General features: G+C 72.1%; 100 protein-coding genes, 2 tRNA genes and 1 pseudogene (1 of these 103 cut by a window edge). 72 read left to right on the forward strand and 31 right to left on the reverse strand.

The features are described from left to right. The first annotated feature begins 108 nt into the window (after nucleotides 1-108). The 6 genes from galE (at nucleotide 109) to ACZ67Q_RS19475 (ending at nucleotide 6,604) form a co-directional block, all read left to right on the forward strand. Nucleotides 109-1,077, forward strand: coding sequence for a UDP-glucose 4-epimerase GalE (gene galE, locus ACZ67Q_RS19450; RefSeq protein ID WP_471183486.1), 969 nt, complete (start codon nucleotides 109-111; stop codon nucleotides 1,075-1,077). 494 nt (nucleotides 1,078-1,571) lie between these two features. Then, nucleotides 1,572-2,678 carry a glutamate 5-kinase gene (gene proB, locus ACZ67Q_RS19455; RefSeq protein WP_471184207.1) on the forward strand — a complete coding sequence of 369 codons (1,107 nt, stop codon included), beginning with the start codon at nucleotides 1,572-1,574 and terminating at the stop codon, nucleotides 2,676-2,678. 173 nt (nucleotides 2,679-2,851) lie between these two features. Next, nucleotides 2,852-3,340: a hypothetical protein gene (locus tag ACZ67Q_RS19460; RefSeq protein WP_471184209.1), complete on the forward strand. Its 489-nt coding sequence runs from the start codon at nucleotides 2,852-2,854 to the stop codon at nucleotides 3,338-3,340. Between the two features lie 81 nt (nucleotides 3,341-3,421). Next, nucleotides 3,422-4,708, forward strand: a complete 1,287-nt coding sequence (locus tag ACZ67Q_RS19465; RefSeq protein WP_471183488.1) for a glutamate-5-semialdehyde dehydrogenase — start codon at nucleotides 3,422-3,424, stop codon at nucleotides 4,706-4,708. A 139-nt stretch (nucleotides 4,709-4,847) separates the two neighbouring features. Then, nucleotides 4,848-5,423, forward strand: a complete 576-nt coding sequence (locus ACZ67Q_RS19470; protein ID WP_471183491.1) for an SCO2584 family spore wall biosynthesis protein — start codon at nucleotides 4,848-4,850, stop codon at nucleotides 5,421-5,423. Between the two features lie 110 nt (nucleotides 5,424-5,533). After that, nucleotides 5,534-6,604, forward strand: a complete 1,071-nt coding sequence (locus ACZ67Q_RS19475) for an SCO2583 family membrane protein (protein ID WP_471183494.1) — start codon at nucleotides 5,534-5,536, stop codon at nucleotides 6,602-6,604. Nucleotides 6,605-6,647: 43 nt separating this feature from the next. Here ACZ67Q_RS19475 and ACZ67Q_RS19480 read toward each other — a convergent pair whose 3' ends face one another. After that, nucleotides 6,648-7,745 carry a M48 family metallopeptidase gene (locus ACZ67Q_RS19480; RefSeq protein ID WP_471184212.1) on the reverse strand — a complete coding sequence of 366 codons (1,098 nt, stop codon included), beginning with the start codon at nucleotides 7,743-7,745 and terminating at the stop codon, nucleotides 6,648-6,650. Nucleotides 7,746-7,860: 115 nt separating this feature from the next. Between ACZ67Q_RS19480 and ACZ67Q_RS19485 the strand changes: the two genes are divergently transcribed. From ACZ67Q_RS19485 to ACZ67Q_RS19530, 10 genes are all read left to right on the forward strand, one after another. Beyond that, complete coding sequence (locus ACZ67Q_RS19485) at nucleotides 7,861-8,022, forward strand: hypothetical protein (protein WP_471183497.1); 162 nt, start codon at nucleotides 7,861-7,863, stop codon at nucleotides 8,020-8,022. Nucleotides 8,023-8,132: 110 nt separating this feature from the next. Continuing rightward, nucleotides 8,133-8,297: a hypothetical protein gene (locus tag ACZ67Q_RS19490; protein WP_361638440.1), complete on the forward strand. Its 165-nt coding sequence runs from the start codon at nucleotides 8,133-8,135 to the stop codon at nucleotides 8,295-8,297. Between the two features lie 72 nt (nucleotides 8,298-8,369). Then, nucleotides 8,370-9,080 carry a nicotinate-nucleotide adenylyltransferase gene (gene nadD / locus ACZ67Q_RS19495; RefSeq protein WP_471183500.1) on the forward strand — a complete coding sequence of 237 codons (711 nt, stop codon included), beginning with the start codon at nucleotides 8,370-8,372 and terminating at the stop codon, nucleotides 9,078-9,080. Nucleotides 9,081-9,096: 16 nt separating this feature from the next. Next, nucleotides 9,097-10,881: an LCP family protein gene (locus tag ACZ67Q_RS19500; RefSeq protein WP_471183503.1), complete on the forward strand. Its 1,785-nt coding sequence runs from the start codon at nucleotides 9,097-9,099 to the stop codon at nucleotides 10,879-10,881. 103 nt (nucleotides 10,882-10,984) lie between these two features. Continuing rightward, complete coding sequence (gene rsfS / locus ACZ67Q_RS19505; protein WP_361638445.1) at nucleotides 10,985-11,431, forward strand: ribosome silencing factor; 447 nt, start codon at nucleotides 10,985-10,987, stop codon at nucleotides 11,429-11,431. Continuing rightward, entirely contained in the window at nucleotides 11,428-12,111 is a 684-nt protein-coding gene (locus ACZ67Q_RS19510) for a histidine phosphatase family protein (protein WP_471183505.1), read from the forward strand. Before rsfS ends, ACZ67Q_RS19510 begins: the two co-directional genes overlap by 4 nt. A gap of 110 nt (nucleotides 12,112-12,221) precedes the next feature. Then, nucleotides 12,222-12,294 (forward strand) — tRNA-Ala (locus ACZ67Q_RS19515). Nucleotides 12,295-12,550: 256 nt separating this feature from the next. Then, a complete protein-coding gene (locus ACZ67Q_RS19520; RefSeq protein WP_471183508.1) occupies nucleotides 12,551-12,724 on the forward strand; it encodes a hypothetical protein in 174 nt (57 codons plus the stop codon). Between the two features lie 3 nt (nucleotides 12,725-12,727). Beyond that, nucleotides 12,728-12,961: a hypothetical protein gene (locus tag ACZ67Q_RS19525; protein ID WP_003976229.1), complete on the forward strand. Its 234-nt coding sequence runs from the start codon at nucleotides 12,728-12,730 to the stop codon at nucleotides 12,959-12,961. Nucleotides 12,962-13,089: 128 nt separating this feature from the next. Further along, a tRNA-Ala gene (locus ACZ67Q_RS19530) sits at nucleotides 13,090-13,162 on the forward strand. 104 nt (nucleotides 13,163-13,266) lie between these two features. Here ACZ67Q_RS19530 and ACZ67Q_RS19535 read toward each other — a convergent pair. Together ACZ67Q_RS19535 and ACZ67Q_RS19540 are read right to left on the reverse strand one after the other, a co-directional pair. After that, nucleotides 13,267-14,880, reverse strand: coding sequence for an NADH-ubiquinone oxidoreductase-F iron-sulfur binding region domain-containing protein (locus ACZ67Q_RS19535; RefSeq protein ID WP_471183510.1), 1,614 nt, complete (start codon nucleotides 14,878-14,880; stop codon nucleotides 13,267-13,269). Further along, nucleotides 14,877-16,361, reverse strand: coding sequence for a cytochrome b/b6 domain-containing protein (locus tag ACZ67Q_RS19540; protein ID WP_471183513.1), 1,485 nt, complete (start codon nucleotides 16,359-16,361; stop codon nucleotides 14,877-14,879). The genes ACZ67Q_RS19535 and ACZ67Q_RS19540 overlap by 4 nt, the downstream gene beginning before the upstream one ends. A gap of 403 nt (nucleotides 16,362-16,764) precedes the next feature. Between ACZ67Q_RS19540 and leuS the strand changes: the two genes are divergently transcribed. From leuS to ACZ67Q_RS19585, 9 genes are all read left to right on the forward strand, one after another. Next, nucleotides 16,765-19,638: a leucine--tRNA ligase gene (leuS, locus tag ACZ67Q_RS19545; protein WP_471183515.1), complete on the forward strand. Its 2,874-nt coding sequence runs from the start codon at nucleotides 16,765-16,767 to the stop codon at nucleotides 19,636-19,638. A gap of 142 nt (nucleotides 19,639-19,780) precedes the next feature. Beyond that, entirely contained in the window at nucleotides 19,781-20,512 is a 732-nt protein-coding gene (locus tag ACZ67Q_RS19550) for a hypothetical protein (protein ID WP_471183517.1), read from the forward strand. A 72-nt stretch (nucleotides 20,513-20,584) separates the two neighbouring features. Then, nucleotides 20,585-21,430 carry a DegV family protein gene (locus ACZ67Q_RS19555; protein WP_471183519.1) on the forward strand — a complete coding sequence of 282 codons (846 nt, stop codon included), beginning with the start codon at nucleotides 20,585-20,587 and terminating at the stop codon, nucleotides 21,428-21,430. A gap of 273 nt (nucleotides 21,431-21,703) precedes the next feature. Further along, nucleotides 21,704-22,720 (forward strand): ComEA family DNA-binding protein, encoded by a 1,017-nt coding sequence (locus ACZ67Q_RS19560; RefSeq protein WP_471183522.1) that lies wholly within the window; start codon nucleotides 21,704-21,706, stop codon nucleotides 22,718-22,720. Further along, nucleotides 22,717-25,449, forward strand: a complete 2,733-nt coding sequence (locus ACZ67Q_RS19565; protein ID WP_471183524.1) for a ComEC/Rec2 family competence protein — start codon at nucleotides 22,717-22,719, stop codon at nucleotides 25,447-25,449. The genes ACZ67Q_RS19560 and ACZ67Q_RS19565 overlap by 4 nt, the downstream gene beginning before the upstream one ends. A 4-nt stretch (nucleotides 25,450-25,453) precedes the next feature. After that, the gene (locus ACZ67Q_RS19570; protein WP_471183527.1) at nucleotides 25,454-26,296 is read left to right on the forward strand and encodes an arylamine N-acetyltransferase family protein; all 843 of its coding nucleotides are present in this window, start codon (nucleotides 25,454-25,456) and stop codon (nucleotides 26,294-26,296) included. Nucleotides 26,297-26,509: 213 nt separating this feature from the next. After that, entirely contained in the window at nucleotides 26,510-26,755 is a 246-nt protein-coding gene (locus ACZ67Q_RS19575) for a hypothetical protein (RefSeq protein WP_471183529.1), read from the forward strand. 87 nt (nucleotides 26,756-26,842) lie between these two features. Next, on the forward strand, nucleotides 26,843-27,832 hold the full coding sequence (holA, locus tag ACZ67Q_RS19580) for a DNA polymerase III subunit delta (protein ID WP_471183531.1): 990 nt from the start codon (nucleotides 26,843-26,845) through the stop codon (nucleotides 27,830-27,832). A gap of 233 nt (nucleotides 27,833-28,065) precedes the next feature. Beyond that, nucleotides 28,066-28,461, forward strand: a complete 396-nt coding sequence (locus ACZ67Q_RS19585) for a nuclear transport factor 2 family protein (protein WP_471183534.1) — start codon at nucleotides 28,066-28,068, stop codon at nucleotides 28,459-28,461. A gap of 260 nt (nucleotides 28,462-28,721) precedes the next feature. Here ACZ67Q_RS19585 and rpsT read toward each other — a convergent pair whose 3' ends face one another. Further along, complete coding sequence (gene rpsT / locus ACZ67Q_RS19590) at nucleotides 28,722-28,988, reverse strand: 30S ribosomal protein S20 (RefSeq protein ID WP_225100940.1); 267 nt, start codon at nucleotides 28,986-28,988, stop codon at nucleotides 28,722-28,724. A 240-nt stretch (nucleotides 28,989-29,228) separates the two neighbouring features. Here rpsT and lepA point away from each other — a divergent pair, with 240 nt between their 5' ends. From lepA to hemW, 4 genes are all read left to right on the forward strand, one after another. Continuing rightward, on the forward strand, nucleotides 29,229-31,097 hold the full coding sequence (gene lepA, locus ACZ67Q_RS19595; RefSeq protein ID WP_471183537.1) for a translation elongation factor 4: 1,869 nt from the start codon (nucleotides 29,229-29,231) through the stop codon (nucleotides 31,095-31,097). Between the two features lie 253 nt (nucleotides 31,098-31,350). Continuing rightward, nucleotides 31,351-33,225, forward strand: a complete 1,875-nt coding sequence (locus tag ACZ67Q_RS19600) for an AMP-dependent synthetase/ligase (protein WP_471183540.1) — start codon at nucleotides 31,351-31,353, stop codon at nucleotides 33,223-33,225. A gap of 225 nt (nucleotides 33,226-33,450) precedes the next feature. Beyond that, nucleotides 33,451-35,370, forward strand: a complete 1,920-nt coding sequence (locus ACZ67Q_RS19605; RefSeq protein ID WP_471183542.1) for a SpoIIE family protein phosphatase — start codon at nucleotides 33,451-33,453, stop codon at nucleotides 35,368-35,370. Between the two features lie 28 nt (nucleotides 35,371-35,398). After that, nucleotides 35,399-36,631: a radical SAM family heme chaperone HemW gene (gene hemW / locus ACZ67Q_RS19610; protein ID WP_471183544.1), complete on the forward strand. Its 1,233-nt coding sequence runs from the start codon at nucleotides 35,399-35,401 to the stop codon at nucleotides 36,629-36,631. Nucleotides 36,632-36,635: 4 nt separating this feature from the next. Here the strand turns inward: hemW and ACZ67Q_RS19615 are convergent, their stop codons facing one another. Both ACZ67Q_RS19615 and ACZ67Q_RS19620 read right to left on the reverse strand, forming a co-directional pair. Next, the gene (locus ACZ67Q_RS19615; RefSeq protein WP_471183547.1) at nucleotides 36,636-37,448 is read right to left on the reverse strand and encodes a DUF3097 domain-containing protein; all 813 of its coding nucleotides are present in this window, start codon (nucleotides 37,446-37,448) and stop codon (nucleotides 36,636-36,638) included. A 41-nt stretch (nucleotides 37,449-37,489) separates the two neighbouring features. Then, complete coding sequence (locus ACZ67Q_RS19620) at nucleotides 37,490-38,218, reverse strand: MBL fold metallo-hydrolase (protein WP_471183550.1); 729 nt, start codon at nucleotides 38,216-38,218, stop codon at nucleotides 37,490-37,492. Nucleotides 38,219-38,368: 150 nt separating this feature from the next. Between ACZ67Q_RS19620 and hrcA the strand changes: the two genes are divergently transcribed. The 9 genes from hrcA to ACZ67Q_RS19665 all read left to right on the forward strand — a co-directional run bounded on the left by hrcA (nucleotide 38,369) and on the right by ACZ67Q_RS19665 (nucleotide 45,846). Further along, the gene (gene hrcA / locus ACZ67Q_RS19625; RefSeq protein WP_471183553.1) at nucleotides 38,369-39,385 is read left to right on the forward strand and encodes a heat-inducible transcriptional repressor HrcA; all 1,017 of its coding nucleotides are present in this window, start codon (nucleotides 38,369-38,371) and stop codon (nucleotides 39,383-39,385) included. Continuing rightward, on the forward strand, nucleotides 39,386-40,522 hold the full coding sequence (gene dnaJ, locus ACZ67Q_RS19630) for a molecular chaperone DnaJ (protein WP_361636862.1): 1,137 nt from the start codon (nucleotides 39,386-39,388) through the stop codon (nucleotides 40,520-40,522). It begins immediately after the preceding gene. A gap of 112 nt (nucleotides 40,523-40,634) precedes the next feature. Beyond that, complete coding sequence (locus ACZ67Q_RS19635) at nucleotides 40,635-41,717, forward strand: nitronate monooxygenase (RefSeq protein ID WP_471183557.1); 1,083 nt, start codon at nucleotides 40,635-40,637, stop codon at nucleotides 41,715-41,717. Further along, nucleotides 41,714-42,460 carry a 16S rRNA (uracil(1498)-N(3))-methyltransferase gene (locus tag ACZ67Q_RS19640; protein ID WP_471183559.1) on the forward strand — a complete coding sequence of 249 codons (747 nt, stop codon included), beginning with the start codon at nucleotides 41,714-41,716 and terminating at the stop codon, nucleotides 42,458-42,460. The genes ACZ67Q_RS19635 and ACZ67Q_RS19640 overlap by 4 nt, the downstream gene beginning before the upstream one ends. Nucleotides 42,461-42,479: 19 nt before the next feature. Then, complete coding sequence (locus ACZ67Q_RS19645) at nucleotides 42,480-42,872, forward strand: VOC family protein (RefSeq protein ID WP_471183562.1); 393 nt, start codon at nucleotides 42,480-42,482, stop codon at nucleotides 42,870-42,872. Between the two features lie 109 nt (nucleotides 42,873-42,981). Then, nucleotides 42,982-43,497, forward strand: a complete 516-nt coding sequence (locus ACZ67Q_RS19650) for a hypothetical protein (RefSeq protein ID WP_471183565.1) — start codon at nucleotides 42,982-42,984, stop codon at nucleotides 43,495-43,497. A 74-nt stretch (nucleotides 43,498-43,571) separates the two neighbouring features. Continuing rightward, complete coding sequence (locus ACZ67Q_RS19655) at nucleotides 43,572-43,925, forward strand: histidine triad nucleotide-binding protein (RefSeq protein WP_469809290.1); 354 nt, start codon at nucleotides 43,572-43,574, stop codon at nucleotides 43,923-43,925. A 5-nt stretch (nucleotides 43,926-43,930) separates the two neighbouring features. Beyond that, the gene (locus tag ACZ67Q_RS19660; protein ID WP_471183567.1) at nucleotides 43,931-44,836 is read left to right on the forward strand and encodes a ribonuclease Z; all 906 of its coding nucleotides are present in this window, start codon (nucleotides 43,931-43,933) and stop codon (nucleotides 44,834-44,836) included. A gap of 20 nt (nucleotides 44,837-44,856) precedes the next feature. Then, on the forward strand, nucleotides 44,857-45,846 hold the full coding sequence (locus ACZ67Q_RS19665; RefSeq protein WP_471183570.1) for an adenosine deaminase: 990 nt from the start codon (nucleotides 44,857-44,859) through the stop codon (nucleotides 45,844-45,846). Between the two features lie 33 nt (nucleotides 45,847-45,879). Here the strand turns inward: ACZ67Q_RS19665 and ACZ67Q_RS19670 are convergent, their stop codons facing one another. Further along, nucleotides 45,880-47,109: an MFS transporter gene (locus tag ACZ67Q_RS19670; RefSeq protein ID WP_471183572.1), complete on the reverse strand. Its 1,230-nt coding sequence runs from the start codon at nucleotides 47,107-47,109 to the stop codon at nucleotides 45,880-45,882. Nucleotides 47,110-47,430: 321 nt separating this feature from the next. Here ACZ67Q_RS19670 and ACZ67Q_RS19675 point away from each other — a divergent pair, with 321 nt between their 5' ends. From ACZ67Q_RS19675 to ACZ67Q_RS19710, 8 genes are all read left to right on the forward strand, one after another. Next, entirely contained in the window at nucleotides 47,431-48,384 is a 954-nt protein-coding gene (locus ACZ67Q_RS19675) for a 5-dehydro-4-deoxyglucarate dehydratase (RefSeq protein WP_471183575.1), read from the forward strand. Further along, a complete protein-coding gene (locus ACZ67Q_RS19680; protein ID WP_471183577.1) occupies nucleotides 48,381-49,670 on the forward strand; it encodes a glucarate dehydratase family protein in 1,290 nt (429 codons plus the stop codon). The genes ACZ67Q_RS19675 and ACZ67Q_RS19680 overlap by 4 nt, the downstream gene beginning before the upstream one ends. Before the next feature lie 366 nt (nucleotides 49,671-50,036). Further along, entirely contained in the window at nucleotides 50,037-51,155 is a 1,119-nt protein-coding gene (locus ACZ67Q_RS19685) for a carbohydrate kinase family protein (protein WP_471184215.1), read from the forward strand. A 302-nt stretch (nucleotides 51,156-51,457) separates the two neighbouring features. Then, nucleotides 51,458-52,528: a PhoH family protein gene (locus tag ACZ67Q_RS19690; RefSeq protein ID WP_471183579.1), complete on the forward strand. Its 1,071-nt coding sequence runs from the start codon at nucleotides 51,458-51,460 to the stop codon at nucleotides 52,526-52,528. Between the two features lie 14 nt (nucleotides 52,529-52,542). After that, nucleotides 52,543-53,040, forward strand: coding sequence for an rRNA maturation RNase YbeY (gene ybeY / locus ACZ67Q_RS19695; protein WP_361636895.1), 498 nt, complete (start codon nucleotides 52,543-52,545; stop codon nucleotides 53,038-53,040). A 4-nt stretch (nucleotides 53,041-53,044) separates the two neighbouring features. After that, nucleotides 53,045-54,355 (forward strand): hemolysin family protein, encoded by a 1,311-nt coding sequence (locus tag ACZ67Q_RS19700; protein ID WP_471183582.1) that lies wholly within the window; start codon nucleotides 53,045-53,047, stop codon nucleotides 54,353-54,355. Then, complete coding sequence (locus ACZ67Q_RS19705) at nucleotides 54,352-54,711, forward strand: MmcQ/YjbR family DNA-binding protein (RefSeq protein ID WP_471183585.1); 360 nt, start codon at nucleotides 54,352-54,354, stop codon at nucleotides 54,709-54,711. The genes ACZ67Q_RS19700 and ACZ67Q_RS19705 overlap by 4 nt, the downstream gene beginning before the upstream one ends. Nucleotides 54,712-54,787: 76 nt before the next feature. Beyond that, the gene (locus ACZ67Q_RS19710) at nucleotides 54,788-55,141 is read left to right on the forward strand and encodes a cytidine deaminase (protein ID WP_471183587.1); all 354 of its coding nucleotides are present in this window, start codon (nucleotides 54,788-54,790) and stop codon (nucleotides 55,139-55,141) included. Between the two features lie 7 nt (nucleotides 55,142-55,148). On the opposite strand, the gene ACZ67Q_RS19715 is transcribed toward ACZ67Q_RS19710, so the two are convergent. Together ACZ67Q_RS19715 and ACZ67Q_RS19720 are read right to left on the reverse strand one after the other, a co-directional pair. Beyond that, the gene (locus tag ACZ67Q_RS19715) at nucleotides 55,149-55,487 is read right to left on the reverse strand and encodes a P-II family nitrogen regulator (RefSeq protein ID WP_471183589.1); all 339 of its coding nucleotides are present in this window, start codon (nucleotides 55,485-55,487) and stop codon (nucleotides 55,149-55,151) included. After that, nucleotides 55,484-56,794: an ammonium transporter gene (locus ACZ67Q_RS19720; protein ID WP_471183592.1), complete on the reverse strand. Its 1,311-nt coding sequence runs from the start codon at nucleotides 56,792-56,794 to the stop codon at nucleotides 55,484-55,486. Before ACZ67Q_RS19720 ends, ACZ67Q_RS19715 begins: the two co-directional genes overlap by 4 nt. A 175-nt stretch (nucleotides 56,795-56,969) precedes the next feature. On the opposite strand from ACZ67Q_RS19720, the gene era reads away from it, so the two are divergent. Further along, nucleotides 56,970-57,923 carry a GTPase Era gene (era, locus tag ACZ67Q_RS19725; protein ID WP_471183595.1) on the forward strand — a complete coding sequence of 318 codons (954 nt, stop codon included), beginning with the start codon at nucleotides 56,970-56,972 and terminating at the stop codon, nucleotides 57,921-57,923. Nucleotides 57,924-58,002: 79 nt separating this feature from the next. Here era and ACZ67Q_RS19730 read toward each other — a convergent pair whose 3' ends face one another. From ACZ67Q_RS19730 to ACZ67Q_RS19740, 3 genes are all read right to left on the reverse strand, one after another. Next, entirely contained in the window at nucleotides 58,003-59,307 is a 1,305-nt protein-coding gene (locus tag ACZ67Q_RS19730; RefSeq protein ID WP_471183597.1) for a GH1 family beta-glucosidase, read from the reverse strand. A gap of 58 nt (nucleotides 59,308-59,365) precedes the next feature. Then, nucleotides 59,366-59,632 carry a protealysin inhibitor emfourin gene (locus ACZ67Q_RS19735; protein WP_471183600.1) on the reverse strand — a complete coding sequence of 89 codons (267 nt, stop codon included), beginning with the start codon at nucleotides 59,630-59,632 and terminating at the stop codon, nucleotides 59,366-59,368. An 81-nt stretch (nucleotides 59,633-59,713) separates the two neighbouring features. Further along, nucleotides 59,714-60,796 (reverse strand): M4 family metallopeptidase, encoded by a 1,083-nt coding sequence (locus ACZ67Q_RS19740; RefSeq protein ID WP_471183602.1) that lies wholly within the window; start codon nucleotides 60,794-60,796, stop codon nucleotides 59,714-59,716. 373 nt (nucleotides 60,797-61,169) lie between these two features. Between ACZ67Q_RS19740 and leuA the strand changes: the two genes are divergently transcribed. Next, nucleotides 61,170-62,891, forward strand: coding sequence for a 2-isopropylmalate synthase (leuA, locus tag ACZ67Q_RS19745; protein WP_471183605.1), 1,722 nt, complete (start codon nucleotides 61,170-61,172; stop codon nucleotides 62,889-62,891). A 185-nt stretch (nucleotides 62,892-63,076) separates the two neighbouring features. Further along, nucleotides 63,077-63,775 carry a tellurite resistance TerB family protein gene (locus ACZ67Q_RS19750; RefSeq protein WP_471183607.1) on the forward strand — a complete coding sequence of 233 codons (699 nt, stop codon included), beginning with the start codon at nucleotides 63,077-63,079 and terminating at the stop codon, nucleotides 63,773-63,775. An 18-nt stretch (nucleotides 63,776-63,793) separates the two neighbouring features. Here the strand turns inward: ACZ67Q_RS19750 and ACZ67Q_RS19755 are convergent, their stop codons facing one another. From ACZ67Q_RS19755 to ACZ67Q_RS19770, 4 genes are all read right to left on the reverse strand, one after another. Beyond that, nucleotides 63,794-64,720, reverse strand: coding sequence for a dihydrodipicolinate synthase family protein (locus tag ACZ67Q_RS19755; protein ID WP_471183610.1), 927 nt, complete (start codon nucleotides 64,718-64,720; stop codon nucleotides 63,794-63,796). 82 nt (nucleotides 64,721-64,802) lie between these two features. After that, nucleotides 64,803-65,741, reverse strand: coding sequence for a hypothetical protein (locus ACZ67Q_RS19760; protein ID WP_471183612.1), 939 nt, complete (start codon nucleotides 65,739-65,741; stop codon nucleotides 64,803-64,805). Next, nucleotides 65,738-66,265 carry a SigE family RNA polymerase sigma factor gene (locus tag ACZ67Q_RS19765; protein ID WP_471183614.1) on the reverse strand — a complete coding sequence of 176 codons (528 nt, stop codon included), beginning with the start codon at nucleotides 66,263-66,265 and terminating at the stop codon, nucleotides 65,738-65,740. Before ACZ67Q_RS19765 ends, ACZ67Q_RS19760 begins: the two co-directional genes overlap by 4 nt. Nucleotides 66,266-66,367: 102 nt before the next feature. Further along, complete coding sequence (locus ACZ67Q_RS19770; RefSeq protein WP_471183616.1) at nucleotides 66,368-67,858, reverse strand: alpha/beta hydrolase; 1,491 nt, start codon at nucleotides 67,856-67,858, stop codon at nucleotides 66,368-66,370. Between the two features lie 178 nt (nucleotides 67,859-68,036). Between ACZ67Q_RS19770 and recO the strand changes: the two genes are divergently transcribed. From recO to ACZ67Q_RS19785, 3 genes are read left to right on the forward strand one after another with little or no spacing between them, the layout of a single operon-like run. Then, a complete protein-coding gene (gene recO / locus ACZ67Q_RS19775; RefSeq protein ID WP_391677025.1) occupies nucleotides 68,037-68,783 on the forward strand; it encodes a DNA repair protein RecO in 747 nt (248 codons plus the stop codon). A 25-nt stretch (nucleotides 68,784-68,808) separates the two neighbouring features. Continuing rightward, the gene (locus ACZ67Q_RS19780) at nucleotides 68,809-69,645 is read left to right on the forward strand and encodes an isoprenyl transferase (protein ID WP_469809315.1); all 837 of its coding nucleotides are present in this window, start codon (nucleotides 68,809-68,811) and stop codon (nucleotides 69,643-69,645) included. A 25-nt stretch (nucleotides 69,646-69,670) separates the two neighbouring features. Further along, nucleotides 69,671-70,210, forward strand: a complete 540-nt coding sequence (locus ACZ67Q_RS19785; RefSeq protein WP_471183619.1) for a YcxB family protein — start codon at nucleotides 69,671-69,673, stop codon at nucleotides 70,208-70,210. Between the two features lie 108 nt (nucleotides 70,211-70,318). Here ACZ67Q_RS19785 and ACZ67Q_RS19790 read toward each other — a convergent pair whose 3' ends face one another. From ACZ67Q_RS19790 to ACZ67Q_RS19805, 4 genes are all read right to left on the reverse strand, one after another. Beyond that, nucleotides 70,319-70,729 carry a Fur family transcriptional regulator gene (locus ACZ67Q_RS19790; RefSeq protein WP_471183622.1) on the reverse strand — a complete coding sequence of 137 codons (411 nt, stop codon included), beginning with the start codon at nucleotides 70,727-70,729 and terminating at the stop codon, nucleotides 70,319-70,321. A gap of 63 nt (nucleotides 70,730-70,792) precedes the next feature. Beyond that, on the reverse strand, nucleotides 70,793-71,695 hold the full coding sequence (locus ACZ67Q_RS19795) for a metal ABC transporter permease (protein WP_471183625.1): 903 nt from the start codon (nucleotides 71,693-71,695) through the stop codon (nucleotides 70,793-70,795). Continuing rightward, a complete protein-coding gene (locus ACZ67Q_RS19800; protein ID WP_471183628.1) occupies nucleotides 71,695-72,462 on the reverse strand; it encodes a metal ABC transporter ATP-binding protein in 768 nt (255 codons plus the stop codon). The genes ACZ67Q_RS19795 and ACZ67Q_RS19800 overlap by 1 nt, the downstream gene beginning before the upstream one ends. Before the next feature lie 20 nt (nucleotides 72,463-72,482). After that, nucleotides 72,483-73,442, reverse strand: a complete 960-nt coding sequence (locus ACZ67Q_RS19805; RefSeq protein WP_471183630.1) for a metal ABC transporter substrate-binding protein — start codon at nucleotides 73,440-73,442, stop codon at nucleotides 72,483-72,485. A gap of 240 nt (nucleotides 73,443-73,682) precedes the next feature. Between ACZ67Q_RS19805 and ACZ67Q_RS19810 the strand changes: the two genes are divergently transcribed. The 4 genes from ACZ67Q_RS19810 to ACZ67Q_RS19825 all read left to right on the forward strand — a co-directional run bounded on the left by ACZ67Q_RS19810 (nucleotide 73,683) and on the right by ACZ67Q_RS19825 (nucleotide 77,727). Then, nucleotides 73,683-75,065, forward strand: a complete 1,383-nt coding sequence (locus tag ACZ67Q_RS19810; protein ID WP_471183633.1) for a glycine--tRNA ligase — start codon at nucleotides 73,683-73,685, stop codon at nucleotides 75,063-75,065. Nucleotides 75,066-75,208: 143 nt separating this feature from the next. Further along, nucleotides 75,209-76,219, forward strand: coding sequence for an aldo/keto reductase (locus tag ACZ67Q_RS19815; protein WP_471183635.1), 1,011 nt, complete (start codon nucleotides 75,209-75,211; stop codon nucleotides 76,217-76,219). A gap of 25 nt (nucleotides 76,220-76,244) precedes the next feature. Continuing rightward, complete coding sequence (locus tag ACZ67Q_RS19820) at nucleotides 76,245-76,865, forward strand: TetR/AcrR family transcriptional regulator (RefSeq protein WP_471183637.1); 621 nt, start codon at nucleotides 76,245-76,247, stop codon at nucleotides 76,863-76,865. Between the two features lie 34 nt (nucleotides 76,866-76,899). Beyond that, nucleotides 76,900-77,727 (forward strand): hypothetical protein, encoded by an 828-nt coding sequence (locus tag ACZ67Q_RS19825; RefSeq protein ID WP_471183640.1) that lies wholly within the window; start codon nucleotides 76,900-76,902, stop codon nucleotides 77,725-77,727. 234 nt (nucleotides 77,728-77,961) lie between these two features. On the opposite strand, the gene ACZ67Q_RS19830 is transcribed toward ACZ67Q_RS19825, so the two are convergent. Continuing rightward, complete coding sequence (locus ACZ67Q_RS19830; RefSeq protein ID WP_471183642.1) at nucleotides 77,962-79,092, reverse strand: serine hydrolase domain-containing protein; 1,131 nt, start codon at nucleotides 79,090-79,092, stop codon at nucleotides 77,962-77,964. Between the two features lie 69 nt (nucleotides 79,093-79,161). Further along, entirely contained in the window at nucleotides 79,162-80,592 is a 1,431-nt protein-coding gene (locus ACZ67Q_RS19835) for an MFS transporter (RefSeq protein WP_471183645.1), read from the reverse strand. A 101-nt stretch (nucleotides 80,593-80,693) separates the two neighbouring features. On the opposite strand from ACZ67Q_RS19835, the gene ACZ67Q_RS19840 reads away from it, so the two are divergent. Further along, nucleotides 80,694-81,584, forward strand: a complete 891-nt coding sequence (locus tag ACZ67Q_RS19840; protein WP_471183647.1) for a helix-turn-helix transcriptional regulator — start codon at nucleotides 80,694-80,696, stop codon at nucleotides 81,582-81,584. Between the two features lie 49 nt (nucleotides 81,585-81,633). Here the strand turns inward: ACZ67Q_RS19840 and ACZ67Q_RS19845 are convergent. Further along, a pseudogene (locus ACZ67Q_RS19845) lies at nucleotides 81,634-83,084 on the reverse strand (MFS transporter). Nucleotides 83,085-83,165: 81 nt separating this feature from the next. Between ACZ67Q_RS19845 and dusB the strand changes: the two are divergent. Further along, on the forward strand, nucleotides 83,166-84,320 hold the full coding sequence (gene dusB, locus ACZ67Q_RS19850; RefSeq protein ID WP_471183650.1) for a tRNA dihydrouridine synthase DusB: 1,155 nt from the start codon (nucleotides 83,166-83,168) through the stop codon (nucleotides 84,318-84,320). Nucleotides 84,321-84,366: 46 nt separating this feature from the next. Here the strand turns inward: dusB and ACZ67Q_RS19855 are convergent, their stop codons facing one another. The 3 genes from ACZ67Q_RS19855 to ACZ67Q_RS19865 form a co-directional block, all read right to left on the reverse strand. Next, a complete protein-coding gene (locus ACZ67Q_RS19855; RefSeq protein WP_471183652.1) occupies nucleotides 84,367-86,169 on the reverse strand; it encodes an alkaline phosphatase family protein in 1,803 nt (600 codons plus the stop codon). Nucleotides 86,170-86,237: 68 nt separating this feature from the next. After that, on the reverse strand, nucleotides 86,238-88,175 hold the full coding sequence (locus ACZ67Q_RS19860; RefSeq protein ID WP_471183655.1) for an amylo-alpha-1,6-glucosidase: 1,938 nt from the start codon (nucleotides 88,173-88,175) through the stop codon (nucleotides 86,238-86,240). Next, nucleotides 88,172-89,626, reverse strand: a complete 1,455-nt coding sequence (locus ACZ67Q_RS19865; protein WP_471183657.1) for an MGH1-like glycoside hydrolase domain-containing protein — start codon at nucleotides 89,624-89,626, stop codon at nucleotides 88,172-88,174. Before ACZ67Q_RS19865 ends, ACZ67Q_RS19860 begins: the two co-directional genes overlap by 4 nt. A 120-nt stretch (nucleotides 89,627-89,746) precedes the next feature. Between ACZ67Q_RS19865 and ACZ67Q_RS19870 the strand changes: the two genes are divergently transcribed. The 5 genes from ACZ67Q_RS19870 (at nucleotide 89,747) to ACZ67Q_RS19890 (ending at nucleotide 98,674) form a co-directional block, all read left to right on the forward strand. Beyond that, a complete protein-coding gene (locus tag ACZ67Q_RS19870) occupies nucleotides 89,747-91,018 on the forward strand; it encodes an ROK family protein (RefSeq protein ID WP_471183660.1) in 1,272 nt (423 codons plus the stop codon). 498 nt (nucleotides 91,019-91,516) lie between these two features. Further along, entirely contained in the window at nucleotides 91,517-94,264 is a 2,748-nt protein-coding gene (gene ppdK / locus ACZ67Q_RS19875; RefSeq protein WP_471183663.1) for a pyruvate, phosphate dikinase, read from the forward strand. 948 nt (nucleotides 94,265-95,212) lie between these two features. Beyond that, nucleotides 95,213-95,632 (forward strand): hypothetical protein, encoded by a 420-nt coding sequence (locus tag ACZ67Q_RS19880; RefSeq protein ID WP_471183665.1) that lies wholly within the window; start codon nucleotides 95,213-95,215, stop codon nucleotides 95,630-95,632. A 61-nt stretch (nucleotides 95,633-95,693) separates the two neighbouring features. After that, nucleotides 95,694-96,380 carry an ABC transporter ATP-binding protein gene (locus ACZ67Q_RS19885; RefSeq protein ID WP_471184218.1) on the forward strand — a complete coding sequence of 229 codons (687 nt, stop codon included), beginning with the start codon at nucleotides 95,694-95,696 and terminating at the stop codon, nucleotides 96,378-96,380. Beyond that, on the forward strand, nucleotides 96,374-98,674 hold the full coding sequence (locus ACZ67Q_RS19890) for an FtsX-like permease family protein (protein ID WP_471183668.1): 2,301 nt from the start codon (nucleotides 96,374-96,376) through the stop codon (nucleotides 98,672-98,674). Before ACZ67Q_RS19885 ends, ACZ67Q_RS19890 begins: the two co-directional genes overlap by 7 nt. A gap of 16 nt (nucleotides 98,675-98,690) precedes the next feature. Here ACZ67Q_RS19890 and ACZ67Q_RS19895 read toward each other — a convergent pair whose 3' ends face one another. Further along, nucleotides 98,691-99,158 (reverse strand): excalibur calcium-binding domain-containing protein, encoded by a 468-nt coding sequence (locus ACZ67Q_RS19895; RefSeq protein WP_471183670.1) that lies wholly within the window; start codon nucleotides 99,156-99,158, stop codon nucleotides 98,691-98,693. Between the two features lie 350 nt (nucleotides 99,159-99,508). Between ACZ67Q_RS19895 and ACZ67Q_RS19900 the strand changes: the two genes are divergently transcribed. The 7 genes from ACZ67Q_RS19900 (at nucleotide 99,509) to ACZ67Q_RS19930 (ending at nucleotide 107,163) form a co-directional block, all read left to right on the forward strand. After that, nucleotides 99,509-100,714, forward strand: a complete 1,206-nt coding sequence (locus tag ACZ67Q_RS19900) for an NAD(P)/FAD-dependent oxidoreductase (RefSeq protein WP_471183672.1) — start codon at nucleotides 99,509-99,511, stop codon at nucleotides 100,712-100,714. A 101-nt stretch (nucleotides 100,715-100,815) separates the two neighbouring features. After that, nucleotides 100,816-103,383, forward strand: coding sequence for a nitrite reductase large subunit NirB (gene nirB / locus ACZ67Q_RS19905; RefSeq protein WP_471184221.1), 2,568 nt, complete (start codon nucleotides 100,816-100,818; stop codon nucleotides 103,381-103,383). Further along, a complete protein-coding gene (gene nirD, locus ACZ67Q_RS19910) occupies nucleotides 103,380-103,730 on the forward strand; it encodes a nitrite reductase small subunit NirD (protein WP_471183675.1) in 351 nt (116 codons plus the stop codon). The genes nirB and nirD overlap by 4 nt, the downstream gene beginning before the upstream one ends. A gap of 127 nt (nucleotides 103,731-103,857) precedes the next feature. Next, entirely contained in the window at nucleotides 103,858-104,358 is a 501-nt protein-coding gene (locus tag ACZ67Q_RS19915) for a hypothetical protein (RefSeq protein WP_471183677.1), read from the forward strand. 11 nt (nucleotides 104,359-104,369) lie between these two features. Then, on the forward strand, nucleotides 104,370-105,647 hold the full coding sequence (locus ACZ67Q_RS19920; RefSeq protein ID WP_471183679.1) for a sensor histidine kinase: 1,278 nt from the start codon (nucleotides 104,370-104,372) through the stop codon (nucleotides 105,645-105,647). A gap of 10 nt (nucleotides 105,648-105,657) precedes the next feature. Then, a complete protein-coding gene (locus ACZ67Q_RS19925) occupies nucleotides 105,658-106,305 on the forward strand; it encodes a LuxR C-terminal-related transcriptional regulator (RefSeq protein ID WP_471183682.1) in 648 nt (215 codons plus the stop codon). A gap of 78 nt (nucleotides 106,306-106,383) precedes the next feature. After that, nucleotides 106,384-107,163: a sulfite exporter TauE/SafE family protein gene (locus tag ACZ67Q_RS19930; RefSeq protein ID WP_471183684.1), complete on the forward strand. Its 780-nt coding sequence runs from the start codon at nucleotides 106,384-106,386 to the stop codon at nucleotides 107,161-107,163. 22 nt (nucleotides 107,164-107,185) lie between these two features. Here ACZ67Q_RS19930 and ACZ67Q_RS19935 read toward each other — a convergent pair whose 3' ends face one another. Beyond that, the gene (locus ACZ67Q_RS19935) at nucleotides 107,186-107,809 is read right to left on the reverse strand and encodes a class F sortase (RefSeq protein WP_471183686.1); all 624 of its coding nucleotides are present in this window, start codon (nucleotides 107,807-107,809) and stop codon (nucleotides 107,186-107,188) included. A gap of 170 nt (nucleotides 107,810-107,979) precedes the next feature. Beyond that, the gene (locus tag ACZ67Q_RS19940; protein ID WP_471183689.1) at nucleotides 107,980-108,501 is read right to left on the reverse strand and encodes a hypothetical protein; all 522 of its coding nucleotides are present in this window, start codon (nucleotides 108,499-108,501) and stop codon (nucleotides 107,980-107,982) included. Between the two features lie 320 nt (nucleotides 108,502-108,821). On the opposite strand from ACZ67Q_RS19940, the gene ACZ67Q_RS19945 reads away from it, so the two are divergent. Then, a complete protein-coding gene (locus tag ACZ67Q_RS19945; protein WP_471183691.1) occupies nucleotides 108,822-109,964 on the forward strand; it encodes a phospholipase D-like domain-containing protein in 1,143 nt (380 codons plus the stop codon). 72 nt (nucleotides 109,965-110,036) lie between these two features. Here the strand turns inward: ACZ67Q_RS19945 and ACZ67Q_RS19950 are convergent, their stop codons facing one another. Then, nucleotides 110,037-111,710 (reverse strand): M4 family metallopeptidase, encoded by a 1,674-nt coding sequence (locus tag ACZ67Q_RS19950; protein ID WP_471183694.1) that lies wholly within the window; start codon nucleotides 111,708-111,710, stop codon nucleotides 110,037-110,039. 128 nt (nucleotides 111,711-111,838) lie between these two features. Here ACZ67Q_RS19950 and ACZ67Q_RS19955 point away from each other — a divergent pair, with 128 nt between their 5' ends. Further along, complete coding sequence (locus ACZ67Q_RS19955; protein WP_471183697.1) at nucleotides 111,839-112,270, forward strand: gamma-glutamylcyclotransferase family protein; 432 nt, start codon at nucleotides 111,839-111,841, stop codon at nucleotides 112,268-112,270. 1 nt (nucleotide 112,271) lies between these two features. Here ACZ67Q_RS19955 and ACZ67Q_RS19960 read toward each other — a convergent pair whose 3' ends face one another. Beyond that, nucleotides 112,272-114,298, reverse strand: partial view of a molybdopterin oxidoreductase family protein gene (locus ACZ67Q_RS19960; protein ID WP_471183700.1) — the 3' portion only. The gene runs 142 nt beyond the window's last position; only the last 2,027 of its 2,169 coding nucleotides appear in the window; its start codon lies beyond the right edge, outside the window; its stop codon occupies nucleotides 112,272-112,274.

The following is a 114,298-nucleotide window of genomic DNA, read 5'->3' on the forward strand; positions in this document are numbered from 1 at the left end:
TTCACGCGCCCACAGCCTGACATCGGAAAGGTCCCCACCCATAACCACACCAACGACCGACCTGGCCATCAGTCACGACAAGCACCGTTGCAGTATTAGGGTGCGCGGATGACCTGGCTGATCACCGGCGGTGCCGGCTACATCGGTTCGCATGTCGTCAAGAGCATGGCCGAGGCGGGTGAGCCGGTGGTCGTCGTGGACGACCTCTCCGGCGGCGATCCGCGTCGGCTGCCGGCTCAGGTTCCGCTGGAGCGCGGCACCGTACTCGACCGGCCCTTCCTCGACCGTGTGCTGCGCGAGCACGCGGTCGAGGGGATCGTCCATCTCGCCGCGAAGAAGGCCGTCGGCGAGAGCGTGGAGAAGCCCCTCCTCTACTACCGCGAGAACGTGACGGGGCTTCAGATCCTGCTGGACGCCGCCGTGTCGGCCGGGGTGAGCAGCTTCCTGTTCTCCTCCTCCGCCTCCGTCTACGGCACGCCGCCCACCGACGTCGTCACCGAGGACACCCCGCTCGCGCCGCTCAGCCCGTACGGCGAGACCAAGACCGCCGGCGAGTGGATGGTCCGCGCCACCGGGCGCGTCCACGGCATGGCCACCGCCTGTCTGCGCTATTTCAACGTCGCGGGCACGGCGGAGCCGGCTCTCGCCGACACCGGTGTGTGCAATCTCGTCCCGATGGTCTTCGAGCGGCTCGACGCCGGGCTGCCCCCGCTGATCTTCGGCGACGACTATCCGACCCCCGACGGCACGTGCGTGCGTGACTACATTCACGTCGCCGACATCGCCGACGCCCATCTCGCCGTCGCGCGCCGGCTCGCCGCTGGCCGGGGGGCCGGCGATCTCGTCTACAACATCGGGCGGGGCGAGGGCGTCTCGGTACGGGAGATGATCCGTCTCATCGCCGAGATCACCGGTCACGGCATCGCCCCCGAGGTCGCCGACCGCCGCCCCGGTGACCCGGCGAAGGTGGTCGCCTCCGCCGACCGCCTCGCGACGGACCTCGGCTGGAAGGCCCGCCACGACGTCCAGTCGATGATCGCGTCGGCGTGGGAAGCCCGGCGCCTGTCACGCGGGTAGACGCGGCCGGGAGCCACCCCGCAGCGCGGGGGACGCGCAACCTGCGGCGGCTTCACCGGCGCCGGGCCGCGACCTCCACGGCGGCTGTGCCGGCGCCGGGCGCGGGGAAACGCCGGGCCGTGACCCCCGCGGCGGCGGCCACACCTGAGCCGGGCGGCCGCAGCGCCGGGACGCACGATCCGCTGGCGGTCACACCTGAGCCGGGCGGCCGCAGCGCCGGACGCACGATCCGCTGGCGGCCACACCGCCGCCGGGCTCAGCAAAACGCCGGGCCGCGCACCCCACGGCGGTCACCGAGCGCCCGGCCCCCGGGAACCCCCGCCCGGCGGACCCACCGCGCTCACCCCCACGCCGCCGGCAGGTCCACGGTGCGAAACGGGCGCGCGGGAAGCGGTCCCGCTCGCGTAGATTTTCCTTCCCGGCGGCCGCGCCATCCGGCGCGCGGTGCGAGGGACCGAGTGAGGACGGCGCAGGTGGCAGTGGCAAGGCAGGACGTGGGGGACGCCCGCAGGATCGTCGTCAAGGTGGGTTCCTCCTCGCTGACCACCGCCGCCGGCGGCCTGGACGCCGACCGCGTCGACGCCCTCGTCGACGTGCTGGCCAAGCACCGCAGTGGTGGCGAGAAGGAGATCGTCCTGGTCTCCTCCGGCGCCATCGCCGCCGGCCTCGCCCCGCTGGGCCTGCGCCGCCGCCCCAAGGACCTGGCCCGTCAGCAGGCCGCCGCCAGCGTCGGTCAGGGCCTGCTCGTCGCCCGCTACACCGCCTCCTTCGCCCGCTACGGCGTCCGCGTCGGCCAGGTGCTGCTGACCAGCGACGACATGAGCCGCCGCACCCACCACCGCAACGCCTCGCGCACCCTGGACAAGCTGCTGGCGATGGGCGCCTTCCCGATCGTCAACGAGAACGACACCGTCGCCACGGACGAGATCCGCTTCGGCGACAACGACCGCCTCGCCGCCCTCGTCGCCCACCTCGTCCACGCCGACCTGCTGGTCCTGCTCTCCGACGTGGACGGCGTCTACGACGGCGATCCCAGCAAGCCCGGCACCTCCCGGATAGCGGAGGTGAAGGGCCCGCAGGACCTCGCGCACGTCGAGATCGGCAGCGCGGGCAAGGCGGGCGTCGGCACGGGCGGCATGGTCACCAAGGTCGAGGCCGCCCGGATCGCGGCCGCCGCAGGCATCCCGGTGGTGCTGACCAGTGCCGTGCACGCGGCGGACGCCCTCGCCGGCGGTGACACCGGCACCCACTTCCACCCCACCGGCCGCCGCTCCGCCGACCGGCTGCTGTGGCTGCAGCACGCCTCCACCCCGCAGGGCGCCCTGCTGCTGGACGACGGGGCGGTGCGCGCGGTCGTCGACCGGCGCACGTCGCTGCTGCCGGCCGGCATCGCCGCGGTCGAGGGCGACTTCAGCGCCGGCGACCCGGTCGAGCTGCGCGACCGGCAGGGCCACGCCGTCGCGCGGGGCCTGGTCAACTTCGACGCCAAGGAGATCCCCCGGCTGATCGGCCGCTCCACCCGCGAACTGGCCCGCGAGCTGGGCCCGGCCTACGAGCGCGAGGTCGTACACAGGGACGATCTGGTCCTGCTGCACCCCTGAACGGGGTCGAACGTGCCCGGATCCGGGGTCGAAACGTCCGCTTCCGTGGGCGACGTTCCGCAAAACCACCCCGCGGAGCCGTGCGGCCTGCTGGACTTTGTCCGAGGCACACCATTCCTGTCTCAGGGACACATCCGCACGAACACTGGGCGAAGGAGGCCGTCGTGGCCGTCGTGAGACGAGTGCGCCCCGGGGCGGCGGCATCCCGTGGCGGCACGGGCGGCGGTGCCGCGGGCGGCCGCGGACCCCGGGCGGCCGGTGAGGAGCGCGCCCTGACGTCCGTCGCGGCCGGCGAACGGCAGGAGACGGAGCCGAAGGACCTGCCCCGGCTGTGGCACGTCACCCTCAGCGTGTCCGGCGACCCCACGCCGCTGCCCGACCTGCGCCGCGCCCTCGAACAGCTCGCCCACGACCACCCCTTCCTGCTGACCAGCAGATACGCCCCCGACCACGCCGAGATCCGGTACTGGGAGGAGGCCCGCGATCTGCATGACGCGGCCGCCGTCGCCCTGCGCCTGTGGGGCGAGCACCGCCGCACCGCCGGGCTGCCGGCCTGGGAGATCGTCGGCCTGGAGGTCATCGACCGCGAGACCTATCACCAGCGCGTCGCCGAGGGATACGGCCCGCCGCCCGCCTCACGTGTGGGTGTTCACCCCTTTTGATGACCTCTGAGGGCGTTTGATGCCGTCTCGGGGTGTGAAACGGGCGATGAGAGCGCCGGCCGGCCGCACTACCCTTCCCTCATGACCACGCTCTCGCCGTACGACTCGATGTCCCCGGTCACCCAGGCCGCCTACCGCGCCAAGGCGGCCGCCGCCACGCTCGCGCCGCTGCCGCGGGCCGAGAAGGACGACGCGCTGCTCGCCATCGCGGACGCGCTGGAGGTCCGCACGAGCGAGATCGTCGAGGCCAACGCCCTGGACGTGGCCAAGGCCCGCGAGAACGGCACGAGCGAGGGCATGATCGACCGGCTGACGCTCACCCCCGAGCGGGTGCGCTCCATCGCCGCCGACGTGCGCGACGTGGCCGCGCTGCCCGACCCGGTCGGCGAGGTGGTGCGCGGCTCGACCCTGCCCAACGGCATCGACCTGCGCCAGGTCCGCGTCCCCCTCGGCGTCGTCGGCATCATCTACGAGGGCCGTCCGAACGTCACCGTGGACGCCGCCGCCCTGTGCCTGAAGTCCGGCAACGCGGTCCTGCTGCGCGGCTCCTCCTCGGCGTACCAGTCGAACACCGCCCTGGTGCGGGTGGTGCGCGACGCCGTCGGCGGGGCCGGGCTGCCCGCCGACGCCGTCCAGCTGGTGCCGGGGGAGAGCCGGGACAGCGTGCGCGAGCTGATGCGCGCCCGCGGCCTGGTCGACGTGCTCATCCCGCGTGGCGGCGCCTCGCTGATCAACACCGTGGTGCAGGAGTCCACCGTCCCGGTGATCGAGACCGGCACCGGCAACTGCCACGTCTACGTCGACGCCCGGGCCGATCTCGACATGGCCGTGGAGATCCTGATCAACTCCAAGGCGCACCGGGTCGGCGTGTGCAACGCCGCCGAGACCCTGCTGGTCCACCAGGACATCGCCGCCGAGTTCCTGCCCCGCGCCCTGGACGCCCTCGCCGACGCCGGCGTGACCGTGCACGCCGACGAGCGGGTGCAGGCGTACGCCAAGGAGTCCCGGGCGACCGTGGTGCCGGCCACCGCGGAGGACTGGGAGACCGAGTACCTGTCGTACGACATCGCCGCGGCCGTCGTGGACTCCCTCGACAAGGCCGTCGAGCACATCCGGCTGTGGACGTCCGGTCACACCGAGGCCATCGTGACCACCTCCCAGCAGGCGGCCCGCCGGTTCACCCAGTTGGTGGACTCCACCACGGTCGCGGTCAACGCCTCCACCCGCTTCACCGACGGCGGCCAGTTCGGCTTCGGCGCCGAGATCGGCATCTCCACGCAGAAGCTGCACGCGCGCGGCCCGATGGGCCTGCCGGAGCTGACCAGCACCAAGTACATCGTCACCGGCGACGGGCACGTGCGGCGCTGAGGCCTCACCCTCCGACGGCGGGCATATGCAAACGGCGTATGCCCGCGGCGCTTTCCCGAGATGGCGTGAAGACATCCGCCCACGGGACGAATTTCCCTACCGTCTGCCCAAATTGACCCCCCAGGTCTACTCTGGACCCGTGCCGGAGGACGTGGGGGGTTCGCCGTTTTCTGACGGCTGGGAGCCCGACGACGACCACGACCGCGGGGTGTCGGACGAAGAGTTCGCCTCCGTGGTCTTCGACGAGGCCTTCGTACAGGCGGCACCGGTCCACGAGCCGACCGCCGTGGAACGTCTGCTCGCCGCCGCCCAGGCCCGGGCCGAAGCCTCCGAGGCGGAAGCGGCCCGCCGCGGCCCTCACCGGCGCGAGGCCTACGACGACTACGGCCGTGGTGAGCGCGACGGTCACGGCCATGACCCCGACGTCGACGACCTGGACGACCCCTACCTCTTCGACAGCCACCACGGCACCCCCTGGGCGTACGCCAAGCAGGTGCGCTGGCATCGGCCCGTCGCCTGGATGCTCGCCCTCGTGATGGGCATCGGCATGGTCGCGCTGGCCTTCACCGCGGTCTACCGCGGCGGCTCCGGCGGCAACCGGGAACAGGCCCCGCCGCCCGCGTCCACCGGCCTGGAACAGAGCCCTCCGATGGCTCCCTCGGCCTCCGCGGACTACTCCCAACCGGCCGTCCCGGCCGATCCGCGCACACCCTGACCGGCAGGGCGAACGGCCCCGGAGCGGCCGCCCGGGGCAGGTGAGCCGTTGTCAGAAGTTGTGGTGTACCAGGGCGTTTACCGGGCCTTGCGGAGACATACTCTGAATATATGGCCGGGTCCGGAGAGCCACCTGAGGGGACACCCCAAGGCGCCCCCGGTGGTGGAGAGGACGAATACCGATCCGTCGTGTTCGACGAGTCGTTCGTTCGCGCTGCCCGCCTCCAGGAGTACTCCGCCGAGGAGCGCATGGCCGAGCACACCCCCGCCGTGCGCCGCCGCCCGCCGCTGCACCGGGGTCTGTCCCGGCAGGCGCTGATCCTGGTCCTGCTCATCGCCGTCGCCTTCGGCACCGCCGTCTACATGGGCGTACGCCACCCCTACAGCGCGGCCGTGACCCGCCGGCCCGCCGACCCGGCGCGCATGACCGTCATCCCGCTCGCCCCGCAGGGCAAGGTGCCCGGAACGGCCGACGCGGAGTACCTGTACGCGCACAGCCCCGCCGCGCAGTACCGGATCGGGGCCGAGGGCATCCCGTTGCCCGCCTCGCAGGGCACCGCGCACTTCTCCGACAGCCAGGTGGTGGCCGCCCTCACCACCGCCAAGGACTACATCGTGCGCTCCTCGCTCTACCCCGAGGTGCTCACCGGGCAGCAGGTGCGGCCCGTGCGCGTCCTGCTCGACCCGGACCAGCTCGACCAGTTCGACCAGAGCTTCCACCAGCCCTCCGCCGACGGACGGCACGCCCCCACCGGCTGGATGGTCCGCTTCGACCCCTCCCAGGCCCGGCTGGCCGACGACAAGATCCGCGTCCAGGGCACCCTCGCGGCCGCCGAGACCGACACCGCGACCCTCGAGGTCACCGCCGACCACACCTTCGTGTACGCCCTGCGCCCGGCCGGCTCCGGTGAGCACGCCACGGCGTCCCTGTTCACCGTCCGCCGCGAGCTGCAGTTCCGCTTCGACCGCGATGACCTGCGGCTGCACCAGGCCCAGCTGGTCGCCTCCTACGTCCAGGCAGGGCCGCTGTCCTGCGCCGACGACGCCACCGACCACCTGCACCCGCTGCTCGCCGGCCAGAGCGCGAAATCCGGCGGACCGGCCGGCACCGACCCCTACGCGACCGGCAGCGCGACGGCCCTGTGCGGCACCCTGGCCACGAGCGCGCAGCCGAGGGTGTGAGCGGCAGGACGCGCACCAGGGCGCCAAGGGCCGCCCGGCGCCGTCAGTCCTCGTCGCGGGGCGGGGTGTCCTTCGGTGAGCCGCCCTCGGACGACGGCGGACCCGCGAACCCGCCGAAGCCGCGCCGCACCCGGCTGCCCAGGTCGCCCGCCCCGTCCGCGAGATCGCTGACCAGCTTCATCAGCGGGTCCTTCGACGTCTTCACATGGTTGGCGTAGTGCGACGCCGACTCCCGGAAGGAGTCCGACACCGAGGTGTCCTTGTCCTCGCTGCGCCGGGGGTAGTGGCCGTCCATGAGCCGCTGGAAGTCCCGGGACTGCGACCACTTCTTCAGCTCGGCCGCCCGGACGGTGGTGAACGGGTGCGAGCGCGGCAGCACGTTGAGGATCTTCAGCACCGAGTCGCGCAGATCGCCCGCGGACTCGTACTCCTCGGCCTGCTGCAGGAACGCGTCCACGTTCATCTCGTGCAGATGGTTACCGCCGGCGATCTTCATCAGGCCGCGCATCGACGCCTGCACATCCTGCCCGACCAGCAGGCCCGCCCGGTCCGCGGACAGCTCCGACTTGCGGAACCACTCGCGCAGCGCCGTCACGATCGCCATGATCGCGAGGTTGCCCAGCGGGATCCAGGCGACCCGGACCGCCAGGCTGGTCAGGAACAGCAGGATCGTGCGGTACACGGAGTGCCCCGACAGGGCGTGCCCCACCTCGTGGCCGACGACCGCCCGCATCTCCTCCTCGTCGAGCAGCTCGACGAGACCGGTGGTGACCACGATGACCGGCTCGTCCAGACCGATGCACATCGCGTTGGGCAGCGGGTCCTGGGTCACGTACATCGGCGGGACCTTCTCCAGGTCCAGGATGTAGCAGGCGTCGAGCAGCATGACGTTGAGATGCGCGAACTGCTGGTCCGACACCCGCACCGAGTCGGACAGGAACAGCAGCCTGAGGCTCCGCTCGGGCAGCAGCCCGCTGAGCGCCTTGAACACGGTGTCGAAGCCGCTCAGCTTGCGCAGCGCCACCAGGGCCGAACGGTCGGCCGGATGCTCGTACGCCCGTGAGGAGATCCCCGGGAACCGCCTGCGCTGCCTGCTGGGCACGCCCCCGTGCCCGGTCTGCTCGTGGCCGTCGTCGGACATGTGATCCCCCATGTGCGTCTGTGTGGCCGCGCCGCGGCCCTGTGCGCCCCCGAAGCAGAGCCCAGCCTAGGCGGAGTTACCGTGGACGGGCACTACAGCGAAGGAGTTCCACGCCATGGAGCACACCCCCCGAGCCGCGTGGCTCGCCGAGGCCGCGAGCGCCGCCCAGCAGCAAGGGGCGGGGAATCTGCTCCGGGTCGTACTGATCGTGATGATCGTGGGGTGTGCGCTGACGGGATGGTTCCTGCTGCGGGGGTACAAGCGGAAGGACGACTGAGGACCTGCGAAGGTTCCCCAACGGCGGAGTCGGCGTGATCGCCGGGAAGGCGCCCGCTTACGATGAGCCGACGTCTTTATCCCGCCCACACGCGATAGGTTCTGCCGAAGATGAGCATCCATCTCGCCGCCGCCCACTTGGTCACCCTTGCCGCCGAGGGCGAGGAGCACGGTGGTAACCACAACAGCCTCAACCCGGCGATCACCGGCGGCTGCGCCCTCGGAATCCTGCTGCTCCTGCTGTGGATCACCACCCGCTTCAACCGCGACCGCTGACCCGGACCCCGCCGTAGCCTCGGGGGAACTGGCGGCCGAAGTCCTCAAGCCGGGCCGGTAGGGTCTGCACGCATGGGAGAGCAGGACATGCCTACCGGTCCGGCGCACGACACGCCCGGCGGCCCGCACGGCACGCACGACGAGAGGCCGCCCCTCGCGCACCTGAGCGCTCCGGGCCACGGCCCCGCCGGCGCGGGCAAGCGCCGTCTCGGCGTCATGGGCGGCACCTTCGATCCGATCCACCACGGGCACCTGGTGGCCGCCAGTGAGGTCGCCGCGCAGTTCCACCTCGACGAGGTCGTCTTCGTCCCGACCGGTGAGCCGTGGCAGAAGAGCCACCGCACGGTCTCTCCGGCCGAGGACCGCTACCTGATGACGGTCATCGCGACCGCCGAGAACCCGCAGTTCTCCGTCAGCCGCATCGACATCGACCGCGGCGGACCCACCTACACCGTCGACACCCTGCGTGACCTGCGGGCCCTCAACCCCGACACGGACCTGTTCTTCATCACCGGCGCCGACGCCCTCTCCGCGATCCTGACCTGGCGCAACATCGAGGAACTGTTCTCCCTCGCGCACTTCATCGGGGTCACCCGCCCCGGTCATCATCTGGGCGACCCCGGGCTGCCCGAGGGCGGCGTCTCCCTCGTCGAGGTCCCCGCGCTCGCCATCTCCTCCACCGACTGCCGGGCGCGGGTCGCCAAGGGCGACCCCATCTGGTATCTGGTGCCCGACGGAGTCGTGCGCTACATCGACAAGCGCGAGCTGTACCGCGGCGAGTGAACCGAGAGGGGCACCGGTGAACGACCGATACGACGCGGGACACGGGAGCCACGGCGGCGAACCGTACGAGCTCGTCGGCTACGACGAGTACGGCCGGCCGGTCTACCGGCAGGTCCCGTCGCCGCAGCAGAGCCCGCAGGCGCCCTACGACCCGTACGCCGCGCAAGGGTACGGCTACGACCCGTACGCGACCGGCCTGCAGCCCCAGGCGCCCGCCCCCGACCCGTACGGCCACCAGCAGTACGCCGCCCCCGCCTACGACACCGGCCAACAGCCGGCCGCCGACCCCTACGGGACGTACGGGACCGGTGTGCAGCACTCCGCGTACGACCCTTCGGCGTACGACCCCTACCGGCAGCAGGCCGCGGCCGGCGGACAGCAGCCCCGGGTCGCCGAGCAGACCGCCCACATCCCGCACCAGGCGGGGCCCGCCGACGACGACACCGGCGCCTGGCAGACCGAGGAGCGGGACGCGGGGGAGTACGGGACGGGGGAGCGTGAGGCCGGGCAGCGTGCGGCCGGGGACTACCGCACCGAACAGTTCGCCTTCGTCGAGGAGCCGGACGGCGACTCCGAGGACGTCATCGACTGGCTGAAGTTCACCGAGAACCGCACCGAGCGCCGCGAGGAGGCCCGCCGCCGCGCCCGCAGCCGCCTCGTCGCCCTCGCCGTCGTCCTCGCCCTGGTCGCCGTCGGCGGCGTCGGCTGGCTCTGGTACGCCGGGAAGCTGCCGGGCCTGTCCTCCCCGGACGCCAAGTCCGGCGGCCCCGCCACCGCCGTCGCCGCGCAGAAACGCGACGTGATCGTCGTCCACCTGCACGACACCAAGAAGGGCGGCACCGCCACGGCGCTGCTCGTGGACAACGCCACCACCAAGCAGGGCACCACCGTCCTGCTGCCCAACACCCTCGCCCTGACCGACGACGACGGCACCGCCACCACCCTCGCCAAGTCCGTCGACGCCGACGGCTCCTCCGGCACCCGCGACGCCCTCGACACCGTCCTCGGCACCGACATCGAGGGCACCTGGCGTCTGGACACCCCCTACCTGCAGAACCTGGTCGACGTCGTCGGCACCATCGAGGTCGACACCGACGCGGACATCCCCGACCCGGACGCCAAGAAGAAGGGCGGCCCGCCGCTCGTCCACAAGGGCTCCGCGCAGACCCTCAGCGGCAAGATGGCCGTCGCCTACGCCACCTATCGCGCCCCCGGCGAGGCGCAGAACGCCCAGCTGCAGCGGTTCGGCCAGGTCATGCAGGGCGTGCTGCGCAAGCTGTCGTCCGACCCGCAGGCCGCCACGGTCACCGTGCAGACCCTCCAGCAGATCCTCGACCCTTCCCTGACCGACAAGGACCTCGGCACCTTCCTGGCCAGGCTCGCCGACCTGGCCAAGGGCGGCGACTACAAGACCGCGCTGCTGCCTGTGCAGGGCGACGGCACCCTGAGCGCCCGGGCGGCGAACAGTGTGGTCAAGGACATCCTCGGCGGCACCGCCAAGAGCCCCGAGCAGGGCTCCGCGGTCCGGGTCTCCGTGCAGAACGCCAGCGGCGAGAAGGACACCACCGGCAAGGCGCGTGTGGTCCTCCTCAACGGCGGCTTCACCTTCCTGGAGGGCGGCACCGCCTCCTCCCGCGAGACCTCGCAGATCGTGTACGCCGACGCCGCGCACAAGGACGACGCCGCCGAGGTCGCCAAGACCCTCGGCCTGCCCGCCGGCTCCGTGACGAAGGGCACGGTGTCGGGCAACGCGGACGTCACCGTGGTCCTCGGCCGCGACTACCAGCCGTCCGCCTCCTAGCCGCGCGGGGACCGCGCCCCGGGTGATCCTTTAATCACCCGGGGCGCCGTCGGCGGTCGTGAGACCCTTGAAGGCAAACCGACCGCCGAGGGAAAGCTCTGTAGTGACCGCAACCGACCGCTCTGTCCAGCTGATCAACACCGCCGCCCAGGCGGCCGCGGACAAGCTCGCCCACGACGTCATCGCCTACGACGTGAGCGACGTCCTGTCCATCACGGACGCCTTCCTGCTGGCCTCCGCACCCAACGACCGCCAGGTCAAGGCGATCGTCGACGAGATCGAGGAGCGCCTGCAGAAGGAACTCGGCGCCAAGCCCGTGCGCCGCGAGGGCGACCGCGAGGCCCGCTGGGTCCTGCTCGACTACGTCGACATCGTCGTCCACGTGCAGCACAGCGAGGAGCGTGTCTTCTACGCGCTGGAGCGGCTGTGGAAGGACTGCCCCGAGCTCGACCTGCCCGAGGACGCCCGGGCCACCCGCGGCAAGGCCGAGGAGCACGCCAAGCAGCAGGCCGCCGAGGAAGCCGTCGAACCGGACGGTGACTGGCGATGACCGCACCCGCTGCCGGAACCGGCTCCCGGGGCGGCAACGAGCCGCGCCGGGGCCGCCGCGTCATCCTGTGGCGGCACGGCCAGACGTCCTGGAACGTGGAGCGCCGCTTCCAGGGCTCCACGGACGTCCCCCTCACCGAGACCGGCGTGGCCCAGGCCCGCCGGGCCGCCCGGCTGCTGGCCTCGCTGCGGCCCGACGCGATCGTCGCCTCCGACCTGAAGCGGGCCGCGCGTACCGCCTCCGAGCTGGCCGCGCTCACCGGCCTGGAGGTCACCCACGACGAGGGCCTGCGCGAGACCTACGCCGGGGTGTGGCAGGGCCTGACCCATGACGAGATCGTCGCCCGCCACGGGGAGGAGTACGCCGCGTGGAAGCGCGGTGAGCCGGTCCGCCGCGGTGGCGGCGAACTGGAGACCGAGGTCGCCGACCGCGCCGCCCCCGTCGTGCTCCGGCACGCGGACAAGCTGCCCGAGGACGGCACCCTCGTCGTCGTCAGCCACGGCGGCACCATCCGCACCACCATCGGCCGTCTGCTCGGCCTGGAGGCCCAGCACTGGGAGAGCCTGGGCGGGCTGTCCAACTGCTGCTGGTCCGTCCTCGGCGAGGGCGCCCGCGGATGGCGGCTGCTGGAGCACAACGCCGGCACCCTGCCGGAACCCGTCCTCGGCGACGACGACTGACCGCCGGATCGGGCGCCGCCCGCGGCGCCCGGGACCCGGATTTCACTTTCCGGCAGGTCGCAGGCTAAAGTTCTTCTTGTTCGCCCCGCCGAGCGGGAAGAACAAAGCCCGGGGCTATAGCTCAGTTGGTAGAGCGCCTGCATGGCATGCAGGAGGTCAGGAGTTCAATTCTCCTTAGCTCCACTGATCGACACTCTGTCGAGTCGTCAAAGATCGGTTGAAGATCCCGTCCCTCAGGGGGCGGGATCTTTCGTGTCCCGGCTTCCCTCTCCTGATCTCTCCCCCGGCCGGCTTGAGTCACTCGGCGCCCCCGGGGCGTATACCTCTCACGAAGCGCTTCCGGGCCGGACCGGTACGACGGCGTCGCTGACCGTGTCGGCCCGGTCGTGGCAGAATCAAACGGCCGGAAGGGGGCTCGGCCCGACGGGAGGGAGTGGTGATGCCTGCGAGCATCCGCGAAGAGGTCGGTGACCTCTTCGACGCCGGCTGTGCCCGGCGTACGGCGACGCGACTCAGCTGCCCTTCCTGCGGTTCCGCGCACGTGGCCCAAGTTCTCGGCGACAACGGCGGGGTCTCCTACGTGTGCACGGCCTGCGGCCACAGCTGGAGCTGACCGATGGGTGCCCACAGGCGGAAGTGCGACTGGTGCGGCAGCGGTACGCCGATCGTCCGCGACATGGAACCGGTCAACCCGGACTACCAGTACTGGTGCGAGGAATGCGCGCGGGCGCTGATCATAAAAGGCGACCCCATCGAGACGTACCGGGAGCTGGAGGGCGAGCCGATCTACGGCCGGCTGCTCGAGGAGCACTGCACGCTCAAGCGGTTCTATTCCTTCGTCACAGCGTGACAAAACGGGCATTGGTGTCCTGAGCGCGGTGCGGGCGGAACGGATTTGGCGCTCCAGCCCCAGGACCTGTAATGTTTACGTCGTCGCCGGGGGAACCGAGAGGGAAGCCGGGCGGCACAACAGAACAAGGGGCTATAGCTCAGTTGGTAGAGCGCCTGCATGGCATGCAGGAGGTCAGGAGTTCAATTCTCCTTAGCTCCACAGCAGTCGAGGGCGGGTCATCCGAGAGGATGGCCCGCCCTCGACGCGTTGACCGCACCACAGGCCGAGAGGCGCGCCCCCGTGGGGGCGCGCCTCCCCTCGCGTCAGCGGCCGAGCGCCCGCCGGCCCCGCCCCTGCGACAGCACCGGCAGGTTGCGGCGGGGGGAGGACTCCGTGCGGGTGTCCTCCTCGATACGCAGCGCCAGCGCCGGGCAACGGCGCACCGCGCGCAGCGCCTTCGCCTCCGCGTAGCGCGGCACCGACGCCTGCGCGACCGTCGGGAAGCCGTCGGCGCCGAGCTCGAACACCTCCGGCAGGATGTCCGCGCACAGGCCGTGACCCCGGCACAGCGTCCAGTCGACGTAGATCTTCTGCCGGCTCGGCCCGTTGTCCTCGGGCGCCGCACCGCCCGGGAGGCCCGTCGGCCCCATGCCCCCCTCGAAGAGCGGCAGGACGCCCTGTACGGGCCGCCCGCAGCCGTTGCCGAGGACGTGCGCGGCGAGGTCGTCGGTGAACGCCTTGATGGTCGACTCCAGGAACATCGCCGAGCCGTCCGGGTGCGAACACGCCCCGCGCCGCTTGACGTTCCGGGCGACCTGCTTCACCGCCTCCAGGGCGGCCGGACCGCCCCCGTTCAGGATGTCCGCGAGGCCGCGCGCGGCGGCCGGCAGACCGAGGTAGCAGGGGCCGCACTGGCCGGCGCTCTCCTCGGCCAGCCACTGCGCCACCCGCAGCGACTCGCCCAGCGGACAGGTCTCCTGACTGATCGGCAGGATCGCCCCGGCGCCGAGTGAACCGCCCACCGCGTCCAGGGAGTTGCGCGAGACGATCGCCTCGTCCACGGTCGCCGCGTCGATCCACTTGCCGTGGTAGCCGCCGGTCAGCACGCCCTGCGGCACCGGCGGGGCGCCCGCCAGCTGCAGCACGTAGCGCAGCGGCACGCCCGTGGGGACCTCGATCACCATGGGGCGGGCGACCGCGCCGGAGACGGTCAGCATGACGGTGCCGGGCTCGTCGTACAGGCCGGTGTTGCCGTAGCGCTCAGGGCCGATGCGGGCGGCGATCGCGATCTGCGCGAACGTCTCGGCGTTGGACAGCAGGGTCGGTGCGCCGCCCACGCCGCTCTGCGAGGCGCTGATCTTGCGGCCGGGCGGGATCGCCGGGCCGCCGTCGATCGAGCGGATGAGCGAGGCGGCCGCGCCGGTGACCATGCGCACCGGGTTGCGCTGCACGCGCGCGCGGAGCGCGGATCTACGGCCGTTGCTCAGGCCGCGTTCGGCGAGCGCTGCCTCCATGGAGCGCTGCGTGGACTCCCGGGTGACCCCCACCACGAGCGTGCGGGCACCGAGGGCCTCCGCGCACAGCAGAGCGCCGTCCAGGATGAGGTGCGGGGCACGGTTGATGAGGACCGTGTCCTTGCGGCAGGCCGGTTCGTCCTCGCTGCCGTTGACGACGACGACCGGGCGCACCCCGCGGCGGATCGCCGACTCGGCGACCGAGCGCAGCTTCTTGTGGAAGGGGAAGCCCGCGCCGCCGCGGCCCCGGAGGTTGATGCGCTCGGTGAGCTGGGCGAGCTGCTCGCCGCCCATGGGTTCGAGCGGCCCGTGCACCTTCAGATGCATCGGCAGATCGAGTCGCTCGACAAGGTCGAAACCCGACGTGAGTTGCGGAAGCCCGACCACGCGGACCTCGGGGACGTCGGGCAGGGCCTCGTTCACCTGTAGCCTCCGGAAGGAGTGTTCCAGGGCTCGCCGGAACCCGGAGCGTCGAAGGACGCGCCGGGCAGGGTTTCCGTGACGGGACCGCTGGTGTACATGTCGTTCGATGGGTACGCGCCGGCCAAGGGGTTCGTCTCACCGGTGTCGTACAGGTCACGTCCGCCGTAGCCGGCGCTGTCCGCGCCGCCGTAGGCCGGGACGGTGTAGCCGGTGTCGCGCAGCGGGTCGTAAGCCGACGGGGGCGCCTCGCCGACCGGCGGCGGGGACGGGATCGGCCAGCCCCCGGCGGGGCCGCTGCCGCCGTCCATGCGGGGCATCGCCTGGGTGGGCTGCGGGTCCGGCGGCAGATCCACGCGCGCGTACGGCGGGACGTCCGCGCGCGCGGTCCGGTCGCCGGCGTAGGACGCCCCGGCGGCGAAGGTCTCGTCGGTGGCGAAGGCGTGGTCGGCGGCGAGGCCCTGACCGGTGGCGTAGGACTGGTCGGCGGCGAAGGTCTGACCGGTGGCGTAGGACTGGTCCGCGGCGGGGGTCCGACCCGTGGTGTAGGACTGGTCCGCGGTGAACGGCTGCGTCGCACGCGCGCGTGCGGAGACGGCGCGGTAGGCCGCCGCGAAGCCGCGGGCCGGCTCGGGGCTCGGCGGGTCGAACGCCGGGGCGGCGGCCGGGGCGCCGGTGCGCCGGCGGGGGATGTCGTAGCCGGGCAGCGCGGAGGCGTCCCGCGCCGTCGGGGCGCGGCCCTCCTGCTCCGCCGCCCGGGCCCGGCTCGCCTCCAGTTCCTCGCGCCCGGCGCGCTCGTCGGTGCCCAGCAGGGCGGCGACCGTGTCGGCGAAGCGGCGCTTGACCGGGCGCGGCGCCGCGCGCAGCGCCAGGGCGGAGATGACGCCGAGCAGGGCCAGGCCGTACAGGAAGACGAAGAGCGGCTTGGCGGATCGACCCGCGTAGAGGCCGTGCACCAGGGCGGCGCACCAGGCGGGGTAGGCCAGCATGTGCATGGCCCGCCAGCGCGCCGCGACGGGAGCGGGCGAGGCGAACCGGCTGCGCAGCGCGCCCGTGACGCCCACGAAGATCATCAGCAGCCCGGCCGCTGAGCCGAGCCCGATCAGGCCGGCGCTGCCGGTGACGCCCAGTGAGAACGGGATCACCGCGGCGATCAGCACCGTGTGGTCCAGGGCGAGCTTGGTGGTGATGTGCAGCAGCAGGAACGCGATCGAGGCGACCGCGGTCGTGCGGTGCACGGCCTGTCCGACGATCCGCTGGCGGGTGCCCAGCAGGATCCGGTCCTGGGCGACCAGGCCCCAGATCACCGAGCAGCTGAGCGAGACGAGCGAGAGCACGCCCGCGCCGAAGTTGAGGAAGTCGCGGACCCGGTCACCTCCCACCAGCACGATCACGGGTATCAGGAGCAGGACGACGGCCGACGCCACCCCATAGGCCGAGCGGCCCGGCCGGGGGAGCGAGGGGGTACTACGACGACGGTTCATGGGGGCAACTCCGAGCAGTTCGGGAAAGCGGTCCCGTTGCCGCACTCTAGGTGGCGCCATACCGGCGAGTACGAGGTTTGAGTTATTGCGCTGTTATCAAATGACAATGGGCTTGTTTGTGATGTCCTTTAGTGGCTGTTACGCCGGGTAATCCATGGCCTTCGGTCCGTGCGTGTCGTGCTACCCCACACGTACGGAAGCGCGTCGCGGCTTGCTCAAGGGGTGCGGTACCCTGGCGCCATGCGTGCCGTACGCCTTCTGCTTAGCGAGCCGCGCTGATCAGTCCCGACCGCCGGTGAGAACGGGGTCGGAATCGGCGCGGCGTCCCCTCCTGTGCGAGGGGATTTTTCGTTTCCGGATGAGGAAGCCGCTGGCAGAGACGATCGATGGAGCTTTGAGGATCATGAGCGAGACGAACCCCGCCGCCTCTTCGGAGGCGGCCGCGCCGCACCGCTACACGGCCGCGATGGCCGCCGAGATCGAGGCACGCTGGCAGGACTTCTGGGACGCCGACGGCACCTACGCCGCGGCCAACCCCAAGGGCGACCTGGCGGGAGACGCGCAGACCGCCGCCCGGCCCGAGAAGTTCATCATGGACATGTTCCCGTACCCCTCGGGTGCGGGCCTGCACGTCGGTCACCCGCTGGGCTACATCGCCACCGACGTCTTCGCCCGCTTCCAGCGGATGACCGGCCACAACGTCCTGCACACCCTCGGCTTCGACGCCTTCGGCCTGCCCGCCGAGCAGTACGCCGTGCAGACCGGCACGCACCCGCGCGTGTCCACCGAGGCCAACATGGAGAACATGAAGGCCCAGCTGCGCCGGCTGGGCCTGGGCCACGACAAGCGCCGTTCGTTCGCGACGATCGACCCGGACTACTACAAGTGGACCCAGTGGATCTTCCTGCAGATCTTCAACTCCTGGTACGACCACGAGGCGAAGAAGGCCCGCCCGATCTCCGAGCTGGTCGCCCTCTTCGAGTCCGGTGAGCGCCCCGTCCCGGGCCACACGCGCGCGTGGAGCGAGCTGAGCGCCGCCGAGAAGGCCGACGTCCTGAGCGAGTACCGGCTGGCCTACGCCTCCGACGCGCCGGTCAACTGGTGCCCCGGCCTGGGCACCGTCCTGGCCAACGAGGAGGTCACCGCCGAGGGTCGCTCCGAGCGCGGCAACTTCCCCGTCTTCAAGGCCAAGCTGCGCCAGTGGAACATGCGCATCACCGCCTACGCCGACCGGCTGCTGGAGGACCTGGACGCGCTGGACTGGCCCGAGGCCATCAAGCTGCAGCAGCGCAACTGGATCGGCCGCTCCGAGGGCGCCCGCGTCGAGTTCCCGATCGACGGCGAGAAGATCACCGTCTTCACCACCCGCCCCGACACCCTGTTCGGCGCCACCTACATGGTGCTGGCGCCCGAGCACCCGCTGGTGGAGAAGTTCACCCCGGACGCCTGGCCCGAGGGCACCCACGACGTGTGGACCGGCGGTCACGCCACGCCCGCCGAGGCCGTCGCCGCCTACCGCGCGCAGGCCGCCGGCAAGTCCGACGTCGAGCGGCAGGCCGAGGCCAAGGACAAGACCGGCGTCTTCATCGGCTCCTACGCCACCAACCCGGTCAACGGCGAGCAGGTTCCCGTCTTCATCGCCGACTACGTGCTGATGGGCTACGGCACCGGCGCCATCATGGCCGTCCCGGCGCACGACAGCCGCGACTTCGCCTTCGCGCGCGCCTTCGAGCTGCCGATCCGCTGCGTCGTCGCGCCGACCGACGGCCGCGGCGAGGACACCGCCGCGTGGGACGACGCCTTCGTCTCCTACGACGCGAAGATCGTCAACTCCGCCGGCGAGGGCGTGACGCTGGACGGCCTGGGCGTCGCCGAGGCCAAGGCGCGCATCACCGCCTGGCTGGAGTCCCGCGGCATCGGCGAGGGCACCGTCAACTTCCGCCTGCGGGACTGGCTGTTCAGCCGCCAGCGCTACTGGGGCGAGCCCTTCCCGATCGTCTACGACGAGGACGGCGTCGCCCACGCGCTGCCCGAGTCGATGCTGCCGCTGGAGCTGCCCGAGGTCGAGGACTACAGCCCGCGCACCTTCGACCCGGACGACGCCGACACCCAGCCCGAGACGCCGCTGTCGCGCAACGAGGACTGGGTCAACGTCACCCTGGACCTGGGCGACGGGCCGAAGAAGTACCGCCGCGAGACCAACACCATGCCCAACTGGGCCGGTTCCTGCTGGTACGAGCTGCGCTACCTGGACCCGCACAACAGCGAGCAGCTGGTCGACCCGGAGATCGAGCAGTACTGGATGGGCCCGCGCGAGGGCAAGCCGCACGGCGGTGTCGACCTGTACGTCGGCGGCGCCGAGCACGCGGTGCTGCACCTGCTGTACGCGCGCTTCTGGTCGAAGGTGCTGTACGACCTGGGTCACGTCTCGTCCCGCGAGCCGTTCCACAAGCTGTTCAACCAGGGCATGATCCAGGCCTACGTCTACCGCGACAGCCGCGGCATCGCGGTGCCCGCCGCCGAGGTGGAGGAGCGCGACGGCGCCTACTACTACATGGGCGAGAAGGTCAGCCGCCTGCTGGGCAAGATGGGCAAGTCCCTGAAGAACGCGGTGACGCCGGACGAGATCTGCGCCGAGTACGGCGCGGACACCCTGCGCCTGTACGAGATGGCGATGGGCCCCCTGGACGTCTCGCGGCCGTGGGACACGCGCGCGGTGGTCGGCCAGTTCCGCCTGCTGCAGCGGCTGTGGCGCAACATCGTCGACGAGAACAGCGGCGAGGTCACCGTCGTCGACGCCGAGCCCGACGAGGAGACGCTGCGCGCCCTGCACAAGGCGATCGACGGTGTCCGCCAGGACTTCGAGGGCATGCGGTTCAACACCGCCATCGCCAAGGTCACCGAGCTGAACAACCACCTGACCAAGGCGGGCAAGCCGGTGCCGCGCAGCGTCGCCGAGCCGCTGGTGCTGCTGATCGCGCCGCTCGCCCCGCACATCGCCGAGGAGCTGTGGCGCCGGCTGGGCCACACCGAGTCCGTCGTCCACCGGGACTTCCCCGTCGCCGACCCGGCGTACGTCGTGGACGAGACCGTGACCTGCGTCGTCCAGATCAAGGGCAAGGTCAAGGCCCGTCTGGAGGTGCCGCCGGCCATCTCCGAGGAGGAGCTGGAGAAGGTGGCTCTGGCCGACGAGAAGGTCGTCGCGGCGCTGGACGGCGCCGGCATCCGCAAGGTGATCGTGCGCGCGCCGAAGCTGGTGAACATCGTTCCGGCCTGACCCACTCGGGGTATTCCCCTAAGGGTAGGGCGCGGTCGTCTGCGGGCAGGTTCGGGGTTCTTCCGGAACTCCGGGCCTGCCCGGTGCGTTTACCGTGGAAGAGCGGCGCGCAGCGTGCCGCAGCGGGCTGAGGAGGAGCGTCGTGGAAGCAGTGATCGCAGTCTTCGCCCTGCTTTTCGTGCTCTTCGTGGCCCTCGGCTCCTATGCCGCGGTGAAGGCGATCGGCGCCGCCAAGCGCGGCGTGGACCGCACCGTCACCCAGGCCCGCCGTACGGTCGAGGACCACGCCCTGCGGGCCAAGTCCTTCGGCCGGCCCGGCCCCGCCGGGGAGATCGCCCAGCTCAGGCTGAAGCTGCGCACCTCGATGCGCGCCACGCAGGACGCGCTGCACGCGGGGGTGGCCGAGGACGAGTCGCTGAAGGAGTCCCTCGGCCTGTTCGAGCGGCTCAGCGCCCACGGGCACGAGCTGGACGACGACCTCAGGCGCCTGGAGTCCGAGCCGGACCGGGCCACCCTCACCGAGCGGCTGCCCCGGCTGCGCGAGCGCACCGAGCGCATCGTCCACTCCGCGGACTCCCTGCGCTGGGCGGCCCGCGACCGGGCGAGCCACCTCGCCGACGACGACCTCGACGCGCTCAGCGCCCAGATCGACGTGGAGACGGGCGCCCTGCGGCACTGGACGACGGAGCCCACGACCCCGCCGCCCGCTTCCTGGCCCGAGACCCCGGCCGCCGGCACGGACCGTCGGCCGACCTGGCCCGAGGACCCCGAGGCCCGCACCAGCGAGGAGCCGGCGCGGCCCGCCATCCCCCCGTCGACCGCGCGCCCGTCCTACCCCTGGCAGAAGAGGCCGCGCCCGGAGAGCACGACCTGATTCGGTCAAGGCATTCCCAGGTGCAAGGGCCCGGACTGCCGTCCACGCGCTACGGCAGGTAACCTCCAGCTCATGTCCCGCCATGTCGCGATCGTCACCGATTCCACGGCCTACCTGCCGCCCCGGACGAGAGAGCGGCACGGCATCACCACGGTGCCGCTGACGGTGGTGCTCGGCGGCGAGGCCCTCGACGAGGGCACCGAGATCTCGACCCGCTCGCTCGCCCAGGCCCTGCAGAAGCGACGGCCCGTCACCACCTCCCGTCCCAGCCCCCAGGTGTTCGCCGAGACCTACCGCAAGGTCGCCGCGTCCGGCGCCACCGGCATCGTCTCCCTCCACCTGTCCGGCGAACTGTCCGGCACCTACGACGCTGCCGTCTGCGCCGCGCGCGAGGCGCCGGTGCCGGTAAGGGTCGTGGACACCGGCATGGTCGCGATGGCCCTCGGCTTCTGCGCGCTCACCGCCGCCGAGACGGCGGAGAGCGGCGGCACCATGGACGAGGCCGTCACGGCCGCGGAGAAGCGGGCCGCGGGCACGGCCGCCTACTTCTACGTCGACACCCTCGAGTACCTGCGCCGGGGCGGGCGGATCGGGACCGCGCAGGCGCTGCTGGGCTCCGCGCTCGCGGTGAAGCCGCTCCTGCAACTGGAGGGCGGCCGGATCGAGCTGCTGGAGAAGGTGCGCACGGCGTCCAGGGCGATCGCGCGTCTGGAGGAGATCGTCGCCGAGCGGGCGGGCAGCGCGCCCGTCGATGTCGCCGTCCACCATCTCGCCGCCGAAGACCGGGCGTCGGCGCTGGCGGAGCGGTTGCGGGGACGGGTGCCGGGGCTGGCCGACCTGCATGTGAGCGAAGTCGGAGCGGTCATCGGCGCGCACACGGGGCCGGGCCTGCTGGGGGTTGTGGTCTCGCCGCGGTGAGCCGACCGCTTTGCCGCGCTGATTCACCGTCTCGCTGTGGTGAATCGCCGTCTCGCTGTGGTGAATCACCGTTTCCCTGGGTGAGTCGATCGTCGTGCTGCGGCGAATCGACGGCCTCACGACGGTGATTCAGCCGTCTCGACGCGGTGAGCCGACCGTCCTGCCCGCGGTGATTCACTCGTGTGGGTGGCCGGGATATCCACAACTCGGCGGTCGTCCACGGAATTCGAGCAAGATCATCGCAAATCGGCGGATCCGGCCGATGCTCGTCGCATGGCACTTCGAGAACGCACACGTCCCACTCATGCGACCAGTGGACCCGGCCGGGGCCCGTCCTCCGACGGCCGCCTGCGTGACCGACGCCCGGCCGGGCGCGTCCGCCACCACAAGCGGCAGGTGTCGGCGGAGGAGCTGCGCCGGCGTGCACAGATCGTCTTCGCCCAACGCGTCGGCGCCGGACCGGAGTCGGGGGCCGCACCACCCACGCCCGGCGTGGCGAGGGCACCGGACGGGCACCCGGCGCAGACCGAGCCGGCGGCGCCCGAGCAACGGGACGGCCACCGGTGGACGGGAATCGGGCCGGCGCTGCGCGAGCGGATGCCGGTGTGGGTGCAGACCCGGTGCGGTCTGGAACGCCGCAGTGTTCTCGCGCTGGGCGTACTGCTCGTCGTGGCGGCCGTCCTCGCGGTGCAGCACTTCTGGACGGGCCGCACCGAGACCGTGAGCGCGCCCGAAGTGGTGCGCGCGGCGGCCCCCCGGACCGCCGAGCCGGCCGCGACGGACATCCGCGCTGCCCCGCCCCGCCCCGCGGCGACCACCGGGTCCGAGATCGTGGTGGACGTCAGCGGCAAGGTCCGCAAGCCCGGCATCCACCGGCTGCCGGCCGGATCCCGGGTCGTCGACGCGCTCCGCGCGGCCGGCGGGGTGCGACCCGGCACCGACACACAGGGCCTCAACCGCGCCCGCTTCCTGACCGACGGCGAACAGGTGGTCGTCGGCGGACCCCCGCCCGCCGCCGGTCCCGGCACGAGCGGCGCGGGCACCGGGCTCGGCGGGGGCGGTGGGTCGACCGGAGCCGTGGGCGGGGGCGCACCCGCCGGGCCCGTCTCGCTCAACACGGCCACGGTGGACCAGTTGGACGCCCTGCCGGGGGTGGGTCCCGTCCTGGCGCAGCACATCATCGACTACCGCGCCCAGCACGGTGGTTTCCGCTCGGTGGACGAGCTGCGCGAGGTCAACGGCATCGGTGACCGCCGCTTCGCCGACCTGCGGGAACTGGTGCGGCCATGAGCGCCGGCCCGGGCGCCCGGCCCGACGAGCAGCGCGGCGCGGCGGCGGAGGAAGGCCCCGCCGAGACCCCCCGCAATCCGGTGCACGCCGCGTCGGGGAACCGGCTCGGAGACGCCCACCCCCGGCAGGAGGGGCCGGCGGACCTCCGGCTGGTGCCTCCCGCGCTGGCGGCCTGGGCGACGGCAGCCCTGATGCTGGACGCCCCGCCGTGGGTGGTCGTGGCTGTGACGGCCGCCGGCCTGGCCCTCGGCACCGCTCTGCTGGCGGTCGGGCGGGGCGCGACCGGTGCGGTGAACGTTTGGAGGCGGCCAGGGTGGGTGCCGTGGCGCGACGGGCGCGCGGGTACGGGTGTGACCGTCCCCTCGTGGTCCAAGGGGTCCGCGGAGACGGGGCTGACCCTCGCCCCGTTGCCCAACGGGCGCGCGGGGATGGGTGCGACCCTCGCCGCCGTCCTCCTGTGCGCCGCGGCCGCTGCGGCCTCCGCCGGGCTGCACGGAGCGGATCTGCGCAGGGGGCCGGTGCCGGCGCTGGCCCGGCAGTACGCGACGGTGACCGCCGACGTGGAGATCACCTCCGACGCTCGCCTCACCCGGCCCCGGGTGCGGGGCGACCACGTCACCTTGCCCTCCGTGGTGATCGAGGCCGAGGTGCGGTCGGTGGAGCAGAGCGGCGGGAGGCGGATCGGGACACGGGCGCCCGTGCTGCTGATCGTGGACGCGGGGCACGGGCACGGGCGGGAATCTGGCCCGGCCGCCCCACGTCGAGACGGCCCCTCCCCGTGGCTGGAGTTGCTGCCGACCACCACGCTCCGGGTGAGCGGCCGGCTCGCTCCCCCCGTCCTCGGCGGGGACCGGGTCGCGGCCGTGCTGAGGGTGCGGGGCCCCGCGGAACCGCGTGTGGTGGGGGAGCCGTCGGGGCCGCAGCGGCTGGCGGGACGGCTGCGGGCCGGGCTGCGCGCGGCGACCGACGGCCTGCCGGCGGACGCGCGGGCCCTGCTGCCCGGGCTGGTCGTCGGGGACACCTCCCGGATCACACCTGACCTGGACGAGGCGTTCAAGGAGACCGACCTCACCCACACCCTGGCCGTGTCCGGCGCGAACTTCACCATCCTCCTCGCGCTGCTCCTGGGCCCACCCGGTCTGGCCCAGCGGGCCGAACGACGGGGACTGGCGCCCCGCCTGGGACTCCCGCTGCGGACGACGGCCCTGCTCGGAGCGGGAGCGACGGTCGCCTTCGTGGTGGTGTGCCGGCCCGACCCGAGCGTGCTGCGGGCCGCGGCCTGCGGATCCGTCGCGCTGCTCGCGCTGGCCACCGGACGCCGCAGAACGCTGATCCCGGCGCTGGCGACAGCGGTACTGCTGCTCGTCCTGTACGACCCGTGGCTCGCCCGCAGTTACGGCTTCCTACTCTCCGTGCTGGCCACCGGAGCCCTGCTCACCGTCGCGCCCCGGTGGAGTGCCGCGCTGCGGCGACGCCGGGTGCCGCCGCGGGTGGCCGAGGCGCTGGCGACGGCGGGCGCCGCCCAGGCGCTGTGCGCACCGGTCGTGGCCGTGCTGTCCGCGCGGGTGAGTCTGGTCGGGGTGGTCTGCAATCTGCTCGCGGAAGTCGCGGTCGCACCGGCGACGGTACTCGGTTTCGCCGCGCTGGTGACAGCCCCGTTCGCGATGCCGGTGGCCAGGGCGGCGGCCTGGTGCGCGAGTTGGCCGGCCGAGTGGATCGCAGACGTGGCTCGGGAAGGGGCGGCACTGCCCGGCGGGGCCGTGGGCTGGCCGGGCAACTGGACGGGGGCGCTGCTCCTCGCGCTCGTGACGGCGCTCGCGGTGCTCGCCGGGCGGAGGCTGCTGCGTCACCCCTGGCTGTGCGGGGCGTGCGGGGTGCTGCTCCTGCTGTTCGTGGTGCAGCCGGAGCCGCTGACCCGGGTGGTCACGGGCTGGCCGCCGCCGGGCTGGCGGCTGGTGATGTGCGACGTGGGGCAGGGCGACGCGACGGTGTTCGCGGCGGGCGAGGGCCGTGCCGTGGTCGTGGACGCCGGTCCCGAACCCCGCCGGGTGGACCGGTGCCTGCGCACCCTCGGCATCACCCGGATCCCGCTCGTCGTGCTCACGCACTTCCACGCCGACCACGTCGCCGGGCTGCCCGGAGTGCTGCGTGGCCGGGCGGTGGGGGCGATCGAGACGACGGGTCTTGACGAGCCCGCGGACCAGGTGCGGTTCGTCAGGAGGGAGGCGTCCGCGCGGCACATCCCGCTCACCCGGGCCGCCGCGGGGGAGGAGCGACGGCTCGGTGAGCTGTCCTGGCAGGTGCTGTGGCCGCGGCCCGGTCTTCCGCCTGCGACGGCCGGTCCCAACGACGCCAGCGTCACCCTGCTCGTGCGGACGGCGGGACTGCGGGTGCTGATGCTGGGCGATCTCGAACCGCCCGCGCAGCAGGCGCTGGCACGGTCACCGGCCGCCGCGTCGCTGCGGGACGTGGACGTGCTGAAGGTGGCCCATCACGGCTCCGCGTACCAGGACCCGGACCTGATACGGATGGCCGCCCCGCGGCTGGCGCTGGTGTCCGTGGGCGCGGACAACCCGTACGGGCATCCCGCGCCGGTCACCGTCCACGCGCTGCGGGCTCGGGGAGCGACCGTGCTGCGGACCGACCGGGACGGATCCCTGGCCGTACTCGGGGCGGCCGGTCGGGGTGGCCCGGGGGCGGACGGGGGGCTGCGGGTGGCGCCAGACTGAGGGCATGGACTCCGCACAGGCCGATGCCTATCTCCGCCGGCTGGGCGCCCAGCGCCCGGACCGGCCCACCGACGACGCCCTGAGGGAACTGCACCTGCGGCATCTGCGCACCGTGCCCTTCGAGAACCTCTCGATCCACCTGGGAGAGGAGATCGTGCTGGAGGAGAAGCGGCTGGTGGACAAGGTCGTGGGGGCGAAGAGGGGAGGCTTCTGCTACGAACTCAACGGCGCTTTCGGGGCGTTGCTGACGGCGCTCGGCTTCGAGGTGACGCTGTTCGCGGCGCGGGTGTACGGGGACGGCGAGCGTACCGGCATCCCCTACGACCACCTGGCGCTGCGGGTGCGCACGGCGGATGGCGGCGACTGGCTGGCCGACGTCGGGTTCGGCGCGCACAGTCACCTTCCGCTGAGGTTCGGCGAGCGGGGCGAGCAGCCGGATCCCGGTGGGGTGTTCCGGATCGCGGAGGCGGGGCCCGACGCGGCCGGGGTGCGCGGGGGCGCCGAGGGGCCGGGCGGGGCGGCCGACCTGGACGTGCTGCGGGACGGCCGCCCGCAGTACCGGCTGGAGGCGCGGCCCCGGGTGCTCGGCGACTTCGTGACCGGGGCCTGGTGGCACAGCACCTCGCCGCGGTCGCACTTCGTGCAGTCGCTGGTGTGCTCCCGGCTCACGGACGACGGCGGGCGGGTGACGCTCAGCGGGCGGCGGCTGACCACCACTGCGGCCGACGGAGCGCGGCGGGAGCGGCAGCTGGAGGGGGACGCCGAAGTGCTGGGCGCGTACCGGGAACTGTTCGGGATCGAGTTGGGCAGCGTGCCCGTGGTGCGGGAGGAGAGCGGGGGCTCCTGAGATGGCGAGGGGGATCCGTGGCGTGAGCCGCGAGGGGGGGCGGGGTGTCGATGCCGAGGGGGCCATGGCGTGAACCCCGACGGGGTACCTGGCGTGAAACCCGAGGGGGGCCATGGCGTGAAACCCGACGAGGGGCCATGGCGTGAAACCCGAGGGGTTGGTCGCCGCGGCCCCCGCCGTCCGGCGTCCGGTCGGCTGCCGGAAAATGGGCACGTGAGCGATGTGAGACATGTGCTGGTGCTGCCCGACCGCGACGCGGCGGAGGAGGCCGCGGAGGCGCTCGGCGAGCGGTTCGGCATCGACGAGGAGCCGCGGCTCGTCCGGGACGCGCTGGCGGGGGAGGACGACGCGGAGGACGCGCAGTGGCTGGTGGTGCTGCGCGACGAGCACGAGCGGCTCGACCCCGGGGCGCTGGACGCGTTCGCGGGGGAGTGGGACGGGTGGCGGGAGGAGCCCTGAGCCGGCCGGAGCCGTGGCGACCCGGTCACCGTCGTCGTGAAACGGGCGTGACCCGCGTTGTCAGTGGCCCGTGCCATGCTTGTCCCGATGGCCAGGAAGACTGCGAATGACGACCCTCTCGCCCCCGTGACGCTCGCCGTGGGCCAGGAGGACCTCCTGCTCGACCGTGCCGTGCAGGAGGTGGTGGCCGCCGCCAAGGCCTCCGACGCCGACACGGACGTGCGGGACCTGACCCCGGACCAGTTGCAGCCGGGCACGCTCGCCGAGTTGACCTCTCCCTCGCTCTTCGCCGAGCGCAAGGTCGTGGTCGTACGCAATGCGCAGGATCTGTCGGCCGACACCGTCAAGGACGTCAAGGCGTATCTGTCGGCGCCCGCCGAGGAGATCACGCTGGTCCTGCTGCACGCCGGCGGGGCCAAGGGCAAGGGGCTGCTGGACGCCGCGCGCAAGGTGGGGGCGCGCGAGGTCGCCTGCCCGAAGATGACGAAGCCCGCCGACCGGTTGGCCTTCGTGCGGCAGGAGTTCCGCGCCGTGGGGCGCTCGGCCACGCCCGAGGCGTGCCAGGCGCTGGTCGACGCGATCGGCAGCGATCTGCGGGAGCTGGCGTCCGCCGTCTCGCAGCTGGTCGCCGACGTGGAGGGGACGATCGACGAGGCCGTCGTCGGCCGCTACTACACCGGCCGCGCTGAGGCCTCCAGCTTCACCGTCGCCGACCGGGCGGTGGAGGGGCGGGCGGCCGAGGCGCTGGAGGCGCTGCGGTGGTCGCTCGCCACGGGTGTCGCGCCGGTGATGATCACCAGCGCGTTGGCGCAGGGCGTGCGGGCGATCGGCAAGCTGTCCTCCGCGCGCGGTGGACGCCCCGCCGACCTGGCCCGCGAGCTGGGCATGCCGCCGTGGAAGATCGACCGGGTGCGCCAGCAGATGCGGGGCTGGACCCCGGACGGGGTGGCCGTCGCACTGCGCGCGGTGGCCGAGGCGGACGCGGGCGTGAAGGGCGGCGGCGACGACCCGGAGTACGCATTGGAGAAGGCCGTGGTGACCATCGCCCGAGCGGCCCGCTCCCGAGGCCGCGGCTAGCCGTCCATCAAGGCGCGCCGCCGCCCGTCGGGCGCCTGGTGGGCTGATCACGCACAGGCCCCGTCCCGAGGGGGCGGCCCGGGCTAGCCGTCCATCAGGGCGCGCCGACGCCTGCCGGGCGCCTGGTGGGCTGGTCCCGCACAGCCCCCGTGCCGAGGGGGCGGACTCGGCTGTCCGGGGGGAGAATCAGCCGTATCAGCCACATCGCCGATGACGGAAGGGTGGCGATCGCCATGGCTGAACACCCGCACGCGGCGCTCATACGCAAGGGGTACGAGGCGTTCTCCCGGGGGGACATGGACGGCCTGCGCGAGGTGATGACGTCGGACTGCTCCCACCACGTGCCGGGCAGTCACCCGCTGGCCGGTGACTTCAAGGGGCTCGACTCGGTCATCCAGATGTACGGCCGGCTCTTCGAGGAGACGGGCGGTTCGCTGAACGTCGACCTGCGGCAGGTCTTCGTCGACGGGCGTGGGCACGTGGTCGCCCTGCAGCACATCACCGCCGAGCGCAACGGCAAGCGCCTGGACGTGGACGGAACGATCGTCTTCCGCGTGGTCGGCGACAAGGTCACCGATCTCGACCAGTGTTCCGCCGACATCGACGAGGACAACGACTTCTGGACCTGACGCCCCGCGCACGACCCGCCCGCGCAGCAACCACACACCGCGCCGAGCGCACCGCGCACGCCGGACGGCCCCGTCGCCCGCCCTGGGGAAGGGCGTGGCGGCGGGGCCGTCGGATGAAGCGGGTGAGCCCGTTCCCGCGTGGCGAACGCAGGCCGCGAACAGGCTCGGGGTGCCGGACGGGAGCGGATGAGAGAGGGCCCGCTCTGGGTCCCTCCGGCGAATGGGCCCCGTACCGGGACCCGTCAGATCAAAGGAGGTGCTCAGCCCTGGAGGGACGTGACCTTGGAAGCAAGCGCCGACTTCTTGTTGGCGGCCTGGTTCTTGTGGATGACGCCCTTCGAGACGGCCTTGTCCAGCGCACGCGCCGCGGCGCGCTGCAGCTCGGTGGCCTTCTCGACGTCACCCGCGGCAGCGGCCTCGCGGGCCTTGCGGATCGCGGTCTTCAGGGAGGACTTGACGGCCTTGTTGCGCAGCCGGGCCTTCTCGTTGGTCTTGATCCGCTTGATCTGGGACTTGATGTTCGCCACGAATGAGCCTTTTCAGGTTCAGGCACGGGGCCAGAAGGATTCCACGACGGAATCCAGGACCCGTGCCAGGTGATTTCTTGGGATGTGCCTCGCGCTGAGAGGGCATGAGACACAGCCCCCTACACTACCAGCGGCCCTTCGAGTGGCCCAAACCGGTCGCCGCGCCCCACCCGTGGGACCATGGAAGCTACGTATCGATCCGACCCGAGGCATAAGGCGCCTCAAGAGACAGGACCCTGCGTGCCCGCGACCCCTAACCATGTGCCCGAGCCGAGCCGTACCGACCCGGCTCTGATCCGCAACTTCTGCATCATCGCGCACATCGACCACGGCAAGTCCACGCTCGCCGACCGGATGCTCCAGCTGACCGGCGTCGTCGAGCAGCGGCAGATGCGTGCTCAGTACCTCGACCGGATGGACATCGAGCGCGAGCGTGGCATCACGATCAAGTCCCAGGCGGTGCGTTTGCCGTGGGCCCCGACCCACGACAAGAGCAACACGCACATCCTCAACATGATCGACACCCCGGGGCACGTCGACTTCACCTACGAGGTCTCGCGGTCGCTCGCCGCATGCGAGGGGACCATCCTCCTCGTCGACGCCGCCCAGGGCATCGAGGCGCAGACCCTCGCCAACCTCTACCTGGCGATGGAGAACGACCTCACGATCATCCCCGTGCTGAACAAGATCGACCTGCCGGCCGCGCAGCCCGAGAAGTTCGCCGAGGAGCTCGCGAACCTCGTCGGCTGCGAGCCTGGCGATGTGCTGAAGGTCTCCGCCAAGACCGGTCTCGGCGTGGAGGCGCTGCTGGACAAGGTCGTCGCCGAGATCCCGGCCCCGGTCGGCGTCAAGGACGCGCCCGCGCGCGCCATGATCTTCGACTCGGTCTACGACTCCTACCGCGGTGTCGTGACGTACGTCCGTGTCATCGACGGCCAGCTCAACAAGCGCGAGCGCATCAAGATGATGTCGACGGGCGCCACCCACGAGCTGCTGGAGATCGGCACCAACTCGCCGGAGATGCTGTCGGCGGACGGTCTCGGCGTCGGCGAGGTGGGCTATCTGATCACCGGTGTGAAGGACGTCCGCCAGTCCAAGGTCGGTGACACCGTCACCAGCCAGGCCAAGGGCGCCACCGAGGCGCTCGGCGGCTACAAGGACCCGAAGCCCATGGTCTTCTCGGGTCTGTATCCGCTCGACGGCTCGGACTACCCCGAGCTGCGCGAGGCCCTGGACAAGCTGCAGCTCAACGACGCCGCGCTGGTCTACGAGCCGGAGACCTCCGCCGCGCTCGGCTTCGGCTTCCGCGTCGGTTTCCTCGGCCTGCTGCACCTGGACGTGATCCGCGAGCGTCTCGAGCGCGAGTTCGGCCTCGACCTGATCGCCACCGCCCCCAACGTGGTCTACCGCGTGGTCATGGAGGACGGCACCGAGCACACGGTCACCAACCCGAGCGAGTTCCCCGAGGGCAAGATCCGCGAGGTCTACGAGCCGGTCGTGCGCGCCACGATCCTCGCGCCGACCGAGTTCATCGGCTCGATCATGGAGCTGTGCCAGACCCGGCGCGGCACCCTGCTCGGCATGGACTACCTCTCCGAGGACCGTGTCGAGATCCGCTACACGCTGCCGCTCGCGGAGATCGTCTTCGACTTCTTCGACCAGCTGAAGTCCAAGACCCGCGGCTACGCCTCCCTCGACTACGAGCCCACCGGCGAGCAGACCAGCTCCCTGGTCAAGGTCGACATCCTGCTGCACGGCGACAAGGTGGACGCGTTCTCCGCGATCACCCACAAGGACGCCGCGTACGCGTACGGGGTGCGGCTCGTCGCCAAGCTGCGCGAGCTCATCCCGCGGCAGGCCTTCGAGGTGCCGATCCAGGCCGCCATCGGCTCCCGGGTGATCGCCCGCGAGACCATCCGCGCCATCCGCAAGGACGTCCTCGCCAAGTGCTACGGCGGTGACATCTCCCGTAAGCGGAAGCTGCTGGAGAAGCAGAAGGAAGGCAAGAAGCGGATGAAGATGGTCGGTTCTGTGGAGGTTCCGCAGGAGGCCTTCATCGCCGTCCTGTCCAGCGATGACAGCGGGGCATCGGCCAAGGGCAAGAAGTAACCAGCGGTTACATCCCGTCGCCCCGGCAAAACCGGTCACACAGGGGTCCGTCGTACGAAAGTGCGCCGGGCCCCCGTGTGTTCCGCCGGCCACTCGGCAGGGAAACCACCGGGCGTCAGCTCTTACGCAGGCGGCGGTCGGGCTCTACTCTGTCCCTGCCCGATAGGTTACTCGCGAGTTAAACAACGTCTCGTGGGTAGGAACCAGCCGCACTGTCGCGCCAGCCGCACTGTCGCGGGCCCCGGAGGATGTCGTGAGCGACGCAACTACCCTGATCGAGAACCGTCCGCCGTCCGTGGCGGGCCTCTTCCTGGAGCGCGTGGCGGCCACGCCGGACGCCGAGGCCTACCGCTATCCGGTACCGGCCGCCTCCGGTGGGGGCCCCGACGACTGGAAGTCCCTCAGCTGGGCCCAGGCGGCCGAGCGGGTGCACGCGATCGCGGCCGGTCTGATCGAGCTGGGTGTCCAGCCGGAGCAGCGCGTGGCGCTCGCCTCCTCCACGCGCATCGAGTGGATCCTCGCCGACCTCGGCATCATGTGCGCCGGCGCCGCCACCACCACGATCTACCCGCAGACCAACGCCGAGGAGTCGGCGTTCATCCTCTCCGACTCCGAGAGCAAGATCCTCATCGCGGAGAACGCCGCCCAGCTCGCCAAGGCGGTGGAGAAGCGCGCCGAGCTGCCCGACCTCACCCACGTCGTGGTGATCGACCCGGCCGGCGTCGAGAGCGGCGACTGGGTGCTCACCCTCGCCGAGCTGGAGCAGCGCGGCGCCGCCCGTCTCGCGCAGGACCCGGAGCTGGTCAAGGAGCGTGTCGGCAAGATCACCCGCGACCAGCTCGCCACCCTCATCTACACCTCCGGCACCACCGGCCGCCCCAAGGGCGTGCGACTGCCGCACGACAACTGGTCGTACATGGCCAAGGCGATCGCCGCGACCGGGCTGGTCGGCCCGGACGACGTGCAGTACCTGTGGCTGCCGCTGGCGCACGTCTTCGGCAAGGTGCTCACCTCCGGCCAGATCGAGGTCGGCCACGTCACCGCCGTCGACGGCCGCGTGGACAAGATCATCGAGAATCTGCCGCTCGTGCAGCCGACGTACATGGCCGCCGTCCCGCGCATCTTCGAGAAGGTCTACAACGGTGTGGCCGCCAAGGCGAAGGCCGGCGGCGCCGCCAAGTACAAGATCTTCCAGTGGGCCTCCGAGGTCGCCCGCGAGTACGCCAAGGTCACCCAGGACAACTTCAAGCGCACCGGCAACCGCTCCGCGCCCTTCGGGCTCGCCTCCAAGCACAAGGTCGCCGACACGCTGGTCTACAGCAAGATCCGCGAGGCGTTCGGCGGCCGGCTGCGCGCCTGTGTCTCCGGTTCGGCCGCGCTCGCCCCGGAGATCGGCTACTTCTTCGCCGGCGCCGGCATCCACATCCTGGAGGGCTACGGCCTCACCGAGTCCTCCGCGGCGTCCTTCGTCAACCCCGGCGAGGCCTACCGCACCGGCACCGTCGGCAAGCCGCTGCCCGGCACCGAGGTCCGGATCGCCGAGGACGGCGAGATCCTGCTGCGCGGCCCCGGCATCATGCAGGGCTACCACAAGCTGCCCGACAAGACCGCCGAGGTGCTGGAGAGCGACGGCTGGTTCCACACCGGCGACATCGGCGAGCTGTCGCCCGACGGCTATCTGCGCATCACCGACCGCAAGAAGGACCTGATCAAGACCTCCGGCGGCAAGTACGTCGCGCCGGCCGAGGTCGAGGGCCAGTTCAAGGCGATCTGCCCCTACGTCTCCAACATCCTGGTGCACGGCGCGGACCGGAACTTCTGCACCGCCCTCATCGCCCTCGATGAGCAGGCCATCCTCGACTGGGCCAAGGACAACGGCCTGGAGGGCAAGGCGTACGCCGAGGTGGTCGCCGCGCCGCAGACGGTCGAGCTGATCGACGGCTACGTCAAGCAGCTCAACGAGGGCCTGCAGCGCTGGCAGACCATCAAGAAGTTCCGTCTCCTGCCCCGCGACCTCGACGTCGAGCACGGCGAGATCACCCCGAGCCTGAAGCTGAAGCGGCCGGTCGTGGAGCGCGAGTACAAGCACCTCATCGACGAGATGTACGCCGGGACGCGCGAGGCGTAGACCGGTGACGCCGGGGACATGTTTGGCATAGTCCAGCGGCGGACGCCTTGTGAACGCGGAATGCCCGGATCCGAACTCTTTCTGTCCGGATCCGGGCATTCGTACGCCCTGGTTCTCGCTCATCGCGACCCAGTTCGGTAACTCCACGCTTATGCGCCGGTCCGGTCTGTCACCCTGTCGCCATCGACGGACAGATATCCAGCCGAACCGCTCGGGGAGTTGTCGATGGGGGTCGTACCGACGCAGCGCGAGACCGAGGTCCTGACCGGTGCTGCGCCCGCGCACACCGACAGCCGCGCGCGGGCGCACGCCCTCCTGCCCGGCAGCGAACTCGCGCCCGGCACCGCCCGCGGCATGGTCCGCGCGGCGCTCGCCGAGTGGACCGGCCTCGCCCTGCCCGGCGCCGACCGGCTCACCGAGCGCCTCGCCCAGGACGCGGCCCTCCTCGTCAGCGAACTGGTCACCAACGCGGTCGTGCACGCGGGCACCGACGTCGAACTGCACTGCCGGCTGGAGCCGGCCGGAGCCGTGGTCGTCGAGGTCACCGACCGGCACCCCACCCGCGCCCCGCGCGACACCGCGGCCGACGACGGGACACCGGAACCGGAGTACGGGCGCGGACTGCGCCTGGTCGCCGCGCTCGCCGAGTCCTGGGGCGTCACCTACCGCCGTACCGCCAAGACGGTGTGGGCCCGGCTCACCCCGGAGACCGACGACCGCCCCCACCCCGACGACCGCCCCCACCCCGACGACCGCCCCCGGCACGACGACCCCACCCACCCCGGCGACCGCGCCCTCGGCGAGGCCCTCCAGCTCGCCGGGATCCTCGCCCCCGAGCCGCGCGGCGCCGACGGCGACCGGGACTGGCTCGGCCGCGGCGCCCTGTCCTTCCTCGCCGAGGCATCCGACCTGCTCGCCGGACAGCTCGACGAGGACCTCGTGGCCTCCCTCACCGGCCAGCTCGTCGTGCCCCGCCTCGCCGACTGGTGCGCCGTGTGGCTGGAGGACGAGGTCAGCGGGCGCGGCTGGGCCGACGGCGGCGGACCGGGCGTACGGCCCGCCCGGGTGTGGCACAGCAGCGAGCACCTCGTCGAGGAGCTGCGCCACGCCCTGGAGAAGGAACCGCCCCGCCCACCCGGCGCGGCCTCGCCCGGCCCGCTGCCCTACCCGTGGCCGGGGGCCGCGCTCGGCCCGCACGGCGCAGCCCTCGCCTACCGTCTCGTCGCCGGCGGCCGCCCGCTCGGCACCCTCGTCATCGGCCGCACCGGACTGCTGCGCTTCCCCGACGAGGTCACCGGACTCGTCGAGGACCTCAGCCGCCGTGTCGCGCTCGCCATCGGCGCCGCCCGCCAGTACGCCCGCCAGGCCACCATCAGCGCAGTCCTCCAGCGCGGCCTGCTGCCCGGCGCCGTCGCCGAGATCCCCGGCGTGCGCACCGCGCTCGTCTACGAACCCTGCGACAAGGGCGGCCCCAGCGGCGACTTCTACGACGTCTTCCCGGCCGGACACGGCCGCTGGTGCTTCGCCGTCGGCGACGTCCAGGGCAAGGGCCCCGAGGCCGCCGTCGTCATCGGACTCGCCCGCCCCTGGCTGCGACTGCTGGCCCGCGAGGGCTACGGCGTCGCCGACGTCCTCGACCGCTTGAACCAGCTCCTCCTCGACGACGCCACCGAGGCCGCCGACGCCGCCGCCCGCGCCTTCGCCGGCCCCGTCGCCCCCGGCGACGGCCCGCAGACCCGCTTCCTGTCCCTGCTCTACGGCGAGCTGGTGCCGTACGAGGGCGGGGTCCGCTGCACCCTGGCCTCCGCCGGGCACCCGCTGCCACTGATCCTCGGCCCCGACGGCGACGTGAGCACCGCCGCCCGCCCGCAGACCCTGCTCGGGGTCGTCGAGGACGAGACGTACACCAGCGAGACGATCGAGCTGCGGCCCGGCGACACCCTGCTCTGCGTCACCGACGGGGTCACCGAGCGGCGCAACGGCCCCGACCAGTTCGACGACGGCGACGGGCTGGCCCGCGCGCTCGCCGGCTGCGCCGGCCTCGACGCCGACCTCGTCGCCGAACGGATCAGCCGGCTGGTGCACGACTTCGGCGGGCAGCCGCCGGAGGACGACCTGGCGCTGCTCGTGCTCCAGGCCGAGTAACCCTCCGCCGTCCTGGACAATGGGAGACATGCCTTCCGCACTCCCCGACGGCGAGCCCGTCCCCGACGACGGCGCGCTGCCCGCCTCCGCGCTCGCCGGCGCCGCCGAGCGGCCCCTCGGGTTCTATCTGCACGTGCCCTACTGCGCGACCCGCTGCGGCTACTGCGACTTCAACACCTACACGGCGACCGAGCTGCGCGGCACCGGCGGAGTGCTGGCCTCCCGCGACAACTACGCCGACACCCTGACCGACGAGATCCGCCTCGCCCGCAAGGTGCTCGGCGACGACCCGCGCCCGGCGCGCACGGTGTTCGTCGGCGGCGGTACGCCCACCCTGCTGGCCGCCGGTGACCTGGTGCGGATGCTGGCGGCGATCCGGGACGAGTTCGGGCTCGCGCCGGACGCCGAGATCACCACGGAGGCGAACCCGGAGTCCGTGGACCCGGCCTACCTCGCCACCCTCCGCGAGGGCGGCTTCAACCGGATCTCCTTCGGCATGCAGAGCGCCCGGCAGCACGTCCTGAAGGTCCTCGACCGCACCCACACCCCCGGCCGCCCCGAGGCGTGCGTGGCCGAGGCGCGCGCGGCGGGCTTCGAGCACGTCAACCTCGACCTGATCTACGGCACGCCCGGAGAGTCCGACGACGACTGGCGGGCTTCCCTGGACGCCGCGATCGGCGCCGGTCCCGACCACGTCAGCGCGTACGCCCTCATCGTCGAGGAGGGCACGCAGCTCGCCCGGCGCATCCGGCGCGGCGAGGTCCCGATGACCGACGACGACGTGCACGCCGACCGCTACCTCATCGCCGAGGAGACCTTCGCCGCGGCGGGCTTCGAGTGGTACGAGGTGTCCAACTGGGCCACCTCCGAGGCGGGCCGCTGCCTGCACAACGAGCTGTACTGGCGCGGCGCCGACTGGTGGGGCGCGGGACCGGGCGCCCACAGCCACGTCGGCGGGGTGCGCTGGTGGAACGTCAAGCACCCGGGCGCCTACGCGGCGGCGCTGGCCGAAGGCCGCTCCCCGGGCGCCGGGCGCGAGATCCTGAGCGACGAGGACCGCCGCGTGGAGCGCATCCTGCTGGAGCTGCGGCTGCGCGAGGGCGTACCCCTGGACCTGTTGAAGGCGGACGGCCGCCGGGCCGCCGACCGGGCCCTGACGGACGGGCTTCTCCAGCCGGAGCCGTACGCCGAGGGCCACGCGGTACTGACCCTGCGCGGGCGCCTGCTCGCGGACGCGGTGGTACGGGACCTGGTGGACTGAGCCGTCAGTCGACGGGTTCGGTGACGAAGTCGATCAGCTGCTCCACCTTGCCCAGGAGCTCCGGCTCCAGGTCCTTGTACGACCGGACCCGGCCGAGGATCGCCTGCCAGGCCGCGCCCGTGTTCTCCGGCCAGCCGAGGGCCCGGCACACGCCCGTCTTCCAGTCCTGGCCGCGCGGGATCACCGGCCACGTCTCGATGCCCAGCGCCGACGGCTTCACCGCCTGCCAGATGTCGATGTACGGGTGGCCCACCACCAGTGCGTGCTCACTCGTCACGGCCTCGGCGATCCGCCATTCCTTCGTGCCCGGCACCAGATGGTCCACCAGGACGCCCAGACGGGCATCGGGACCCGGGGCGAAGGACTCCACGATCGCCGGCAGGTCGTCGACGCCTTCCAGATACTCCACGACCACGCCCTCGATGCGCAGGTCGTCGCCCCACACCTTCTCCACCAGCTCGGCGTCGTGCCGTCCCTCGACGTAGATCCGCCCGGCCCGGGCGACCCGCGCGCGGGCGCCGGGCACGGCCACCGATCCCGACGCGGTACGAGCGGGCCGTACCGGAGCCGCCGCGGCGGGCCTGACCAGTGTCACCACACGGCCCTCCAGCAGGAAGCCGCGCGGCTGGAGCGGGAAGACCCGGTGCTTGCCGAAGCGGTCCTCCAGCGTGACCGTGCCGGCCTCGCAGCGGATCACCGCGCCGCAGAAGCCGCTGCCGGGCTCCTCCACCACCAGGCCCGGCTCGGCCGCCACCTCGGGCGCCGGCGCGGGCTTCTTCTTCCAGGGCGGGGTCAGGTCGGGGGAGTACTGCCGCATTCGGATGACGATAGGAGAACCCCGGCCCCCAAGGGCGCGGATCAGCGCGACACGCCGAAGCGGGCCGCCAGCGCGTCCCGCTGCGCCCGCACGAACGCCGCGTCCACCACCGCTCCGTGACCGGGCACGTACAGCGCGTCGTCACCGCCGAGCGACAGCAACCGGTCCAGCGCGTCCGGCCAGTGCGACGGTACGGCATCCGGGCCCGCCTGCGGCTCGCCGGACTCCTCGACGAGGTCACCGCAGAACACCACCTCCCGCTCGCCCGGGACCAGGACGGCGAGATCGTGGGCGGTGTGCCCGGGGCCCACGTTGGCGAGCAGCACCTGGCGGCCGCCGCCGAGATCGAGCGTCCACTCGCCGCTGACGTGGTGCCGGGCCGGTACGAGCGCCGCCGCCGCCTCCTGGGCGCTCAGCGGATCCAGGCCGTTGGACACCGCGTCCGCGCGCAGCTCCTCGCGCCCGCGCAGGGTGAGTGCCGACTCGATCCCGACGGCGCCGAAGACCTCGGCGCTCTCGAACGCCGCCGCGCCGAAGACGTGGTCGAAGTGGGGATGGGTGAGCGCGAGATGGGTCACACCGTGACCGGCGAGCCGCTCGGCCTCGGAGCGCAGCCGGGCCCCCTCCACGGGGCTGGATCCGGCATCGATCACCAGCGCCGCACCGGCGCCGACGACCAGCCCCGCCGTGCAGTCCCAGCCCGGCAGCCGGCACCGCCCGACCCGGGCCGTCAGCCGTTCCCACCCCAGCTCTTCCCAAGTCACCGTCATACCCGCGACGCTAGCCCCAACCGGCCGCGCAGTATGACCAGCCTTGCCGGGGGCGTACCCCACCGCCGTACACTGGCCCGGGGACGTCTGGCACTCGGACGCGCAGAGTGCCAGGGACGATACGAGGGAAGACTTCTGGAGGTGTGCGCCATGCTGAGTGAACGACGGCTTCAGGTGCTGCGCGCCATCGTCCAGGACTACGTGGGCACCGAGGAGCCGGTCGGTTCGAAGGCACTCACGGAGCGGCACAACCTCGGCGTCTCCCCGGCGACCGTCCGCAACGACATGGCGGCCCTGGAGGACGAGGGGTACATCGCGCAGCCGCACACCAGCGCGGGGCGCATCCCCACCGACAAGGGCTACCGGCTGTTCGTCGACAAGCTGGCCGGTGTGAAGCCGATGACCGGGCCGGAGCGGCGCGCGATCCAGAACTTCCTGGAGGGCGCCGTCGATCTCGACGACGTGGTGGCCCGCACCGTGCGGCTGCTGGCGCAGCTCACGCGGCAGGTGGCCGTCGTGCAGTACCCGTCGCTGACCCGTTCGACCGTGCGGCACGTGGAGCTGCTGTCGCTCGCGCCCGCGCGGGTGATGCTGGTGCTGATCACCGACACCGGCCGGGTGGAGCAGCGGATGGTGGACTGCCCGGCACCCTTCGGCGAGACCTCGCTGGCGGATCTGCGGGCCCGGCTGAACAGCCGGATCGCGGGCCGCCGGTTCACGGACGTGCCGAAGCTGGTGGAGGACCTGCCGGAGGCCTTCGAGCTGGAGGACCGCGGCACGGTCTCGACGGTGCTGTCCACGCTGCTGGAGACGCTCGTCGAGGAGAACGAGGAACGGCTGATGATCGGCGGCACCGCCAATCTGACGCGGTTCTCGCACGACTTCCCCCTCACGATCCGGCCGGTGCTGGAGGCTCTGGAGGAGCAGGTCGTCCTCCTGAAGCTGCTCGGCGAGGCGAAGGATCCGGGCGTGACCGTCCGTATCGGTCATGAGAACGCCCACGAAGGACTCAACTCCACGTCCGTCGTGTCGGTCGGCTACGGTTCGGGCGGCGAGGCTGTCGCCAAGCTCGGCGTGGTCGGACCGACCCGCATGGACTACCCGGGAACGATGGGAGCGGTACGCGCAGTGGCACGGTACGTCGGACAGATCCTGGCGGAGTCGTAAGTGGCCACGGACTACTACGCCGTACTCGGCGTGCGCCGCGACGCGTCGCAGGATGAGATCAAGAAGGCGTTCAGGCGGCTCGCTCGCGAGCTGCACCCGGACGTCAACCCCGATCCGAAGACGCAGGAGCGGTTCAAGGAGATCAACGCCGCCTACGAGGTGTTGTCGGACCCGCAGAAGAAGCAGGTCTACGACCTCGGCGGCGACCCGCTCTCGCAGTCCGGCGGCGCCGGCGCGGGTGGCTTCGGCGCGGGCGGCTTCGGGAACTTCTCGGACATCATGGACGCGTTCTTCGGTACGGCGTCGCAGCGCGGACCGCGCTCGCGTACCCGCCGGGGCCAGGACGCGATGATCCGGGTCGAGGTCGAACTCGACGAGGCGGCCTTCGGCACCACGAAGGACATCCAGGTCGAGACCGCGATCGTCTGTTCCACCTGCTCGGGTGAGGGTGCCGCGCCGGGCACCTCCGCGCAGACGTGTGACATGTGCCGCGGCCGCGGTGAGGTCTCGCAGGTCACCCGGTCCTTCCTGGGCCAGGTCATGACCTCGCGGCCGTGCCCGCAGTGCCAGGGCTTCGGCACGATCGTGCCGAACCCGTGCCCGGAGTGCGCCGGCGACGGCCGGGTGCGCTCGCGGCGGACGCTGACGGTGAAGATCCCGGCCGGCGTCGACAACGGCACCCGCATCCAGCTCGCCGGTGAGGGCGAGGTCGGGCCAGGCGGCGGTCCCGCCGGTGACCTCTACGTCGAGATCCACGAGCTGCCGCACCCGACCTTCCAGCGGCGCGGTGACGATCTGCACTGCACGGTGACGATCCCGATGACGGCGGCGGCGCTCGGCACGAAGGTGCCGCTGGAGACGCTGGACGGCATGGAGGAGGTCGACATCCGGCCCGGCACCCAGTCCGGCCAGTCGATCCCGCTGCACAACCGCGGTGTCACGCATCTGCGGGGCGGCGGCCGCGGCGACCTGATCGTGCACGTCGAGGTCCAGACGCCGACCAAGCTCGACCCCGAGCAGGAGCGCCTGCTGCGCGAGCTGGCCAAGCTCCGCGGCGAGGAACGCCCCACGGGCCAGTTCCAGCCGGGTCAGCAGGGGTTGTTCTCGCGGTTGAAGGACGCGTTCAACGGGCGGTGACCGTCCGAGGTGGCCGGGTGGTTCTCCGTCCGGCCACCGGCCCGTTCCTGTGGCCTGTGCCAACAGGGCGGGTGGATTCGGACTTGTCCGGGGGACGTGACACCATGCCGTCATGTCCTCCCTGACCGATCTCTTCCCTCACCCGATCGTGCAGGCTCCCATGGCGGGCGGCGTCTCCGTCCCGCCCCTCGCCGCTGCCGTCTGCGAGGCGGGCGGGCTGGGCTTCCTCGCCGCCGGGTACAAGACCGCCGACGGGATGTACCAGGAGATCAAGCAGCTGCGGAGCCTGACGAACCGCCCCTTCGGGGTCAACGTGTTCATGCCGCAGCCGGACTGTGCCGAGACCGGCGCCGTCGAGGTCTACGCGCACCAGCTGGCCGGGGAGGCCACCTGGTACGAGACCGAGCTGGGCGACCCCGACAGCGGCCGGGACGACGGCTACGACGCGAAGCTCGCGGTGCTGCGCGACGACCCGGTGCCCGTGGTCTCCTTCCACTTCGGCGTGCCGAGCCGTGAGGTCGTCGACTCCCTGCACCGCGTCGGCACCTTCGTCCTGGTCACCGCCACCACCGCGGACGAGGCGGTCGCCGTGCAGCGGTCCGGCGCGGACGCGGTGATCGCGCAGGGCGTGGAGGCCGGCGGCCACCAGGGCACGCACCGGGACGTACCGGAGAACGACGGCTCCGGTGTCGGGCTGCTCGCGTTGCTGGCGCAGGTACGCGAGGCCGTGTCGATCCCGGTGGTCGCCGCGGGCGGGCTGATGCGGGGCAGCCAGATCGCCGCGGTGCTCGCGGCGGGGGCGAGCGCCGCCCAGCTGGGCACGGCGTTCCTCGCGACGGAGGAGTCCGGGGCGCACGCCGTCCACAAGGACGCGCTGACCAACCCGCTGTTCGTGCGGACCGAGCTGACCCGGGCGTTTTCCGGGAGACCGGCGCGCGGGCTGGTCAACCGGTTCCTGCGCGAGCACGGCCCGTACGCGCCGGCCGCCTATCCGCAGATCCACCATCTGGCCGCGCCGCTGCGCAAGGCCGCGGCGAAGGCGGACGACGCGCAGGGCATGGCGTTGTGGGCGGGGCAGGGGCACCGGCTGGCGCGGGCCCTGCCGGCCGGGCGGCTGGTGGAGTTGCTGGCAGGCGAACTCCGGGCGGCGCGGACAGCGTTGTCGGCCGGGACCTACGGGGGTGAGGTGCGATGACGGCGCCCGTGTTCGTCGTCGAGTCGTTCGGGACGGAGCGGGGCCGCTTCGTCCTCGACGGACCCGAGGGGCGGCACGCCGTCTCGGTCAAGCGGCTCCAGGTGGGCGAGGAGGTCGTCCTCACGGACGGCGCCGGGCGGTACGCGGTGTGCCCGGTGACCGGCGTGGAGGGCAAGGACCGGCTGATCGTCGACGTGCCGTCCATCGAGGAGGAACCCGCACCGGCACCCCGGATCACCGTGGTGCAGGCCCTGCCCAAGGGGGACCGGGGTGAACTGGCCGTGGAGACGATGACCGAGGTCGGGGTGGACGCGATCGTGCCGTGGCAGGCGGCGCGCTGCATCACTCAGTGGAAGGGCGAGCGGGGCCTGAAGGCGCTCGGCAAGTGGCGCAACACCGCCCGGGAGGCGGGCAAGCAGTCCCGGCGGGTGCGGTTCCCCCAGGTCGCGGACGCGGCCACGACCAAGCAGGTCGCGGCACTTGTGGCCACGGCGGACTTCGCCGGCGTCCTGCACTCGGACTTCGACGTCGCGAGCGAGCCGCTGGCGACGGCCGAGTTGCCCGCGTCCGGCGAGATCGTGCTGGTCGTCGGTCCCGAAGGGGGCGTGGCCGGTGACGAGTTGGAGCTGTTTCGTCAGGCGGGTGCCACGCCGTACGTGCTGGGGCCTACGGTGTTGCGTACGTCGACCGCCGGGACGGCGGCTGCGGCGCTCCTCCTCGGCCGCACCGGACGGTGGTCCTGACCTGGGGGGTTGTTGCCTCGTGGAACTGGCTCAAGTGCGACTGCTGGTCACCGACTTCGCCGCGTGTTACCGCTTCTACGCCGACGTGCTGGGGCTGAAGCCGCAGTCGGGGGCGGCGTCGGGGCCGTACGAGAAGTTCAGCCCCACGGTGGGGTCCGCGGGGATCGCGTTGCAGGACCGGGCGATGATGGCGTCCGTGCTGGGGGAGTTGGGGGAGACGGCGACGGGGCACCGCTCGCTGGTGGTGCTGCGGGTGGACGACCTGGACGCGTACTGCGAGGAGATCGCGGGGCGGGGAGCGGTGGTGCTGAAGGGGCCCGCGGCGATGACGGACCGGATGCGGGTGGCTCATCTCAAGGACCCCGAGGGGAACTTGGTGGAGTTGCAGGAGTGGTTGCTGCTGCGGGGGTAGTCCCCCGCGGGTGCCGGGGCGGCCCGCGCGGGAACGCCGGTGCGCGGGAGACGGGTTGTGGCCGTATGCGTACTACCGCCCGTCGTGAGGGAGTGGCACGCTGCTGGGCATGGGCGCGTTGAGGCGTATCTTCGGCGCCGCCGGCCTTCTCGTCGTGGTCGTCGGTGGAGTCGTGGCCTGTGATCCCGGCGGGCTCGGCTCGGCCGCCGTCGCCTACACCACCGACCAGACCGCGACCAAGGAGCTTCGGCGGCAGCACGTGGACGTGCGGTGGCTGACCTGTACCGCCGACTACGGGGACAGGGGGGCCACGCCCTCCGCCGGCGCGGACACCGTCGTCACCGTCGACTGCCGGGGGCAGACCAAGGACGGCCGGGACATCACCGTCACGGGGAAGGTGACCCGGGCCGTCGACGGGGCCTGTGTACGCGGGGACCTGACCGCCAAGGTGGGCGGGAAGCAGGTGTTCCATGTGAGCGGGCTGGGCGACTGCAACGCCACCCCGTCACCCGTCAGGCCGCCGGGGAACGGCCCCGGGCCGGCGCAGCCGACGGTCACGGTGACGGTCACGCGGACCATCTGGTGCCAGGGCGATCCGACCTGCTGGCCCGTCCAGGGCAAGTGACGGCACCTGCGCTGTCGTAGCCACTCGCTACGATGCCTTCGTACGCGATCATCCCGGCGCGAGGAGGCACACGCATGGCAGGGGAGCCGCAGGACGACTGCTTGTTCTGCAAGATCGTCGCGGGCAGCGTCCCGGCGACGATCGTCCGTGAGACGGAGACGACCATCGCCTTCCGTGACATCAACCCCCAGGCGCCCACCCACGTCCTGGTGATCCCCAAGGCCCACCACCGCGACGCCGCCGCGCTCGCCGCCGAGGCGCCCGAGCTGGCCGCAGACGTGCTGCGCGAGACGCAGGCGGTGGCCGACGAGGAGAAGCTGGAGAGCTACCGGACGGTGTTCAACACCGGCAGCGGCGCCGGGCAGACCGTCTGGCACGCGCACGCCCACGTCCTCGGCGGGCGCGGGCTGAACTGGCCGCCCGGGTAGCCGCCGTGTCCGTACGCGAACTGGTCGTCCTCGGCACCGCCAGCCAGGTCCCGACCCGGCACCGCAACCACAACGGCTATCTGCTGCGCTGGGACGGCGAGGGCATCCTCTTCGATCCCGGTGAGGGCACACAGCGGCAGATGCTGCGGGCCGGGGTCGCCGCCCACGACCTGAACCGGCTGTGCGTCACCCACTTCCACGGGGACCACTCGCTGGGCCTGGCCGGGGTGATCCAGCGGATCAACCTCGACCAGGTCCCGCACGACGTCACCGCCCACTACCCGCGCTCCGGGCAGCGGTTCTTCGACCGGCTGCGGTACGCCACGGCCTACCGGGAGACCGTGCCGATCACCGAGGCCCCGGTGGCCGGGGACGGCGTGATCGCGCGGACGGACGCGTACACGCTCGAGGCGCGCCGGCTGTCCCACCCCGTGGAGTCCTTCGGGTACCGGGTCGTCGAGCCCGACGGGCGGCGCATCCTGCCCGACAGGCTCGCCGCGCACGGGATCAAGGGGCCGGACGTCGGGCGCATCCAGCGCGAGGGGGTGCTCGGCGGGGTGCGGCTGGAGGACGTCAGCGAGGTGCGGCGCGGGCAGCGGTTCGCCTTCGTCATGGACACCCGGCTGTGCGACGGTGTGCACGCTCTGGCCGAGGGGTGCGATCTGCTCGTCATCGAGTCCACCTTCCTCGACGAGGACGCCCGGCTCGCCGCGGACCACGGACATCTGACGGCAGGTCAGGCGGCTCGGGTGGCCCGGGACGCCGGGGTGCGCCATCTGGTGCTCACCCACTTCAGCCAGCGCTACTCGGAGCCGGAGGAGTTCGAGCGGCAGGCGCGGGCCGCCGGGTACGAGGGGGAGCTGACCGTGGCCCATGATCTGCTCCGGGTGCCGGTTCCGAAGCGTCGGTGATTTCGCCGTAACATGTTTTGATGCCGCTGCCCAAAGCCGAACTGCACCTTCACATCGAAGGCACCCTGGAACCCGAGCTGGCCTTCGCGCTGGCCCGGCGCAACGGGGTCCAGCTGCCCTACGCCGACGAGGACGCCCTGCGCGAGGCGTACCGGTTCGAGGACCTGCAGTCCTTCCTCGATTTGTACTACGCCCTGATGGCCGTCCTGCTCACCGAGCGGGACTTCGAGGAACTCGCCGACGCCTATCTCGCACGTGCCGCCGCCCAGGGCGTGCGGCACGCGGAGATCTTCTTCGATCCGCAGGCCCATCTGGCGCGGGGCGTGTCGATGGGCACGGTGGTGGAAGGGCTGTGGCGCGCGCTGGGGAACAGCGAGGCCCGTCATGGCGTCTCCACCCGGCTGATCATGTGCTTCCTGCGCGACGAGTCCGCCGAGTCGGCCCTTGCGACCCTGGACGCCGCGAAGCCCTATCTGGACCGGATCACGGGGATCGGGCTCGACTCCGCCGAGGTCGGGCACCCGCCCGTGAAGTTCCGCGAGGTGTACGAGGCCGCCGCCGCGCTCGGACTGCGCCGCGTCGCGCACGCGGGGGAGGAGGGGCCGCCGGACTACATCACCGAGGCCCTCGACGTCCTCGGCGTGGAGCGCGTCGACCACGGGCTGCGCTGCATGGAGGACCCGGTGCTGGTCGAGCGGCTGGTGCGCGAGCGGGTGCCGCTGACGCTCTGCCCGCTGTCCAACGTCCGCCTGCGGACCGTGGACGTCCTCGCCGAACACCCGCTGCCCGCCATGCTCGACGCCGGACTGATGTGCACGGTCAACTCCGACGACCCCGCCTACTTCGGCGGCTACGCCGGCGACAACTTCGACGCCGTACAGCGTGACCTGCACCTGAGCGAGGACCGGCTGCGCGAGCTGGCCCGCAACTCCTTCCTCGCGTCCTTCCTGGACGACGACGAGGAGCGCCGGGCACGGTACCTCGCCGAGGTGGAGGCCTACGTCTTCTGAGGACGGAGGCCCGGCAGACGCCGGGCGCGGTCGTCAGGCGGCCGGGGTCGTCTCGTGAGCCAGTGGGGTCGGGCTCTCCACGGGGATCTCGACCACGGCCGGGGTCTCCACGGGGATCTCGACCACCGGCAGCGGGCGCCGGCCCGCCGACCGGGCGACCACCGTCATCGGTACGGCGATCACCAGCAGGCCGGCCGCCAGGACCGCCCCCATCACCGGGAACCCGGCCTGCGCGGCCAGCACACTCCCGGTGAGCGGGCCCGCCGCCGTGCCGAGGGACGAGGCCGAGCCGACCAGCACCGCCCAGCGGCCCTGCGGGTCGAGGGAGGCGGCGAGGCCGATGAGGTACGACAGCACGATCGGGTAGAACGCGTTCCACGCGATCTCACCGGCCGCGAAGGACGTCAGGCCGGTCGCGGACGCGCTCAGCGCGATGCAGCCGGCGATCAGAACCGTGCCGGCGCCGATGGGCGCGGTGCGGCCGAAGCGCGGGCCGATCGCGCCCGCACCCGTCACGCCGAGCAGGCCCGCGACCAGCGCCACGGCGAACACGGCGCCGACCGCCGACTCCGACAGATGGGCCTGCGTGAGGCCGATGCGGCCGCTCACCCCCCACAGCGCGTTCTGCGCGAGGGACCAGCACGGCATCGCGGCGGCCAGCAGCAGACCGGCCCGCAGATGGGGCAGGCGGGTGGCCGGGGCGCGGCGCGCGTGCGCGGGGGCGGCGGTGCGGGCGGGCAGACGGCTCGTCAGGGGCCAGACCGCGAGCGCGGTGAGGGCGATCGCCGCCAGCGGCTGGGCGTGGCCCGGGCCGAGGTGAGGGATCGTCAGGCACAGGGCGGCGGCGAGGGCCGACACGCCGAGGAGGCCCACCGTCGTCGTGCGGTGCGGGTCCCTCTGGGCGGCGATCCCGGTGGCGGCGACCGCCGTGATCGTGCCCGAGCCGAACCCTCCGATCACCGCACCGGTCACGACGGCCGGTACGGCGGTGGTGAGCGCGGCGCCGCCGTAGCCGAGCAGCGCGAGCGCGAGGCCGAGCCGGGCCAGGAGGCGGGCGCCGATCCGCTCCACACGGGAGGCCAGGAGGAAGCCGGCGGTGGCCGAGCCGAGCAGCAGGGCGCTGCCGACCGCGCCGGCCTGAGTGGCCGTCAGCGGCAGGCCGGAGTCGAGGCGGCCGACGGTGGTCGGCAGCAGGTAGGGGGCGAGGTACCCGGCCGTGAAGAGGGCGACGAGGGGCCAGGGCGTGGTGCGGGGGGCGGACACGGGCGTTCCCAGGGCATGCGAAAGGAGCGGCACGGAAGGGGGATGGGCGACGACCGTCGACGGACAGGAACGCGCGCAGAATTTGTATCAAGTGCGGCGGCCCGGAAGAAGAGCGGGGGGTGTGATGTGGCGCACGGTGTGGTTTGGCATGCGTGAGGACGGGTAAAAGCGCGCGCTCTCACCGGTGGAGGGCGCCGTTCTGGCCCTGGGGAGCGGGCCCGTGACGTCCGTGCGCACGGCTCGGGGGCGCCGGGCCCATTGACGCCGTCCGTTCGCATTCATAATCTCTGTCTGCATACATGGACGACGTTCGAGGGGGAGATGAGGTCGGTGGCCGACGACCGGCGCACGGACGTGGCGCGCAGACTGCGCGAGGGGATGGCGGCCGGCGTGCTCTCCTTCCCGCTCACCGCCTTCCATGACGACGGCACCCTCGATCCGGACGGCTGCCGGGCGCACGTGGCCGCGCAGCTCGCGGCCGGACCCGGCGCGCTCTTCCCCGCCTGCGGCACCGGCGAGTTCTTCTCGCTCGACGAGGACGAGTACCGGCAGGTCGTCACCGCCGCCGTCACCGAGGCCGCCGGCCGCGTGCCCGTCGTCGCCGGCACGGGGTACGGCTGGGCCCAGGCGGCCCGCTTCGCGCGGATCGCCGAGGAGGCCGGCGCCGACGCCCTGCTCGTCCTGCCGCACTACCTGGTCGACGTCGCGCAGGACGGGCTCGTCGCCCACCTCGAGCAGCTCGCCGCCCGCACCGCGCTGCCGCTGATCGCCTACCAGCGCGGTCAGGTCGCCTACACCGCCGCCTCCCTGCGGCGCATCGCCGGGATCCCCGGCGTCATCGGCCTCAAGGACGGCCACAGCGACCTGGACAGGCTCCAGCGCCTCACCCTCGCCGCACCCGGGGACTTCCTGTTCTTCAACGGCGCCGCCACCGCCGAGATCCAGGCCCGTGCCTACGCCACCGTCGGGGTGCCCGCCTACTCCTCCGCCGTCCACGCCTTCGCCCCCGAGATCGCGCACGCCTTCCTCACCGCGCTGCGCGCCGGCGACCACTCCACCGTCGACAAGCTGCTGCGCGGCTTCTACGTGCCCCTCGTCGAACTGCGCGACCGGGTCCCCGGATACGCCGTGTCCCTGGTCAAGGCGGCCGCCCGGCTGCGCGGCGCGCCCGTCGGGCCCGTACGCGCCCCGCTCACCGACCCCTCGGCCGCCGACCTGGCCGACCTGTCGGCCCTGCTCGCCGCCGGACTCGACCTCGTAGGAGCCGCCCTGTGAACCTCACCATCGCCGACGTCCGCCTCACACCGATCCTGGTCGCCGACCCGCCGCTGCTGAACACCCAGGGCGTCCACCAGCCGTACACCCCCCGGCTGATCGTGGAGGTGGTCACCGCCGACGGGATCACCGGCGTCGGCGAGACGTACGGCGACACCAAGTACCTGGAGCTGGCCCGGCCGTTCGCGCAGCGGCTGGCCGGCCGCGCGGTGAGCGACCTGAACGGCCTGTTCAGCGTGGCCGACGAGATCGCCGTCGACTCCTCCCGGGTTTCCGGTCAGGTCGACGTCGGCGGGCTGCGCGGTGTGCAGACGGCCGACAAGCTGCGGCTGTCCGTCGTCTCCGGCTTCGAGGTCGCCTGCCTCGACGCCCTCGGCAAGGCCCTCGGGCTGCCCGTGCACGCGCTGCTCGGCGGCAAGGTGCGCGACGCCGTCGAGTACAGCGCGTACCTGTTCTACAAGTGGGCCGAGCACCCCGAGGGCGTGGCGGCGGAGAAGGACGACTGGGGGGCGGCCCTGGACCCGGCCGGGGTCGTCGCGCAGGCACGGCTGTTCACCGAGCGGTACGGGTTCACCTCCTACAAGCTCAAGGGCGGTGTCTTCCCGCCCGAGCAGGAGGTCGCGGCGGTCCGCGCGCTCGCCGAGGCCTTCCCCGGCCGCCCGCTGCGGCTCGACCCCAACGGGGCCTGGTCCGTCGAGACCTCGCTGAAGGTCGCCGGGGAACTCGCGGACGTCCTGGAGTACCTGGAGGACCCCGCGCTCGGCACCCCGGCCATGGCCGAGGTGGCGCGGCACACCGACGTGCCGCTCGCCACCAACATGTGCGTGACGACGTTCGCGGAGATCAAGGAGGCGTTCACGCGCGACGCCGTGCAGGTCGTCCTCTCCGACCACCACTACTGGGGCGGGCTGCGCAACACCCAGCAGCTCGCCGCGCTGTGCCGCACCTTCGGTGTCGGGGTGTCCATGCACTCCAACACCCACCTCGGCATCTCGCTGGCCGCGATGACCCACGTCGCGGCCACCGTGCCGAACCTCCACCACGCCTGCGACTCCCACTACCCCTGGCAGTCGGAGGACGTCCTCACCGAGCGGCTGACGTTCGACGGCGGGTGCGTCGCCGTGTCGGACGCACCGGGCCTCGGCGTCGAACTCGACCCCGGCAGGCTCGCGTTCCTGCACCGGCGCTGGCTCGACGACGACGGCCGGCTGCGCGACCGCGACGACGCGGCCGCGATGCGGGCCGTGGACCCCGGGTGGGTCACGCCGTCGGTCCCGCGCTGGTGACCCCCGGCCGGCCTCCCCCCTGAGGGGGCGGCCGGAACCGGCGTCAGCGCCTCGCACTCGCGGACCCCCCTCGCCGCGCTCCCGCCCGAGGCCGCCGCGTCGGCGAGCGAAGGCATGCCGAGCCGGTGGTCGCCGGCCGGGATGGACCGCCCGAGCGGCTGCCGCAGCGTCGGCAGCGATGCGCGCCGCCCGGGAGCCCGCAAGGGCACCACCCGAGGGTGCCGCCGCACGATCCCCTCCCCGAAGCGTCCCTTGCGCCCTCGAACGACCTCGAGGCGGCTGCGAGCGCGTTGCCGGTGCCGTGGTGCAGACTGGCCAGATCCGCACCACGTCAGGGAGCGCACCGTGACCCCGTCCACCGGAGCCATGGGACCGATGGGATCCATGGGAGAGGACCGCGACCGCCGGCCCCGGATCGACCCGCTCGCCGAGCAGCGCACGGCAGGCGATCCACCGTGCGACGTCTTCCTGACGGGCACCGTCTTCCTCGACATCATCTTCACCGGCCTCGACTCCGCTCCCGTCCGCGGGACGGAGTCCTGGGCGCGGGGCATGGGCTCCAGCCCCGGCGGCGTCGCCAACATGGCCACCGCGCTCGCCCGGCTCGGACTGCGGACCTCCCTGGCCGCGGCCTTCGGCGACGACCACTACGGCGAGTACTGCTGGGACGCGCTGGAGCAGGGCGAGGGCATCGATCTCACACCGTCGCGGACCGTCCCCGGCTGGCACTCCCCGGTCACCGTGTCGATGGCGTACGAAGGGGAGCGCACGATGGTCTCCCACGGACACGAACCGCCCCCGCAGGAGCCCGCCCCGGACCATCCGCCCTACGCCCGCGCCGCCGTCGCCTCCCTCACACCGGGCCGGCGCGCCCCCTGGATCGCCACGGCCGCGAGCCGCGGCACCCGTATCTTCGCCGACGTCGGCTGGGACGACACCGGGGCGTGGGACCTGGCGGGCCTCGCCGACCTGGAGCACTGCGAGGCCTTCCTGCCCAACGCCGAGGAGGCGATGCGCTACACCGGCGCGGACTGCCCGCGGGCGGCGGCCCACGCGCTCACCCGCCATGTGCCGGTCGCGGTCGTCACGCTCGGCGCGGAGGGGGCGTACGCCGTGGACCGGCGCACCGGGGAGTCCGCGGAGGTCCCGGCGATCGCCGTGGAGGCCCTGGACCCGACCGGCGCGGGGGACGTCTTCGTCGCGGGCTTCGTCACCGGCACGCTCGCCGGCTGGCCGCTCGCCGACCGGATCGCCTTCGCGGGGCTCACCGCGGCGCTGTCGGTGCAGGAGTTCGGCGGCTCGCTCTCGGCGCCGGGCTGGGCCGAGATCGGCGCGTGGTGGCGCACGGTCCGCTCGGTCGACGGCCAGAACCCGACGGCCCTGGACCGCTACGCCTTCCTCGAGGGCCTGGTCCCCGACGCCCAGGCGGCGTGCTGGCCCCTGCGCCGGGCGGTCCCGACGATCGGCTTCCGCAGCCCCGCGTGACGGTGCGCTGCGCCCGGCGTTCATTCCCGCGCCCGGTGCTGTGCCCCGGTCCGCGGGTCTGTCGTGACCGGCCGCGCCCACGCAGCGAGCCGCGTGACCGGCCGCGCCCACGCGGCCGAGCCGCATGCCCAAGGCAGCCCCGCGCCCCTGGGCCGTCCGCGGCCCGTACCCCGCGGCACACCGTCACCCTCGAAAAGCCCTTCGGCCAAGCCCGCCCCGCGTCGTACTCTTGATGTCGCGAGGCCGCTCGAAGCCATGCGCGGCCGTGACGAGGAGGAACCGCAGGCGCGCGGCGCCGGCCCATGACTCAGACACCCACAGCTCACACCCCCGCGCAGGGGCAGGCGAAGGCACAGTTCACCGTCCCCGCCCAGCACCCCATGGTGACCGTTCTGGGCTCCGGCGACTCCCTGCTGCGCGTGATCGAGAAGGCCTTCCCGGCGGCCGACATCCACGTCCGGGGAAACGAGATCAGCGCCGCCGGCGACCCCGCGGACGTCGCCCTGATCTCGCGCGTGCTGGAGGAGATGTTGCTCGTGCTCCGCACCGGGCAGCCGATGACGGAGGACGCCGTGGAACGCTCGATCGCCATGCTCAAGGCGAGCGACGCCGGGACGAACGACGGGCCGGAGACCCCGGCCCAGGTGCTCACGCAGAACATCCTGTCCTCGCGCGGGCGCACCATCCGCCCCAAGACCCTCAACCAGAAGCGGTACGTCGACGCGATCGACAAGCACACGATCGTCTTCGGCATCGGCCCGGCCGGTACGGGCAAGACGTACCTCGCCATGGCCAAGGCCGTGCAGGCCCTGCAGTCCAAGCAGGTCAACCGGATCATCCTCACCCGGCCCGCCGTCGAGGCCGGCGAGCGGCTCGGCTTCCTGCCGGGCACGCTCTACGAGAAGATCGACCCCTACCTGCGCCCGCTGTACGACGCCCTGCACGACATGCTCGACCCCGACTCCATCCCGCGGCTCATGGCCGCCGGGACGATCGAGGTCGCCCCGCTCGCGTACATGCGCGGCCGTACGCTCAACGACGCCTTCATCATCCTGGACGAGGCCCAGAACACCTCGCCCGAGCAGATGAAGATGTTCCTCACCCGCCTCGGCTTCGACTCGAAGATCGTGATCACGGGTGACGTGACGCAGGTCGACCTGCCCGGCGGGCAGAAGTCCGGCCTGCGCCAGGTCCAGGAGATCCTGGAGGGCGTCGAGGACGTCCACTTCTCCCGGCTGTCGTCGCAGGATGTCGTCCGGCACAAGCTGGTCGGCCGTATCGTCGACGCGTACGAGAAGTACGACAGCACGCACGGCACCGAGAACGGCGGGCACAAGTCCGGCCGGGGCAAGTCCGCGCACAAGGGGAAGTAGACACACACAGCACCATGTCGATCGACGTCAACAACGAGTCCGGAACCGAGGTCGACGAGCAGGCGATCCTCGACATCGCCCGCTACGCGCTCGCACGGATGCGCATCCACCCGCTCTCCGAGCTCTCGGTGATCGTCGTGGACGCCGACGCCATGGAGCAGCTCCATGTGCAGTGGATGGACCTGCCCGGACCCACCGATGTCATGTCCTTCCCGATGGACGAGCTGCGGCCGCCGTCCAAGGACGACGACGAGCCCCCGCAGGGCCTGCTCGGCGACATCGTGCTGTGCCCGGAGGTCGCCGCCAAGCAGGGCGCCGACGCCCCGACGCAGCACTCCATGGACGAGGAGCTCCAGCTGCTCACCGTCCACGGGGTGCTGCACCTGCTGGGCTACGACCACGAGGAGCCGGACGAGAAGGCCGAGATGTTCGGCCTGCAGGCGGCCATCGTGGACGGCTGGCGCGCGGAGCGGGGCATGACCGGCCCGTCCCCGGCGCCCACTGTGTCGTAGGCCCATGAGTCCACAACTCGTGCTCGGCGCGATCGCTCTGGTCGTCGTCGCCTGGCTCGCCGCCTGCGCGGAGGCGGGCCTGGCGCGGGTCTCCAGCTTCCGCGCCGAGGAAGCCGTCAAATCCGGCCGCCGCGGCAGCGCCAAGCTCGCCCAGATCGCCGCCGACCCCACCCGCTACCTCAACGTGGCGCTGCTGGTCCGCGTCGCCTGCGAGATGGCCGCCGCCGCGCTGGTCACCTACGCCTGCCTGAAGGAGTTCGAGGGCACCGCCACCGCGCTGCTCGTCGCCATCGCCGTGATGGTGCTCGTGTCCTACGTCGCCGTCGGGGTCTCCCCGCGCACCATCGGCCGCCAGCACCCGCTGAACACCGCGACGGCGGCGGCGTACGTGCTGCTGCCGCTCGCCCGGGTCATGGGCCCGATCCCGTCGCTGCTGATCCTCATCGGCAACGCGCTCACCCCCGGCAAGGGCTTCCGCCGCGGCCCGTTCGCCTCCGAGGCGGAGCTGCGCGCGCTGGTCGACCTCGCCGAGGCCGAGTCGCTGATCGAGGCCGACGAGCGGCGCATGGTGCACTCGGTCTTCGAGCTGGGCGACACCCTCGTGCGCGAGGTCATGGTGCCGCGCACCGACCTGGTCACCATCGAGCGGTACAAGACGATCCGGCAGGCCCTCACCCTCGCCCTGCGCTCCGGGTTCTCCCGCATCCCGGTCACCGGCGAGAACGAGGACGACATCGTCGGGATCGTCTACCTCAAGGACCTCACCCGCAAGACGCACATCAACCGGGACGCCGAGAGTGAGCTGGTCTCCACGGCCATGCGCCCCGCCGTGTTCGTCCCGGACACCAAGAACGCCGGCGACCTGCTGCGGGAGATGCAGAAGGAGCGCAACCACGTCGCCGTCGTCATCGACGAGTACGGCGGCACGGCCGGCATCGTCACCATCGAGGACATCCTCGAGGAGATCGTCGGCGAGATCACCGACGAGTACGACCGGGAGCTGCCGCCCGTGGAGGAGCTGGGCGCCGACCGCTTCCGGGTCACCGCCCGCCTCGACATCGGCGACCTCGGCGAGCTGTACGGCCTGGAGGCCTTCGACGACGAGGACGTGGAGACCGTCGGCGGCCTGCTCGCCAAGGCCCTCGGCCGCGTGCCCATCGCCGGCGCCTCCAGCGTCGTCGAACTGCCCGACGGCCGGAAGCTGCGGCTGACGGCCGAGTCCGCCGCCGGCCGCCGCAACAAGATCGTCACGGTGCTGGTCGAGCCGGTCGCCCCGGCGGACGAGCCCGACGGCGCCGAGGAGAAGGCGGAGTGACCCCCAAGGAGCTGCGCGCCCTGTGCCTGTCGTTCAACGAGGCCGAGGAGGACTTCCCGTTCCGTCCCGAGGTCTCGGTGTTCAAGGTGCTGGGCAAGATGTTCGCGCTGACCCAGCTGGACGCGCGGCCCCTGACGGTCAACCTCAAGTGCGACCCGGAGGACGCGATCCGGCTGCGCCGCGAGCACGAGGGACTGATCGTTCCGGGCTGGCACATGAACAAGCGCCACTGGAACACGGTCACCGTGGACGGCGCCCTCCCCGACCGCCTGGTCCGCGAGCTGGTGGAGGACTCCTACGACCTGGTCGTGGCCGGCCTGCCCCGCGCGGAGCGACTGCGGCTGGACCGGCCCTGACCCCGGAACCCGGGCGGTGCACGGGCCACGGACCCCGTGGCCGGATGTCCCGTGGGCCTGTTCGTATGCTCAGGGCATGACCGACACCCACGCGCTCGACCCCGAGGACCGCAAGATCGTCACCCTGGCCCGATCGGCCCGGGCCCGCAACGGTGTGCCCGAGGGTGCCGCCGTCCGCGACGACACCGGCCGTACATACGTGGCCGGGACCGTCGCGCTGGACTCGCTGAAGCTGAGCGCGCTGCGCACGGCCGTCGCCATGGCCGTGGCGTCCGGCGCCAAGTCGCTGGAGGCGGCGGCGGTGGTGACGCAGGCGGAGTCGGCGACCGCGGAGGACCTGGCGGCCGTACGCGACCTCGGCGGGGCCGGGACGCCGGTGTTGCTGGCGGGCCCGGACGGCGAGGTGCGGCAGACCGTCTCCGCGGACTGACGAAGGACTACAGGGCGTCGGGTCCGCGCTCGCCGGTGCGGACCCGGACGACCGTGTCGACGGGCAGCGACCACACCTTGCCGTCGCCGATCTTGCCGGTCTGCGCGGCCTTCACGATCGCGTCGATGACGTCCTCTGCCAGCGCGTCCTCGACGACGACCTCGATACGGACCTTGGGCACCAGGTCGACCTGGTACTCGGCGCCCCGGTACACCTCGGTGTGCCCGCGCTGGCGGCCGTAGCCGCTCGCCTCGCTCACGGTCAGGCCCTGGATGCCCAGCTCCTGGAGCGCGGTCTTGACCTCGTCGAGGCGGTAGGGCTTGACGATCGCGGTGATGAGCTTCATGCCTGGGAGGTGACCTTCTGGGCGGTGGAGACGAGCGAGTGGGCGACCGGGGCGCCGTGGCCCAGGACGCCGTGATCGTATGCCGTCTCCGCGTGCACCGTAAGGTCCAGGCCCGTGTGCTCCTGCTCCTCGCTCGCCCGCAGGCCCATGACCTTGTCGAGCGCCCTGCCGAGGCCGTACGTCACCGCGAAGGCGTATCCCGCCACGACGGCCACCGCGACCAGCTGCTTGCCGAGCAGGGCGAGCCCGCCGCCGTAGAGCAGTCCCTCGACGCCGCCGGTCATCGCCTTCTCGGCGAACAGGCCGATCATCAGGGTGCCGATGACCCCGCCCACCAGGTGGACGCCGACGACGTCCAGGGAGTCGTCGTAGTTCAGCTTGAACTTCCAGCTCACCGCGTAGGAGCAGACCACGCCGGCGGCGAGGCCCACGACGAGCGAGCCGAGCAGCGACACCGTGCCGCAGGACGGGGTGATCGCGACCAGACCGGCGACCGCGCCGGAGGCGGCACCCAGCGTGGTCGGGTGGCCGTCGCGCCGCTGCTCGACGAAGAGCCAGCCGAGCAGGCCGGTGCAGCCGGCGGCGAGGGTGTTCAGGAACGCGGCGGCGGCCAGGCCGCTCGCGCCGAGCGCGCTGCCGGCGTTGAAGCCGAACCAGCCGAACCAGAGCAGACCGGCGCCGAGGACCACCATGGGCAGGTTGTGCGGCCGCATCGCGTCCTTCTTGAAGCCCAGACGCGGCCCCAGGACCAGGCACAGGGCGAGGCCGGAGGCGCCGGAGGTGATCTCCACGGGGAGACCGCCGGCGAAGTCGAGGGCGCCGAGTTCGTGCCCGATCCAGCCGCCCGGGCCCCACACCCAGTGAGTGACGGGAACGTATACGAGCAGCGCCCACAGCGGCACGAAGACCAGCCAGGCGCTGAACTTCGTCCGGTCCGCGACCGCGCCGCTGATCAGCGCGGCCGTGATGATCGCGAAGGTGAGCTGGAAGGTGGCGAAGAGCACGGTGGGGACGGTGCCGTGGACGCTGTCCGGGCCGAGGCCGCGCATGCCGGCCTGTCCGAGCCCGCCGATGAGCCCGCCGAAGGCGTCGTCGCCGAAGGCCAGCGAGTAGCCGGCCGCCAGCCAGACCACGGTGACCAGGGCGATCGACACGAAGCTCATCATCAGCATGTTGAGGACGCTCTTCGCGCGGACCATGCCGCCGTAGAACAGGGCCAGGCCCGGGGTCATCAGCAGGACGAGGGCGGTCGCGGCGAGCAGCCAGGCGGTGTCGCCGGTGTCGACGTGCGCGGCGGCGAGAGTCACGGGCGTCTCCAACGGTGTGGGGGCTGCGACAGAGGTTCACCCGTGTGCGTTTCCGGGCGCGTACGGGTGTGTTTCCGCCACGTTTCATTGCCTGAGCGTTACCGGAAGCTCACGGTGGGGTGGGGGCTCGTGGACGCGTACGGCGGGGGCTCGTGGATCAGGGACAATGAACGCCATGAGCGTTCGTACCCAGTCATCCGAGCAGCCGGGCGACAGCGTCCACCGCGCCGGCTTCGCCTGCTTCGTGGGCCGCCCCAACGCGGGCAAGTCCACCCTCACGAACGCTTTGGTGGGGCAGAAGGTGGCGATCACAGCGGACCAGCCCCAGACGACGCGGCACACGGTACGAGGGATCGTGCACCGGCCGGACGCCCAGCTGATCCTGGTGGACACCCCCGGGCTGCACAAGCCGCGCACGCTGCTGGGCGAGCGGCTCAACGACGTCGTCCGCACGACGTGGGCCGAGGTCGACGTGATCGGCTTCTGTCTGCCGGCGAACGAGAAGATCGGCCCCGGTGACCGCTTCATCGCCAAGGAGCTGGCGGGGATCAAGAAGTCCCCCAAGGTCGCGATCGTCACCAAGACCGACCTGGTCGACTCCAAGGCCCTCGCGGAGCAGCTGATCGCGATCGACCAGCTGGGCCGGGAGCTGGGCATCGAGTGGGCGGAGATCGTGCCGGTCTCGGCGACCGCGGGCAAGCAGGTGGACCTGCTGGCCGACCTGCTGATCCCCCTGCTGCCGAAGGGCCCGGCGCTCTATCCCGAGGGTGACCTGACGGACGAGCCCGAGCAGGTGATGGTCGCCGAGCTGATCCGCGAGGCGGCGCTGGAGGGCGTCCGCGACGAGCTGCCGCACTCCATCGCGGTGGTCGTGGAGGAGATGCTCCCGCGCGAGGACCGCCCCGCGGACCGGCCGCTGCTGGACATCCACGCCAACGTCTACATCGAGCGGCCCAGCCAGAAGGGGATCATCATCGGCCCCAAGGGCAAGCGGCTGAAGGAGGTCGGGATCAAGTCCCGCCGCCAGATCGAGGCGCTGCTGGGCACACCGGTCTACCTCGACCTGCACGTGAAGGTCGCGAAGGACTGGCAGCGCGACCCGAAGCAGCTCCGCAAGCTGGGCTTCTGACGCCGCTCGCCGCCCCGAGGCGCGGCCTTCCGGTCGCCGCCTCGGTCCCCGGTCTTCCGGTCGCCGCGAGGCCCGGCCTTCAGCGCTGGGCCCGCAGCAGCTCCCGGTACCAGGCATAGGACGCCTTGGGGGTCCGCAGCTGGGTGGCGTAGTCCACGTGGACCAGACCGAAGCGGCGGGCGTAGCCCTCGGCCCACTCGAAGTTGTCCAGCAGCGACCAGACGAAGTAGCCGCGGACGTCGACCCCGGCGTCAAGGGCCGCGTGCAGGGCCCGGACATGGGCGTCCAGGTAGGCGACGCGGTCCTGGTCGTCGACGCCTTCGTAGCTGCAGCCGTTCTCGGTGATGACGACCGGGGGCAGCCGTGCGCCGTAGCGGTCGCGGAAGGCCGTGAGGAGCTCCGTCAGCGCCTCCGGCACCACCGGCCAGCCGAAGTCGGTGACCGGGACGCCCTCGATCCGCCGGACGGAGAAGGGCAGTTCGGCCGGGAGCGGCACCCCGCCGAACTCGTCGTCCGTGCCCTGCGGGGCGCCCACCTTCGTCGGGGCGTAGTAGTTGACGCCGTAGAAGTCGAGCGGCTCGGCGATCACCTTCAGGTCCGCCTCGACGTCCCCGGGCATCAGCTCGGCCAGCCCCTGCGGGTAGGTGCCGAGCAGGAGGGGGTCGGCGAAGAGGCGGTTGAGGAGTACGTCGTAGAGGTCCGCCGCCTCCCGGTCGGGCCCCGCCGGGGACGCCGGCCAGGTCGGTCCGTGCGAGTTGGCGATGCCGACGGACGCCGCGCCGGACGCCCGCAACGCCCGGGCCGCGAGGCCGTGGGCGAGGAGCTGGTGGTGGGCGACCGGCAGCGCGTCGAACAGCAGCTGCCTGCCGGGGGCGTGCACTCCGAGTGCGTGGCCCAGCAGCGTGTGCTCGGCCGGTTCGTTGAGGGTGATCCACTGGTGCACGCGGTCACCCAGGCGGTCGGCGACCGTCGTGACGTACTCGGCGAAACGGTGCGCCGTGTCCCGCTCGAGCCACTCCAGGTCCACGGGCAGGTCCCAGTGGAAGAGGGTCGGCACCGGGCGGACGCCCGCCGTGCACAGTTCGTCCACCAGGCGGTCGTAGAAGTCGAGGCCGCCGGGCGAGGCCACCCGGGGCCAGGAGATCGAGAAGCGGTACGCGTCCACGCCGAGGCCGGCCAGCAGCGCCACGTCCTCGCGGTAGCGGTGGTAGTGGTCGCAGGCCACCGCGGCCGTCGAGCCGTCCTTCACCCGGCCCGGCTCGGCCGTGAACGCGTCCCAGACGGAGGGGGCGCGTTCGTCGACGGCCCCCTCGATCTGGTGGGCCGAGGTGGACACGCCCCACAGGAAGCCGGGCGGGAACTGCGGCATCGGATCCGTCGCCATGGGCGGATCATCCGTACCGGCGGTAACCCGCGTCAACACCCCTGCGCGACAAGGGCGTTCACGCGCCCTCCTTCAGCACCCGCGAGATCAGCGTGCGCTGCTCCTCGGTGAGGTGGGGATCGGCGGCGTACACCGTCGCCCCGTCCACCGTGATCCGGTAGCCGAAGCCGTCGGGCACCCCGGCCGGCGGGGTGGACCGGCCCGCCGTCAGGGCCCGCTCGGCCAGGGTGTGCCACTCGGCCGCGTCGGGGCGGCCCGCGGTGTCCACCTCGCCGTGCCGCTCGATGCCCGCGAAACCGCCCGTGCGCCGTACTTCGATCCGCATGGGTGACTGTCTAGTACGGATCCACGGCGCCCGCACCCAGAACGGGCCAGGCGCCCGGGCCCGGTCCGGCGGCGCAACGGATCACAGCGTCCGCACCCCGACCTGTTCCCACGCCTTCTGCACGGCCTGAAGCTCGTCCCCGGCGCCGTAGCGCTCACGGGCCGCCTTCACGGTCAGCGTGGCGAAGTCGGCGAACAGGGCGTCCTCCCTCAGCTCGCCGCCGGTGAGCACGTCGTACCAGACCTGGCCGGCCTTCTCCCAGGCGTGACCGCCGAGCGCCGTGGCGACCAGGTAGAAGGCATGGTTCGGGATGCCGGAGTTGATGTGCACCCCGCCGTTGTCCCGGCCGGTGCGCACATAGCCGTCCATCGTGGCCGGCTGCGGGTCCTTGCCGAGGACGTCGTCGTCGTACGCCGTGCCCGGGGCCTTCATCGAGCGCAGGGCCACCCCCGTGACGCGCGGGGCGAGCAGGCCGGCGCCGATCAGCCAGTCGGCCTCGGCGGCGGTCTGGCCGAGCGAGTACTGCTTGATCAGCGAGCCGAAGACATCCGAGAGCGACTCGTTCAGCGCGCCGGACTGCCCGAAGTACTCCAGGTTCGCGGTGTGCTGCGTGACGCCGTGGGTCAGCTCGTGACCGATGACGTCGACCGGGATGGTGAAGTCCAGGAAGATCTCGTTGTCGCCGTCGCCGAAGACCATCTGCTCGCCGTTCCAGAAGGCGTTGTCGTAGTCCTCGTCGTAGTGCACGGTGGCGTCCAGCGGCAGCCCGTTGCCGTCGATGGAGTGGCGGCCGTACGCCTTCAGATACAGCTCGAAGGTGGCGCCGAGGCCCGCGTAGGCGCGGTTGACGGTGGCGTCGGAGCCGGGCTCGGCGCCCTCCTCGCGGACCTTCGTGCCGGGCAGGTCCTGGCGGTGCCCGGCGTCGTAGATGGTGCGGTGCGGCTGGTCGGCCGGGGCTCCGGGCGGTGCGGCGACGGCCGGCGCGCCGATCACGGTGGTCAGGCGCCGCTGGGTGCGCTCGTAGGCGTCGCGCTGCAGGGAGCGGCGGGCCGGTCCGGAGAGCGCGGGGTCCCCGTGGCGGGCGAGGTGGTCGAGGATGTGCGGCGGGACGATCGTGCAGAACACGGGCTGGTGGCTGGGCTGGTGGCCCCCGTGAGTCGTCATGCACGGCACCTTTGCACTGCGTGATGACCGTGTCACTACCTGCCACCATGATTGGTGAAATACCGGGACAGCGGACGCCGGGTGCTGTCACGCTGTGCTACGGCGGTGCGGCGTCGCGTGCGGGGGATGTGGTGCAGCGCACTTTTTGTCCTATTTATGGCGCCGATCCCGCATACTGGGACAGGCCTCTCGTCCCCGGGGTGGCTCGGCTAGGCTGCGGAGCATCATGCGTTTCGGGCTGCTTCTTCTTAGCTGCCGCGGCGAGGGCCTGTAGGAAAAGGCCGACTCCCTCCCCGCGGAGCTTGGCGTTGCGTCGTCGGCCGTCCTTCCGGACACCGGGACTTTCCCGCACACCTCAGGAGCCCACGCGATCATGGCGAACCGCCAGCAGCCCAGCCCGATGCCGATCCACAAGTACCGCGGTTACGAGCAGGTCGAGATCCCCGACCGCACCTGGCCCGAGAAGCGGATCACCGCAGCGCCCCGGTGGCTGTCCACCGACCTGCGCGACGGCAACCAGTCCCTGATCGACCCGATGTCGCCCGAGCGCAAGCGCCGGATGTTCGACCAGCTGGTCAGGATGGGCTACAAGGAGATCGAGGTCGGCTTCCCCGCCTCCGGCCAGACCGACTTCGACTTCGTGCGCTCGATCATCGAGGAAGAGGGCGCGATCCCCGACGACGTCACGATCTCCGTACTGACCCAGGCCCGCGAGGACCTGATCGAGCGGACCGTGGAGTCGCTGAAGGGCGCCAAGCGCGCGACCGTCCACCTGTACAACGCCACGGCCCCGGTCTTCCGCCGGGTGGTCTTCCGCGGCTCCAAGGACGACATCAAGCAGATCGCCGTCGACGGCACCCGCCTGGTGATGGAGTACGCCGAGAAGCTGCTGGGCCCGGAGACCGAGTTCGGCTACCAGTACAGCCCCGAGATCTTCACCGACACCGAGCTGGACTTCGCCCTGGAGGTCTGCGAGGCGGTCATGGACGTCTACCAGCCGGGCCCGGGCCGCGAGATCATCCTCAACCTGCCCGCCACCGTGGAGCGTTCGACGCCGTCCACGCACGCGGACCGCTTCGAGTGGATGCACCGCAACCTGACCCGCCGCGAGTACGTCTGCCTGTCCGTCCACCCGCACAACGACCGCGGCACGGCCGTGGCGGCGGCCGAGCTGGCCGTGATGGCCGGCGCCGACCGCGTCGAGGGCTGCCTGTTCGGGCAGGGCGAGCGCACCGGCAACGTCGACCTGGTCACCCTGGGCATGAACCTGTTCTCCCAGGGCGTCGACCCGCAGATCGACTTCTCCGACATCGACGAGATCCGTCGTACGTGGGAGTACTGCAACCAGATGGAGGTCCACCCGCGCCACCCGTACGTGGGCGACCTGGTCTACACGTCCTTCTCCGGCTCCCACCAGGACGCCATCAAGAAGGGCTTCGACGCCATGGAGGCCGACGCCAAGGCCAAGGGCGTCACCGTCGACGACATCGAGTGGGCCGTGCCGTACCTGCCCATCGACCCCAAGGACGTGGGGCGTTCGTACGAGGCGGTCATCCGCGTCAACTCGCAGTCCGGCAAGGGCGGTATCTCCTACGTCCTGAAGAACGACCACAAGCTGGACCTGCCGCGCCGGATGCAGATCGAGTTCTCCCGGATCATCCAGGCGAAGACGGATGCCGAGGGCGGCGAGATCACGCCGAAGGAGATCTGGGCGGTCTTCCAGGACGAGTACCTGCCGAACCCGGAGAACCCCTGGGGCCGCATCCAGGTCAGGACCGGCCAGTCGACCACCGACACCGACGGCGTGGACACGCTCACGGTCGAGGCGACGGTCGACGGCGTCGACACCGTCCTGACCGGCTCCGGCAACGGTCCGATCTCGGCCTTCTTCAACGCCCTGGAGGGCCTGGGCCTGGACGTACGCCTGCTGGACTACCAGGAGCACACGATGAGCGAGGGTGCCTCCGCGCAGGCCGCCTCCTACATCGAATGCGCGATCGGTGACAAGGTCCTGTGGGGGATCGGCATCGACGCGAACACGACGCGTGCGTCGCTGAAGGCGGTCGTATCCGCCGTCAACCGCGCCGCTCGCTGATCCTCCTCACCGGGAGTTTTCGGGCCCCGACCGCCGGGAACGGCGGCCGGGGCCCCGTCGTTTTCGCGCCAACTCGCCTCGAGGTCACGGAAAGGTCTCGTCCGGGGTGCTGACTCCGCCTCATGGATGTGGCTAACATCACGCAAGCGCTCGGCGATGTTGCCGTGGGGTTACGGAGGTGCGACGTGCTGCCAGTTCGGGGACACAACGGCCATGCCGGCGCTTTGGCGCGCATCCTGGGCACGCGCATCGCCTGGACGCCCGTCGGCGACGGGGAGTTCTTCTGCCCCGGCTGCGGCGGCGACCGCAACTACCAGCGCCTGACCGGCCGGCGCCGGCTCACCCTGCTCGGTCTGCCCGTCCTGCCGCGCGGCGCGTCCGGGCCGGTCGTCGAGTGCGCCGCCTGCCACCGCCACTTCGGCACGGACGTCCTCGACCACCCCACCACGACCCGCTTCTCCGCGATGCTGCGCGACGCCGTGCACACCGTCGCCGTCGCCGTGCTCTGCGCGGGCGGCACCTCCTCCCGCACGGCGCTGGAGACCGCCGCGATCGCCGTGCGCGCCGCAGGTTTCCCGGACTGCACCGAGGAACAGCTCGCCGCGCTCGTCGAGGCGGTCGAAGAGGACACCGGCCGGGTCCACCCCGACCGTTCCGGCACCGCCGGACTCGGCATAGAGCTGCACGAGGCCCTCGACCCGCTCGCCCCGCACCTTGCCTGCGTCGGCCGCGAGTCGATCCTGCTCACCGGCGCCCGTATCGCGCTGGCCGACGGCTCCTACACCCCGGCCGAGCGCGAGACCCTCGCGACGGTGGGTGCCGCGCTGACCCTGTGCACGCAGGACGTCACCCGCCTGCTGGAGGAGGCGCGCACGCCGTCCTGACCGGTCCGGGGGCAGGGCTCAGAGCAGCCCCGCCGCCATCAGGTGCCGTTCCACCGTCCGCACCTCCGGCGGGGACAGCGGGATCTGGGGTTCGGCCGTCGCCGGGCAGGCGATCACACCGCGCAGATGCAGGGCCGTCTTGAAGGCGCCCAGGGCCGAGGAACCGGCCCCCATGCGCGTCGGGTCGCCTGCGCGGACCAGGCCGAACAGGGCGGCGAGGCGCTCCTGTTCCAGCCGGGCCCGCTCCCGGTCACCGGCCCGGCACAGCCGGTCCAGGCGGACATAGCCGTGCGGGTCGACGTTGGCGAGCCCCGGGACCGCGCCGTGCGCGCCCAGGGCCAGCGCGGCGTCGACGAGCAGCTCCGAGCCGGTGAGCAGGCTGAAGCCGGGGTGGGCGCGGGCGCCGACGGCGATCTCCCGGAAGCCGGCCAGGTCGCCGCTGGAGTCCTTCAGCCCCGTCAGTACCCCGTCGGCGGCCAGCCGCAGGACGACGTCGGCGGGCGGCCGGCCCGGAACGGACACCGGGATGTCGTACGCCAGGACCGGGACCGGGCTGCCCGCTGCGACGGCCCGGTAATGGCGCTCGATCTCCGCCGGGTGGGTGCGGGCGTAGAACGGGGCGGTGACCACGACCGCGTCCGCGCCCGCCGCCACCACCGCGTCCACCTGGTCCAGCACCCGCGCCGTCGTCATGTCGATCGCCCCGGCCAGCACCGGCAGCTGTCCGCCCACGTGCCCCACGACGCTCCGGACGACCAGCCGCCGCTGCCGGTCCGTCAGATACGCGGCCTCCGACGTCGAGCCGAGCACGAACAGCGCGTGCACCCCGCCCGCCACCAGATGGTCGACCAGCCGCAGCAGCGAGTCGACGTCCACCTCCCGCTCCTCGGTCAGCGGCGTGCACACCGGCGGGATCACACCGGTCAGCGGGGCGGGCACGGTCATCTGCGGCTCCCAAAGACGCTGCGGCGGACGAGGCCGCGGGGCGCGACCTCGTCTCCTCGCGCCCGACCGTACCGGGGCAGGACTACGGCAGCGTCTTCTCGTACGTCGGGTCGCGGTCCGAGTCGTAGACGAGCTTGCCGGCGGTGTCGTAGCCCTTGACGTGCGGGGCCTCGGTGACCTGGCGGTGCAGCGTGCCCGAGGCCACGAACCAGCCGTGGTCCAGCACGGCCTCGCTCGTGCCACCGCCGTACGACACCGTCACCCGGGCCACCGACGGCTTCGCCGTGCCGATGAAGCCCCAACGGAAGGGCAGCTTCCAGTGGCCCTTGTCGAGGAAGGACTGCTGATACAGCTTGCCGCCGTTCATGTCGGCCGACACGGGCGCGGAGTCGTCCGCGCCGACACCGCCGCCGCTGCTGTTCAGGCCCTGCACCTCACCGCCCTTGACGGTGCAGATCAGCCGGGTCTGCCGGGGCTCGTCCTTGACGGCGACGACGAACATCCCGTCGCCCGGAGTGTTGGAGTCCCCTGTGGCGTGCATCGCCAGGATGATCCGGTAGTCGGCGGCCTTCCCCAGGTCGGGGTTGCGCGCCGGACCGCGCAGGTCCTTGTTGCTCTCCCGGTCGTACGCGAGGCACTTCTCCAGCCCGTCCTCGGCCTGCGCGAACGTGACCCCGTCCAGCAGCTGCCGCCCCGGATCGGCGGGCTCCGCCGGCCCCGACGGCGTCGGCGACAGGGCCGGCACCGGGCTCGCCGAGGCGGTGACGGACGGCCGCGGCGCCGCCGTGTCCGCCTTCCCCGAGCCGTCGCCGCCCAGCGCGTACGCGCCCACCGGCAGCACCGTCAGCACCACCAGCGCCGCCCCGGCCGCCGCCACCCGGCGCCGCCGCTCCACCGCGCCCTGCCGCCGGATCTGCGGATACGGCGCCGGCACCGGACGGATCTGGTAGGCGTCCTGCGACATCAGCTGCCGCAGCCGCTCCTCGAACGCGCCGTCCCGCTCGCGCTGTTCCCCGCTCACCTGCCGCCTCCTCGCCCGCCGGATCCGCCGGCCAACTCCATCAGCCCCGGATACTCACGCAACTTCGCCAGTCCCTTGGACGCCTGGCTCTTGACCGTGCCCGGCGAGCAGCCGAGCACCTCGGCCACCTCCGCCTCCGGCAGGTCCTCCCAGTACCGCATGACGACCACCGCCCGCTGCCGGGGCGGCAGTTGCGCCAGCGCCGTCATCAGCGCACCCCGCTCGTCGGACCACGCCACGTCGTCCCGCCCCGCCCGCTCGGGCGGCGCCGACGTCAGCGACTCGGCCACCCGCCGTTTGCGGAAGCGGTCGCTGTTGCAGCTGACGAGCATCCGGCGGACGTACGCCTCCGGGTTGTCGCTGCGCGCCACGCGCCGCCACGACCGGTACGCCTTCGCCAGTGCCGTCTGCGTCAGATCCTCGGCGTGGTGTGCGTCGCCGGTGAGCAGATAGGCGGTCCGCACCAGGTGCGACCATCTGGCGGAGACGAACTCGTGGAACCGGTCTTCCAGTTCGGCCTGCATCAAGCACCCTCCTCGCCCCCCAGACCACCGAACGCGCGGATTCGGTTGCCCGGGCGACGAAAAACCTTCGGCGGCGGCGCACGTCGCCGGCCGGGCGGGCGCTCAGCGGCAGTACACGTCGCCGTCCGGGCGCTCACCCGTCGCCAGGAAGCGGGAGACCGTGTCGTCGCCGCACGCGTTGCCGTTGGCGAGGTAGGCGTCGTGGCCCGTCGAGTTCACGGTGACCATGACCGCGCGCCGGCCCAGCGCCTCGCGGAGCTTGCGCGCCCCGGCGAGCGGGGCGGCCACGTCCCGTTCGTTCTGCACGAGCAGGACGTTCGACGGCCCCCGGTCGGTGATCCGCACCGGCGCCTGCCGCGGCGGGTACGGCCACGCGGCGCAGAGCATCGCGTTGCGCGGCATGCCCGCGGTCAGCGGGTACGCCTTGCGGCTCAGGTCGACGTCCTTGCGGTAGACCGCGGGGTCCGACGGCCATGCCACGTCGTTGCACATGGTGGCGGCGCCCACCGCGGCCACGTTCTGCAGCACCGCCTCCGGCGGTCCGGCCGGCGCCGGCGGCAGCGTGCCCTCGCGGGCGGCGGTCATCAGCCGCGCCAGGTCGTCGAACCGGTCGGGGTCGTACAGGCTGTCCAGCATCGTCTGGCGCAGCACGTTGCCGTTCAGCTCCGGCGGGTTGGCGCCGGGCCAGGGGACCGGCCGGCGGTCCAGCTCGGCGGCCAGCCGCAGGAACTCCTGGCGTACCCCCTGCGGTGTGTCCGCGACCCGGTAGGGGTGGCCCGGCGCCGAGACCCGCTTCGCGAACTCGGGGAACACGTCCTCCACGCCCTGCTCGTGCGCGGCCAGCCAGGCCCGCGCGACCCGGGCGGGATCGGGGTTGTCGTTGCTGTCCAGCACGATCCGGTCGGTGCGCCGCGGGAACAACTGGCTGTAGACCGCCCCGGCATACGTCCCGTACGACACCCCCCATGCCGAGAGGCGCCGCTCGCCCAGCGCGGCCCGGATGCGGTCGATGTCCCGGGCCTCGTCGGCGGTGCTGAGGTGCCGCAGCAGCTCACCGCCGTTGCGGGCGCAGGCGTCGGCCATGCGGCGGGCGGTGACCATGTTCCCGTCGATCGAGCCGTCCGGGGCCGGCCAGGGCCGCAGCCGGGAGAGGGCCAGGTCGGCGTGGTCGAGTCCGCAGTCGACAGCGGTGGAGGGAGCCGTCCCGCGCGGCGCGAACCCGACGAGGTCGTAGGCGTCGCGGATCTTCTGCGGCAGCTTCCGCCCCTTGCCCGAGGGATCGTTCAGGCTCGAGCCGCCCGGCCCGCCGGGGATCATCAGCAGCACACCGCGCCGCGCCCCGGGCTTCTCGCTGCGCACCCGGGAGACGGCGAGGTCGATCGCCGGGCCGCCCGGGCGGCTGTGGTCCAGCGGGACGGCGAGGGTCGCGCACTCCTGCCGCGAGCCGGGCGCGGCCCCCGGGCACGGCCCCCAGGCGAGGGCCGCGCGGCCGGCGGGCGCGGCGGTGGCGGCCGTCGCGGTGAGCGGCGCGGCGAGGGACAGCAGGACGGCGGAGGCGGCGGCGAGCGCGGCAGCGCGCTTGATCGATGTCATGCCGACGAGCCTCGCGGATCCCGGCCCACCGCCCCATCCGGCCAACAGCCTTGTCGCTGCGGGGGTTTACCCCCGGGGCGGGGGCGAGGGGCAGGTGGCCCGTCGAGGGAGGCGGTGAACGGCCGTGCACAGTCCGTGACCGGCCCGGCCGGTCTCCCCGTAAGGGCACAATGGGTCCATGAGTCTGTTCCGCGACGACGGCATCGTGCTGCGCACCCAGAAGCTGGGTGAGGCGGACCGCATCATCACCTTGCTGACGCGCGGACACGGGCGGGTGCGGGCCGTGGCCCGGGGGGTGCGGCGGACCAAGTCGAAGTTCGGGGCGCGGCTGGAGCCGTTCTCCCACGTCGACGTGCAGTTCTTCGCGCGCGGGAGCGAGCTGGTGGGCCGGGGCCTGCCGCTGTGCACGCAGAGTGAGACCATCGCGCCGTACGGCGGCGGGATCGTCACCGACTACGCCCGGTACACCGCCGGGACGGCCATGCTGGAGACCGCCGAGCGCTTCACCGACCACGAGGGCGAGCCGGCCGTCCAGCAGTACCTGCTGCTGGTGGGCGCTCTGCGCACGCTCGCCCGCGGCGAGCACGCGCCGAACCTGATCCTCGACGCCTTCCTGCTGCGCTCGCTCGCCGTCAACGGCTACGCGCCGAGCTTCGGCGACTGCGCGAAGTGCGGCATGCCCGGTCCGAACCGGTTCTTCTCCGTCGCCTCCGGTGGCTCCCTGTGCGTCGACTGCCGGGTGCCCGGCTGCGTGGTGCCCTCCCCGCAGACCCTGGCGCTGCTCGGTGCGCTGCTTACGGGAGACTGGGAGAGCGCGGACGCCTGCGAGCCGCGGTACGTCCGGGAGGGCAGCGGACTGGTCTCCGCCTACCTGCACTGGCATCTGGAGCGCGGTCTGCGTTCCCTGAGGTACGTCGAACAGTAGAAACACCGAAGGAGACGAGAAGCACATGGCCGTACGCGGGTTCCTGGGGCGCCAGCGCCGTGAGTACAGGACGCCGGAGCCGCACCCGTCCGGCGCGCGGCCCCCGAAGCTCCCCGGGGAACTGGTCCCCGGCCACGTGGCGATCGTCATGGACGGCAACGGCCGCTGGGCCAAGGAGCGCGGGCTGCCCCGCACCGAGGGCCACAAGGTCGGTGCGGAGCGCGTCCTGGACGTCCTGCAGGGCGCCATCGAGATCGGCGTCGGCAGTATCTCGCTGTACGCGTTCTCCACCGAGAACTGGAAGCGCTCGCCCGACGAGGTCCGCTTCCTGATGAACTTCAACCGCGACTTCATCCGCAAGACCCGCGACACCCTCGACGAACTGGGTGTGCGGGTGCGCTGGGTGGGCCGGATGCCCAAGCTGTGGAAGTCCGTCGCCAAGGAGCTCCAGATCGCGCAGGAGCAGACCAAGGGCAACGACCGGCTCACCCTGTACTTCTGCATGAACTACGGCGGCCGCGCCGAGATCGCCGACGCCGCGCAGGCCCTCGCCGAGGACGTGAAGGCGGGCCGCCTCGACCCGTCGAAGGTCAACGAGAAGACCCTGGCGAAGTACCTGTACTACCCGGACATGCCGGACGTCGACCTGTTCCTGCGGCCCAGCGGCGAGCAGCGCACCTCCAACTACCTTCTGTGGCAGTCGGCCTACGCCGAAATGGTCTTCCAGGACGTGCTGTGGCCCGACTTCGACCGCCGCGACCTGTGGCGGGCCTGCCTGGAGTACGCCTCCCGCGACCGTCGCTTCGGCGGCGCCATCCCGAACGAGGAGCTGCTGGCGATGGAGGGCCGCCAGGAGGGCTGATCGCCGTGCCGTACGATCCCGCCTCATGGTCATGGACATGGGGCGGGATGCCGCGTCGGCACAGGACACGGTCGAGTTGGTCTACGAGCCGACCGTGAAGGACATCGCGCAGGCACTGCGCGCACGGATGCGCGCCAGCCGGTCGGGCCGGATACAGCGATGGGCGCCGGGAGCCCTGGCTGTGTTCGCGGCGCTGGAACTGGCCGCCCGCATGGCCGGCCGGGACGCGTCGCTCTTCACGTTCTTCTGGGCGCTGTGCACGGCGGCCCTGCTGGCAGCCGTCCCCTGGCTGACGGCCCGCCAGGTACACCGGCTCGCCCAGCGGCAGGGCACCTTCCGGGCGGTGATCGCGGACACCGGCCTGAGCCTGACCACCGACACCAGCACGACGACGATGAGCTGGGCCGCCATGCCGCGCTACGCGGAGACGTCCGACGTCTTCGTCCTCCTCAGCGGGGACCGCAAGGCGGTCGGTGTCACGGTCCTGCCCAAGCGCGGCATCCGGCACCCGGCCGACGTGGACGCCCTGCGCACGCTGCTGAACCGTCACCTGGGCCGCGTCTGAATCCACGGCGGCACGCCGAGCCCAGGGGCCATGGGAACTGTGCGGCCGGCCACGACGAATCCGCACCCGCCGACGGGTGGGCGCGCCCACGGCGAGACCGCGAACCGGTCAACCCGCGGCGCAGTCCGCACACGTACCGAAGATCTCCACCGTGTGCGCCACGTTCACGAACCCGTGCTCGGAAGCGATCGCCTCCGCCCACTTCTCCACCGCCGGCCCCTCCACCTCGACGGCCTTGCCGCAGGACCGGCAGACCAGATGGTGATGGTGCTCACCGGTGGAGCAACGCCGGTACACCGACTCGCCGTCGGACGTGCGCAGCACGTCGACCTCGCCGGCCTCGGCGAGGGACTGCAGGGTGCGGTAGACCGTGGTGAGCCCGACGGAGTCGCCCTTGTGCTTGAGCATGTCGTGGAGCTCCTGCGCGCTGCGGAACTCGTCCACCTCGTCGAGCGCCGCCGCCACGGCGGCACGCTGCCGGGTGGCGCGGCCCTTCACGGGCGGTCCAGCGGTCGTCACCGGTTGCCTCCTTCGACGGCGTCTGCCCTGCCGGGCCATTGTGCCAGCCCGGCCGGGACGCGGTCAGACGCCGATCTCGTCGGGGGCCGGCCGGCCGGCCGGGATGGTGCACTCCGCCGGGTCCCCGGCGGGCTGCGCGGCGGCCTGGGCCCGTGCGCGGCGCCGGGCCAGCGGGGCGGCCACCGCGGTGAGCGCGATGAACGCCGCGATGGTCAGCAGCACGATCGTCGCGCCGGGCGGCACGTCCTGGTAGTACGAGGTGACGGTGCCGCCGAGGGTCACGGTCACGCCGATCGCGACGGCGATCGCGAACGTGGCCGCGAAGCTCCGGCTGAGCTGCTGGGCGGCGGCGACCGGCACCACCATGAGCGCGCTCACGAGCAGCAGCCCGACCACGCGCATCGCGACCGTCACGGTCACCGCGGCGGTGACGGCCGTGAGCAGGTTCAACGCCCGCACCGGCAGCCCCGTCACCCGCGCGAACTCCTCGTCCTGGCTGACGGCGAACAGCTGCCGGCGCAGCCCCAGCGTCACCAGCACCACGAACGCGGCGAGCAGGCAGATCGCGACGACGTCCGACTGCGACACCGTCGACAGGGAGCCGAAGAGGTACGACGTGAGGTTGGCGTTGGAGCCGGTGGGGGCGAGGTTGATGAACATCACGCCGCCGGCCATGCCGCCGTAGAAGAGCATCGCGAGGGCGATGTCGCCGCGGGTCCTGCCGTACCAGCGGATCAGCTCCATCAGCACCGCGCCCAGCACGGACGTCAGCGTGGCCATCCACACGGGGGACGCCGACAGCAGGAAGCCGAGGCCGACGCCCGTCATCGCGACGTGGCCGATGCCGTCGCCCATCAGGGCCTGGCGGCGCTGCACCAGGTAGATGCCGACCGCGGGCGCCGTGATGCCGACCAGGACGGCGGCGAGCAGCGCCCGCTGCATGAAGGCGTAGTTCAGAAGGTCCATCAGCTCAGCAGTCCCGTGCGAAGAGGTTCGGTGCCCGCGGGTGCGTGCGGGTGGACGTGGTCGTGGCCGGGCAGGGCGTGCTGGCCGACGGCCTTGGGCGGCGGGCCGTCGTGCAGCACGCAGCCGTCGCGCAGCACCACCGCGCGGTCGATGAGGGGCTCCAGCGGCCCGAGTTCGTGCAGCACCAGCAGGACCGTCGCACCGGCCTCCACCTGGCCCCTGAGCGTGTGCGCGAGCACCTCCTGGCTGGCCAGGTCGACGCCTGCCATGGGCTCGTCCATGATCAGCAGCTCGGGCGCGGCGGCCAGCGCCCGCGCGATGAGCACCCGCTGGTGCTGCCCGCCGGACAGGGCGTTCACCGAGTCCTTCGCCCGGTCCGCCATCCCGACCAGTTCCAGGGCGTGCCGTACGGCCTCCCGGTCGGCCTTGCGGAAGGCGCCGAAGCGGGTGCGGGAGAGCCGGCCCGAGGAGACGATCTCCGTCACGGTCGCCGGGACACCGCCCGCCGCGGTGGTGCGCTGCGGGACGTACCCGACACGGGACCACTGGCGGAAGCGGCGGCGCGGGGTGCCGAACAGCTCGATCTCGCCGTCGCTGACCGGCACCTGGCCGATGATGCTGCGCACGGCGGTGGACTTGCCGGAGCCGTTGGCGCCGAGCAGCGCGACGACCTCGCCGCGGTGCACGCTCAGGTCGATGCCGCGCAGGACGGGGCGCGCGCCCAGCTCGGCGCGCACACCGCGCAGGGATATGACGGGCTCGGGCATGCCGCTCTCCGATCGGTCGGTCACTTGGTCCCCAGAGCGGTCTGCAGGGCCTTGAGGTTGGCCCGCATGACCTGGAGGTAGTCCTGGCCGCGGGACTTCTTCGTGATGCCCTCGATCGGGTCGAGGACGTCGGTGCGCAGGCCCGCGTCCTGGGCGACGGTCCTGGCGGTCTTGTCGCTGACGAGGGTCTCGTAGAAGACGGTGGAGACGTGGTCGGCCTTCGCCATCTTCTCCAGCTCCTTCACCCGGGCGGCGCTCGGCTCCGACTCGGGGTCGAGGCCGTTGATGGCCTCCTCGGTGAGGCCGTAGCGCTCGGCGAGGTAGCCGAAGGCGGCGTGGGTGGTGAGGAAGACCTTGGTCCGGGTGTTCTTCAGCCCGGCGGCGAACTCGGCGTTCAAGGTGTCGAGCTTGCCGACCAGCGCGTCGGTGTTCTTGCGGTAGTCCGCGGCGTGGGCGGGGTCGGCCTTGGCGAAGGCGGCGCCGACCCCGCGGGCGACCTCGGCGTAGCGCACCGGGTCCAGCCAGATGTGCGGGTCGCGGCCGCCGCTCTCCTCGCCGTGCTCGTGGTCGTGCTCGGCGGCGTGCCCGCCGGCCTCGTTGCCGTGCTTCTCCAGCGTGGTCAGGGAGGCGGCGTCGATCTTGGTGCGGGCCCCGGACTGGCCGACGGCCTCGTCGACGGCCGGCTGCAGGCCCTTGAGGTAGAGCACCGCGTCGGAACTCTCCAGCCGGCCCCGCTGCCGGGCGCTGATCTCCAGGTCGTGCGGTTCCTGGCCGGGCGCGGTGAGGCTGGTGACGTTCACATGGCTGCCGCCGATCTGCTCGGCGAGATAGGCCATCGGGTAGAAGGACGCGACGACGTCGAACTTGTCCGTGTTGCCGGCGGCCGCGCTGTCACCGCCGCAGGCGGTCAGGGTGCCGATCCCGAGGGTGGTGACGGCCGTGGCCGCGGCCACGGATATGAGGCGTCGTCGTACGTTCATGACAGTCATTTTCAACAAACATGGAAACCGTTGTCAACAAGCCTGCTGAGAGCGCCGGACCGGCCCTGTTTTGCCCGTCCGGGCGGGCCCCCGATTTGGTTGAGGGGGAGCCCGCGCCGGTACGCTGAAGCATTCGCTGGAAGCATCTCGTTTCGCCCGCCCGTCTCCCGACCACCACCCCCCATCGAGGCGCTTCGCGCCGCACCAGTCAGTCACCGTCGTCGTAATGAAGAGAGCACCGTGGCCGCCGACAAGATCGACACCATCGTCAGCCTGAGCAAGCGCCGTGGCTTCGTTTTCCCGTGCAGTGAGATCTACGGCGGACAGCGTGCCGCCTGGGACTACGGACCGCTGGGTGTCGAGCTCAAGGAGAACATCAAGCGCCAGTGGTGGCGCTACATGGTGACGTCGCGCGAGGACGTGGTCGGTCTCGACTCGTCCGTGATCCTGGCCCCCGAGGTCTGGGTCGCCTCCGGCCACGTCGCCACCTTCACCGACCCGCTCACCGAGTGCACCTCCTGCCACAAGCGGTTCCGTGCGGACCACCTGGAGGAGGCCTACGAGGAGAAGAAGGGCCGCGCCCCCGAGAACGGCCTCGCCGACATCAACTGCCCGAACTGTGGCAACAAGGGCCAGTTCACCGAGCCCAAGCAGTTCTCCGGCCTGCTGTCGACGCACCTCGGCCCGACCCAGGACTCCGGCTCCGTCGCCTACCTGCGTCCCGAGACCGCCCAGGGCATCTTCACCAACTTCGCCCAGGTGCAGACCACCTCGCGCCGCAAGCCGCCGTTCGGCATCGCGCAGATGGGCAAGTCCTTCCGCAACGAGATCACGCCGGGCAACTTCATCTTCCGCACCCGCGAGTTCGAGCAGATGGAGATGGAGTTCTTCGTCAAGCCGGGCGAGGACGAGCAGTGGCAGGAGTACTGGATGGAGCAGCGCTGGAGCTGGTACACCGGTCTCGGCCTGCGTGAAGAGAACATGCGCTGGTACGAGCACCCGAAGGAGAAGCTCTCCCACTACTCCAAGCGCACCGCCGACATCGAGTACCGCTTCCAGTTCGGCGGCAGCGAGTGGGGCGAGCTGGAGGGCGTCGCCAACCGCACCGACTACGACCTGAGCGCGCACTCCAAGGCCTCCGGCCAGGACCTGGCCTACTACGACCAGGAGGCCGGCGAGCGCTGGACGCCGTACGTCATCGAGCCCGCGGCCGGTGTCGGCCGCACCATGCTGGCCTTCCTCCTCGACGCCTACGTCGAGGACGAGGCGCCGAACGCCAAGGGCAAGATGGAGAAGCGGACCGTGCTGCGCCTGGACCACCGCCTGGCGCCGGTGAAGGCCGCGGTGCTGCCGCTGTCCCGCAATCCCGAGCTGTCCCCGAAGGCCAAGGGTCTCGCCCAGGCGCTGCGCCAGCACTGGAACATCGAGTTCGACGACGCCGGCGCGATCGGCCGCCGCTACCGCCGCCAGGACGAGATCGGTACGCCGTTCTGCGTCACGGTCGACTTCGACACGCTGGACGACAACGCGGTGACCGTCCGCGAGCGTGACTCGATGAAGCAGGAGCGCGTCTCCCTGGACCAGATCGAGGGTTACCTCGCCTCGCGCCTGATCGGCTGCTGAGGCCGCCCACCCGACGACGAAGGCCCGCCCCTCCACGGAGGGGTGGGCCTTCGTGCGTGCCGGGGCGGGTGTGCCGGCTTCTTGCTGGCAAGTATGGAATGACAGATATTGAAATCTGTCAGCTGTCATGGCAGGCTGGTGCCATGACGATGCCAACCCGAACCCTCGGTACCACCGGCCCCCGGGTCTCCGCCCTCGGCCTCGGCTGCATGGGCATGTCCGGCATGTACGGCGAGGCGGACCGCGCCGAGTCCGTCGCCACCCTCCATGCCGCCCTGGAGGCCGGCGTCACCCTGCTCGACACCGGCGACTTCTACGGCATGGGCCACAACGAGCTGCTGATCAGCGAGGCGCTGCGCACCGCGCCGGCCGCCCTGCGCCGCAACGCGCTGCTCAGCGTCAAGTTCGGCGCCCTGCGCGGCCCGGACGGCGACTGGGCCGGCTTCGACGGCCGCCCGGCCGCCGTGAAGGCCTTCGCCGCCTACTCCCTCCAGCGCCTCGGCGTCGACCACATCGACATGTACCGGCCCGCCCGGCTCGACCCCGACGTGCCGATCGAGGAGACCGTCGGCGCGATCGCCGAACTCGTCGAGAAGGGGTACGTCCGGCACATCGGCCTGAGCGAGGTCGGCGCCGACACCATCCGCCGGGCCGCCGCGACCGCCCCCATCGCCGACCTCCAGATCGAGTACGCCCTCGTCTCCCGCGGACCCGAGCGGGAGATCCTCCCCACCCTGCGTGAACTGGGCATCGCCGTCACCGCCTACGGGGTGCTCTCCCGCGGCCTGATCTCCGGCCACTTCTCCGGCGACCGGCAGCTGGCCGCGCACGACTTCCGCGCCCACTCGCCCCGCTTCCAGGGCGACAACCTCCGCCGCAACCTCACGCTGGTCGAGTCGCTGCGCAAGGTCGCCGAGGACAAGGGCGCCACGGTCGCCCAGATCGCCATCGCCTGGGTGCTCTCCCGCGGTGCGGACATCGTCCCGCTGGTCGGCGCCCGCACCCGGGAACGGCTCGGCGAGGCCGTGGGCGCGCTGGACGTGCGGCTGGACGCGTCCGACCTCGCCGCCATCGAGGCCGCGGTGCCGGCGGACGCGGTGGCCGGCGACCGGTACGCCCCCGCGCAGATGGCCATGCTCGACAGCGAACGCTGATCCCGGTGCCGGGTACCGTCTAGACATGACACCGGCCGGCGAGATCCTGACCACCGAGCGCATCCTCGAAGCGACCGAGGAGGTACTGCGCCGCCACGGACCGGCCAAGGCGACCGTGGTGGACGTGGCCCGCGCGCTCGGCGTCAGTCACGGCAGTGTCTACCGCCACTTCCGCACCAAGGCGGCCCTGCGCGAGGCCGTGACCAAGCGGTGGCTGGACCGCACCTCGGAGCGGCTCGCCGGGATCGTCGCGGGCGAGGACGCTCCGCAGGAGCGGCTGCGCGCCTGGCTCGCGACCCTGTTCGAGGCCAAACGGCACAAGGCGGGCGGCGACCCCGAGCTGTTCGCCACCTACACGGTGCTGACGGACGAGAACGGCACGGCGGTGGGCGAGCACATCGCCGATCTCACCGCGCAGCTGACCCGGATCATCGAGGACGGCGTCGCTTCGGGTGCCTTCACCGCGACCGACCCGGCCCTCGCGGCCCGCGCCGTCTTCCAGGCCACGGCCCGCTTCCACGACCCGTGCCACGCGCCCGAGTGGAAGGACCCGGCGATCGAGACGGACTTCGCTGCCGTGGTGGACCTGGTGCTCAGGGGGCTCGCGGCCCGCAGGACAGCCGCCTCGCACGGTTTCAACCCCTGACGGTGAGTCATCCGCGGGTCATATGATCACGCGCATGACGACACCTTCCACTCCCGTCCTGCGAGGCGAGGGTGCTGTGCTGCGCCATGAGGACGGGGCGCTCACCCTGCGGCGCGGGGGCGAGGAGACGCGCATACCTCTGCGGGCGGTCAGGGACGTCCGGGCGTCCGGGCGCACCGTGGCCGTGGAGCTGCGGGTGCCGGCCGGCGCCGAGCCCGTGTCCCGGCGTGTCGACGGGGTGAGCGAGGCCGCGGCCGCGGCGTTCGCCGACCTGGTGGGTGCCGCCCTGGCCGGGCTGCCGGAGCCCGGCCCGTCCTTCGACGGCACCGCGCTCGTCACGACCCGTTCCGTCACCCCTGCCGGGTCCCGTCCGGACGGTCCCGCCGAGAACCCGGGCTGGGGCTGGTTCGGGATGTCGGTGGCCCTGGGTCCCGGGCTCGCGGCCCTCGTCGTGATGAGCGTGATCCTCGTAGTCCGGGGATGGGCGCTCGCCCTGTTCTGGGCGGTGCCCATGGGGGTGATGGCCGTCGTCCTGAGCGCCGTGAGCGCCTTCACGACCGAGCAGGCCCACTTGATGTGGTCCCTGCCCGCACGCGGCATCACGGTCATGGCGGAGTTCCGGTTCCGCATTCCCTCAACGCGGGTGTTCGAGTACACGGACCTGGCCGGTGAGACCCACAGGTACCGCACGCGGAGGAAGATCCCCCGGGCGGAGGTGAGCTACGACCCGAGCCGCCCGTGGCGGGTCATCGGCGTCCACTCCGTCACCCGACGAGTTCTGGTCGCGGTGGCGGCCCTGCTCCTGTGGTGCGCGACTGCCGGCTTCGTCGTCCTGATGATGTACCTCGCCGTCGAAGGCTGACGGCACGCCCGGCCCCGACGCCGGAAGGCCCCGCTCCCCGCTCCCACGGGCTCCGGACACCGCTCGCGCCACCCGTCCCGCAGGCACCGGGTCCGAGGCCCCTGGCCTGGGCCGGGCCGGGAGCCCGTCCCGTGACCCCGTTCGTGCGCCGCCCGCGTGCTGCCCCGCGCCGGGGCACCGGGTCGGAGGCCGGTCGGAGGCCTGGGGTGCGGTTCCGCGTGGCCGGCCGGAGGCCTACGCGCACGCCTGCCAGAACTCCCGCATCAGCGGGGTCGGGGTCGGTCCGCTCATGCCCGCCTGGGTCAGCAGGATCGTGACCGTGTCCGTCGCCGGAATCAGATGGGCCGTCGTGCCGGTGCCGCCGATCCAGCCGTAGCGGCCGGGGACGTTCCACGGGGCGAGCGGGGCCACGTCCACCTGGCCGCCGTAGCCCCAGCCCTGCCCCTCCAGGAAGAGCGTCGCGCTCTCACGCTGCGCCGCGGTGAGATGGTTGCCGGTCATCCGGCTCACGGAGGTGGGGGACAGCAGGTCACCGCCCCCGGCCAGCAGCATGCGGGCGAAGGCCAGCCAGTCGTCGGCGGTCGAGACCAGCCCGCCACCGCCCGAGGCGAACCGCGGCAGGCTGCTGAAATCACCGTCCGGGGTGTCCACGAGCTTCGGCTCGCCGCCTTCCGAGGGGGCGTAGGCCCAGGTGAAGCGGTCGCGTTTCGCCGCCGGGACCTCGAAGCCGGTGTCCTTCATCCCCAGCGGCCCGAAGATCCGCTCCGCCAGGAACTCCGGCAGCGTACGCCCCGTGACCCGGGCGACCAGCAGGCCCTGCAGGGCGGACGCCGTGCCGTACAGCCACGCCTCGCCCGGCTGGTGCAGCAGCGGAACCTCGGCGAGCCGGGCCAGCCAGACGTCCGGGCCGGGCCAGCTCTGCAGAGGACGGCTGTGGTCCTGCACCTCGGACAGCGCCCGGGCGGCCGGCAGCGAGAAGTCCGAGGGCAGACCCCAGCCGGGGCGCGAGCTCAGCAGATCCTCCACGGTGATCGGGCGGTCCGCCGGGACCAGGTCGTCGACGGGGCTCGCCGGCGTGCGGACCACGCGCGGCTTCGCCAGCTCCGGCAACCACTCGGCGATCGGGTCGTCCAGCGCGACGCGGCCCTCGTCGAGAAGCATCAGCACCGCCGCGGCCATGATCGGCTTGGTGATCGAGGCGATCCGGAAGATCGACTCCCGGGTCATCGGCACGCGGCCACCGGCGTCCGCCGAGCCGACGGCGACCACCTCGACGTCACCGCCCCGCGCGACGAGGGCGACCGCCCCGGGGACGGTGCCGTCGTCGACCCGTCGGCGCAGTGTGTGGTACAGCGGGCTGTTCATTCCCCGGCCTTCCGGTGCGGACGCGTCGTGACGAGCGTTACGACCGGCGACGGCACCGGAACTCATCGCTCAGCCCACCGTCCGCGGCAGCCGCAGGCTCAGCAGCCCCGTCAGCGCCACCCCGGCCAGCTGGACCAGCAGCACGGTGACCAGGGCGTCCCGCATGCCGGTCCCGGGGGTCAGCGACAGGAAGAGGGTGCCCAGGGTGGCCACGCCGAGGGCGAGGGCCGCCTGCTGGGTCGTCGTCATCACCCCGCTGCCGACGCCGGCCCGCGCGGGCGGCACCTCGGAGAGGACCACCCGGTAGATCACGGGCAGTTGCAGGGCCTGGCCGACGCCGGCGACCGCCCCGCCCGGCAGCAGTTCCACGACGCCCAGGTGCGGCCAGGACCACCAGGCCGCCAGGGCGATCAGCGCCAGGCCGGTGCCCTGCAGCACCGCGCCCGCCGTGACGACCCGGGTGCCGAACCGGGCCACCAGGCGCGGACCGGCCAGGGAGGTGAAGAAGAACGTCACGGCCAGCGGGGCCAGCGCCAGCCCGGCCGGCACCGGACCGAGCCCCGCCCCCTGCTGGAGGGCGACGGCGACGACGAACATGAACCCGCTGAACCCGATCGAGAACGGCAGGATCAGCACCAGCCCCCGGCGCAGCGACGCCAGCGCGAACAGGCTCGGCGGCACCAGCGGGGTACGGCCGGCCCGGTCCGCCCGGCGTTCCACGGCGAAGAAGGCGGCCGCCGCGACCGGGAACGCCGCGAGCGACAGCCACGTCCACAGCGGCCAGCCCGCCGCCCGCCCCTCGGTGAGCGGCGCGAGCAGCGTCAGCAGTGCGACGGCCAGCAGCACCGTGCCGGGGCCGTCCACCGGCTCCGGGCGCTGCGAACGCGTCTCGGGCACGGTCCGCGCGGCCAGCAGCAGACCCACGACCACGACGGGCACATTGACGAGGAACACCGAGCGCCAGCCGGTGCCCCACAGGTCGGCGGCGACCAGCAGGCCGCCGAGGATCTGGCCCGCGACCATGGACAGGCCGGCCGTCGCGCCGTACAGGCCCATCGCGCGGGCGCGGCGCGCCCCGGACGTGGCGGCCTGGATGGTGGCGAGCACCTGCGGCAGCATCGCCGCGGACGCGGCGCCCTGCGCGACCCGGGCGGCGACCAGGGTCCAGGCGTCCGGGGCGAGCCCGCACGCCAGCGACGTCAGCCCGAAGGCGGCCATCCCGGCAAGGAAGAGACGCCGCCGGCCGAACAGGTCGCCGAGCCTGCCGCCGAGGACGAGCAGGACCGCGTACGCGACGCCGTACCCGGCGACGACCAGCTCCAGCACGGACTCGCCGGCGTGCAGGTCCCGGCCGATGGTGGGCAGAGCGACGTTGACGATGAAGAAGTCGATCAGCGGCAGTGCCGCCGCGAGCAGCACCGCGAACAGTCCGGGTCCGCTCAGCGCGGGCGGCGTGGCAGGGACGGATCGGACAGGGCGTGGAGTGATGGTCTCGGTCACGTCACCGAGCCTGCGCCGGCCCGGAGGCTGGTACCAGAGTGTCCTTGTCCTGGTACCAGCACTACCTGGAAACAGGACCCGTGAGGCGGCACCCTGGAAGCATGACCATGCTGGCCCAGGAGACGTCGCCCGCCGCCGCTGCCCCCCGCGGCACCGAGATCCGCCGCCACGAACTGGCCGCCTTCCTGCGCAGCCGCCGTGAGCGCCTCGCCCCCGAGCAGGTCGGCCTGCCCCGCGGCCGCCGGCGCCGCACCCCCGGCCTGCGCCGCGAGGAGGTCGCCCAGCTCTCCGCGGTCGGCGTCACCTGGTACACGTGGCTGGAGCAGGCCCGCGACATCCAGGTCTCCGTGCAGGTGCTGGACTCCCTCGCCCGCACCCTCCGGCTCGACGGCACCGAACGCGCCCACCTCTTCCAGCTCGCCGGAGCCGTCGACCCGAGCCCGGCACAGAGCTGCCCCTCGGTCACGCCCGCGGTGCGGGCCCTGCTGGAGCAACTGGAGCCGGTCCCTGCGGCGATCCAGAACGACCGGTACGACATCGTCGCCTACAACCGCACCTACGGCCTGCTGCTGTGCGACCTGGACGCGGTACCCCCCGAGGACCGCAACTGCCTGATCCTGTCGTACACCCACCCGGACTGGCAGTCCTCGATCGTTCACCTCGAGGAGGCCCAGCGGCTGATGGCCGCCCGCTTCCGCGCCGCGATGGCCGGCCACCTGGGCGAACCCGCCTGGAAGATGCTCCTGAAGCGGCTGCGCGAGCAGTCCGCCGACTTCCGCGAGGCCTGGGACCGCCACGAGGTCGTGGCCCACCGCACCAAGCGCAAGGAGTTCCTCAACCAGTACGTCGGCCGCCTCACCCTCGACCACACCGACCTCTGGCTCAACCCGGAGGTAGGCGCCCGCATGGTCACCTACGTCCCGGCGGACGACGAAACGCGGGCACGTCTGGAGCAACTGCACGAATACGCCGTGAAGGGGCACGGGGCGTGACATTGCGCGGCTCCGCCGCGTGGGTGCGACAAGCCGCACAAACCCGCGGCTAGGTACGCTCCGAAACTCCCACGACCTGCCGCACCTCATCCGACTCGAGCCTCTCGGCCGTACGCGACGCGGTCCGCCGCGCCCAGCGTCCGCTGCTCAACAGCCCCAGCACCAGCACCGCGAGCCCGCAGCCGACGAGAACCCACCATCCGGGCCGCGCCGCCGAGACGAACGCACCCCGGTACGACGACGCACCCACGCCGGAAGCGAGCAGCGCCCCGACCACCGCGACCCCCAGCGTCTGCCCCAGTTGCCGGCTCGTGGAGGCGACGGCCGCAGCCACTCCGGCCTGGGCCCGCGGCATGCCCGACACCGCCGTGTTGGTGATCGGCGCGTTCACGAAACCGAAGCCGATGCCGAACAGCACGTACCCGAGGAACAGGGTCACATCGGCCGTCTCGGCCTCGAACGCGGCGAACAGCACCGCGCTCGTGGTCATCGCGACGCCCGCGATCAGCAGCGGCAGCCGCGGACCGCGGGAGCCCACCAGCCGCCCGGACAGCGGGGCGCACAGGAACGTCGGCACGGCCATCGGCAGCATCCACAGTCCGGCGTGCAGGGCGCTCAGACCGCGCACGTCTGCAGGTACAGCGTGGACAGGAACAGGAAGCCGCCCAGCGCCGCGAACGCGCTGATCGCTATCACGGTGGCCCCGCTGAACGGTGCCGAGCCGAAGAAGCGCAGGTCGATGAGGGGCTCGTCGCGCCGCGGCTCGTACCACAGCAGGCCGAGCAGGGCGACGACGGCGAGAGCCGCGAAGGGCAGCACGGAGGCGAGGCCGGCGGCGGGGGCCTCGATGATGGCGTAGGTCAGGGCGCCGAACAGGACGATGACCAGCAGCTGGCCGACGGGGTCGGGGCGGCGGGCCTTCGGGGCGCGGGACTCGGGGACGTAGCGCAGGGTCAGCAGCAGGGCGGCGAGGCCGACCGGCAGGTTGAGCCAGAAGATGGACCGCCAGCCGACCGCCTCGACCAGCACGCCGGCGACCATCGGTCCCGCGGCCATGGAGATGCCGACGACCGCGCCCCACACGCCGATGGCCCGGGCCCGCTCGCGCGGGTCGGTGAAGGTGTTGGTGATGATCGACATCGCGACCGGGTTGAGCATCGACCCGCCGACCGCCTGCACCATGCGGAACGCCACCAGCGCGTCGAGGTTCGGTGCGAGGGAGCACAGCACCGATCCGGCCGTGAAGACCACCAGGCCGGCCATGAAGACCCGCTTGCGGCCGACGCGGTCGGCGGTGGAGCCGGCCAGCATCAGCAGGGAGGCCAGGACCAGGGTGTAGGCGTCGATGGTCCACTGCAGCCCCGAGGTCGACGCGTGCAGATCGCGCTGCATGGCGGGCAGGGCGACATTCAGGGCCGTGACGTCGAGGCTCACGATCAGCAGGCTCATGCAGCAGATCGCGAGCACGAGCATCCTGCGGCGATGACTCAGCTCGGGCATACGGTCAGAATACTCCTCATCGCTAGTGTGCCTAACTAATTACTTTGGGTCGTGGTGGCGGGCGTACGCGACAATGGGGCCATGCCCACGCCCACCACTGACGTGAACTCCACGCTGCAGATCGGTCCGCACCCCGTCGCACCGCCGGTGGTGCTCGCTCCCATGGCGGGTATCACGAACGCCCCCTTCCGCACCCTGTGCAGGGAGTTCAGTGGCGGCAAGGGCCTGTTCGTCAGCGAGATGATCACCACGCGGGCGCTGGTCGAGCGCAACGACAAGACCATGCAGCTGATCCGCTTCGACGAAAGCGAGCGCCCCCGCTCGATCCAGCTGTACGGCGTCGACCCGGCCACCGTCGGCAAGGCCGTCCGCATGATCGTCGAGGAGAACCTCGCCGACCACATCGACCTGAACTTCGGCTGCCCGGTCCCGAAGGTCACCCGCAAGGGCGGCGGATCCGCGCTGCCGTACAAGCGGAACCTGCTGCGGGCCATCCTGCGGGAGGCCGTCAGCGGCGCCGGGGACCTTCCGGTGACGATGAAGATGCGCAAGGGCATCGACGACGACCACCTCACCTACCTCGACGCCGGCCGCATCGCCGTCGAGGAGGGCGTCACCGCCATCGCGCTGCACGGCCGCACGACCGCCCAGCACTACGGCGGCACCGCCGACTGGGACGCCATCGCCCGGCTCAAGGAAGACGTCCCGGAGATCCCCGTCCTCGGCAACGGCGACATCTGGTGCGCCGAGGACGCGCTGCGCATGGTCCGCGAGACCGGCTGCGACGGCGTGGTCGTCGGCCGCGGCTGCCTGGGCCGGCCGTGGCTCTTCGCCGACCTGGTGGCCGCCTTCGAGGGGCGTGCCGAGGACTTCGTACGGCCGACCCTGCGCGAGGTCGCCGACGTCATGGTCCGGCACGCCACGCTGCTCGGCGAGTGGCTCGGCGACGAGTCACGGGGCGTGATCGACTTCCGCAAGCACGTCGCCTGGTACCTCAAGGGCTTCGCCGTCGGCTCCGAGATGCGCAAGCGTCTCGCGATCACCTCGACCCTCGAGGACCTGCGGTCCGGACTGGACGAGCTGGACCTCGACCAGCCCTGGCCGGCCGGCGCTGACGGCCCGCGCGGCCGCACCTCCGGCAACAACCGCGTGGTGCTGCCCGACGGCTGGCTGAAGGACCCCTACGACTGCGCGGGCGTCACGGAGGACGCCGAACTGGACACCTCCGGCGGCTGATCGGCCGGCTCCCCGAGGCCGGCTCCCCGAGGTCGGCTCCCGCAGGTCAGCTCCCCGAGGGGTGGGGCACGGACCCGTACGCCGTCAGGAAGCGGTCGCGGAAGGCGCTCATCTTCCACACCGGCGCGGTGTGCGCGGGCCGCAGCCCGTCGGTCCAGCCCCACCCGGCGATCTTCCGCAGCACCTTCGGGTCCTTGGCGACGATCGACACCGGGACGTCCCGGCTGGCGTGGTTGCCGCTGACCCGGGCGATCGGCTGGTGGTCGCCGAGGAAGACCAGCACGGTGTCGTCGGTGCCGTAGCGCTCCAGCCACTGGGTGAGCGCGGTCACCGAGTACTGGATCGACTTCCCGTACTCCTCGCGGGAGGCCGTGGAGTCGGCGATGACGTCCGCGGACTTCCTGCCCGCCTTCTCGATCGCGTCGTAGACCCTTCCGTCGCCGAGCCGGTCCCAGCCGACCATGTGCGGGATCGGTGCCCAGGGCTGGTGGCTGGAGGTCAGGATGATCTCCGACATCAGCGGCTTGTCGCGCTTACGGCCGTGCTCGCGCTGCTGGAACTGCTGCAGCGCGAACTGGTCGGGCATGGTCGACCAGCTGAACTTCGGGCCGTGGTAGCCCAGTTGGAAGGCGTTGTACACCTTGTCCAGGCCGTAGTACTTCTGCTCCGGCCAAGCCTTCTGCACGCCCGGCATCACCCCGACGGTGTCCCACGCGCCGGTCTTGGCGAACGCCTTCGTCAGGCTCAGGTGGTCGCTGGCCATGACGGTGCGGTAGCGCTGCTGATTGCTGATCCACAGCCCGGACATGAAGGTGGAGTGGCCGAGCCAGCTGCCGCCGCCGTAGGTCGCCGACGTCAGCCAGCCGCTCTTCGCGTGAAAGCCCGCCTTGGCGAGCGCCTGGGTGCTCGCGGTGAGGGTGGTATCCACGCCCGGCGCCATGACCGGGTCCTCGACCGCGCTGCGGCCGTAGCTCTCGATGAACGTGAAGATGACGTCCTTGCCGCGCAGATCCGGCACCAGCTGGGCCGGCGGAGTCTTCCCGAAGGCGTCGGCCCGGGCCTCCTTGCCGAAGGCCGCCTCGTCGCGCACGGTGTCCCGCACCGTACGGGCCTGGGCCTCCGCGACGGTCGCAGCGTGCCGGGTGGCCAGGGGAGCGCCCGCGATCTGCACCCCGAACGCGGCGCACGTGATCCACGCGGTCCCGGCGATCAGCGCCCCCTGGGCCGCGCGGCCCCGGTGCCGGGCGAGGGCGGAACCGAGGCGGACGGCGGACAGCGCGACCAGGACGACCAGCAGTACGACGAGGGCGATCGCACCGACGGTGAGGCCGAGCGCCGCCGTGGAGCCGAGGGAGTCCGCCACATAGGAGCGGGCGTCGTCGAACAGCCCCCAGTCCAGGATCATGTTGAACGGCCGGCCCAGGTATTGCGTGAAGCCGATGTCCAGCATGTCCAGCACTGCCAGCCACCCCACCAGCGCCCCGGCGAGCGCCGCCGCGACGATCCGCGCCCTCCGCGGCAGATACAGCAGGACGACCGCCCCGATGATCGCCTCGGCCGGCAGCCGCACGAACGCGGAGGGCCGCAAGCCCGCCTGCGTGTTCGGCATCTCCAGGGCGACCTGGACGAGAAGAGCGGCGAGCCCGGTGACCGCGAGCGACACCCAGCGGGCGGCGGAAGGGTGCCGGGCGCGCCACCGGGCGAGGCGGGCGCGCGGATGCGGGACGCGCAGGAAGCGGCGGGCGCCACGGGGCCCGGCGGCCGCGGGCGCCGCAGCGCTCTCTTCCCGCTCGCGCGTACTGGTGTCCTGAGACAACCCGGGGTCCTTCCAACGGCAGGCCGACGACATCCTCCCGTACGGCAGCCCCGGGGACCTCGTTCACGAGGGCCGAGCAAACAACCGGCAAACGGTGCTCCCTAGACACCGCCCACAGCTGTGAGAACAGCGAGCGGTGCCGCCGCGGACCGGGCCTCCCGCACACACGCATGCGGATACGGCACCGGCTCCCCGTGCGCCTGCCGCCCGTACCCGGCCCACACCTCCGGCAGCCGGTGCCCGCTGACCACCGCCGCGTCGACCAGCCCCCGCGCGACGACCCGCGCCTCGTCGTGCAACCCGTATCGCGCCAGCCCGAGCGCGATGACCGCGTTGTCGTGCGGCCACACCGAACCGCGGTGGTACGACAGCGGGTGGTACGCCGGCTGCCCCGCCGCCAGCGTGCGCACGCCCCAGCCCGAGAAGAAGTCCGCCTCCAGCAGACGACGGCCGACCTGCTCGCCGTACTCCTTGTCCAGCAGCCCCGACCACAGCAGATGCCCGGCGTCCGAGGCCAGCGCGTCGACCCGGCGGCCCGCTCCGTCCAGGGCCAGCGCCGGGAAGTCCTGCTCCGGCATCCAGAAGTCCCGCTGGAAACGGTCGCGCAGATCGGCGGCGGCCTGTTCCAGCAGCGCCGCGTACGCCTCGTCCCGCCACACCGTGCGCGCCAGCCACGCCGTGCGGCGCAGCGCGTCGTAGGCGTAGCCCTGGGCGCCCGCCGCCATCACCGGGCCGCCGGGCCGGGTGCCGTCGGCGGAGCAGATCGCGCCGGGCGAGTCCTTCCAGTTCTGGTTGGCGAGACCCCCGCGGTCGGCGCGGTAGACCAGGTAGCCGCGGGAGGTGAGGCCGCCGTGGTCCAGCATCCAGGTCACGGCCGCGCGGGCGTGCGGCTGGAGCCGGCGGCCCAGTTCGGTGTCGCCGGTCTGCTCGACGTACGCGCCGAGCAGGACGAGGAAGAGCGGGGTCGCGTCGACCGAGCCGTAGTAGCGGGCGTACGGCACCTGCCCGAAGTGGGCCAGCTCGCCGTGGCGTACCTCGTGCACGATCTTGCCGGGCTGCGCGACCGGCGCCGTCCCTTCCTCGCCGGCCTGGGTCGCGGCGAGCGCGAGGAGCGTGTCGGCGGCCGGCCGGGGCCGGTAGGGGAGGGCGAACAGCGAGGTGAGCAGGGCGTCCCGGCCGAGCAGCGTCAGGTACCAGGGCGCGCCCGCCGCGGGCACCCGCAGCTCCTCACCGTCCGGTCCGCGCGCCGGCACCTGGAGCGCGGCGAGGTCGGCGAGGCCGCGCGCGCAGGCCGCGGCCAGCTCCGGCCAGCCGGTCGGGAAGGCCACGCCTTCGAGGAACCTCTCCTCGTCCGCCCGCAGCCGGTCGGTGACCGACCGCGGGGAGCGCGGCACGCGCAGCGCCCGCTGGTCGCCGTGCGGCCGGGCCATCACCCGCAGGGTCAGTCCGGCCGTGCCGTGCGCCGGCAGGTCCAGCGTCCACACCATCCGCCGCGCGCCCGTGCCGGTCTCCTCGACGGCGTCCGGCGCCGGGTCCGCCGTGACCGTCGTGCACGAGCGCCACTGCCCACGCCGGTAGGTGAACTCCAGGCCGTCGTCGAGCACTTGGCGGGAGCGCACGACGCCGAGCTTGGCGTAGGTGCGGTGGTCGGAGCGCAGCTCGAACTGGTCGGCGAAGTCGGCGTCGACGGTCAGCGCCAGCCGGACCGTGACCGGCACCGGCCGGTTGCCGACCACCCGCAGTTCCTCCACGAACGAGCCGTCCCCGACGGCCTGCTCCCGGAACAGCGTGTACGCGGGCGGCTCGTCGCGGCCGCCGCGCGGCACCAGCACGCATCGCGCGGTGTCCCCGCCCGCGACCGGCGTCAGCGCCTCGGGCACCGCACCGTCGACGGTCAGCTGCCAGCGGCTCAGATGCCGCCCGTCCCGGACGAACAGCCCGTCGGGCACGTGCCCGCCGCGCACCCCGGTGATGTCGCCGCCGTCGCCCACGGCGGCGAACGTCCCTCCGTACACGAGCAGATGATGCCGGTCGGTCATCCCCCGTCCCCTCCCCTTGAGTCCCTGTCGCTGCTCTTTCCGAACATCTCGCCGGCCCCCGGGGACACGCCCGCGCCCGTGGACCGCCCTGGCGCGCCGTGCAACAGGTCGAGCGTGAGCGCCGCCGTCCAGCCGAAGTCCCGCGTCCCGCACGGCTCACCGGTGTACGGGTCGACGTACTCGGCGAAACCGGACGCGGCGGCGGTGGCCACCAGTGCCCGCGCGAGCGCGTCGGCCCGCTCCCGCTCGCCGTGGGTTCTCAGTCCGCGCTCGATCAGCCAGCCGGTGTTGAACCAGGCCGGGCCCCGCCAGTAGCGGTGCGGGTCGAAGGACTCGCCGAGCAGGTCGTAGCTGGGCACCAGGCGGGTGGTGGTGCCGAGGCCGAAGTGCGGGCCGGTGAGCGTCGCGACCAGCGCCGCGGCCTGCTCGCGTGGCAGCGCCGGCAGCAGCAGCGGGATCAGCCCGGACACCCCGCGCTCGCCGATCAGCTCGCCGCCGACGACGTCCCGGCAGAAGAACAGGGACCGCGCCGGGTCCCACAGCCGCTCCACGAGCGCCCCGGTCAGCCGCTCGGCGCGCGCCTGGCGGGCCGCACCGGACGCGCCCAGCTCGTGCGCGATCCGTGCAAGGGCGTGCTCGGAGGCGATGAGCAGGGCGTTGAAGGCGGGGTCCTCGACGGCGAAGTCGCCCTTCCCGTCGGCGTATCCGCGGTCCCGGTAGTCGGCGGCGAGGCGCACGTACCGCCCGTAGTCCAGGTCGGTCGGCCGGTCCTCCGCCGCTCCGTGGTCGAGGTCGGCGCGGCAGAAGGAGCGGGCCGGGGCGGGGGTGACGCGGGCGAGCGGCGCATCCCAGCAGGGGCTGTTGTCCATGCCCTGCTCCCAGGGGTGCACCACGGACACGAGCCCGCCGCCGCCCAGGTCCCGTCGGTGCAGCAGATACCGGTGCCAGGCGGCCAGCCTGGGATACAGCCCGGCGAGGAAGCCGCGCGCCCGGGACAGCTCCGGGTCGGCCCGGTGCACCAGCCAGGCGGCCAGCGCGTGCACCGGTGGCTGCACGATGCCCGACGTCTGTACGGTGCGCGGGGCGCCGGCGGCGCGGCCGGCGCCGGTGGAGCGCCAGAAGTCGGGGCTGGGGAAGTAGGCGTCGAAGGGAACGGCGGGGTTGAAGACGATGTGCGGCACACGCCCGTCGCCCCACTGCGCCGCCAGCAGCGTCTCCAGCTCGGTCTGCGCCTGTAACGGTGAGAGGTGCCTGAGCCCGATCGCGATGAACGCGGAGTCCCACGACCACTGGTGCGGATACAGGGTGCGGGAGGGCACGGTGGAGGTGCCGGTCCAGTTGGCGCGCAGTACGGCTGCCGCTCTGCCGCGCAGCTCGGCGGGCGCGGGTGAGGGATCGTGGGCGGTGTCCCGCTCGGTGCGGCGGGTGGTGAGCTGAGCCGTGCGATCCACTCGGGACCCCCGAAAGACGTGCGGCCGAGCGGACCGGCCGGGACCACCTAGGGTTACGTCTATTTAACACGCAGAACCCACTGTGTAATGCAGGATGGGGAAACGCAAGGGGGTGCGGGCATGACGGGACGGGCCACAGAAGCCGGGTGGACCGGGCGGACCGGAGAGGCCGTACGGCCCGGCAGGGCCGGGCGCGGCACGGTGCAGACCGGCGCCGGGGACCTGCTCGAGCTGGTGCGCAGCGGGCGCGCGACGACGCGCGGAGCGCTGCAACAGGCGACCGGGCTGTCCCGCGCGACCGTCGGCCAGCGCCTGGACCGGCTGTTCCGCGCGGGCTGGCTGCGCGAGGGCGCCGGCGGACCCGTCGACTCCCCGCTGGGCGGCCGCCCCTCCATCACCCTCGAGTTCGACGGTGAGCACGCGCTCGTCCTCGCAGCCGACCTGGACACCCGGCACGCCCGGGCGGCGCTGCTGACCCTGACCGGCGAGATCCTCGCCGAACGCACCGGAACCCTGGCGGTCGACGACGGACCCGAGGCCGTCCTCGGCGAGCTGGGCCGCTGGTTCGCCGAGCTGCCGGCCGAGGCCGGACGCCAGGCCGCTCAGGTGTGCGGCATCGGGCTGGCCGTGCCGGGCCCGGTGGACAGCGAGTCGGGCCGGGTGGTGCAGCCGCCGATCATGCCGGGCTGGGACGGTTACGACATAACAGGGCGCCTCGCCCGAGCCTTCACCGACCACACCGGCCTGCCCACGGTCCCGGTCCTGGTCGACAACGACGCGAACCTGATGGCGTACGGCGAACAGCGCACCTCGTACCCCGGCTGCTCGGCGTTCGCCCTGGTCAAGGTGTCCACCGGCATCGGCGCGGGCGTGGTGGTGGACGGATCCGTCTACCGGGGCATCGACGGCGGCGCCGGCGACATCGGGCACATCCGGGTGCCGGACGGCGAGCGGGCGCTGTGCCGCTGCGGTTCCTACGGCTGCCTCGCGGCCGTCGCGAGCGGCGGTGCCGTGGCGCGGCGGCTGGCGGAGGCGGGGGTGCCCGCGGCGTCCGGTTCGGATGTGCGGGAGCTGCTGGCGGCCGGGCATCCGGAGGCGGTGGGTCTGGCGCGGGAGGCGGGACGCCGGGTCGGCGAGGTGCTGGCGACGGTGGTGACGCTGCTCAACCCGGGCGTGCTGATGATCGCGGGTGATCTCGCGGGCACCGCGTTCGTCACCGGCGTACGGGAGCTGCTGTACCAGCGGGCGCTGCCGCGTTCCACCGCTCATCTGGAGGTGGTGACCTCGCGGCTGGGGGAGCGGGCGGCGCTGGTGGGCGCGGGCGCGCTGGTGGTGGAGCACCTGTACGCGCCGGAGCGGGTGGAGGAGCGGTTGCGGGCGCTGGGGGTGTGACGCGGGCGCAGGTCGGGTGACGCGGGGTGGGGGTCCGGTGGCGCGGGGAGGAGCGGTTGCTGGGCGGCGCAGTGGTTGCGGGCTCCCGGCGTGTGACGGCTCGGCGGTTCCGGATACTCGTCCGCATGGTGAAACCTCGCCCCTTGTGGGAGCGTGATTCTCGCCACCCCTGATAAGGGTTGCGCTCAGATGAGCGGATCTTGAGCGATTGCACTTCTGAAAGGGTGGCACTGAGTGCCACCGCTTGATCGTTCATTGGGCGAACTCAGACGTGCTGGAAGCCGCTCATGTGAGCGACGGCCACGGTCTACGGGTGTTGATGCGTTCAAGAAGTGAAAACAAAAAGCCTCGGTTGCTTGCCAAGCCTTGACTTTCGATCCGCTGGCGGACGACTGGTTACAGGCGCATGACGTGCAAGTGGACGTACCCAGGTGCCTTCGATCTGGGTATGTTCCTCGACGTCAGGGCAGCCACCGCGTCCTCGAGGAGTCGAGACCCGTGTCGGAAAACAAAGATCAGCAGCGACCCGCGTCGGGCAACAGCGTTGAGGGCGTGAAGTTCGTCTACGACTTCACCGAGGGCAACAAGGACCTCAAGGACCTCCTCGGCGGCAAGGGCGCGAACCTCGCCGAGATGACGAACCTGGGCCTTCCGGTCCCGCCCGGCTTCACCATCACCACGGAGGCCTGCAGGGTCTACCTGGACAGCGGTGAGGAGCCGGCGGCACTGCGTGACGAGGTGAGCGCACACCTCGACGCGCTGGAGAGCCGGATGGGCAAGAAGCTCGGCCAGGCCGACAACCCGCTCCTGGTATCCGTACGCTCCGGCGCGAAGTTCTCCATGCCGGGCATGATGGACACCGTCCTCAACATCGGCCTCTCGGACAAGTCCGTGAAGGGCCTCGCCGACCAGGCCGGCGACGAGCGCTTCGCGTGGGACTCCTACCGGCGCCTCATCCAGATGTTCGGCAAGACCGTCCTCGGCGTCGACGGCGAGCTCTTCGAGGACGCGCTGGAGAAGGCCAAGGAGGCCAAGAAGGTCGCGGTCGACACCGAGCTGGAGGCCGCCGATCTGAAGAAGCTGGTCACCACCTTCAAGAAGATCGTGAAGAAGGAGACCGGCCGGGACTTCCCGCAGGACCCGCGCGAGCAGATGGACCTCGCCATCCGCGCCGTCTTCGACTCCTGGAACGGCGACCGCGCCAAGCTCTACCGCCGCCAGGAGCGCATCCCCGGCGACCTGGGCACCGCGGTCAACGTCTGCTCGATGGTCTTCGGCAACCTCGGCCCCGACTCCGGCACCGGCGTCGCCTTCACCCGCGACCCCGCCTCCGGCCACCAGGGTGTCTACGGCGACTACCTGCAGAACGCGCAGGGCGAGGACGTCGTCGCGGGCATCCGCAACACGGTGCCGCTCGCGGACCTGGAGAAGCTCGACAAGAAGTCGTACGACGAGCTGATGCAGATCATGGAGACCCTGGAGAACCACTACAAGGATCTCTGTGACATCGAGTTCACCATCGAGCGCGGCAAGCTGTGGATGCTGCAGACCCGCGTCGGCAAGCGCACAGCGGCCGCGGCCTTCCGCATCGCCACGCAGCTCGTCGACCAGGGCCTGATCGACGAGGCGGAGGCCCTCCAGCGCGTCAACGGCGCCCAGCTCGCCCAGCTGATGTTCCCGCGCTTCGACGAGAAGGCCAAGGTCCAGCAGGTCGGCCGCGGCATCGCCGCCTCCCCGGGCGCGGCGGTCGGCAAGGCCGTCTTCGACTCCTACACCGCGGTGAAGTGGTCCCGCTCGGGTGAGAAGGTCATCCTGGTCCGCCGCGAGACCAACCCCGACGACCTCGACGGCATGATCGCCGCCGAGGGCATCCTGACCTCGCGCGGCGGCAAGACCTCCCACGCGGCCGTCGTCGCGCGCGGCATGGGCAAGACCTGTGTCTGCGGCGCGGAGGAGCTGGAGGTCGACACCAAGCGCCGCCGGATGACGGTGCCGGGCGGCCAGGTCGTCGAGGAAGGCGACGTCATCTCCATCGACGGCTCCAGCGGCAAGGTGTACCTGGGCGAGGTCCCGGTCGTCCCGTCGCCCGTGGTCGAGTACTTCGAGGGCCGCATGCACGCCGGCGCCGACGACGCCGACGAGCTGGTCGAGGCCGTCCACCGCATCATGGCGTTCGCCGACCGCAAGCGCCGCCTGCGGGTGCGCGCGAACGCGGACAACGCGGAAGACGCGCTGCGCGCCCGCCGCTTCGGCGCCCAGGGCATCGGCCTGTGCCGCACGGAGCACATGTTCCTCGGCGACCGCCGCGAGCTGGTCGAGCGCCTGATCCTGGCGGACACGGAGGAAGAGCGCGAGGCGTCCCTCAAGGCCCTCCTGCCTCTCCAGAAGAAGGACTTCGTCGAACTCTTCGAGGCGATGGACGGCCTCCCGGTGACCGTCCGCCTGCTGGACCCGCCGCTGCACGAGTTCCTGCCCGACATCACGGAGCTGTCGGTCCGCGTGGCCCTGGCGGAGTCCCGCCAGGAGCCGCACGAGAACGACCTGCGCCTGCTCCAGGCCGTGCACCGCCTGCACGAGCAGAACCCGATGCTGGGCCTGCGCGGCGTGCGCCTCGGCCTGGTCATCCCGGGCCTGTTCACGATGCAGGTCCGCGCGATCGCCGAGGCGGCGGCGGAGCGCAAGAACGCCAAGGGCGACCCGCGCGCCGAGATCATGATCCCGCTGGTGGGCACGGTCCAGGAGCTGGAGATCGTCCGCGAGGAGGCCGACCGGGTCATCGCGGAGGTCCAGGCTGCGACGGGCACGGACCTGAACCTGGCGATCGGCACGATGATCGAGCTGCCGCGCGCCGCGCTCACGGCGGGCCAGATCGCGGAAGCCGCCGAGTTCTTCTCCTTCGGCACGAACGACCTGACCCAGACGGTGTGGGGCTTCAGCCGCGACGACGTGGAGGCGAGCTTCTTCACGGCGTACCTGGAGAAGGGCATCTTCGGAGTCTCGCCCTTCGAAACGATCGACAAGGACGGCGTCGGCTCCCTGGTGAAGCTGGCGGCCGAAGCGGGCCGTCGGACCCGCCCCGACCTGAAGCTCGGCGTCTGCGGCGAGCACGGTGGTGACCCGGAGTCGGTCCACTTCTTCCACGAGGTCGGCCTGGACTACGTCTCCTGCTCCCCGTTCCGTATCCCGGTGGCCCGCCTGGAGGCCGGCCGCGCGGCGACCCAGTCGGAGGGCAGCGACCACCGCTGACCCCTCCGGGGCGCGTGGACCATGCGGGGCCCACGCGCCCCGGCCTGCAAGGCCGGCCGAGGCCCGGACCCCGGCCCACGAAGGCCGGGCACGCCCGGGCCCCGGCCCAAGAAGGCCGGGCAAGCCCCGGAGCCGTCGCTTGTCACCCGACCCTCACCGATCGGCGACGGCTCCGGACCACGGAGAAAGGGCGGCACCCTTGTGCGGGGGTGCCGCCCTTTCGGCGTACCGCTGGTCAGCCCACCGGGGGGCGGCATGCCACCGACGGGTGGGGAGCCGCCGTACCGTCACGGTGGGCGGTGAGCTGCTGGCGCCCCGACCGGCGGGGAGTCGCGGCACAGTCCCGGGCGGCCACCACGTCAACCCTGGCGGCCCTGCGCGGGCACTCACCGAGGGGGCCGGTTGCAGTGCAGGACACGTTCGTCTCATTCCTGCACTCCCGGAGGCAGGCGGGAGGTTGCGGCACGGGCGCTCGCCGCAGTCCTCGGCGGCCCGAGTCGTCGGCGCGATCGGGCCCATGGAAATCCACTGCGATGCGATCGGGTGCCGCCGGCTCATACCGCAGTGCTCCGCCATCCTTCGAAGGCCCGCGGCAGGGGACTTGGCCGTCCGCTCTGGTGGACAGTCACGCACTGGGGCCGGTCCCACGGCGCTGACCAACTCCTGCCGGCGGAGATCGGCGGCGCGTCGGACCACCGGTGCTGCGGGCAAGGCCTGCTTTCTCTCGGCTTGTTGCGGACTCGGATGGCGACAGTCCCCGGGCGACCCGAGCAGGGGCATACGCCCTGGTGGCGCCCGCTTCGGTGCCTCGGCTTCGTCGTTGACGCTACGGCCTGGATCACCTGATGTGGTGGTCGTCCGATGAGTGAAGGATTCAGCACGTTACCAGTCCATTACCTTCTGTAGTCACCGGAGTGGATGCCCCTCCGGGCTTCAGAGAGGCGAGGGATGAAGAAGGTATTTGTGGGCGTGCTCGCGGCCGGCATGTTCCTCACGGGTGCTGGGGTCGCCGTAGCGGCTTCGTGGCAGGGACTACCGAGCATGACGTCGTCGGGCGTGCAGTTCGAGAGGGGGCACTACCGACTCAACGAGCCCCTTCACAACAACGGTTCGTTCGAGTGGTCGGGTTACCTGGTCGACAAGCTGGCGAACGACGGACACAACGTCTACATGCAGGTCCGCGTGTCAGGCCATGACTGGGTGCGCTATTACGGCAAGCAGCGCAGGACTGTCTATATGCACCACTCCGACTTCGACGGCGCCGAACTCTACACGGGTGACGCTCGCATCAGGGCGTGCCGTGATCGGGGGAGTCTGCACCCCGACAACTGCTCCGACGAATTCCGTCGCAAGCGGAACCTGGGCTAATACCAGATCGACCTCAAGGCCCGGGTGCTGTCACTCGGGCCTCCAGGCTCTAGGGGACAACATCACTACACAAGAAGTCCTGTCAGCGAAGGACGTCGATCTCTACTACGGGGAAATGCAGGCGGTCACCGACGCTGAACTGACCGTCTCCCGTGGCGAAGTCGCTGCGATCACTGGGCAGAGTGGCTCGGGTAAGTCGTCGCTGCTCTATTGCCTGGCGGGCGTCTTGCCCGTTGCACGGGGCACAGTGCGGTTCGAAGGGCGTGCACTCACTGAGCTGGAGGATGAAGAACTCAGCGCTCTGCGGCGGGAGCGGTTCGGGTTCGTCTTTCAGTACGGCGAACTTCTGCCGGAGTTGACGGTCGAGGAGAACGCCGCCCTTCCGTTGCGCCTGGCCGGCCAACGGAAGCACCAGGCACTGGCTGCCGCCAGGGACGTGCTGGGGCGACTGGGCCTCGATGAACTCCGGCAGCGCAGACCGTCACAGATTTCCGGTGGGCAGAGCCAGCGCGTCGCCGTTGCTCGCGCGTTGGTGCATCAGCCTGCTGTGGTCTTCGCCGACGAGCCGACGGGCTCTCTCGACAGCGCGAACGCCAAGGCGGTCCTGGAAGAGTTCCTGGCACTTGCGCGGTCGCAGGGCACGGCCGTCGTTCTGGTCACCCACGACGCCGAGGTGGCCGCGCGCGCCGATACCCGTTACACCATGCGCGACGGCGCTCTCGTCGCAGATTCTCGGGAGCAGTGTTGAAGGAATTTCTCCTGGGTCTTCGCCTGCTCCTGGGGAGCGGCGGGCGTAATCGTGTGCGGTTCTTCCTCATGGTATTCGGCGGCGCGGTCGGTGTGTGCTGCCTGGCCATGGTGCTTGCCATCCCGGGCATCCTCGCGACGCAGGACGCACGACAGGCGGCCCGGGAGCCGGATTGCAAGTCGGTGGTGCCGGGAATGTGCAGCTCCGGCGACATGGCTGCACTCGAGCTCACGCGGCGGGACGCCTACGGGTCGCGGCCGATGACGCGGGTCTTCCTCGCACGCGGAAGCCTGCCGACCGAGCCGCCTCCTGGATTGACCCACTTCCCCCTGCCCGGAGAGGTGTTCGTCTCTCCCCGACTGCACGATGCTCTTGAGCGGGAGCCAGGTCTTTCACAACTCCTCCCGGGCAGGGAGCACGGGCAGGTCGGACCACGAGGGCTGTCCAATCCCGACGAGCTTTTCGCGTACATCGGTGTTGCTCGGGGAGTCCTCAAGGATGGGAGCCGTATCTCTCATTTCGGTAAGTCGTACGCGCCGTATCCCACAGTCGAGCCCTCCGCGCTCGACATCGTGCGCTTCACCCTTGCAGGAGTGGTGCTTCTACCGCTTGCTGTCTTCCTGGGGGTCTGTGCCCGGCTCTCCGCGGCGGCAAGGGCTCGACGGTTGGCGGCTCTCCGACTCTTGGGGCTTAGCAGGAAGGGCGTGCAGCGTGTCAACGCGGCTGAAACCGTGGTAGCCGCTCTGTGTGGGGCGCTTCTCGGATTGGGCGCCTATTGGGTTGTCAACCAGTTCGTGGCAAGAGTCGGGTTGCCAGGTTTCAAGTGGTATCCGTCCGATGGCAGGCTGTCGGTGGGCACAGTGCTGGTGTGTCTCATGGGCTGTCCTGCCCTGGCGTGGTTCGTGGGCCGCTTCGGAGGCCGACGCGCGGCAACGAATCCACTGGAGGTGCGGCGCAGTGCCGTGACCAAACCTCCGACGAAGTGGGGCCTTCTGCCGCTCGTTCCGGGGCTGGGGATCGTGGCAGGGTACTGCGTGGCCGGCGCGACCGGCCATGCGCCCAGTGACACCAAGATTTCTTCCGTCCTGATGCCGATGGCCGTTGCTCTGGTCGGTCTCGGGCTGGTGCTGGCGTTGCCTCTTCTGTCCCAGGTCCTCTCGCGAGCGATCGCCCGCTCGACTCACTCGGTCTCCCTGGGGCTCGCCATGCGGCGCAACGAGGTGGAACCCGGAGGTGCTCTCCGGGTGGCAACTGGCTTGGTCCTCTTGGTCTTCGCCGCCTCGCTTGTGCAGGGAGTACTCATCGAGCTGAACCAGGTGACGAAGTTCGACGCACCGGTGCTGTCGTATGACATTGCGCTCAACGGAGTCTCACAGGAGCACGAGAAGGCCTTCAAGAAGGTGCCGGGCGTTCGCGGATACGCAGTGAGCGCATACACCCAGTCCTACAGTCCGGGCGGGGAACCGATGCGGTCCCTGCACGTGGTTGTCGCCACGTGTCGCCATGCACGCATCATGGCTGAGAAGTTCGGGCACTGCATTGAGGGACGTTCGGCACGGCTCGTGAATCCTGGTCAGCATTCCGATCAGGACACCAAGCCAGGGACCATCTTTCCCTTCCAGCTGAAAAACGAGAGGGGACAACAGCGGGTGTTCGAGGTGAAAGTACCCCAGGATCAGGTCCGCTTCGCGGACAGCACTGGTCTTTCCTCCCTCGACAGCGGGGACGTCCTTCTGCCTCCCTCATCTCTGCCGGACGGTTTCCGGCTGGAGGACGCCTTTCTCACCCTCGTCAGCAACTCGGACGCGGATACCGTTCGCTCGGTCCTGGACGGCATCGGAGGCATCGATCCGACCACCGAGGTCACGCCTGCCGGCATCAACGTGGACGCCCTCCGCCAGGTCGACGTCGTCAAGACGCTCCTCGCCGTAGGCATGGTCCTGGGGCTCGTCATCGGTGTGGCCGCCTACCTTGTCGCGTCCGCCGATCGGGCCGTCGAGCGGCGTTCGCAGGTCACCGCCTTGGCTTTGCTCGGGGCGAGGCCCTGGACCCTGCGGGGTGTGCAGGTCGCTCAGGTCGTCGTGCCGTTGGCTGTCGGGCTCGTGTTCGCCGTCGTCGCCGGGAAGGCCGCCGAGTCGAGCTATCTCGTCACCGGGGGTGGGGACATCTTCTGGGACGGGGACGGGGTGCCCTTGCTGATCGGGTGTGCCCTCGGGGCCCTGGTGGTGGCCGCGCTCGGGTCCTTGCCCCTCATCGGGCGCAGGATCGACCCCGAGTTGATCCGGCGGGACTGAGACCCGGGTACCCGGGTCACTCGCACGCGACCCCGTCGCCGTCCCGGTCGAGGCGGGAGGAGTAGCCGGGGTCGCCCGTGTGCAACGGGGCCGCGCCGGCCGCTCGGGCCTCGCTGCAGTTGGCGTAGTACGCGCTCCCGCCACCCGAGTCGGACCCCGAGCCGCCGTCCGCGTACGTGTCGTCCGCCGGCTCCGCCGTGACCGTCTTCGTCGTCGTCACCTTCGTCGTCACCGTCACCGTCGGCGCGGGCTTCGCGGCAGCCGTCGCCGTCGCTGTGGCGGTCACCGTGGCCGTGGCGGTCACCGTCGCCGTGGGAACGGGGCTCGCCGCCGCCGGCTTCGCGTCCGACGCCGTACCGCCCTTGTCATCGCTCGCGCCGATGCCGACGCCGAGGAACAGGGTCAGCAGCAGGGCAGGGACGGCGTAGCGCTTGCGCGCCCAACGGGGGCGGGTCGCGGACGGCGTGGCGTACGGGTTCGTCATGCGGTTGCTCCCCGATGTGACGGTTGATCGTTTGACGAACCTAACGCCGCACTGCCGCTTGTGAAGGCGTTGTGGCCCTTTTGTGATGAGGGTGGGCTCGGGGGAGAGGGGGGAGGGGGCGCCCGGCGCCGCGCACCGCCCCCGACCAGCCCCCGCTCCCTCACACCGCCCCCGACCAGCCCTCGCCCTCCCTCACACCGCCCCCGACCAGCCCTCGTCCTCCCTCACACCGCCCCCGAAAAGCGCCCGCCCTCCCTCACACCCACCCCCCACCCCCGCTGAGGGCAGCGTTCCTCCCGGGAAACAGAGGTGAACCCGACGGGAAACACCCGCCCCGCACGCTCGATGGCATGACCTCGAAAACGCGTGTGGTGGTGATCGGCGCCGGGCTCGCGGGCGTACGTCTCGCCCGGCGGCTCGGTGAGCTGGGCGTGGCCGCCACGCTGGTCGGCGAGGAGGAGCACCGGCCCTACAACCGGGTGCTGCTCGCCGAGGTGCTGGCCGGGCGCTACAGCGCCGATGTGATCGCCCTCCCGGCGCCCGCCGGCCTCGTCCGCGCCCGCGTCACCGGCATCGACCGCGCCGAGCGCACCGTGCGCTGCGCCGACGGCACCGCGATCGCCTACGACACGCTGGTGCTGGCCACCGGCTCCAACTCGGTGCTGCCCCCGCTTCGGGGGCTGTTCACGCCCGATCGCGAACTGCCGCACGGCGTACACGCATTCCGCACCCTTGACGACTGCCTCGGGCTGTCGAAGGCCGTACGGCCCGGCGTGAAGGCCGTGGTCATCGGGGGCGGGCTGCTCGGCGTGTCCGCCGCCCGCGCGCTCGCCGTCCGGGGTGCTCAGGTCGTCCTCGCCCAGCAGGCCGAACGGCTCATGGAGCGCCAGCTCGACCCGAACGCGTCCGCGCTGGTCCAGCGGCACCTGACCGGCCTCGGCGTCGAGGTGCACACCGAGTGCCGGGTGCGCGACGTGCGCTGCGTCGGCGGCGCGGTGCGCTCCGTGGAGATGGCCGACGGGTTCGCCCTCGACGCCGAACTCGTCGTCCTCGCCTGCGGCGTGCACCCGCGCGTCGGGCTCGCCAAGGACGCCGGGCTCGCCGTCCACAAGGGCATTCTCGTCGACGACCGGCTCCGGACGTCCGATCCCCACATCCACGCCCTCGGGGACTGCGCGCAGCACGACGGCAACGTCTACGGTCTTGCCGCGCCCGCACTCGAACAGGCCGACGTACTCGCGGAGTTGATCGCCGGAAACGGCAGCGCCCGCTACACCGGCACCCGTTCCCTCACCCGTCTCACCCTCGCCGGTCTCGACCTCGCCGCGTTCGGCGAGACCGTCGCACTGCCCGGCGACGACGTCGTGCAGCTCGCCGACGCCACCCGCGGCACCTATCGCAAGGTCGTCGTCCGCGACGACCGCCTGGTCGGCGGGGTCCTCGTCGGCGAACTCGGCACCGTCGGCGCGCTCGCCCGCGCCTGGGAGGGAGCAGAGCCGCTCCCGACGAACGGCGGCCCCCTGCTCCACCTGCTCACCCATGACGGAGGCTCCTGATGTCCACGGACACGACCCCGGCCACCCCCACGGTCGCCGCCCAGGCCACCCCCACGGTCGCCCCCACGGACGTTCCCACCATCGTGCTCGTCGGCCACGGCATGGTCGGTCAGCGCTTCCTCGAAGCGCTCGCCGAGCGCGGGCTGACCGCCACGCACCGCGTGGTCGTGCTGTGCGAGGAGCCGCGTCCCGCCTACGACCGCGTCGCCCTCACCTCGTACTTCTCCGGCCGCACGCCGGACGACCTCTCCGTCACCGACATGGAGTTCATCGCCACGCACGGCATCGAGCTGTACGTCGGCGATCCCGCCGTCACCGTCGACCGCGAGGCGAAGAAGGTCACGTCCAGGTCGGGGCAGGTCTTCGCCTACGACACCCTCGTCCTCGCCACCGGCTCCTACCCCTTCGTCCCGCCCGTCCCCGGCAAGGACGCCACCGGCTGTTTCGTCTACCGCACCATCGAGGACCTGCTCGCCATCGAGGAGTACGCCGGCAAGAACGCGTCCACGGGCGCCGTCGTCGGCGGCGGGCTGCTCGGTCTGGAGGCCGCCGGTGCGCTCAAGGGGCTCGGCGTCGACACGCACATCGTGGAGTTCGCGCCGCGGCTGATGCCCGTGCAGGTCGACGAGGGCGGCGGCGCGGCCCTGCTGCGCACCATCGCGGACATGGGACTGTCGGTGCACACCGGCGTGGGCACGCAGGAGATCCTCGCCGGTGACGACGGCGCGGTCACCGGCATGAAGCTGTCCGACGGGTCCGAGATCGCCACCGACATGGTGATCTTCTCCGCCGGTGTCCGGCCCCGCGACCAGCTCGCCCGCGACTGCGGCCTGGCCGTCGGGGAGCGCGGCGGGATCACCGTCGACGCCCAGTGCCGTACCGTCACCGACCCGGACGTCTTCGCGATCGGCGAGTGCGCGCAGGCGGTCGACGGGCGGGTGTACGGGCTGGTCGCGCCGGGGTACGAGCAGGCCGAGACCGCGGCGGCGACCATCGCCCGCGACGAGGCCGCCTTCACCGGTGCCGACCTGTCCACCAAGCTCAAGCTGCTCGGCGTCGACGTGGCGTCCTTCGGTGACGCGCACGGCACCGCCGAGGACTGCCTGGACGTCGTCTACTCCGACTCCCGCGCCGGCCTGTACAAGAAGCTGGTCATCGGCCGTGACGGCACCCTGCTGGGCGGCATCCTGGTCGGCGACGCGGACGCCTACGGCACCCTGCGGGCCCTGACCGGTTCCGTCCCGCCCATCGCGCCGGAGTCACTGGTACTGCCCGCCGGCGTCGACTCGGGCGCCCAGCTCGGGCCCTCCGCGCTGCCCGACGACGCCATCATCTGCTCCTGCCACAACGTCACCAAGGGCGCCATCCGCGGCGCGGTCACCGACCACAAGTGCACCACCGTGCCCGAGGTGAAGAAGTGCACCAAGGCCGGCACCGGCTGCGGCAGTTGCGTCAAGGTGCTCGGGCAGCTGGTCACCGCCGAGCTGGAGGCGTCCGGGGTCGAGGTCGACAAGGGCCTGTGCGGCTGCTTCTCGCAGACCCGCGAGGAGCTGTACGAGATCGTCCGCGCCCTGCGCATCCCCTCGTACCAGGAACTCCTCGACCGGTACGGCCGTGACGGCGCCCGGGGTGGTGACGGCTGCGAGGTCTGCAAGCCCGCCGTCGGCTCGATCATCGCCTCCCTCGCCCCGGCGATCGGCGCGAGCGGCTACGTCCTCGACGGCGAACAGGCCGCGCTGCAGGACAGCAACGACCACTTCCTCGCCAACCTCCAGAAGAACGGCTCCTACTCCGTCGTACCCCGCATCCCCGGCGGCGAGATCACCCCGGAGAAGCTCATCGTGATCGGGGAGATCGCCCGCGACTTCGGGCTCTACACGAAGATCACCGGTGGTCAGCGGATCGACATGTTCGGTGCCCGCGTCGAGCAACTCCCGCTGATCTGGGCTCGCTTGGTGGACGCCGGTTTCGAGTCGGGGCACGCCTACGGCAAGGCGCTGCGCACGGTGAAGTCCTGCGTGGGCTCCACCTGGTGCCGCTACGGCGTGCAGGACTCCGTCCGCATGGCGATCGACCTGGAGCTGCGCTACCGGGGCCTGCGCTCCCCGCACAAGCTCAAGTCGGCGGTCTCCGGATGCCAGCGCGAGTGCGCCGAGGCCCAGTCGAAGGACTTCGGGGTCATCGCCACCGCCAACGGCTGGAACCTGTACGTCGGCGGCAACGGCGGCGCGACCCCGCGCCACGCCGACCTCCTCGCGCAGGACCTGTCCGACGCCGAACTGGTGCGCCTGATCGACCGGTTCCTGATGTTCTACATCCGCACCGCCGACCGCCTGGAGCGCACCAGCACCTGGCTGGAGCGGATCCCGGGCGGCCTCGACCACGTACGGGACGTGGTCGTGCACGACTCGCTCGGCATCTGCGACGATCTGGAGGCGCTGATGCGGGCGCACGTCGCGCACTACCGCGACGAGTGGGCCGAGACCGTCAACGACCCCGAGAAGCTCGCCCGGTTCGTGTCCTTCGTGAACGCCCCGGACACCCCCGACCCGGTGGTCGCCTTCGTCCCCGAACGCGACCAGATCAAGCCCGACCTGCCGCTGCTGACCCTCGGCATGCGGCCCACCGCAGACCCGGCAGACGTCCTGGAAGGAAGCGCCCAGCGATGACCCTGGCACTCGAGACCACCGACCTGAAGGTCCAGCTCCAGCTCGCCGACGACTGGTTCACGGTGTGCGACCTGAGCGTCCTGATCCCGGGCCGCGGGGTGGCCGCGCTGCTGCCCGACGGCCGGCAGGTGGCCGTCTTCCAGGACCGCTCCGGCACGCTGTACGCCGTGGACAACCGCGACCCCTTCACCGGCGCGGCGGTCCTCTCCCGCGGCCTGACCGGCACCCACCAGGGCCGCCCCTTCGTCGCCTCCCCGCTGCTCAAGCAGCGCTTCGACCTGGCGACGGGGGAGTGCCTGGACGACGAGACGGTCCGCGTGACGGCGTACGAGGTCCGCGCCCGCTGACCGGCCTTCCGGGCCCGGGGTGGGGTAAACCGAACCCCCGGCTTCCGTGGCAGCACCCTCGTTCGCGACGCCTCCGGGCGGGAGGCTGGACGCACCGCATCCAGCAGCCCCTCCGGAGGCATCCGTCATGGCTCTCGCGCACCGCTCCCACTCCGCCGACTCCGCCGCCGCGCACGTGTGGCGCATCGTCCGCGAACCCTTCACGGCCGCGTCCTGGCGGCGTACCGCCTACGCGGTGCTCGCGCTGCCCGCAGGCCTGGTCTGTGTGCCGCTCGCCCTGCTGGGCGCGCCCACCGCACGCTGGCAGCGGACCCTGCACCGCCGCCTGCTCGGCGCCGACCTGCCCGTCGGCTCCCGCGCCGGCCTCGTCCACGCCCTGCTGTCCACCCCGCTCAACCTGCTCGCCGCCGCCGTCACGTTCTACGGCTGGTCCCTCGTGCCGATGAACCTGCTCTGGCCGCTGCGCGCCGGTGACGACTACGCGAGCGCCTGGGGCGGGCCCACCTTCGCCGGGGCCTGGGCCTTCCACGCGGTCCTCGGCGGGATCGGCTTCCTGCTGCTGACGCCGTGGCTCGTGCGCGGGCTGACCGCGGTGCAGCGCCGTCTGGCCGCCGCGCTGCTCGGCTAGATTGGGCTGCCGTGATCCCCGTGCGCGCCCTGGGCGCCGCCACCTTCGGGCGCCGTGCCCTCGCCGCGCTGCTCTACGCGCTCCTGGCCCTCCCGCTCGCCCTCGCCGGGTTCCTGCTCACGCTCGTCGGGCTGGTGCTGGGCGGGCTGCTGGCGGTGACCACGCTCGGGCTGTGGGTCATGGCCGGCACGGTCCGGGGCGCGCTGGCGCTGGGCGCACTCCAGCGGGCGCTGGCCCGCGGCCTGCTCGGGCTGGAGATCGAGCCGCCGGAGCCGGTGGCGGCGGGCGGGCCGCTGCGGTGGCGGCGGGCGCTGCTGGGCGAGCGGCCGGGATGGCGGGCCGTGGGGTGCGCGCTGTTGACCCCGTTCACAGCCGTCCTCGGGATCGTCGCCGTCGTCATCGGATACGTCTACGGCGTCCTGCTCACACTCCATCCGCTGCTCGCGCGCGTCAACTACATCACCGTGCACGAGCCGGACGGCTCGACGCGGCACGTGTCACTGGAGTTCTTCGGCCACCAGGTCGACACCTGGCCGCGCTGGCTGCTCCCGGTCGCCCTCGGACTGCTCCTCCTCGTCGCCGCACCCCACCTGGTACGGCACGCCCTCGCGCCCCACCGCGCCCTGCTGGCCGCGCTGCTCGGACCGGACGCCGCCGCGCGCCGCATCCGCACTCTGGAGGAGACGCGCGCGCACGCCGTCGAGGACGCGGCCGCCACCCTGCGCCGTATCGAACGCGATCTGCACGACGGCACGCAGGCCCGCCTGGTCGGGGTCGCCATGCACCTCACCCTGATCCGTGAACTGGTCACGGCGGGCGCCGACCGCGACCGCGTCCTGAGCGCCGTCGGCACCGCCCAGTCCCACGCCACCCAGGCCATCTCCGACCTGCGCCACCTGGTGCGGGGCATCCACCCGCCCGTCCTCGACCAGGGCCTGGGCAAGGCGCTGGCCACGCTCACCGCCGGCAGCCCCCTGCCGGTCCGGCTCGCCACCCGCCTCACCACCCGGCCCGGCCCCGCGGTCGAGTCCATCGCCTACTTCTGCGCCGCCGAACTCCTCGCCAACGCGGCCAAACACAGCGGCGCCGGGACCGTCGAGGTGAGCGTCGGCACCGACGGGGGGCGGCTGCGGCTGACGGTCGCCGACGACGGGCGCGGCGGCGCGGTGATCGGCGCCGGCTCCGGACTCACCGGCCTGCTGGCCCGGGTCCGCACCGTCGACGGCACGCTCACCTGCGACAGTCCGCCCGGCGGCCCTACGGTGGTCACCGTCGAACTGCCCCTGTGACGGAGGTCGGATGCGCGTCGTCATCGCCGAGGACTCGGCCATCCTGCGCGACGGACTGGTCCAGCTGCTCCAGTTGCGCGGCGTCGAGGTGGCCGCCGCGGTCGCCGACGCGGACGCCCTGCTCACGGCCGTCGCCGGGCACACCCCGGACGTCGCCGTCGTCGACATCCGGCTGCCGCCCACCCAGACCGACGAGGGGGTGCGGGCCGCCGTACGGCTGCGCGAGGAGCATCCCGGCACCGGGGTGCTGCTGTTCTCGCAGTACGTCGAGACGGCGCACGCGGCGCGGCTGCTGGGCAACCCGTCCGGCGTCGGCTACCTGCTGAAGGAACGGGTCGTCGACATCGGTGAGTTCATCGGCGCGCTGGAGCGGGTCGCGGCCGGCGGTACGGCGCTCGACCCCGAGGTGGTGGCGCAGCTGTTCGGCGCGAGCCGCCGCCGCAGCGCGCTGGACGCGCTCACCCCGCGCGAGCGGGAGGTGCTGGCGCTGATGGCCGAGGGCCGCACCAACCACGGCATCGCCACGGCCTTCACCGTCTCCGAGCGGGCGGTGGAGAAGCATGTCGCGAACATCTTCACCAAGCTCGACCTGCCGCCGTCGGAGGCGGGCCACCGCCGGGTGCTGGCCGTGCTGCGCTATCTCGAGGACGCCGCCTGACCCGGCCCCCACCGGGGAACCTCAGAAGCCCCTCAGATACATGGACGGCGCACCTTTCCCGTCCCTAGGGTCGCGGGCATGCCCGACATCCCGTTGACCATGGTCGCCGTCCTCTGCCTCGCCGCGCTCGCGGCCGGCTGGATCGACGCCGTGGTCGGCGGCGGAGGGCTGTTGCTGCTGCCGGTGATGCTGCTCGGCCTGCCGGCCGGCACGCCCGCCGCGCACGCTCTCGGCACCAACAAGGCGGTCGCCATCGTCGGCACGACCGGCGCGGCGGTGACCTACGCCCGCCGGGCGCCGGTGGACGTGCGCACCGCCGTGCGCATCGGGGTCGCGGCCCTCCTCGGCTCCTCCGGCGGGGCGCTGCTCGCCGCCGGGATGAGCACCGAAGTCCTCAAGCCGGTGATCATGGTGGTGCTCCTCGGGGTCGCCGCGTTCGTCATCGCCCGCCCCGCCTTCGGCACCGCGCCCGCCGCCACACCGGTGACCCGCCGCCGTGTCCTCGCCGCGATCGGCCTCGCCGGCCTCGGCATCGGCTTCTACGACGGGCTGATCGGCCCCGGCACCGGCACCTTCCTCGTCCTCGCCCTGACCGCGATGCTGCGCCTGGACCTGGTGACCGCGTCCGCCACCGCCAAGATCGTCAACTGCTGCACCAACGCCGGCGCCCTCGCCATGTTCGCCTGGCAGGGCGCCGTCCTGTGGCAACTGGCCGCAGTGATGGCCGTGTTCAACCTGACCGGCGGCATGCTGGGCGCGCGCACCGCGCTGAAGAAGGGCAGCGGCTTCGTACGGATCGTGCTGCTGACGGTGGTCCTCGCCCTGGTCGCCAACCTGGCCTACGAGCAGTGGGCCTAGGCGGCGGCCGTACGCGTCGGTGTCAGCGGCGGCTGCCGGTCAGGTGGGCGAAGACGACCACGTTGCCCTGGTAGCCGGTCGCGCGGGAGTAGCCGCCGCCGCAGGTGATCACGCGCAGCTCGGGGCGGCGGGCGGCGCCGTAGACCTTCTCGTCGGGGAAGTTCTCGGCCCGGTAGACCTCGACGGCGTCCACGGTGAACACGGCGGTGCTGCCGTCGCGCCGGTCCAGCTCGATGGCGGCGCCCTTCTTCAGCGCGCCGAGGTCGTAGAAGACGGCGGGGCCGTCGGCGTTGTCGACGTGTCCGGCGACGATCGCGGTGCCGCGCTCGCCGGGGGTGGTGCCGGCCTCGTACCAGCCGGCGAGGTTCTTGCGGCCGGCGGGCGGGACGTCCAGGCTGCCGGCCGGGGTCAGGGACAGGCCCATCAGCGGGGCGTTGACGCGGATCGACGGTATGCGGATCCGGTCGGGCGGGGACGGCGGGAGCGCGGGTGCGGCGGAGCCCTCGGCGCCCGGGTCGGCGGACGCCTCGGCGGCCGACGGCTGCGGCGGGGCGTGCCCGGCGGTGCCGTTGTGCACCAGCCAGGCACCGGTGCACAGGGCGGCGGCGGTGACCGCCGCTATCGCGGTGTTGCCGACCCGACGCATGGCAAGCCCTCTCGACGAAACGGTCTGGGAACGCTCGACGGCAAGAACCGGGGGCCCCGGCCCGGCGGGAAAGGGCCGTCGCCCCGTGCCCCCTCCGGGCCGCGAGGGGCGTCGGACCCGGAGGGGGAGGGGATCTGCGGTACCGGCGGACGGACAGCGGAGGGTGTCCGTCAGATCCCGTCGCCTCTCGCCCGGCGATGCAGGAGCCAGGTACCGCCCGCGGCGGCGACGGCGAGAGCCGCCACGCCGGCCGCGGTCTGTACGGGGTCGGGGCCCAGGGCTCCGCCGACCCCCGTCTTCACACTTCCGTGCGGCTGCAGCTGCCCGCGTTCGGGGGTCAGCGCCACCATCAGGTCGCCACGGACCACGCGGTCGCCCTCCGCGCACGTGGCGACGATCTCGTACGTCCCCGGCTGCGCGCTCGGCGGCACCCGGAACTGCCCGATCGCGTCGCCCTGGTGCGTGCTCGGCGCCAGCGTGAACCGGCCGGCGCCGACCGCTCCGGCGTCGCCCGCCGCCGCGCCGCCGTCGCCGCACGCCGCGGTGTTCACCGTGACGTCGGCGCCGGGCGCCACGGTGGTCGGGTACACCTCGAGGCCGCCGGCGTCCGCCGCGTACCCGGGCGCGGCGAGTGCGCCCAGAGCGGTGGCGGCGAGCGCGGCAGCGGTCAGCACGCGGACGGTGCGTCGCATCGGTGCTCCTTCGAGCGGTCGGTTGCCCCTGCCCTTCCGAGGTAAGGCCCCGCACGCCGCGCCCGCTCCCTGAGGGCCCGTCAAAAGTGTGGCGAACGGGTGTCGTCAGGCGGCCCCAGGGCCCGGGACCGACACCGTTTCAGCAGGTCACCGGCGGTTGCGGGGAGCCGACGAAGAGTACGGGACGGGCGTGGTCCACCGGTGTGAACGGGCTGACGTCGACGCGCGTCTCCCCCTCACGGTCATGGGCATGGCGAACGCGTGGGGAAGTGTGGTCTCATCGGGTGCCGCCATCCATGACGATCTCCGGGAGCCCCTGCGTGCGCAAGCGTCTGCTCGTGACGGCCCTACTGGCCACCACCATGTTCCTGCCGACCACCGGTGTCTCGAGCGCGGCCGACGCGCCCATCGTCACGGGAGCGGTGTTCAACAACCCCAAGGGCACGACGTCCGAACAGAACGCCGTCAAGGACCACATCGTCAAGGCGATCGACGACACCCAGTCCGGCCGCCTGATTCGCGCCAGCCTCTACGCGCTGAAGGATCAGGACTACGCCGACGCCCTCATCCGCGCCCACCGGCGCGGTGTCGACATCCGCGTGGTGCTGGACCCGACGTACGCCGACTCGCCGGCCGTGGCGAGCCTGAAGGCGGAGCTGGGCACCAGCATGTCCGCTTCCTCGTGGGTGCACGTGTGCGGCAGCCAGGGCGCCTGCATCGCGACGGGTGGCACCAACCCGATCAACCACAACAAGTTCTTCACGTTCTCCCGCGTCGGCGACGCGGGCGTGGCCGAGGACGTGGTCATCCAGGCCTCCGCCAACCAGACCTCGGTCAACGTCGACAAGTACTTCAACAACGCCTACACGGTGGTCGGCAACACCGACCTCTACACGGCGTACGTGAACTACTTCAACGACCTCGCGGCGGAGAAGCGCACGAACAACTACTACACGACCGCCAAGGCCGGCACCGAGAAGTACTACTTCTTCCCGCAGTCCACCGGGGACGTCGTCGTCGACGTCCTCGACAACGTCTCCTGCACGGGCAACACGGTCGTCGGCACATCCACGCACAAGTCCATCGTCCGCGTGGCCGCCTTCGCCCTGCACCGCGACGCGGTCGTCCAGGCGCTGGTCGGCCTGGCCGCCCAGGGCTGCTCGGTGCAGATCGTGTACGCCAACAGCAACGACGAGGCCACCCTCAAGGGCCACACCAACCTCTCGCTGAAGAAGCTGAACACCGCCGACGGCTACCTGGTGCACTCCAAGTACTTCACCATCGAGGGAAACTACGCCGGCCACCCCGACACCAAGTGGACCTTCACCGGCTCGCACAACCTCGACGACTCCTCCCTGCGGGACAACGACGAGGCTCTGCTGCGCCTGGAGGGCGACGCCCCGCACGACGCGTACGCGCAGAACTTCAACCTGCTCAGCTCGTACGCGACGACCGTCTCCTGACCGGGAAACGGCACGCGAACGCCGTACCGGTGAGGACAGGTCCCCTCGCCGGTACGGCGTCGTCCGTTCAGGTCAGTTCACGTTGACGGCGTTCCACGCCGCCGCCACCGCGTTGTACTCCGCGCTGCCCGCGCCGTAGAGGTCCTTCGCGGCGTTCAGGGTCGCCGCTCGCGCGCCCGCGTAGTTCGTCGACGACGTCATGTAGACCGTGAGCGCCCGGTACCAGATCTTGCCGACCTTGTCCCGCCCGATCCCGGTGACGCTCGAGCCGTTGTACGTCGGCGAGTCGTAGCTGACGCCGTTGATGGTCTTCGCGCCGCTGCCCTCGGCGAGCAGGTACGCGAAGTGGTTGGCGACGCCGGAGGAGTAGTGCACGTCGAGGTTGCCGACCGTGCTGCTCCAGTAGTCCGCGGAGTTGCCGTCCTTGGAGGGCTTGTCCATGAAGCGCAGGGCGGCCTTGCCGAAGCCGGGCTTCACGATCTTCTCGCCGATGAGGTAGTCACCGGTGTCGGAGGAGTTGTTCGCGTACCACTCCACCATCGTGCCGAGGATGTCGGAGGTGGCCTCGTTGAGCCCGCCGGACTCCCCGGAGTAGGTCAGCGCGGCGGTCTTCGAGGTGACGCCGTGGGTCATCTCGTGCCCGGCGACGTCGAGCGCGACCAGCGGACCGAAGGTGGTCCCGTCACCGTCGCCGTACGTCATGCAGAAGCAACTGTCGTCCCAGAACGCGTTGTTGTAGGCGTTGCCGTAGTGGACGCGGTTGTACGAGCCCTTGCCGTCGCCGGCGATGCCGTTGCGGCCGTGCACGTTCTTGTAGTAGTCCCAGGTCTCGTCGGTGCCGTACTGGGCGTCGACGGCTGCCGAGGCGCGGTCGGCGGTGGCGCCGGTGCCCCAGTGGTTGTCGGCGTCCGTGAAGACCGTCGAGGGTGCCCGGCTGAAGCAGATGCCGAGGAAGCACAGGTCGGTCTTGTTCGCCGCGTCACCGGTGTACGTGTTGCCGCGGGTGGGGTCCTTGAGCTGGTACGACGAGCCGGACTGGGTGGTCTCCAGCGCTACCGTGCCGCTGTAGAGCGACTTGCCGTCGCCGCTGACGTGCTCCAGGGTGTCCCAGGCGTCGATCTGGGCCCCGCTGGTCGCGTCGGTGAGGACCGTGCGGGCCACCGGGTTGCCCTGGGCGTCCTGCGCGACGGCGTTGGTGCGCCAGGCCAGCTTCGGCGCTCCGTGCAGCGCGTCGACGACCAGCTCGGGCTTGGCGGTCAGCTTGCGCAGGGTCTCGCCGAGGTTCACCGCACGCAGCGCGTTCGCGGCCAGGTCGGCGGCCCTGGGTCCGGCGACCTTGGGGGTGACGCTCGGCAGGGAGAGGGCGGACCTCGTCGCCCGGGAGGCGCTGCGGTAGCTGCCGTCGGGGGCGAGGTGGATCACGAAGTCACCGCCCAGCACGGGCAGTTGGTGGTAGGTGCGGTCGTAACGCACGTGTTGGGTGCCGTCCTTGTCCACGATCACGTCGCGGATCGTGGTCTTCACGGCGCCGGTCAGCCCGAGGGCGGTCGCGTGGGAGCGCAGGACGTCCGTGGCGTGGGCGATGGCGGTGGCCCGGCTGGGCCGGTCGGCCGCCTGTGCGGCGGGGGAGAGGGCGGCGGCCAGCAGGGCCGCGGTGGTGGCGGCCACGCCGGCGGCGGCGAGACGGGATCTGCGGGAGCTGCGGTGGGTGCGGGACTCCGGGTCGTGCTGCCGTATCCGACTCATCGTTCTCCTCGGAAGGGCGCCTTGGGGCGCGTGGGGGCGGCGCAGATGTTGACCCAGATTTAAGAGGCCATGACATGTCATGTCCATAGCGCGTACGGGGAGGTGTGTGTGGAGTCAGAATCGTTTCTGTGACCCTCCCGCCCCCGCCGCACCTCCCGTTCTTCGTCTACGGCACCCTGCGCCCCGGCCAGCCCAACCACGAGCTGTTCCTGCGCGGCCGCACGGCGCGCGAGGAACCGGCGCGGATGCCCGGCCTGAGGCTCTACGAGGGGCCCGGCTACCCCTACGCCGTCGAGGAGCCCCGGGGAGCGGTGAGCGGTGAGCTGGTGACGGCACGGCCCGAGGACTACGGCGAACTGCTCATCGCACTCGACCAGTTGGAGGACTGCGTCCCCGGCGACCCGCGCAGCCTCTACGAACGCGTCGCACGCCAGGCCGTGCGCGAGAGCGACGGCACCCCGGTGCGCGCCTGGGTGTACGTCGCCGCGCCCGCGGTCGCGGCACGACTGCGGGCGCGGGGAACGCCGATCGAGGGCGGGGACTGGCTCACCAGCAGATGAGCTACGCGGGAGCGACCGCCTCCAGCCGTACCGCGCACACCTTGAACTCGGGCATCCGCGACGTCGGGTCGAGGGCCGGGTTGGTCAGCGTGTTGGCGCGGCCCTCGCCCGGCCAGTGGAACGGCATGAACACCGTGTCCGGGCGGATCGCGGTCGTGATCCGGGCCGGCGCCACCGCCCGCCCGCGCCGCGACACCACGGCCACCGGGTCGCCCTCCGCCGCGCCCAGCCGGGCCGCGAGACGCGGATGCAGCTCCACGAACGGACCCGGCGCCGCCCGGTTCAGCTCCTCCACCCGCCGGGTCTGCGCGCCCGACTGGTACTGGGAGACCACCCGGCCCGTGGTCAGCAGCACCGGGTACTCCTCGTCCGGCTCCTCCGCCGCCGGCCGGTGCGACACCGGCACGAACCGGGCCCGGCCGTCGGGCGTCGCGAACCGGTCGAGGAACAGCCGGGGCGTGCCCGGATGCGGGCCGGGCGCCTCGCGGGCCGGGTCGTCGTCCAGCAGGGGCGCGTCGAGGACGGCGTCCTCGCCCTCGTCCGTGCCGGGTCCGTCCTCGACCGGCGCCGGACACGGCCAGAACACGCCGTCCTCCTCGGCCAGTCGCCGGTAGGTGATCCCGGAGTAGTCGGCCGGCCCGCCCGCGCTCGCCCGGCGCAGCTCCTCGAAGACCTCCTCCGGGTCGGCCGGGAAACCCTTCTCCACCCCGAAGCGGGCCGCCAGTTCGTGCAGGACGTCCAGGTCGCTGCGGACCCCCTCGGGCGGCGTGAGCGCCCGCCGGCGCAGCAGCACCCTGCCCTCCAGGTTCGTCGTCGTGCCGGTCTCCTCCGCCCACTGCGTCACCGGCAGCACGACGTCCGCGAGGGCCGCCGTCTCCGACAACACGACGTCGCACACGGCGAGGAAGTCCAGCGAGCGCAGCCGCTCCTCGATGTGCGCGGCACGCGGCGCCGACACCACCGGGTTGGAGCCCATCAGCAGCAGGGCGCGGATGTCGGTGCCGAGCGCGTCCAGCAGCTCGTAGGCGCTGCGCCCCGGCCCCGGCAGCGTGTCCGGGTCCACGCCCCACACCGCGGCCACATGCCGCCGGGCCGCCGGATCGTCCAGCTTGCGGTAGCCGGGCAACTGGTCGGCCTTCTGGCCGTGTTCCCGCCCGCCCTGCCCGTTGCCCTGCCCGGTCAGACACCCGTACCCGGACAGCGGCCGCCCCGCCCGCCCCGTCGCCAGGCACAGGTTGATCCACGCGCCCACCGTGTCCGTCCCCTTGGACTGCTGTTCCGGGCCGCGCGCGGTGAGCACCATCGCCGCCTCCGGCTCGCAGAACATCCGCACCGCCTCACGCAGTTCGGGCACGGACACGCCCGTGATCCGCTCCACGTACTCCGGCCAGTGCGCCATCGCCGCCGCGCGCGCCTCCTCCCAGCCCGCGGTGCGCTCACGGACGTAACCCTCGTCGACCCGGCCCTCCGCGACGACCAGGTGCAGCAGGCCCAGCGCCAGCGCCAGGTCGGTGCCCGGCCGGGGCGCCAGATGCAGGTCGGCCTGCTCGGCGGTCCGCGTCCGGCGCGGGTCGACGACGATCAGCGTGCCGCCGTTCTCCCGCAGCTCCTGGAAGTAGCGCAGCGCCGGAGGCATCGTCTCGGCGAGGTTGGAGCCGACGAGGATCACACAGCCGGTCTTCGGGATGTCCTCCAGCGGGAACGGCAGCCCCCGGTCAAGACCGAACGCCTTCGTGCCGGCCGCAGCGGCCGACGACATGCAAAAACGCCCGTTGTAGTCGATCTGGGACGTGCCGAGCACCACCCGCGCGAACTTGCCGAGCGTGTAGGCCTTCTCGTTCGTGAGGCCGCCCCCGCCGAACACCCCCACCGCGTCCGGACCGCTCTCCACGCGCGCGTGGCGCAGCCCCCCGGCGATCCGGTCCAGCGCCTCCTCCCAGGAGGCGGGCACCAGCGCGCCCCCGGCGGAGCGCACCAGCGGTGAGGTCAGGCGCACCCGGGAGGACAGCACGGCCGGCGCGGTGCGCC

Source organism: Streptomyces sp. NPDC036813, from assembly GCF_055609245.1.

Coding starts and splice junctions, on each gene's coding strand:
- hrcA (WP_471183553.1), top strand. CDS start 38,369: ATGCTGAGTGAACGACGGCTTCAGGTGCTGCGCGCCATCGTCCAGGAC.
- leuS (WP_471183515.1), top strand. CDS start 16,765: ATGAGCGAGACGAACCCCGCCGCCTCTTCGGAGGCGGCCGCGCCGCAC.
- ACZ67Q_RS19935 (WP_471183686.1), bottom strand. CDS start 107,809: ATGCGTCGGGTCGGCAACACCGCGATAGCGGCGGTCACCGCCGCCGCC.
- ACZ67Q_RS19565 (WP_471183524.1), top strand. CDS start 22,717: ATGAGCGCCGGCCCGGGCGCCCGGCCCGACGAGCAGCGCGGCGCGGCG.
- ACZ67Q_RS19805 (WP_471183630.1), bottom strand. CDS start 73,442: ATGAACGTACGACGACGCCTCATATCCGTGGCCGCGGCCACGGCCGTC.
- ACZ67Q_RS19755 (WP_471183610.1), bottom strand. CDS start 64,720: ATGACCGTGCCCGCCCCGCTGACCGGTGTGATCCCGCCGGTGTGCACG.
- ACZ67Q_RS19830 (WP_471183642.1), bottom strand. CDS start 79,092: ATGAACAGCCCGCTGTACCACACACTGCGCCGACGGGTCGACGACGGC.
- hemW (WP_471183544.1), top strand. CDS start 35,399: ATGCCTTCCGCACTCCCCGACGGCGAGCCCGTCCCCGACGACGGCGCG.
- ACZ67Q_RS19640 (WP_471183559.1), top strand. CDS start 41,714: ATGACGGCGCCCGTGTTCGTCGTCGAGTCGTTCGGGACGGAGCGGGGC.
- ACZ67Q_RS19585 (WP_471183534.1), top strand. CDS start 28,066: ATGGCTGAACACCCGCACGCGGCGCTCATACGCAAGGGGTACGAGGCG.
- ACZ67Q_RS19620 (WP_471183550.1), bottom strand. CDS start 38,218: ATGACGGTGACTTGGGAAGAGCTGGGGTGGGAACGGCTGACGGCCCGG.
- ACZ67Q_RS19465 (WP_471183488.1), top strand. CDS start 3,422: ATGACCACGCTCTCGCCGTACGACTCGATGTCCCCGGTCACCCAGGCC.
- ACZ67Q_RS19700 (WP_471183582.1), top strand. CDS start 53,045: ATGAGTCCACAACTCGTGCTCGGCGCGATCGCTCTGGTCGTCGTCGCC.
- recO (WP_391677025.1), top strand. CDS start 68,037: ATGAGTCTGTTCCGCGACGACGGCATCGTGCTGCGCACCCAGAAGCTG.
- ACZ67Q_RS19615 (WP_471183547.1), bottom strand. CDS start 37,448: ATGCGGCAGTACTCCCCCGACCTGACCCCGCCCTGGAAGAAGAAGCCC.
- ACZ67Q_RS19655 (WP_469809290.1), top strand. CDS start 43,572: ATGGCAGGGGAGCCGCAGGACGACTGCTTGTTCTGCAAGATCGTCGCG.
- ACZ67Q_RS19840 (WP_471183647.1), top strand. CDS start 80,694: ATGACCATGCTGGCCCAGGAGACGTCGCCCGCCGCCGCTGCCCCCCGC.
- ACZ67Q_RS19540 (WP_471183513.1), bottom strand. CDS start 16,361: ATGAACCGTCGTCGTAGTACCCCCTCGCTCCCCCGGCCGGGCCGCTCG.
- ACZ67Q_RS19770 (WP_471183616.1), bottom strand. CDS start 67,858: ATGACATCGATCAAGCGCGCTGCCGCGCTCGCCGCCGCCTCCGCCGTC.
- ACZ67Q_RS19785 (WP_471183619.1), top strand. CDS start 69,671: ATGGTCATGGACATGGGGCGGGATGCCGCGTCGGCACAGGACACGGTC.
- ACZ67Q_RS19490 (WP_361638440.1), top strand. CDS start 8,133: ATGAGCATCCATCTCGCCGCCGCCCACTTGGTCACCCTTGCCGCCGAG.
- ACZ67Q_RS19525 (WP_003976229.1), top strand. CDS start 12,728: ATGGGTGCCCACAGGCGGAAGTGCGACTGGTGCGGCAGCGGTACGCCG.
- dusB (WP_471183650.1), top strand. CDS start 83,166: ATGCCCACGCCCACCACTGACGTGAACTCCACGCTGCAGATCGGTCCG.
- galE (WP_471183486.1), top strand. CDS start 109: ATGACCTGGCTGATCACCGGCGGTGCCGGCTACATCGGTTCGCATGTC.
- ACZ67Q_RS19860 (WP_471183655.1), bottom strand. CDS start 88,175: ATGACCGACCGGCATCATCTGCTCGTGTACGGAGGGACGTTCGCCGCC.
- ACZ67Q_RS19880 (WP_471183665.1), top strand. CDS start 95,213: ATGAAGAAGGTATTTGTGGGCGTGCTCGCGGCCGGCATGTTCCTCACG.
- ACZ67Q_RS19650 (WP_471183565.1), top strand. CDS start 42,982: ATGGGCGCGTTGAGGCGTATCTTCGGCGCCGCCGGCCTTCTCGTCGTG.
- ACZ67Q_RS19855 (WP_471183652.1), bottom strand. CDS start 86,169: ATGTCGTCGGCCTGCCGTTGGAAGGACCCCGGGTTGTCTCAGGACACC.
- ACZ67Q_RS19685 (WP_471184215.1), top strand. CDS start 50,037: ATGGGACCGATGGGATCCATGGGAGAGGACCGCGACCGCCGGCCCCGG.
- leuA (WP_471183605.1), top strand. CDS start 61,170: ATGGCGAACCGCCAGCAGCCCAGCCCGATGCCGATCCACAAGTACCGC.
- ACZ67Q_RS19480 (WP_471184212.1), bottom strand. CDS start 7,745: ATGTCCGACGACGGCCACGAGCAGACCGGGCACGGGGGCGTGCCCAGC.
- holA (WP_471183531.1), top strand. CDS start 26,843: ATGGCCAGGAAGACTGCGAATGACGACCCTCTCGCCCCCGTGACGCTC.
- ACZ67Q_RS19940 (WP_471183689.1), bottom strand. CDS start 108,501: ATGCGACGCACCGTCCGCGTGCTGACCGCTGCCGCGCTCGCCGCCACC.
- ACZ67Q_RS19675 (WP_471183575.1), top strand. CDS start 47,431: ATGAGGTCGGTGGCCGACGACCGGCGCACGGACGTGGCGCGCAGACTG.
- ACZ67Q_RS19560 (WP_471183522.1), top strand. CDS start 21,704: ATGGCACTTCGAGAACGCACACGTCCCACTCATGCGACCAGTGGACCC.
- ACZ67Q_RS19635 (WP_471183557.1), top strand. CDS start 40,635: ATGTCCTCCCTGACCGATCTCTTCCCTCACCCGATCGTGCAGGCTCCC.
- ACZ67Q_RS19710 (WP_471183587.1), top strand. CDS start 54,788: ATGACCGACACCCACGCGCTCGACCCCGAGGACCGCAAGATCGTCACC.
- ACZ67Q_RS19765 (WP_471183614.1), bottom strand. CDS start 66,265: ATGCAGGCCGAACTGGAAGACCGGTTCCACGAGTTCGTCTCCGCCAGA.
- nadD (WP_471183500.1), top strand. CDS start 8,370: ATGGGAGAGCAGGACATGCCTACCGGTCCGGCGCACGACACGCCCGGC.
- ACZ67Q_RS19715 (WP_471183589.1), bottom strand. CDS start 55,487: ATGAAGCTCATCACCGCGATCGTCAAGCCCTACCGCCTCGACGAGGTC.
- ACZ67Q_RS19900 (WP_471183672.1), top strand. CDS start 99,509: ATGACCTCGAAAACGCGTGTGGTGGTGATCGGCGCCGGGCTCGCGGGC.
- ACZ67Q_RS19735 (WP_471183600.1), bottom strand. CDS start 59,632: ATGCGGATCGAAGTACGGCGCACGGGCGGTTTCGCGGGCATCGAGCGG.
- ACZ67Q_RS19555 (WP_471183519.1), top strand. CDS start 20,585: ATGTCCCGCCATGTCGCGATCGTCACCGATTCCACGGCCTACCTGCCG.
- ACZ67Q_RS19605 (WP_471183542.1), top strand. CDS start 33,451: ATGGGGGTCGTACCGACGCAGCGCGAGACCGAGGTCCTGACCGGTGCT.
- ACZ67Q_RS19730 (WP_471183597.1), bottom strand. CDS start 59,307: ATGGCGACGGATCCGATGCCGCAGTTCCCGCCCGGCTTCCTGTGGGGC.
- ACZ67Q_RS19825 (WP_471183640.1), top strand. CDS start 76,900: ATGACGACACCTTCCACTCCCGTCCTGCGAGGCGAGGGTGCTGTGCTG.
- ACZ67Q_RS19665 (WP_471183570.1), top strand. CDS start 44,857: ATGCCGCTGCCCAAAGCCGAACTGCACCTTCACATCGAAGGCACCCTG.
- ACZ67Q_RS19800 (WP_471183628.1), bottom strand. CDS start 72,462: ATGCCCGAGCCCGTCATATCCCTGCGCGGTGTGCGCGCCGAGCTGGGC.
- ACZ67Q_RS19740 (WP_471183602.1), bottom strand. CDS start 60,796: ATGACGACTCACGGGGGCCACCAGCCCAGCCACCAGCCCGTGTTCTGC.
- ACZ67Q_RS19915 (WP_471183677.1), top strand. CDS start 103,858: ATGGCTCTCGCGCACCGCTCCCACTCCGCCGACTCCGCCGCCGCGCAC.
- ACZ67Q_RS19485 (WP_471183497.1), top strand. CDS start 7,861: ATGGAGCACACCCCCCGAGCCGCGTGGCTCGCCGAGGCCGCGAGCGCC.
- era (WP_471183595.1), top strand. CDS start 56,970: ATGAGCGTTCGTACCCAGTCATCCGAGCAGCCGGGCGACAGCGTCCAC.
- nirB (WP_471184221.1), top strand. CDS start 100,816: ATGGTCGGTCAGCGCTTCCTCGAAGCGCTCGCCGAGCGCGGGCTGACC.
- ACZ67Q_RS19795 (WP_471183625.1), bottom strand. CDS start 71,695: ATGGACCTTCTGAACTACGCCTTCATGCAGCGGGCGCTGCTCGCCGCC.
- ACZ67Q_RS19520 (WP_471183508.1), top strand. CDS start 12,551: ATGCCTGCGAGCATCCGCGAAGAGGTCGGTGACCTCTTCGACGCCGGC.
- ybeY (WP_361636895.1), top strand. CDS start 52,543: ATGTCGATCGACGTCAACAACGAGTCCGGAACCGAGGTCGACGAGCAG.
- ACZ67Q_RS19780 (WP_469809315.1), top strand. CDS start 68,809: ATGGCCGTACGCGGGTTCCTGGGGCGCCAGCGCCGTGAGTACAGGACG.
- ACZ67Q_RS19930 (WP_471183684.1), top strand. CDS start 106,384: ATGCCCGACATCCCGTTGACCATGGTCGCCGTCCTCTGCCTCGCCGCG.
- ACZ67Q_RS19690 (WP_471183579.1), top strand. CDS start 51,458: ATGACTCAGACACCCACAGCTCACACCCCCGCGCAGGGGCAGGCGAAG.
- ACZ67Q_RS19815 (WP_471183635.1), top strand. CDS start 75,209: ATGACGATGCCAACCCGAACCCTCGGTACCACCGGCCCCCGGGTCTCC.
- ACZ67Q_RS19895 (WP_471183670.1), bottom strand. CDS start 99,158: ATGACGAACCCGTACGCCACGCCGTCCGCGACCCGCCCCCGTTGGGCG.
- ACZ67Q_RS19925 (WP_471183682.1), top strand. CDS start 105,658: ATGCGCGTCGTCATCGCCGAGGACTCGGCCATCCTGCGCGACGGACTG.
- ACZ67Q_RS19510 (WP_471183505.1), top strand. CDS start 11,428: ATGACCGCACCCGCTGCCGGAACCGGCTCCCGGGGCGGCAACGAGCCG.
- ACZ67Q_RS19570 (WP_471183527.1), top strand. CDS start 25,454: ATGGACTCCGCACAGGCCGATGCCTATCTCCGCCGGCTGGGCGCCCAG.
- nirD (WP_471183675.1), top strand. CDS start 103,380: ATGACCCTGGCACTCGAGACCACCGACCTGAAGGTCCAGCTCCAGCTC.
- ACZ67Q_RS19820 (WP_471183637.1), top strand. CDS start 76,245: ATGACACCGGCCGGCGAGATCCTGACCACCGAGCGCATCCTCGAAGCG.
- ACZ67Q_RS19475 (WP_471183494.1), top strand. CDS start 5,534: ATGGCCGGGTCCGGAGAGCCACCTGAGGGGACACCCCAAGGCGCCCCC.
- ACZ67Q_RS19950 (WP_471183694.1), bottom strand. CDS start 111,710: ATGAGTCGGATACGGCAGCACGACCCGGAGTCCCGCACCCACCGCAGC.
- ACZ67Q_RS19870 (WP_471183660.1), top strand. CDS start 89,747: ATGACGGGACGGGCCACAGAAGCCGGGTGGACCGGGCGGACCGGAGAG.